This is a genomic window from Sphingomonas sp. ERG5 (assembly GCF_000803065.1).
GTDB lineage: Bacteria > Pseudomonadota > Alphaproteobacteria > Sphingomonadales > Sphingomonadaceae > Sphingomonas.
On record NZ_JSXI01000026.1, the window covers coordinates 1 to 115,343 of the forward strand.

Here is a 115,343-nt window from a genome sequence, read left to right on the forward strand (position 1 = left end):
ATATCGGCAGCGTCCACCACCGCCCGGCACCCACCGATATCGAAATCCCCATAGAGCATCGCCTGCGGCCCGCGGGTTCGGGCACCGAAGACTTTCCGACGCCTGGCGGCGTCCGAAACTCTCAACGAAAGCGGACTGTCCACTTTCAAGCGCCCAAGACCCATATCGGCCTCTCAACCAGCTAATCGCGAGTGGAGCCCAAACAACCTACGGCGCACGTGGGCACTGGCACGCATGGCCATAGAAGCGCGACAGATCTTACTTGCAGCGCAGGGGTTTGGCGTTCCCCGCCCCGAGCGGCCAATCAGTGTTCGAATCGGAGAGATTGTTCAGTTCTCCTGGCCTGAGAATGAACGGTCGTTTTCAGGACGGTGAGCTACCGACAGCTACCGCCTGTGAGTTCAATGCGAATGGGGCGCTCTCGACGGTTGCGTCGTCGTTGGAGATTGGCAGCAAGGCATCCGCCGCCGAATGGCCCGGGCGGTCGTCGTTTCAGTGCGCTTGAGGATTGCGCCGATAGAGCTCGGGCAGGATGAACGCACGAAGGAGCAAAATTCACTCCTTTCGGGGACTTTGCACCCGATGACTATGTCCGAAAGCCCGGATCGAGCCGGTCGAGCCGACGCAGCAGCGCGGGCCAGGCGAGTGCCTCGGCCTTCGCGACTCCGGCGGGCGGGGTCTGTTGCCTGACCTTGTCGGCAACGCCATCCGGCGGCGCGAGGAGCCGATCGAGACCGGCAGCGAGCATCGTCACCTGCGCCTGGCACGCGCGTTCGAGAAAATAGCGCCGCAGGGAGCACTCGCCCGGCCGCTGGATCGCGACCGGCACGTGGCGGACACAATTGTCAGCCCGTCGCGCGGCACGCCTCCGCGAAGGTCTTAACGGGAATCACCGTTGCAGTCGAACCAGCGGTCTTTGCTCGCCTAATACCAGTGGCTCTACTTCTATTTTGCAGCAAGAGTTACTTCAAGACCGTGAAAGATCCTTGCCACAGTGCGCCTGATCATCACGGAGTTCTGATAAACACAAGAAATTAACATCCATTTTGAATATAAAACACAGCTTGACTCTGAATGTGTGTTAGGTGATGCCAGCCATCGCAACTAAAGTATTTGCAGTGCGAGTCTAGTCTGACATAATTTAGGGGAAACTAGAGTCATGCCTCCCGGACTGGGCAGTCGGAGCGTACGCATCGCTGTCCTGGATGGCCGAGTTGATCTCGAACATGATTGTTTTCGATCGTCAACTATTAGTCAGATAGATAGTTTGATTCCATCTGAAGTTCCGTTGACAGACGCGATGGCTGCTCATGGAACTCATATTACAAGCATAATTTTCGGCCAGCATGGTAGTGATGTTGAAGGACTTGCGCCACACTGTACTGGAATTGTAATTCCGGTTTTCTGTGAGGCGCGCCGGAGTGTTTCGCAACTCGATTTAGCGCGCGCCATCGAACTGGCAGTTGATCACGGTGCTCACATCATCAACATCAGCGGTGGTCAACTAACCGACGAGGGTGAGGCCGACGTCTGGTTGCACAATGCCATGCGGCTGTGCCGTGATCGCAATGTCCTGGTTGTGGCGGCCGCGGGAAATGACGGGTGCGAATGCCTGCACGTACCAGCGGCGCTGCCGATGGTGTTGGCTGTCGGTGCGCTGGATTCCGAAGATAGACCCCTGGAGTTCAGCAACTGGGGGGCCGCCTACCGCGCGGCGGGCTTGATGGCCCCAGGGCAAAACATCCTTGGCGCCAAACCTGGTGGTGGAACAGCGCGCAGGAGCGGCACGAGCTTCGCGGCGCCGATTGTAACGGCCGCCGCCGCGCTGCTGTTGAGTCATCAGGCCGATCGCGGCGAAACGCCGGATCCTCACCAAATCCGGCAGTTGCTGCTCGAGAGCGCACGATCGTGCGACGGAGTCGAACTGAATGCTTCCGGCCGGTGTCTGGCGGGAAAATTGAATTTAGCAGGTGCTTTCAAATTGTTAACCGGGAGGAGGCGACAGATGACTACGACGTCGAACACTGTGAGCGCAGCCGTTAGTCCTCAATGCGCGTGCGACGAGGGCGATCAAATAGCGCACGAGCCAGAGGCGATCACGCAGGCCGAAGCCGACGGATGGCATGGCGGCGCTTCACCTTCGGCCGCGCCATTCCTGGAAGAGGCACGCTCGCTCGCCTCGAGCGCCGTCGGCGGCAGCGGGTTGCGCGATAGGGGTTCGGGACCGGACGCCGGCGAGCGACCGTCCGCGGCGCGCGCCGTGACGGCGAGCGCCGCCCCGGACACAAGCACAGCTACTGGCATGGTCTATGCGCTCGGGCTCCTGGGATATGATTTCGGAAGCGAGGCGCGGCGCGATTCCTTCAAGCAATTGATGCCGCCGAGCAATCAGCTTCCGGCGAATCCCTATGATTCGCGCCAGATGGTCGATTATCTGGCGAACAACCTGGCTGAAGCCAGATCGCTGATCTGGACGCTGAATATCGAGCTGACGCCTGTCTATGCCATCGAGCCAGTCGGTGCGTTCGCCCGCGACGTCTACGAGGTTCTCCGCGCCATGCTTGCCGGTGAAATCCTCGCGGAGACCGATCCGGACTTCATTCAACGCGTGAGCATTCCCGGGTTGCTGACCGGGCGCACCGTGAGGCTGTTTTCGGGTCAAGTCGTTCCAGTTATCGAGCCGGTAAACACCCGCGGAATGTACGGCTGGAAGACCAACTCGCTGATCGATAGCGCCTTGAATCTCAGTGCCGGCAGCAAGTCGGACTCGGCCTTGGACGGGGTGATCCGCCTGACGTTGGATGGGTTCCTCAACCGCGTTTATTACGACTTGAGGAACCTTGGACGGACGTCGCATGACCGTGCGCTAAACTTCGCCGTCACCAACGCTTTTCAGGTCGCGACCACGTTCAGCGACGCCCTCGTCGCGGGAATGCAGCTCGACGAGATTTCGGTCGAGAAGAGCCCGTTCTGTCGAATGGACAGCGACTGCTGGGACGTAAAGCTGAAGTTCTTCGACCCGGAAAACAGCAATCGCGCGAAGAGGATCTACCGCTTCACGGTCGACGTAAGCGACCTCATTCCAGTCACGATGGGTGAAGTGCGATCCTGGACTTCAGCCGATTGATCTTCTGGAGTGTGCGGTCATGGACATCAAACCAATACTTTCCAAGCCGGTGACGCGTCCACATTTTGTCGATCCGTCGACATGCGTCGACCTGATGAACGGAGCGCAGGCCGACCTGTTGTCGATCGGTATCTTGTTGATCCACGGTGCGAATTACAACGATCCGGCGCCTTTCGTTTCACCGAGCTACGAACAGGTCATGAGTTCGGCCTTTGGGTATTCGGGCTTGGGATAATGCGATGAGCGCCAAGTCCATCGGAGCCGGCAACGGCAGCCGAACGGCCGTCTCGCAACACGAGGCGTGGCCGCGCGTAGCCGAGCAACGTCAACGAGGGATTTTCGAGATGGCAAGAAAAGCTCTGACAAAGAAGTCCAGCGAACCTTCGTATACCCCCAAGGATTGGCGACAGCCCGGGGGATTGGGGATGAGTTTCGGCTCGTTTCTCCAAATTCGAAAGTCCTCCCTGTCGGCGATGCCGGGAGGTTTGTTCAATTCCGCCGTCGCGACCGACGCAGGTTCGGATGATGGTGTTGATCGCGCGAAAGCTTCATTTCGAAGGGGCAGGATATGGGCGTGATATTGGCCTGTTCTTCGATCAAGCATCTCGTGGCGACGCCTTTGATCTCTGAAAATTGAAGAGGCCTAGATTACGTCGATGCTACCTGATCTCAGAAACCCGATCGACAACGATGAGACGCGGTTCGCAATGCCGCAGATCAAATCGCATTTCAGTGTCGAGATTGTTGAGCCGATGCATGTGTATCTGCTCGGTGAGCACACGTCCCATGTTCTAAACGGTCGTCTATATTGTATGATTGCGCCACTACTCGATGGTCGGCACTCCGTTGAAGACATCTATGGCTTGTTGGCGGATGTCGTCGCGCCGCATATCGTGGATCAGGTCATCGAGCGGCTCGATCGCCTTGGCTATCTTGACGACGGCACACACGGGCTTGCTCCTGGCGTGGCGGCGTTCTGGAGCGAGCTTGGCTTCGATCCGTGCGACGTCGCGGTCCGCCTGCGAAAGAGCAGCATCGCGTTGACGGCGATTGGCGAGGCGTTCGTCGAACCGCTCGCGGCACTGCTATTGCAGGCCGGCCTGACCGTTGACGATGCGGGAACGGCGAACGGGGTGGCGGCTATGCTGCCCGATCTGCACGTCGTCGTGACCGACGACTATCTGCGCCCGGAAATCGAGCAGATCAATCGCACCGCGCTGGAAACTGGGCGCCCCTGGATGCTGGTCAAGCCGGCCGGCAGCGTGGTTTGGCTCGGCCCGATCTTCGTGCCGGGCGAGACCGGCTGCTGGGAGTGTCTGGCGCAACGCCTTCGCGGCAACACCGAAGTGAAAGCGTCGATCATCCGCCAGCGCAAAGCCCTGGCAGGGCAACGCGACTGTCTGCCGACGTCGCTATCGATCCTGCCTTCGACGATGGCACTGGCGCTGAACTGGGCGACGACGGAAATCGCCAAATGGGTCGCGGTGCGATCAATAGGGCTTCCCGATCATGGGGCGGCAAAGGCTGAGACGCTGGCGGGCAAGATCCTGACGCTGGACCAGCTAACCCACGAGCACCGAACGCATGCGTTGCCGCATCGCCCACAATGCCCCAGCTGCGGAGACCCCCAGCTGGTCGGACGGCGAGGCTTCGAGCCGATCGAACTGAAATCTTCCCCGAAAGGCCACAACGATGGCGGCCATCGCTCGGTTTCGCCCGAACAGACACTAGATCGCTTTGGGCATCTGATCAGCCCGGTCTCCGGGGTGGTGATGGAGTTGTCGCGGATTTCCGATCCCTCCAGCTGCCTCGTCAACACCTACAAGTCCAGCCATAGCATGGGGGTCGTAGGGTCGCTGCGCGGTTTGCGCCGGATCCTCCGGCACACCGCTTCTGGCAAGGGCAAGACCGACGCCCAGGCACGCGCCAGCGGGTTTTGCGAGGCGATCGAACGCTATTCCTTCATCTATCAAGGCGACGAGCCCCGGATCGAAGGCACCTTGGCGGCGCTTGGCGATGCCGCGGTCCATCCGGAAAGCTGCCTGCTCATCAGCGAGGCGCAATATGTCGATCGGGAGGCCCTGAACGCCTCGCTGACAGTCGGCAACAACTGGATACCCCAGCGGTTCGACCCCGACCGATCGATCGAGTGGACCCCGGTCTGGTCGCTGACGCAGGGCCGCCGAAAATTCTTGCCGACCGCCTATTGTTACCTCTGGTATCCGCAGGAAAGAGATCACGAGTTTTGCCGGGCGGATTCGAATGGGAACGCCGCCGGCAACACGCTGGAAGAGGCGATCTACCAGGGCTTTCTTGAAGTAGTCGAACGCGATTGCGCGGCGATTTGGTGGTACAATTGCCTGAGGCGGCCCGCCGTCGATCTGGCAAGCTTCGACGACCCTTATTTCCGCGATCTTGAGCGATTCTATCGCGATATCGGTCGGGAAATATGGGTGCTGGACCTTACCTCCGATTTGGGAATCCCCGTAATGGCGGCGGTGTCGCGAAGGATTACGGGAGAGTCCGAGCGCCTGATCATCGGCTTTGGCGCGGATTTGGACCCCGCGATCGCCATCACCCGCTCATTGACAGAGATGAGCCAAGTCGGCCTCGAGCTCGACAAGATCCCAGACGAGCAGATCGACCCCGAAAGCGCCGAATGGCTGATCAAGGCAAGGCTGGAAGACAATCCGTTCCTGATGCCCGATCTGACAGTGCCGGCCAGGAAATCAGGTGATTTCGCTACGATCAAGACCGACGACATTCGCGATGATGTCGAGGCGGCAATCGCGGCTGCCCGGCGCGTCGGCCTCGAGGTTCTGGTTCTCGACCTGACCCGGCCGGACATTGGACTCAATGTTGTCAAGATAGTCGTGCCGGGCATGCGCTTCTTTTGGCGGCGGTTCGCGCAGGGGCGCCTTTACACTGTGCCTGTTGAGCGGAGTTGGCTGAGGGAGCCGACACCGGAGGCTTCGCTCAACCGCACGCCGATGCCGTTCTAGTCTTCGCCGTGAGATTCCGCGGGCAGCGGGATCCAACGGCGCCCGAGCTTCTTCCGATGGAAGAAGGAGTTGCGCGGCCCACTCGAAGCGGTCGAACCTGTGTCACTTAGCCCAAGGAGTAAGTCACATGAATACTCAAATCAGACCGATCCAGACTGCGCCTGTCGCTCGTAACGTCGTCGGCAACGACCTGCTGGCCGAACTGTCGGAAGAAACGCTCGTCGGCGTGACTCCCTCGGTCAGTGTTACCCTGCCGTGCGGCATCTCGGCCACCGTGACCTGCGCTTATTCGGGAAGCCCCGAATAAGGGATCGACGGCAACAACCAGCGGATCGTCGCTAGGTACATCTCGTGACGATCTGTCGGGCTGTGAAACGGAACGTCCGCCACATTGATGGCGGACGTTCTCCCGGCCAGCGAACAGCGAGTCCAGCGGTGGAACAGATGTGGCGACTATCAGGCGGAAGGGAAGTCCGATGAGCGATGCGCCTCCGGAACCGTCACGCGAAGCGACGACCGACGTCTTTTCCCGTTTCGCCGTCGGACCGTCGAGTGCGAGGCGCGTGACTGCGTCGGGCAGCGACGTCGAGAATCGTTCATTGGCAAAAGCCGCCCTGACGCACTTGCATGGCATCAGATACCGCCACGATCTGGACGACCGCATTTCGGGCCTTAACGACCTGCGGAGCCTGACCCTGGGCGATCCGAGAGTCACCATCGTCATTCTCGACGGCGATCCCGACCTGACGCTGTCCTCGCTTCGCAGCAGCCGGATCACCAAGCTATACCCCGATTGGCACGACCGCGCCGTGCCGATCACCGTCGAGCAACACGCGCTGTTCCGCGAGATCGCCGAGAGTGACCTGCCGAATGAGCAGAAGGAAGAGCGATTCCTGGCCGCATTCTCGCCAAGTCTCCTGTTCCGGTTCATGGTGGACCGTCACGCAACCCACATCACCAGCGTCATCGCGGGACAGCTCAGCGCACCGGTGCTTGGGATTGCGCCCGATTGCCGGGTGATCATCGTGCCACTGAACGAAGCGGGCGATCCGGCCGAATTTCTATCACCGCTCAACTTGGGCCGTGCGCTCGATCTGGCGCATGGCTTGGGCGCCGACATCATCCACTGCTCAGCCTGTGTGCCGACCCAGACCGACGCACCCCATGAACTGCTGGCACGCGCGATCCAGAGATGCGTCGACGACAATATCCTGATCATCGCGCCCGCGGGCAACAATGCCGGCGAATGCCGCTGTATTCCCGCAGTGCTCCCCGGAACGCTCGCGGTCGGCGCATTGAAGGACGATGGCGCGCCATTCAAGTTCAGCAATTGGGGTGGGCACCATTCGAGCAACGGCATCATGGCGCCGGGCGAAAAGGTCATCGGCGCGCAGCCGGGCACCGAAACGCCGGTTCGCGAGATGGGTACCAGCGTAGCAGCGCCCATCGTCACCGGAATCTCCGCGTTGTTGATGAGCCGGCAATTGCAGACCGGTCGCCCGATCGATGCGGCGGCGATCCGCGCGGCACTGCTCGACACTGCGCGCGCCTGCGATCCCGACGTATCCGGCGAGCCCGAACGCTGTCTTCGCGGTGTGATCGACCTGCCCGCGACCTATAGCACCTTGTTCGCAACCGGCGGCGCCGGTCGCCCGACCGAGCAGGCCGCAGCGGCGCCTCGATCCGGCGTCGTTGCCAGCATCACCCCCGCGCTGCCTGAAGAGACGCCTAAGGCGGCTGCGGCGCCGTCCGCCGCGCCCGGGGCGCCCCTCGCCGCCCCGGCGCAAGCCGCGGTGCGTGCCGCAGGGGAGGGCTCGATTGAGCCCAGCACCGCGCATTCGGGCTTGGTCTATGCGCTTGGTAGCTTGTCCTACGATTTCGGATCCGAGATAGGGGTGCAGGAATTCGAGCAATATATGGATCGAGAGGCGAGGCTTGGCGGCCTGGATCCCGCGACTCCCCGTGTCGTGGGAGACTTGATCAAGTATCTTGAGGCGAACCCCACCGAACGCGATTGCCTCATCTGGACCTTGGTGATCGATGGTACGCCGGTTTACGGGCTCGTGCCCGACGGTCCCTTCGACGACGCGATATACGATGTTTTCCTCCAACTCCTGGCTGGCCAGGCCGCGGCGCGAGAGACCACCGATTTCATCGAGCGGATCAGCATTCCGGGTCGTCGGACCGGCGAGACGATCAGACTCCATTCAAAAGCCAGAATACCCATCGTGGCCGTGAGCGACTTGCGCGGTATTTACGGCTGGAAAATCAACGCGCTGGTTGGCGATGCGGTGAACAGGATATACGGCGCACGGAAGAGTCGGGCGAGCCGGTTGCTACAGGACGCGCTGACCGATTTCCTCAATCGAATCTATTTCGATCTGCACAATCTTGGCCAGAAGTCACGCGATCGCGCAATGAATTTTGCGGCGACGAACCTATTTCAGGCGGCATCGGTCTTCGCTGAGGCCATCGACGAAGGCCGTGAGTTCGACACTATGGTCGTCAAACAGAGTCCGTTGTGTCGAATGCATAGTGATTGTTGGGACGTGTCCTTGACGTTTTTTGATTCCGGCGATGAGAAACGCGCGGCGAAGATTTTTGAGTTCACGATTGATGTATCCGATATCGTGCCTCTCACAGTCGGCAATGTGAAATCCTGGTTCAGAAAGCGCGGTCGTTAGCTGATTGACTGCTCCTGAGGGACGCTCACACCCTATCTGTGAAAATCCTCTCCCCCTTGACGGGCAAGCGCTCGCTGAGAGTTGGCGCAACCGAGAAATCGAACTCCAACACGCGCACGCGCTCGGCGCAGGCCATCTGGGGTCAACTGCCAAAATGAGTAGAAGCCGCAGTCGGGGTGCGGATGTCTGAATTTTCACCCGCAGAGGTGACGGGGTTTGCAGATGGAGCGTTCGATTTCGGATGGGAAGCGGATATGCGAATGCGGCGACGCTTAAGCTCGCTGCCGCCACACAGCAGAGGACGTACGCTGGACAGGTGACCGCTCCATAGTATGCTGCCGACCAAATCAGGGAAAGGCATCGGTATGCTGAGGCGGATTCTAGCGGTCCTCTTCGCCCTGCTCCTTGCCGTGCCTGCGCAGGCACAACGTTCAGACGCTGGTTTCACCGCAAGGCTCCACCGCATCGCCGTTCAACTCGGCGTGCCTGGTTTCAGCGTCGCCGTCGTGCAGGATGGCAAGATCGTCTACCGCCACCAGGAAGGCGTAACCGACCGGACCAGCGGTGCCGCGGTCGCTCCCGATTCGCTGTTCGCCATCGCTTCGGTTACCAAGTCGATGACCGGAATCATCCTCGCACAGCTCGAGAGAGAGGAGTTCGACAGGAAACTCGCGCTCATCGCAAGGACGAATGAGACGCGCTGAACCGAGGAATACCGCTCCGTTCGGACCATGAACCTGCGGTCGCTTTCGGGATAGCTGCTGTTCACCTGTGTCGGGTGCTTTCAGCAGCATTGGGCGCGCTCACGTCGGAAGCGGACATGGCCGGTCGATCGCCTCCCCTTCTGCGCTATCCTTCCTGGCGATGAGCATTGCCAAGGCAATGCAGCCGTTCCACCAGCCGCATGACGTGCGTACGCGCCTCCCCTGGCCGCCGAACGATCCAGAAGCCGCGCTCGCGTGGCGCGGCCGGGCCGGGCAGCGTTACAAGTCCGGCCTCGGTAATCGCTGCCTGCGCGAAGGGCAGCCTGGCAAGCGCGATCCCGAGGCCGGCGCGCGCCCCTGCCACCAGCAGGTCATAGTCCTCGAAATGCCGGTCGCGTTGGTCACGTCGATAATCGAGGCCCGCCACTGCCATCCAGTCACGCCAGTCGCGGGTGTCCGTGTCGTGCAGCAGCGGATGGTCGGCGATTCTCGCAGGGCTGTCTCCCACTGCCCGGGCGATCGCGGGGGTGGCAACGGGAACGATCACCTCATCGAGCAACCTCTCCGCTGCCACGCCTGTCCAGCCGCCAGTTCCGACACGGATGGCGAGGTCAGCTTCGCGCAGGTCCAGCCGGGTCATGCGGTGCTCCGTTACGAACTGGACGGTCAAGTCGATCGGAGAACCCTGCAGCGCGACGAGTCGCGGCATCAGCCACAGGCGGGCAAATGACGGCAGGACGCTGACCCGCACGGTCGCGACTTCCCGTGGCATGCGCCCGCTCGATGCAAAGTCGGCCAGCGCACCCAGCGATCGTTCCGTCCGCCTCACCAGTGCCGCACCGAGCGGCGTCAGTCGTACGCCGCGTCCATGCCGTTCGAACGCCGGCGCGCCGAGCCAGCGCTCCACGGCGTGAATGCGGCGGCTGACCGCTCCATGGGTCAATCCCAGTTCTTCGGCCGCCGCGGACAGCGATCCGCAGCGCGCAGCGCCGAGCAAGGCGACGAACGCCTCGGTCGCCGGCAGCGCCGCCAAGCTGTGAGTAAATTGCACATCAGCAGGCATATTGATAACGTATCACGGGTGCATTCCACAGCCTAGCAGCGGATCGCTTCTTGTGGAGGGTTGGTATGACTGCAAATTTCCTGCCGGTCGAAATTGACCGGGTGACCCCGGTCATCATCGGCCCAGGTTGCCTGCGACGCGACCTGCCCTCGCGCGTCGGCGTCCGCATCTGGGTCGTCGACATGGCGCCCGGCGCTCATTGGCCATATGTCGATCATCACGACGTGCAGGGCGAGGACATCCTGGTGGTGAGCGGCGAGCTGATCGAGGACGAACAGCGCTTCGGGCCCGGCACTTTCCTCCACTTCGGCCCCGACAGCAGCCATCGGCCACAGACGAAAACCGGGGTCAGGTTATTCGGGTTCAATCTGCACCTCCCGTCGGGTCGGGGTTGATGGGGATGATCTTCGAGCGCCCGCTCAGGATGCTCGCGCTGTTGGTGTCGGCGGCGGCGATGATTTTCGCGGCGGCACCTGCCCATGCGGAACACCTGCGCTACAGTTGGCAGTCCGTCGAGGGGGTTCATCTCTTCTTTCGTGAGGGCGGGCCGGCCAACGGGTCAACGATCGTTTTCCTCCATGGCAATCCTGCGTCGTCGATCATGTACGAGGAGGTGATGCGGCGGCTCGCCGACAAGGGAATGCATGTGATCGCGATGGATTATCCGTCGTTCGGCTATTCCGATGCCCCGGACCGCGCACGATACCGCTACGACTTCGACCATCTCGCGGCGACGGTCGCCGGCTTCCTCAAGGCGCGCGGGATCAACCGCTATGCCCTGTACATGCAGGACTATGGCGTGCCGTCGGTTTCCGGCTGATCGAGGCACACCCGGATACGGTGACGGCGATCATGGTCCAGAACGGGGTGATCCACCTCGACGGTTTCCCGACCGCGCAAGACCCGGAGGGCGAATTGCGTCGCCACTGGAGGCAGCGTAACCCCGTCATCGACGGGCGACGTACCGCCTATGCCAGGGGATTGGGATTTCCGTCTGCCGAGAACTGGACTGAGGATTCGGCGCTCAGTCCCGATGCCGAGTTGCTGATGACAGCGTCCGAACAACGTCCTGGCGTGATCGAAGCGCGCAACGACCTGTGGTTCGACTATGGATCCAACGTGGTGCGCTATCCCCGGTGGCAGGCATTGCTGCGCTCGCTGACGTTACCGGTGCTGGTGATCTGGGGCAGCCGGGACGATTTCTTCACGACGCCCGGCGCCCTGGCCTATCTCCGCGACGCGCCGCACGCAGAGGTGCACATACTCGACACTGTCCATTTCGCGACACTGGAGGACCCGGACCCCGTCGCTGCCCTGGTCTCCGCGTTCATGACGGAACACAAGCTGCAGTGAGCGCTCGAGCCGGGATCGATGTGATTTCGGTGACAATGGCTCGCGGTGATTGTTGCGTGGTTCGGGGCGGAGAAAAGCTGGCGCTGCCGTTTACCCGTGCCGGATGCCTTTGAGCGGCAATCAGAGACCGACCGGGTATCGAGCTATCGCGCCGGCCCGGTGGCGCGCCGCCATCCACGTCAAGTGATGACGCCGCGACGCCTGATCGGGTGCTGCCGTTCCAGTGCGATGCGTTTGGCAATCTCGCGATTCAGTTCGGTCGGGTGCTCGGCAAAGGCGCGTGGGGTCATGCCCGTGAAATATTTGATTTCGCGGATCACATGCGACTGGTCGTAGAAACCATTGGCCAGCAGATCATCGAGCTCGGGGTCGCCATGCGTCATCGCCACTGCCGCGCGCAGCGCGCGGTATTTGCGCGCCAGTTCCTTGGGCGGGGAACCGAAATAGCGTTTGCAGTTACGCTGGACCTGCCGCAGTGAAAGGCCGGTCAGTTCGATCAGGTCGTTGATATCGGGCGCGGTGGCATCGGCGAGCCATTCGTTCACCTGGCCCACGAACGCCTGATATACCGGTTGCTGCCGTGCCATGAGCGTGACCAGCATTTTGCCGATAATCCTGACCCGCGCATCGAAATCCTGCGTGGCACGCAGTTTCTCATGAACCTTGACAACGATGTCGCCGAAGAGATCCTTCGCATCGAACAACCGGTTCGCCGCAGCCGAGGCATCCATCGGCAGCAGCGCCGCCCAGCCAAGCGGCATCAGCCCAACGCCGATCGCCTCGGCCTCACCGTCGCAACTCAGGGTTGAAGATCCGGTGGTGGGGCCCAGAATATAGATGTCCGGCATCGCTTGTTCGGTACCGTCGACAAAGCGATAGCGGGCATTGCGGCCGCGCAGAATGAAGCGGAACTGCGCATAGTCGGCGCGGTCGACCGCTTCGAAGCGATCGTCGCTTTGCTGGAAATGGTAGAAAAACGAGAAATGATCGGCCAGCCTGGCATGCGGCTGGCGGAAATCCATCTTCAGATTCGACATGCGCGACAACCCAGTCGATGATGTTTCTCAACCTACATCGCTAGGGGAAATTGTCGTTTTTCACAAACATAACAAATGAAACCGACCTGACCCTTCGACACGGCCCTGACGCTGTCATGCACGCCATCGCCGCGACGGATACGGGATATTTGACGAACGGCCGACATTGGCCGCCCTGCCGCCAATCCCCGACAAGGCGTCAAACCGACAATTTGGCGTCGCCCTCAAGCATCCGCCGCGTCAGCCTCGGCGGCGTGCCAGGCTGCCACAGGCGTGCCTGGTGCGATACGCGGTAGCGAAGCGGGCCGCCATCGGGTGTGATCGCGCGCGCGACAGGGCGAACAATGCAGACGAATTCGCTGTCGATCCAATCGGGCCCGGCGCTGACCACGGCATAACCGTGCCCGGCCATGTCGACGAATTCCAGATGGGGCGCGACGTCGGGATTGGTCAGCGCCCGGGCCTTCGCGATGTCGCCGCTCGCCGCATATTCGAGCGCCGCGCGCACCCCGCGCTTCAGCATCAGGTTGATCGTCGCCTCGGGCTGAGCCCCCGGTGCCTTGCGCACGAACAGCGGGAGCAGGGGAAAATCCTTCCAATACTCGGTCGCTTCGGCCAGCCCGGGCGCGGAGATCGAACCGGTGATGAAGCTGATCCCGACCGGGGCGAACCCGGCGGGCGGCAATGCCGGCGCGGCATAGCCGGCCCAGAAGCTGTGGCGGTCGCCCGAGACGGTGACGAAGCCCGACACCTTCTGGTCGCGAACGGTGTCGTAGATTTCCGCGCGCTCGGCGAACGCGCCGCTGAAATCGCCACCGCCGAAGGTGCCATAGCCTTTGCCCGGCCATGCCGTCTTCACCAGGCCGGCGGGCAGGTTCTGCGGATCGGTTCGCATGTCGAGCGTGCCGTTGGTCGCGCCCCAGATTTTCCAGGTCGCGGTCGACCGGGTCAACCTGTCCTTGAGCCACGCTTTCTGCTCGCGGCCGAGCACGGTGTAAGCGGGCTCGTCCTTGCGATAATTGGGGATGGTCTTGTCGCCGATCGCGATGGTCGCGGGCGGCTTGCCGCCGGCATAGTCCTTTCCGCCATCGACGATCTCCAGCGCTTCCTGCGGCGTCACTGGGAAATCGTCCAGATTGAGCGGCGCCGCCTCGGGCCGATCGGTCGGGTCCGCCATCTTGTAGCTGTGGAAGTCAGTCAGGATCAGCTCGACGTGTCGACCGTAGCGCAGCGCGCGATAGGCGGTCATGCTGCCGACCGCGGTGCGATTATTGGGTTCGGTGCCGAAACCATGATCATCGAATGTCTCGATCGCCGCGGTCGTCACGGCGGGCGGGCGAAACTGATCGAGCCCGGCACCCGATGCCTTGCGGACGCGCGACGGGATATATTCCCACCACGCCTGGTTGGCGGCGACGCGCAGCGGCTGCGCGGGCTCTACCTTACCGTCATATTTGATAAAGCTCTGCCAGCCCTGCCAGGAGAATTCGTGATTGTCGCCGATGCACACGAACGGGAAATGCGCCCGCGCATCCTGGATGTCGGGGTCGTCGATATGCGCGCGGTAGATGTGGCGATAGCCGGCCAGGTTGGTCGGTACGTGGAAATTGCTGACCTTGCGTGAATCGGGTACCCGGCCAAGGTCGTAGACGGTGCGCGAATAACGGTGCGGCACCTCGTCGGGATATTCGACCACTTCGTAAATGAAATCGCCGAGATGAAGCACAAAGCCGAGCTTGCGGTCGTCGGGCGCGCGCTCGTCCTCCCAGATCATCCGGCGAAACGCGTTCTGGGCGCCTTCGTTGACGCTCTGGCACGACACGAAAGCGAAGCGGACCGGGCGCCGGTCGGTGACGCGCGGGGCGGTGATTGTGCGTCCGATCCGGCTGCCCGCGCCCTTGTCGTCGGTAAAACGGTACCAGTAGATCGTCGCCGGCAAGAGGCCGCCCACGAGCGCGCGGCAGGTCCAGTCGGCCGCCGCCAGCACCGGCACGCGCGCCGTGGCGACGACGCGGCGGAAGCTCGCGTCCAGCGCCACTTCGACGGTCAGCGCATGCCGCTCGCCCTGGTCGAACGGCCGCCTTGTCCACAGCATGATGCTATGCTCATCCGGATCGCCCGAAGCGACGCCCTGGGGATATAGCGCGCGATCCTCGCGCCATGCGACGCGCGACGGTACGGCGGCCGATCTCGGCGCCCAGATGCCAATGACTCCGAGTAGCGCAGCGCTTGCCAGAAACTGTCGTCGATCCATCTCGCGCTCCCAGTTCGTGTCAGGCGATCGTTTCGCGGCCGCGACCTCTGGTCAAGCCGCCCTGCTGCCGCCGTCGCTGGAAATCATGGCAACGACCCCCTCGCCGAAAAAACCGCACCGCTCGTCCAGCGAACAGCCGCCCTCATTTCCCGGGATCGGTGTGCGCAACGTCCATGGCGGTCTTCGAAACGACCGCTTTCGACAGCTTCCAGTGCAAGGTCGAATGACCGGATCGGGACGTGTAGCTGACGCACGTGCCTCTGGATCGTGGATTGACGCGCGCTGTGCCGGAGCGGTCAAGCAGTGGTGAGTGACAATAGACCTTTCACTCATAGAAGCGCGACAGATCGCACTTGCAGCGCGGGGGTTTGGCGTTCTCCGCCCCGAGCGGCCAATCAGTGTTAAGGCATCCGCCGCCAAATAGCCCGGGCGGCCGTCGTTTCAGTGCGTTGGCGGATTGCGCCGATAGAACTCGGGCAGGATGAACGCACGTAGGAGCAAAATTCACTCCTTTCGGGGACTTTTCATCCGATGCCTATGTCCGAAAGCCCGGATCGAGCCGGTCGAGCCGACGCAGCAGCGCGGGCCAGGCGAGTGCCTCGGCCTTCGCGACTCCGGCGGGCGGGGTCTGTTGCCTGACCTTGTCGGCAACGCCATCCGGCGGCGCGAGGAGCCGATCGAGACCGGCAGCGAGCATCATCACCTGCGCCTGGCACGCGCGTTCGAGAAAATAGAGCCGCAGGAAGCACTCGCCCACCGTCGCGCCGACCGTAAGCGTCCCGTGATTCCGGAGGATCATCGCATGCTTGTCGCCAAGATCGTTGGCCAGCCGCTCGCGTTCATCGAGGTCGAACGCGATCCCCTCATAATCGTGATAGGCGACATCGTGCCCGATCGTCATCGCCGACTGGGTATTGGGCAGCAACCCGAACGCCATCGCAGATACCGCCTGGCCTTGCGGGGTATGGAGGTGCATCACCGCCGCAGCATCCTCGCGTGCCATGTGGATCGCCGAATGGATCGTGAACCCGGGCAGGTTGACCGAAGGGTCCGACACACCGACCGGATGTCCGTTGAGGTCGATCTTGACCAGGCTCGACGCGGTGATCTCCTCGAACGTCATGCCAAAGGAGTTGATGAGGAAATGGTGCTCGGGCCCCGGCACGCGCGCCGACAAATGGGTGAAGATGAGATCGTCCCATCCGAATAGCGCGACCAATCGATAGGCCGCGGCGAGGTCGACCCGCGCCTCCCACTCGCCGGGCGCCATGTCCGGTACGGACGCCACGTCAGGCAGCGCATCGGGTTTCCGTACGATCGTCGCCATCGACGTGTCTCCTTCATGCGCTTCCCGAGCTCGGGCTATCCTCGCGCAGCATAAAGCCGGAATCGGCGTGACAGAACCATCAGTATCGCCTGGGCGACGGTGAAGGCCATGCTTCAGTCCAGCATCGGCTCATAATCCGTGATTTCCAGATGCGCGGCGACGCCACATTGTTTCGGTTTGTCGAATGTTACCCCTGAGAGGACCTCGGCATTGGTGTGGACCGGATCGGCCCATAAGGTGGCCAGATGTGCGGGATCGTTACCCGATCCGAAGCGGCTTTCGAGGCCGCGATAGTCCGACGGAACCGAGGTCGCCGTGGGCACCACAAGCTCAGGATAGAGACGACCCGCCCACAGATCACCGGTGCTGGCAACATGGCCGCAGGCGTCGTGATCGATCATATCGAGCAACGGGGAGCCCGGAACAAATCGCAGGCTATTTTCCGAAGCCGGAAAATCTTCGCCCTGGAAAAGCGCGACGATCTCGTCCTGCTTGCGGTTGAGCTCGGCGGCACGGAATTGCGCTGACAGGAGCTGGGGGATACCCAATCCCCCGGCGTCCCGAGCAGCGTGCAGCAGCTTGTGGCGCATCGCGAATTGCCCGGGCGTGTCGAAGGCGCTGACCGAGACACGAAACTCGACCTTCAATTCGCCAAATCGCCGAAGGGTCTCCGGCTCGGCTTCGCGGAATGCCTTGGTGATGAAAATCATGTGGCGACCCGATGCCACGACAAGCTCCGCAAGCTCGAGCGCGAGATCCCATGCCCATGACGGGTCACTGTTCCATCCGTTTCGCAGATGGCCCTGCGTTGACGGCAATCCGTCCAGATCCGCTTGCAGAAGGTCCCGGTCCACTCGGTTGCGGACACGCTGGCCAAAGTCGAAGCCCGCCTCGAATGCCGAACGCGCGGCGAAGCAGCTGCCGTAGCACACGCTTGCAGCCGGAAGGCAGCCGTTGATGACGTCGGTCGTCAACGCATCATAGGGAAGGCCGCCCACCCGGCCCGCGCGGATCGGCTGCGAGACGAAGGCATGGAGCGGCTTCCGGCCGCGATATTCGTCGAACGCGCTGGCGGCCACACGCCGAAGCGTGCGCGCGGTAACTGTCTCTGCGATTAGGGTCACGCTATCCTCTCCACGGTTGAGTTAGCTAAAGCTTGTCCGCCTGGCGGCGTGTTGCCTGCAGCCGCCGCCTATGCCGGCTGCGATCCTCTGATCGGCATCAGAAGGGTCGCCGGTCATCGGCGACGTTTACCCGGTGCAGTTCGCGGCGCTCTTTATAGTCGTTCAAGGCAAGATGCTGCACACAGCGATTGTCCAAGATGGCAAGCGTGCCGGGCTGCCAGTGCAGCCGGGATGTGAATTCCGGCAACTGGGCGTGCTCATCGAGGAAGTCCAGGATCGGGCCGGACTCCTTTTCGGTCATTCCATCAAAGCGCTGGATATGTGGGCGGCTTGCGTAAAGCGCCTTCCGCTTCGTCACCGGATGCGTTCGCACGACAGGGTGCAAATTCTCCTTATCCGCCAGCGACAGGTCGCGGATGCGCACCATATCTCCAAGCTTCAGATCTTCGGTACCCGGGCCATGGACGCCGCGCGCGCAGAAGACGCCGAGCAATCCGCCCAGCACGGTCTTCATCCTTTCGGAAAGCGCGTCATAGGCCGCGTACATGTTTGCGAACATGGTATCGCCGCCGGATTTCGGGAGCTCGATCGCGTAGAGAAGCGTCGCCATTGGCGGGATCGGTTGAAAGGGTGAATCGCTATGCCAGAGGCCTCCGAAATTGAGGACCGTGCCCGGCTCCTTCGTCACCGCCACCACTTGCGGATGATCGGGCAAGGGTTCTGCAAACAGGTATCGCTCGATTTTCCCAAAGCGCGCCGCGAAGGCCACCTGATCGGATGGTGTCAGGCTTTGATCGGGAAAGGAGAGAACCTGGTAGCGGGCGAATGCCTCTTCGATCGCCTGCATTGTTTCGTCATCGAGCGTTTTCACATCCACCCCTTCGATGGACGCTCCCAACGCGCCACTCCAGGGCGTGATCGCCAGAGGTTCACGCTTCGCTGTCTGGATCGTGCCAGTGATCGATTCATGCAGGGACACGGTGCATCTCCTCGCTAGCGTCAACCTGAAAACCATCCGGGATCACGAACGGCTCGTCCGGGGCATAAATCTTCGCCCCGAGCAGCCAGCGATCTCCCTCGAATGCCTCGCGCCGGTGAATGACCTGAGTATTGTCATAGAGAAGAAGATCGTCAGATCGCCAGCTATGGCTATAGATGTTATCATGCGCAATCAACCTTCCAACAAGATCTTTGCACATAGCATCACTATCTTCTTCATCGACGTTCAGGAAGCGCCGAGTATTCTCGCTATGGTAGAGAAATTCGCGCCCGTCATGGGCGTTTTTCAGAATTACCGGGTGCGCCACTTCCACACGAGCCACGTTATCGTGCGTGTCGGCCGGGATTCTCGTTGACCAGAGATCGCGAAGCCGCTCAACCATCGCCGATGGCAAGTTCAGACTGGTGACCGCCGTGCTCGCGAAGCTGGTGTTGCCGCCTTCACGCGATGGCAAGCGGCAATAGAGCGACGCCAGCGATGCAGGATGCTCTCGAAACTCCTGATCCGAATGCCAGAAGTCCGTCCCCTGGCCACCGAACCCCCGCGCCTCGCCCTTTTCGGTAACAAGGTTCGTCAGTTGACTGACGTGCGGATTCTCCGTCCCGTGCGAAATCCGGCGTGCGGAAAGCTCAAGTTGTCCGTTTCCGATCCGTCGCGCGAAATGCTCATACTCGGCTTCCGCTAATTGCTGATCGGGAAACAACAGCAAGCCGTATGATGCGAGCACCCGTCGCAACTCAAGAACGTCGTCATCGGAGACGCTTCTCAGGTCGACCCCGGAAATCTCAACACCAAAACGCGCATGCAAGCGCCGCCCGACCTGAATCATCAGCGAACATCTCCCCGAGTCATCCTGCGACTTACTGCAACCTCAGTTCGCCGCCTTGATAAAATTGCTTAGGATAATGCATTCTAGGTAGCGCAACGCTATAATGGCAATGGTTGCGCAAAGACTGTAAAAATATTGTAATATGCGTGACCTTGAGTAGGAAGTCACGTGAAGCGCACTCGTGCATATGTTATAAGGTTATACGTAGAATCATCGTTTTCTGTATTTAGCACAAGTCGCATTATTGAGCAACGAATTGCTGATCCACTGCCAGGACAGGATAACGAAAGAGCCTGGCTGAACAGGCTTTGGCGACAGGCGCGACGCGACGGCTCCGACATGGGCCACCATGTGGTGGTAAGGCCGCGTTGACGTTCCGCGGACGCTGCCAAGCGGGTGTCCAACGGTACCCGCATAGGCACTGCCCTGGACCCTATTTATCCCGTCCGTGAGTCTTAACAGGCGGTCGCCAGGCCAACATGTATTTCTTTCTATTGGGCGATCGAGATTTTCAGCATGTCAGCGAGTTCACTCTCGAATTGCTCGATGCGCTGCTCGAGTATGAGCTGCTCGCGTGCTTTCGGGCTGTTTTTCAAGAATAGCGAGCATGATCGAGATGGATTACGGATACCATTCACACAGTAGGCAACCATTTTATTACTCGCTCCATCCCACAAGCTTGCGCCTTCCAGGAACGAGTAGGTCAGGCTGTTTCTCGAAATTTTCCGGAGCTCTGTGTATTTCAGGCCATGCTCGAAGAAGGCACGCATATACTCATAAGTCAGGTCATGTCGCAGGGTGCCGGAACTATCCGTGGAGAGAACAACCGGAACCCCGGCGGCGAGATACATGCGGAGCGGCTGTTCACTGCCTTTGACCCCAAGGATCACATCATTGCTGGTCAAATTGATTTCTACTGCGATCTGCTCATGTGCCATGCGCTTCAAAAGCTCGGCAGCGCCATCCTCGTAAGCGATATCGACGCCATGCCCGATCCGCTTGGCGCCTGCGATTTCGACGGCTTCACGAATGTGAAAGCGTAAATCCCGCGGCGGCACCAAGCCCAGGGTCAACTCCCCCGCATGCATCGTCAGCGTCACATTTGGGAAGCGCTGTTTGAAAAATGCAAACAGTCGCATATGCAAGCGGTAGTCCCGCAGGGCTATGGGGCCATCCTCGGGATTGAGGATATTAATCCCAACGATCCGGGGGTCCGCTTCGGCCAAAGCAAATCCAAGTGCGATGCGGCCGAATATCTGCTCGGGTTGTGCTTCCCGCTTCACCGTAAGGATATGCCGAACCGTTATCTCGCAGGCATCCTTTGGATATCGGGAATGGCAGCCATTAATGTCATCCGCCGTTTTCTGGATGAGATCCAGGTCGGATCGACCTCGGGCAACCGCCGCCCTGATCACAGGCGCGAGACGTGCAAGGCGACCGGCCATGTCAGCCTCATTCCAGGGTTCAGTCGCAAATTCGCGGGTATGTCCATTAATGTCGGGACCGACCATCAGTTCGGCATAGTGACTGTGACTCTCAACCGCCTGCTCTCGTGACGTCGCCAGTATGAACCCAATGTCTTCCACGCTCCCCAGGGTGCGTTGGAAGCCGCCAAAATATCGATCATGACCAGAAACGGTGGGATCGCCGACGCCTTGCCGAAACCCGCGCGCAGACATGGCGTCAATGGCATTGTTGTAGAGTTTGACGTCCCGCTCTTCCAGCCCGCGCAGGGGAACGCTGTCCGGACCCACGCAAGGTTGGGGCGATAGCTTTTTTGCTTTGATCTGCAGGCACCCATTCTGCCCGGCAGCCCAACGCAGATAATCTTCAGCGTAGGTGCCTCCATGATTGTGGAGGTCGGCGCCTTTGGGAAATTTCTGCAGGAGAAGCCGAAGCGTTGCCTGGGATCGTCCCGCCTGCGTGAACATCGCATCGAGCTCAACATCGGATAGCCTCTCTGGCGGACCGGCTGTCTGCGCAAACGCACCGGCACTACAGCCTAACAGCATGATCGCCGGCCTTGCGAATGCCAAGGCAAGCTGAGCGAACCTTGAAAGAACCGATCCTTTTGCAGACATGGCGCTCCCCCTGTTTGACGTGCGCAGCCCGGTGATGGTCACGAGCATATGCGACGGCCTCCCGCCTGGCGTCGGGCCTGCAGCTTGGTTGGCGTGAGCCGCCGGGCGATCAGATATGAGCCGACACAGCCGCCCATCCAGCCTATGCCGGCTCCTGCTCGAAGTGTAGTCAGAATGCCTCGAAATTCCGGCGCACCATATATGCTATTGGCGCCATAACGCTGATTTTATGGCTCTTGATCGCGGCAAAGACGGCGTGTCGCGTGGCCGGGTTCCGACGGCATCGCCGGCAATCGTCATCGCGCGCCCAATTGTCACTTTTGGCTCCTATAATGTCGGAAGCGCAGCATACCGATGCTGCCGCATGCGGCTTAGACATTCAATCGCGGGATGGAAGCGGTCCTCCCGGTCAAGCGAGAGGTAAGGCGATGGCGACGATCACAACCACCGACGGCACCGAGATCTTCTACAAGGATTGGGGCCCCAAAGACGCAGTGCCATTGTTCTTCCACCATGGCTGGCCGCTCAGCGCGGACGATTGGGACAGCCAGATGATGTTCTTCCTGGCGCAGGGCTATCGCGTGATCGCGCATGATCGCCGCGGCCATGGCCGTTCGAGCCAGACGGCGGAGGGCCATGACATGGATACCTATGCTGCCGACGCCTTTGCCGTGGTCGAGACGCTGGGCCTGACCGGCGCCATCCACATTGGCCATTCGACCGGCGGCGGTGAAGTGACCCGTTACGCCGCGACATACGGCAAAGGCCGTGTCGCCAAGGCTGTATTGATCAGCGCGATTCCGCCGACCTTCATGCAGTCCGAGCGCAATCCCGACGGTGTTCCCAAGGAAGTCGTAGACGGCATTCGCGATGGCACGGCGAACCACCGTTCGCAATTCTATCAGGACATCACGATCCCGTTCTACGGCTTCAACCGGCCCGACGCGGTCGTGTCACAGGGCATCCGCGACAATTGGTGGCGTCAGGGCATGATGGGCGCGGCCATAGCCCAATGGGAATGCGTCCGAGTGTTGTCGGAGACCGAATTCTACGACGACCTCGCGGTCATCGACGTACCGGTGCTCGTGATGCACGGCGAGGACGACCAGATCTGCCCCTTCACGACCACCGGCGCACGCTCGGTCAAGCTGGTCAAAAATGGCAAACTGATTTCCTATCCCGGGCTCCCGCACGGAATGCCGACCACGCACGCCGATCTCATCAATCGGGATCTTCTCGAGTTCATCAAGAGCTGACCCGATATTTGCATGAAGACCGTCCGGTGGGGCGAGGACGGAACAGCCGCCCTCGCCCCACCAATGGCAGATGATGATCGCCCAGGCGCGAACGGCTGCTTTGGAATGGCGGTGCGGCCACGTGAACGACGAACATTGGCGCATTGCCGCCGGTTGCCGGACAGGACCACATACCCGCTCCCCACGCCCCTTCACCTCAAGTCCGCCCCCTGCCCCGCGCCGCGATCATGCGCGCGCAACCGCACGCGAAGCGCAACAGGGCCTCAGCTATCTCGGCATTCCGCTAAGCCCGCTTGCCTTGCGCAGCGCCGCCCCGTCGAGCCGGTAGCCATCGAGAAACACCGTCTCGACGCGACGGAGTTTGGTGAGGTCCTTCGAGACGTCCCCGTCGACCAGGATGATGTCCGCCTGCTTGCCCGCCGCGATCGATCCGGTGCGGTCGTCCATGCCGGTCATGCGTGCGGGCACGATCGTCGCGGTCTGCAGCGCCTCCGCGTTGGTCAGGCCCGCTTCCTGATAGAGTTCGAGTTCGCGCACCAGTTCCAGCCCATAGCCATCGGTGCCGGCGACGATGCGGACGCCCGCCTTGTGCAGCCGGCCGACCAGGCCAACCATCTTGGCGAAGCTCTTGCGGAAATCATCGCGCGTCAGGCCACCGAACAGGGGATAGCCGCCGATCTTCCACCCACGCACGACCGAGGGCGGCGCGACCTCCGCGAAGGGCGCATATTCGGGTGACAGCGCGCTGCCGTCCGACGTCATCAGCGGCTCCCATACCGTCAGGGTCGGGTCGATGATGGTGCCCCGTTTCGCGAGCTCCGCGTAGAAGCTCTTCATCGCGGGAGAGTCGAGATCGACATCCTTACCGTATTTCGCCGGCCCTTCGAGCCGCGCGGCGGTGTTGGCCTTGTCGACCACATCCTGCGGCATCGCCTGCATCATGATGAAGTTGATGTGCGTGACTTCGTCATAGCCGGCGCGGACCGCGTCGAGCGGGCGCATGCCGGCGGGCACATGGCCGTGCACGTGCAGGCCAAGCTTGTGCGCCTCGGCGGCGCCCGGCGCGATCCATGCCGGAGTCATCGAGGTGTAGAATTTGACCCCCCACAGGCCCGCCGCCTTGATCTTGTCCACCGCGGCGACCGTTTCCGCCGCCGACGAGACGGTGAGCGCCCCCTGTGCGGCAAGTGGGTCCTTGCGATCGACGATCACCGAAATCTTGCCGTCGGGCGCCAACAGGTCGCCGGCGGCGCGGCGCTTGTAGATGCTCAGCGCGTCCTCGATCATCGAGCCGGGGCTGCGATAATTGGTCATGCCCGTGGCGACATTCTGCAGCAGGTTCCAGTCGTCGCCGACATGCTGGTGCGAATCCCACAGGCCGGGCAGCAGCGTCTTGCCGCGCCCGTCGATCACGGTCGCGCCGACCGGCGTCCTGATCGATCCGGCGGCGCCGACCGCGGCGACCTTGCCGTCCGCGATCAGCACGGCGCGGTTGGGCAGATAGCGGCCGGCGACCGAATCGAACAACAGCACATTGTCGACCAGGGTCGGCGCGCGGTTCGCCGGCGTCAGGAAATTGTGCGCGACATCGCGGACCATCAGCGCGGTCGCCTTGTCCTGAATGTCCTTCAGCCGGGGCCCTTCAGCCTCATAGCCCACCGGGAGCAGCGAGATGCCGCCGGCATTGCCGAAGAAATGATTGTCGCTGTCGAGCCAGACCGGCGACGGGGTGAAGCCATAGCCGGTGATGAAGGCGAGCTTGACGGTCTTCTTGCCTTGCGGGCCGGTGATCTCGACGGCGTTGCCAATGGCGATGCTGGCATGGCCGGTCGGCAGCAGGTCAATGCCCTTGTCGCCCGCGGCGACGAGCGCATCGGTTTCCAGTTCGCTGGCCAGCCAGGGACCGCCATAGCTGTTGTAACGCTTGCCGCCGAACGGCGCCGAGCCGGAGTCGACGATCGTCTTCCAATGCGCGACGCCGCCTGTATCGACGCTGAAGTCCTCAGTCGCCTCGCCGGTATCGGTATAGCCCCGGATGGCGATCGTAGAGGGCCGCCGGTCGGGGCCGAAGGTCACCAGCTCATCGGTTTCAGTGACCCAGCCGCGCAGCGACATCGACATGCGATAGGCGACCCGGCCGTCGGGCATCTTCCACGACCAGATGTCGCCATGCTTTCCGGCGGTCGAGCTGATCGTGTAATGCCGCGCGTCCGCGGGCGGCTTCATCAACTGTTCCTTGGTGGTCGATGCGCCGGCAATCGATGCGGTGGCGGCAAGCAGTAGCGCAAGCGTGGTTCGGTACATGATGATCGCCCCCTGGGGTAGGAATGATGCGAGATTGGCAAGCCAAATGCGGCAACGCAAGGCCGATTGCTGGCGATGATCATCCACCGCTGCCGGAGCGCTGGGATTGCGGTGACGTGACGGCATTGGGCGGCGCAGTGGCAGTTTTTCCCGCAGCTGCGCGACATGCTGCGGGAAAATGCTTTTTTGGCGGTTCTGCGGGAATCTGCGGGAAAAGCTGCGGGAATTTTGATGGCTCCGCACGGGAATTTTACCGGCGTGCCTGCGGGAATATCGGGAAATGGCGGGGGCGGAGATCATGATCTGCTCAATTCGGAGGTCTGCGCGATGGCGGGGCCGCGCGTTCAACCGACCCGTCGAAGGAACCTTCGCCCGTGACGTGAGGAAGCGCGTGATCGGCGCAGGCATGACACAGCCCGGGAGCGGCGTGAATCGGTCCGATCGGCGGCCAGTGCCGGACGGTCGTGACGAGGGGCCGGGCGCAGATATGTTACACCCTGTTGTTACATATCTCCGATGCCCGGATTTCCAGTAACTATATGATATATCAATGAATACTCAAAGGATGGGCGCATCCGGCATGATGGCGGCAGCGCAATCCGATCCCCGTCCCCAGGACAGAATTGATGCGCCGCCGCCATCATTTTCGTTCTCTCAGTCGATCCGGATGAAATCCATCCCGCAGAAGATCAGCCGTGAGGGCACGCCGTTCACCGGCGCATCGAACCAGACCCGGGTGACGCCGCCGACATCCTCCTTGGGCGACCAATAGCCGCCGGGTCGCCGCACGAACTCACCCGCCCCTTCGGCCACGAGCGCATTGCCGCGCGCCAGGACGACGAAGCTGCCTTCCGCCCCGTTATAGTCGCCGGTCAGGGGTTTGAGCGCCGCGGCGACCGCCGGCTGCGGCAGCGCCGCGCCGCGGCCGAACAATGTACCGCCCCACCAGAAGCGGTCGGCCTTCTCACCCTCGAAATCGAGCTGATGCGCGGCATAGCCCGGATGATCCGTGGCAAGGGAGTCCTTGCCGGCGAGTTCGACCCGTCCCTCCCCGGCTCCGTCCGCCACCACCAGTCCGCCGCCGGTGGCGCGCAGCGTGACCGAGCGGCCATCGGGCCCGACAAAAGTGCCGGCATAGCGTTCCGGCGTCGGCACGCGGCGGAACCCGAGCGGATCGGGCGGCGACGGCAGCGCAGTGCCGGCGACGACGGCGCGCATGAGCTGAATGGCGTAGATCGTGGTCAGGCGCGGGCGATAGGAAATCAGCCGCCCATTGACGCTGGCGAAGCAGGCGACGCCGGCCACGGGATCGGCATGGAAGGCCGAGGAGAAGAGCGTCATGCCGCCGGTATGGTGCAAGGCGGGCTTGCCATCGATCTGCACCGTCGCAATGCCGCTGGCGTAGCGCGCACCGGCCCCGAATTCGCTGCTGGTAATGTCCTCGGCGAGCAGCTTCTTGGCCGCGGCATCGGACATCAGCGGACCGCCCTTGCCCGCGCCAAGCGCGAGCACATAGCGCAGATACCCGGCCATGCCGTCCGCCGACGCGGCGACGGCGCCGGCGGCATTGTCGGAATCGCTCCACGGGCCGGGGATCAGCGCGGCGCGGCTCATCGCCACGCCATCCTCGCGGATCGGCACATAGCCGGTCGCGTACCGACCGCGATCGGCGGTGCGGATATGCGCGACCGCGCCAGTCATGCCGAGCGGCTTGAGGACATCGTCCTCGAGCGCCTGGAAATGCGGCTTGCCGGAAACCTTGCCGATGATCAGCCCGAGCATCGCATAACCGATATTGCTGTAGGACATCCGCGCACCGGGTTTGTAACCGGTCCACAGCTTTCCATCGGGCGTGCGCGGAAACACCGGCGCGTCATGCGCGAGGCCGCCGGCATGGTTGAGCAATTGGTGCACCGTCATCGGCTGGGCGGGCAGCGGCACACCGGCCAGATACCGCGACACCGGCGCGGACAGATCGATCAGCCCCTTGTCCTGCGCCGCATGCAGCCAGATCCCGGTGATCGACTTGCTGATCGATCCGATCTGGAACAGTTGATCGGGGGTGACCGGCGCGCGCTTGTCGACATCGGTCCAGCCAATGCTGAGCGAGGCCGCGAACCCCTCGGCATCGACGATGCTGATCGTCATGCCGGGCAGGCCGACCGCGTCGAGTTCGGCGGCGGCATAGTCGCGCAGCCGCTCCAGCGCCTCGCCATAATCACGGCCGGTCTTGTGACGGATCGCGAGCGTCGCGGGCGTCTTCGCCGCGCTCGCCCGGGCAGGCAAGGCCACCGCCACGCCGCCGATCACAGCCATCCCGAGCAAATCGCGCCTGTTCACGCCCATAAATTTTCTCCTAAGTGTATTTTGTCCTGTACAGGATTCTTCCGCATCGATCTCACATGTCGCGAGAGCGGGCAAGTGGCTCGCTGATTTCGTTGGAATGGGCTTCCGCTGGAGATCGGGGAGTGGTCGGCGGCTTTGTTGTGGCGGCGGCATGGGCGGCCATCCTTGCGGTCGCGCCGGTGTTGAGGTCCTGCCTGCCGCCAAAGGCATATACAGGCACTGCGTCGCCGGCCGAATTTAACGCTGTGGTCGCGCCAGATCGAGATCCGGCATGTCGCGCCGGCACTCATCGATCGCGATCTCCGTCGCCGGTTCACCCGATTCGGCCGGGCGCGGGTCAGTCATGTCAGTCCGGTCGGGCCGTATGCGATAGGTGATCGTACCGGCCGTGGTCGCTACCATATCGATCCTGAGATGGCGCAGCCGGACCGTTTTGTCGGTGGTGGGAAACGACATGGTCTGGCTGGTTCGGGGATGGGTCAGATCATCGCCATAGGTGCGGAGCTCGAACATGATGCCGTCATCGTCGATGGCGAGGAACGCCACATCATATATGCCGTCGCCCCCGGCCCTATGGCCATGTGGATCGGCTGGCGCCAAACCGCTGGCGTAATCGCCGGGCGGCACGATCAGCTCGCCACGTCGTGCGGTATGGAGGCGGTCGATCGCACCGAAGTTTGCGGCGAGGTGCCGAGGCTGGCAGACGATGGGCACAAAGGGAGCTTCGGCCTTGACGGGCGGCAGCGCGCGCCGCTGGGGAGCGCTGGCGGCGTGAGCGCCGGCCGAACAGCCGATGGCGAGCAGGGCTGAGATGGTCCATTGGCGATTCATCGCGCTCTTTCTTTTGTTTGGCTGTCGATTACGGCGATGTGGGGATTTCGGGGACACAATATCAGATAAATTAAGTATTGTGTCCCCGAATTCGCCCTGCCGAATTTACCTGCCGTTCGCCCTGAGCCTGTCGAAAGACTGTTCTTCTCCTTGCAACGTAGAAGAAGGAGAAAAAGGACGGTGCTTCGACAAGCTCAGCATGACCGGGGCAAGGGGTTCATCCAGACCGATGGCGTTCGAGCGCGACGACCTTCTTATGCCGCCACGAGGCTCAACGATATCTCAGGGCTGCGCTTTCAATGCCTGCCCAAATGTCTTGATCGCCGCTGCGAGTGCCGCCTGATGCGCTTCGCTCTGATGCCGGGCCAAACCGCATAGATTTGCCGGTCCATTGGCGGTGCAGTTGGCGAGGAAATCATAGTGACCGACGCCCGGCAGCACCTCCAGGCGGGCATTGGGCAAAAGCACCGCGGCCACCTTGCCGTTGGTGATCGGGGGCGCCACCACGTCCTGATCGCCAAGAATGATCGACACCGGGGTCGCGAGAGTTTTCAGGCTCGCCGGATCGAGGCCCTGGATGACCGCCGGGGCCATCACGACGATCGCCTTCACATGCGGAATCGTCTGGTCATCCCCGGCATGGCGGATCGCATCGGCATAGGCCGGGTCGGCCAGTAGGGCGTCGCGCTGTTTGGCATCGACCGAAAATTCGACCTGAGGCTTGCACACGCCGTCGTTCGGGTTTGCCGCGCAGAAAGCGAGCAGCCGCTGTGGCGCCGCGCGCGCGCCGCCCAGCACCAGCGCGGTAAAGCCGCCCGCCGAAAATCCCGCCAGCCCGACGCGGCTGGTATCGATATGCGGCCCGACGCCGGGGTCGGCAAGCGCGACGCCAAGGGCCGCCCGCAGGTCGCTCGCCCGCAGCCAGGTGAGCAGCGCACCGGCGACGGTCATCGGGTCACGTCCGTTATTACCGGGATGGTCGACCGATATGACGACATAGCCCGCGCGCGCCAGTTCGATGCCGAACCAGCCCATCATCCGCGCCGACCCGCCAAACCCATGCGACAGCAGGATGACGGGGCGCTTCACCCCCGGCGCATCGCCGGCAAAGGCCGGACCCGATGCGGTGGCGCCGATGGTGAACATCGGCTGCCCGGGCGGGCCGATCGTGATCGGCTGTTCGGGCGTGCCGTCGACGGCGGGGTACCAGATGGTGACGAGGATTTGCGGGCGGTGTTCCTGGTCGCGGAGGGTGGCGCTTTCGTTGAGCGCGACGCGGTGGATTTCACCGACGGGGGTGGCGTGGGCGGGGGATGAGGAGAGGAGTGCCAGGGCTAGTAGGGGGATGCGTAGCATTTGGCCTCTCTCCTGCGCGGTGGTTTATTAGCTGGAATAACGGTGGCGGTGTATTCGGTCGCACCCGTCCGTGAATTACGGTTTTTCCGCTTAAGCCTTAAGTGCGCCGTCACCGAAATTCCATGGAATCTGTCACCGAATTCCCTGCATATGAGGACCACGCTCCGGGCCTGCTGCACTGGTCACCCAAGGGATAACATCGTGGCGATATTCAAATATTTCACAGAGGAAGCACACGCGTTGGCCCTAATAAATAGGGGCGAGCTGATGCTGCAACCCCTTTCTCATTTTCGAGGAAGAGAGGCCGACGGGGTTCGAGGCGACCCGCGCGACGGAATTCTGACCTACGCGCCGCAGGGCGGATTAGTGATGAACATGAAGGATGGAAGAGTCATCACCTTAGAGGGTGGTAGCTTCAACTCATCGGTCAACCAGAACGATATATTCGTCTATTGTGTCAGCAAACATCTATCCGCTGAGCTGGCCGAGAAGTTCGGCCCCTTCTGCGTCGAGATTCCTGATCCTGATCTGCTGATGCGGCGCTTGAGAATGCGGAGGGAGCTCAAGTCGCAGTTCGACTATGACCAGCTGGTGTGCGGCCCGGTCGACTATCGAGAGCACAGCAGGGAGCCGGGGGTGGATTGGGCGCTTCCTGAAAGGCTGGTCCTTATCAAGCCCGAAGATTTCGCCTGGCAGGACGAGTTTCGGATCGCTGTAGGAAAGCGGGACGCGATGAATGTTGAGAACGTCGGGCTGACGATTCAGACAGGACCGTCGACACCTGTCTTCGCACCCATACCGGTACCGATCTTCCTAAGAGTCAACCGATTAGCTGAGTTTGTAACCCTGCACCGGTTTTAGGTGAGCGATTCCGCTGCTGAGCACCGACAGATATTATGGGGAAATACGTCGATTTCGGGGACACGACGATTTCGGGGACACAATACTAAATAAATCAATATTGTATCCCCGAATTATACAGGACAGATGAAACCAAACTTGGATAGTGGGACACGTAATGGCATTTAAAGCCTCTGCTGCAAAAATGAATCGCGGCACCGAATGGAATGAGGATATCGGTGCTCGAAACCTGCTCAACAGCTTACGGAGAATGCTCGACCCTCTGGTCGAAAAAGGCCGAATCGGAGACCAACCGATGCGGCTTGAAATGGGATTCGTCGAGAAGCTCGATTTTGGAGCGAGCGTCTGGACCGACGAAGGAACTGACTACATCGCAATCAACGCTTTCACGATGCCGATCCTTGTCGGAGCGTTTCGCATGGTGCTGTCGCATCCCAGTGTTTTGCCCGAACTTCCCATGTCTGCCGATCAGAAATGCTATTTCTTTCCTCATGACCCACGAGACGCTCTAATTCTCAATGAAGAGTGGCAGTTCCCACCACTTATCGATCCTGACCGCGAATATGCTGCGCAGAGATTGGCATTTTTGGCTTTTTACTTCATCGTGCATCACGAGTTCGCGCATATTATCAATGGCCACACTTCTTGGTTGCCTCATAATGACATACTGCAAGTCATCGAAGAGGCGGAGTTAGATCGTACTTTTGCGCGGGACCCGATCACTCGCCAAACATTCGAGTTTGATGCAGACTGCACCGCAGTGGATTATATGCTTCGTCTTCTTCTAGTGCCTAAAATTATAGACAACGGCCCCCCGTCGCGATGGCAGATCCCGGATCCAGGTCCTTACGGAACGATCGACCAAACTGTGATCACCTGCGCGATAGTCTTAGAGATTGTATATGGTTTTTTGAGCCGAAATGCTGAAGTCCACAATAGCAGGGCTCTCACACGGACCCACCCTCCTCAAATCGTACGGCAGCATTACACGATCCATCTAATCGCACAGACCCTACACGTCCGCAGCGGTTTAAACCCTCAAACTATCGACACTCAAGCCAAGCGCGCCGCCACTAGCGCAAGAATGGCATTTTTCCGATCAGTTGCCGCAGAGATGGAGCAGCCAGATCCTAAGACAACGATAAAAATCGAAGAGATTATACAGCTATACAAACAAAGATGGAAAATCCTTCGTCCCCAACTCGACCCGCTCAAGAGGGGCGGAATACTAGCTCCGATCGATTAGGTAAACTAGTAACATTGACTTAATTTCGGAAAACTTCGGGGAAGAAAGGTGAGTTATGAGGCATAGTATTGAAATAATTAAATATTGCGGCCCCTAATTATACTCCACCCACATCGTTACAGCGCGCATAATTCTCAGGATCGCCGGGGCAACCCACATCAGCTAAGTACAGATCCCGCGCAGTTCGCTTAGGCTGGCAATGAGGGCAAACATGACACTGATCACCGCGCCCGGGACTATGCGATTGACGATGGAGCGATGCGCGCGGTGACGCTCGCCGTCTTGCCCAACAGCCGCATTCGCGATGGGGTGCTGACCAGTGTGGACCTTGCGGCGACCTTCGTTCTGGCGGTGGAGTGTGCGCTGGCGGCGGTGCAGGCCGATTTCGATCTGTTCGGCATCCTGGTGCTGGCCTTTGTCGGATCGGTCGGCGGCGGCGTCATTCGCGACCTGCTGCTTGGCGAACACCCTCCCGCGCCGTTGCGCGACTGGCGTTATGCCGCGCTGGCGCTGGCGGCGACGGTGGGCGTTATTGCCGCATCGCTGATGCTGGGGCGCATCGGCGACTTTACTCCGCCGCTCGCGATCAATGTGTTCGAGGCGGTTGGCCTCGCACTCGCCGCCGTTGCGGGCGCGCGCAAAAGCCTCGATTACAATCTGAACGGCGCCAGCGTGGTCGTCATCGCCACGGTCAATGGATGCGGCGGCGGCATCATCCGCGATGTCTTGAGCGCGCGGGTGCCGCGCGTCCTGCACGAGGATTTCTACGCCACCGCCGCGCTGGTCGGTGGCACGATCATGGTGCTGCTGGTGAAGCGCTTCGGGTTCCGGAAGGGCGTCGCGGGGGCGGTTGCCGGCATCGCGATCTTCGCGTTGCGGACGGCGGCGCTGCTTGGCGAATGGCGGCTGCCGCATCTGCGATGACCGGGTTCGGGGCGGCAGCGTTGGCGAACGCCCGGTGGAGCGGATTGCGGGTGCAAGCGGTTGCGGCGCTGCTGACGGCCCTTCGACAAGCTCAGGGCGAACGGAAGGGGGTGGATCAACTCAGCTTGAAACCGCCTCGGAACTCGTGCGGCAGCCTGTCCTTTTGCCACGATTTCGGGGACACAATACTAAATAATTTAGTATTGTGTCCCCGAATTAAGCCGATCCGAGTTACGCGCCCGCAATTGCGTCCTGATTCTCTTCACGAACCTCCAGGATGCGATCAACCAGGCCCCATTCCAGCGCTTCCTCTGCGGTCATGAAGCGGTCTCGATCCATCGCGCTTTCGAATTCCGCATAGGTTCGTCCGCAATGTTCGGCATAAAGGCGCGTCATGCGGTGCTTGGTCCGCTTGATCTCCTCGGCATGGATCAGCATGTCGGATGCCTGGCCCTGAAAGCCACCGGACGGCTGATGGACGAGGATGCTCGCATTTGGCAGCGTCGCGCGCTGACCCGGTTCCCCCGCCATCAACAGGAACGATCCCATCGAGCGGGCTGTCCCCATGCAAAGCGTATGAACCGGAGCGCGGATGTACCGCATGGTGTCATACATGGCGAAGCCGCTCGTCACCATGCCGCCGGGGGAATTGATATAGAGGCTGATTGGCTTCCGGGGATTTTCCGCTTCAAGGAACAACAACTGTGCGCAGACGAGCGCAGACACGGTGTCGTTCACTTCGCCATTGAGGAAGATGATCCTTTCGCGAAGCAGTCGAGAATATATATCAAAGGATCGCTCCCCTTTGCTTGATTGTTCCACGACCATAGGGACGAGTTGCATCGCTTCGCGCATTGGCGAACTCCAGTCTTCCAGTATTCAAGGAGAGGCGCGTCGCGTCAGGCGGCGAGCATGAGCGGCACATTGTCATTGTTTGCCGCGGCGTTGCTCATCCGATCGAACCTCATGTCGGTAAGTTCGTGAATGATCCGCAGACTGGTGCCGCCGGCGGCATTGGGCACGATCCGAAAGGTGACCGCGCTTTCGAGGAATGGGGGGTCGCTTTCGCGCATCCTGTAGCAGACCTCCTGCCCCGGCGTGAGAGAGGCAGCTTCCGAATCGACCAAGGCCTCTTTCGGCAGCCAATTCTCTCGAAACGCCGGAATGCTTATCGCGCGCCAGACCTTGTGCGGCGGCGCATCGATGTCATACTCAAGCTCAATGCTTTTGCCCTGATCGTCGGTCTTTCCGTCGTTCATTGATCCATATCCTTCAGCAAGACTTTGAGCGCGTCGATGCGCGCGGGCCAATAGGCGCGATACTTTGCCAGCCATCCGGCGATGAGCGCCAAACCTTCCGGATCGACCTCGTAGTTCACAAAGCGCCCCTGTCGCTCCTCCCGCACCAGTCCCGCGCTGCGCAGAACCGAGAGGTGCTGCGACATGGCAGGCTGACTGATCTTCATGCCATCGCGCAAAGCACTGGCATTCATGCTGCCGGTCGCCAGCTTCTCGAAGATTGCGTGGCGGGTGGGGTCAGCCAAAGCCTTGAAGATGTGGTTCTCTAACACGCCAACACATAAGCACAGACTTATCTGATTCGCAAGCTTCGGAATGAAGGCGGGAATTACGGGGAGTTATGCCGGGAGCTTCGGGGACAGTCACCGATATTCACCCGATCAACGCGTCGCCCCGAATGCCTGCCAGCCCACAAAAGCGAGGAACGGCAATCCGGCCAGATCAGCCAGGGCAATGCTGCGTAGCGCCGGGGGTGAGCCGCTTGCCCAATAGAGCCACAGGAAGGAAAGCATGCTGACGCCGACCGCCACTGTGGCGAGCGGGCGCGTTTCAGGCCGGACGATGGACCAGACGCACATCACGCAAATGACGAGAAACAGCGCGGCCCGATGTTGAAGCAGCAGAAATAGCGGCGATGCCGCATCAACATGGTATATTTTCGAGATCAGCACGGGGCGAAACAGTGCGAGCGCGGGTATGCTGTGAATTGCCAGCAAGATGCCCCAGCAGATTTTCGTGATCATGCTCCTCTCCCGCAGCAAAGAAGGACGGGGCTTCGACACGCTCAGCCCGAACGGGGCGAGGTGATGCCACCCAATCCAATATCAGCTTTGCGGGCGAGGCTTCTCCATCACATCGCCACCAACGCCCGCCCCTTCACTCCACCGTCACCGACTTCGCCAGATTGCGCGGCTGGTCCACATCCGTCCCCTTGAACACCGCCACATGATAGGCGAGCAGCTGCACCGGCACCGCGTACACCAAAGGCGCGATCAGCGGGTGGACCTTGGGCATCTCGATCGTCGCGATGGTGTTCTCGCCGGCCTGGGCGATGCCGTCGGCGTCGGAGATCAGCACGACCTGCGCGCCGCGCGCCTGGGCTTCCTGCATGTTGCTGACCGTCTTGTCGAACAGCGGGCCCGACGGCGCGAGCACGATCAGCGGCACGCTGTCGTCGATCAGCGCGATTGGGCCGTGCTTCATCTCGCCCGAGGCATAGCCCTCGGCATGGATATAGCTGATTTCCTTGAGCTTCAGCGCGCCTTCCAGCGCGAGCGGATAATCCGGGCCGCGGCCGAGATAGAGTACGTCGCGCGCCGCGGCGATCTTGGGCGCCATCGCCTCGATCTCGCCGTCATGGGCAAGCGCGTTGCTCATCGCCTGCGGCACTTCCTGCAGGTGATGGACGATGTCGCGCTCTTCCTCCGGGCTGAGCTTGCCCTTGGCGCGGGCGAGATTGACCGACAGCGCCGCCATCACCGCGAGCTGGCAGGTGAAGGCCTTGGTCGAGGCCACGCCGATCTCCGGCCCGGCATGAGTCGGCAGCAACAGGTCGACCTCGCGCGCCATCGAGCTGGTCGGCACGTTGATGATCCCCGCAGTGGTCAGCCCCGCCGCCTTCATGTGGCGCAGCGCCGCCAGCGTGTCGGCGGTCTCGCCGCTTTGCGAGATGACGATGCCGAGCATGTTGGGGGTGAGAACCGGGTCGCGATAGCGGAACTCGCTGGCGACATCGACCTCCACCTGCACGCGGGCGAGCTGTTCGATCCAGTATTTGCCGATCATCCCGACATAGGAGGCGGTGCCGCAAGCGACGATCGCGACGCGTTCGACCGATCCCAGGTCGAATTCCATATCGGGCAGCGCGACCTGTTCCTCGAGCGGGCGGAGATAGGAGCGCAGCGTCTGCGCGACGACCACTGGCTGTTCGTAAATCTCCTTCTGCATGAAGTGGCGGTGATTGCCCTTGTCCATCAGTTGGCCCGAGGCGCCGCTATTGACGATCGGGCGCTTCACCGGATCGTTGTTGCGGTCAAAGACCTGCACCGCGGCGCGGGTGATGACCGCCCAGTCGCCTTCCTCGAGATAGGCGATGCGTTGTGTCAGCGGCGCGAGCGCGAGTGCGTCGGAGCCGAGATAATTCTCATTGTCGCCATAGCCGACGGTCAGCGGCGCGCCGAGCCGCGCGCCGATCAGCAGATCGGGCTCGGACTTGAACATCACGCCGAGCGCGAAGGCGCCGTGCAGCCGCGGCAGGACATTGGCGACCGCCTCGCGCGGCTTGAAGCCCTTGCCCAGTTCGCGGTCGATCAGGTGCGCGACGACTTCGGTATCGGTCTGCGACTTGAACTCGCGGCCTTCGGCGAGGAGTTCGTCGCGCAGCGGCTTGAAATTCTCGATGATGCCGTTGTGGACCAGCACGACGTCGCCGACGATGTGCGGATGGGCATTGTCGACGGTCGGTGCGCCATGCGTCGCCCAACGCGTATGCGCGATGCCGCTGTCGCCGGGCAAGGGGTGCGCGGCGAGTTCGGCGGCAAGGTTGACCAGCTTGCCCGGCGCGCGGCGGCGGTCGAATTCGCCGTCATGCACGGTGCAGATGCCGGCCGAGTCATAGCCGCGATATTCGAGCCGCTTGAGCCCGTCGAGCAGCCGGTCCGCGACTGCGCCCTGACCGAGAATTCCGACAATTCCGCACATTCGACTGTCTCCACTCCGCCATCTGGCGGGTTATTTCTTCGCGGCCTTCTTCGCCGTCATCGCATCGCGAAAGCGCTTCGCCCAGCCGGCGCGCGCTTCCTGCGTGCCGCGCGCCACGACCAGCGCGTCGGCCTCGACATCCTTGGTCACCACCGAGCCTGCGCCGATAATCGCGCCGGCGCCGATATTGACTGGTGCGACCAGGGCGCTGTTCGAGCCGATGAACGCGCCCGCGCCGATCACGGTCCTGTATTTGAAATAGCCGTCATAATTGCAGGTGATGGTGCCCGCGCCGATATTGGCGCCGGCGCCGATTTCCGCATCGCCGAGATAGGTCAGATGATTGGCCTTGGCGCCGGGGCCGAGAATGGCCTTTTTCATTTCGACGAAATTGCCGATCTTGGACTTTTCACCCAGCACCGCGCCGGGGCGCAGGCGAGCGAACGGGCCGACCTCCGCCTTCGCGCCGATCGTCGCGCCCTCGATATGGCTGAAGGCGTGGATCACCGCGCCGTCGCCGACCGTCACGCCCGGGCCGAAGAAGACATTGGGTTCGATCACGACATCGCGGCCGAGTTTCGTATCATAGGCGAACCACACCGACTCCGGCGCGATCAGGCTGACGCCATCGGCCATGGCCAGGTCGCGGCGCTTCGCCTGCCAGCGCGCCTCGGCATAAGCGAGCTCGCCGCGGCTGTTGATGCCGATCACCTCATCGGCGTCGGTCTCGATCACGATCGCGCGGTCGCCATCGGCCAGCGCGAGCATGACGATGTCGGGCAGATAATATTCGCCCGCCGCATTGTCGTTGCCGACGCGTTCGAGCAGCGGCCAGAGATCGGCGGCGCGCACCGCGGTGACGCCGGAATTGCACAGGTCGACCGCGCGCTCGGCCTGGGTCGCGTCCTTATATTCGACCATCTTGGCGATCGATCCGTCGGGACGCGCGATGATCCGCCCATAAGCCTTGGGATCGTCGGGGCGGAAACCGAGCATCACGACGCGCGGCGCATCGGGCGCATCGAGGCGCGTGGCGAGGCGGACGATCGTCGCCGCATCGAGAAAGGGCGTGTCGCCGAAACAGACGATCGCGGTGCCGTCGAACCCGGCAAGCGCATCCTGCGCTTGCAGCGCGGCGTGCGCGGTGCCGAGCTGTTCGGCCTGCAGCGCCAGCGTTACCGGGTGGCCGGTGACCGCAGCCTCAAGCTGCTCGCGGCCCGCGCCCGCCACCACCACGCTGCGGGTGGTACCGGCGCGCTCGAAACTGTCGATCAGTTGCAGCAGCATCGGGCGCCCGGCGATCGGGTGCAGCACCTTGTGCAGGTCGGATTTCATGCGGGTGCCCTTGCCCGCGGCAAGGATGATCGCGGCGATTGGCTGGGTCATGTCCCCTGCCCTGCCACGACAATATTGCCTTTTCCAGAGCGATGCTGTCTGGCGCGGCATTCATGACGAAGATTTCATTCGATATCGTCGGTTTCGACCTCGACGGCACTTTCCTCGACACCAGCGGCGATCTTGCCGCAAGCGTCAATTACGCGCTTGGCCTGGCGGGCCGCCCCTTGCTCACGGTCGAGCAGGTCAAGCCGATGATCGGTGGCGGGGGAAAGCATATGCTCACCCTCGCCATGGAGGCGACCGGCGGCTGCGAACCGGAGGAATTGAATCGGCTCCACCCGCTCATGCTCGATTATTACGAGACCCATATTTCGGTTCACACCCTGCCGTTCCCCGGCGCGGTCGCGGCGCTCGGCCAGCTCGATGCGCCGGGTGTGAAGAGCGCGATCGTCACCAACAAGCGCGAAAGCTTCGCGCGAAAACTGCTCACCGAGCTCGACCTGATCAACCGCTTCGCCACGCTGATCGGTGGCGACACGATGGACAGGATCATGGGGGGCAAGGGCTTCTCCAAACCGCATCGCGCCCCGATCGACGAGATGATCCGCCGCTGCGGTGGCGGCCGGGCGGCATTTGTCGGCGATTCGATCTATGACATCATGGCAGCGAAGAATGCCGGCATTCCGAACATCGCGGTCAGTTTCGGTTTCCTGATGCAGCCGGTCGAGGAGCTTGAGGCCGATATCGTGATCGACCGCTATGACGAATTGATTCCGGCGCTGCGCCGCCTGGGCTGATTCTCGCGGCACTTTTTCCCCGCTGCCACGTTACCCCGACCGATCGACCGCGCACCGGGCCGCAACCGGCTTCGCGCGACGGTCGGGGAACCACGTAAAAGGGAGATACAATGAACGATCGCACGCTGAAACGGACCCGGACGGGCACGGTCACTTCGTTCGCAGGGGCCGCATAATGCCCAACAACACCAAATGGATCGTCCTGACGGTCATCGCCGCGTTCGTCGGCGTTTTCCTGGGGCCCGTGCTGATGCGCAGCCTGCCGGACGGCATCGGCGGGTTGCTGATGATCGTGATCCTTGTCGGGGCGGTCGGCTACATCATCTACCTGCTCTCGGCCAACAAGGTCGGCAAAGCCGCCGATCCGGCCATGGCGGGCAATGCCCGTGCGCTGGTTCCGGCACCGGGCAAGGCGCGCATCTATGTCGTCCGGCGCGGCTTCATGGGCGGCCTGGCCGGCATGAAGGTGGAGATTGCCGGCGTGGCGTCAGGGCAGATCCGCATGAACCAGTTCGTGATGGCCGAGGTCACACCCGGCACCTACAGCGTCGAGACGGCCATGGCCCGCAACGGCATGAAGCCGTCGAATTCCGATTCCAGCCTGACTCTCGCCGAGGGTGAGGTCGCGGTGTTGAAGGTCGGGCTGGAAGTCCGCGCCACGCATGCCGTCACCGTGCAGCAGCGGCTCCAGGCCGGCGCAGCGCGGTCCGAGATCGCCAGCGCGAAGATGGTGCAGTGGACCAACTGAGCTGATCGGCATTCAGGGTCCGTACTCGACGTCCGTCAGGGTCGACTTCGAGTACGGGCCCACCCGCCGGTGATGGTCAATTGAGGACCAGCGCCTCGGAATTGATATTATAGCCCGCAAGGCTGACAGTCTTGTCCGCGACCTGAAACACAAAGGTTTCCGCAGCATCGCCGCGTTCATACTTCGTGGCATAGCCAAGCGTCAGGGTGTGGCCGCCGCCATTATATTGCTCGTTCCAACTTTGCCGAACCGACTGTTTCGTCGCGCCGAGCTTGCGATGGACCGCGGACAGCAGCGCAACGAGTTTGGTGGCGTCCCCGCCGGTCGCCGATTTCATCTCGCTGCCCGACTGATCATAGATTTGCTGGAATTGCCCGCGATCCAGCATCGCGTGGAATTTGACCACGGCCTTTTCCGCGACCGGCACAGTGTCGCCCAGCGAACAGGACGACAGACCAATCAGGGCCAGAGCAGCCATTGCGCGCTTCATGCCATATCCTTTTCGAGTCGCAGGCCAAGCTTGCCGGATCGGCGCCTATCACACAACGGCGCACCCGGGATTGGCCGGGCGCAATGCGCACGCTGGACATCGCAATCGAAATATACATAATCAGTTATGATAATTCGGGAGACCAGGATGGACGTCGTCAGCGAAAGGCCGCTTCTCTTTCTCGGCAGCCGCCTCAAACGGCTGGCGGAGCAGATGCAGAACGATGTCACCCTGTTCAGCCAGCGGGCAGGAATCGCGATCCTGCCCGGCCAATATCCACTGCTCGTCACGCTTGGCGATCATGGCCCGCAGACGGTCGGCGAACTCGCCCGGGCGATGCGGATGAGCCAGCCGGCGATTACGCAGAATCTGCGCAAGCTCGTGACGACCGGCTATATCGAGATCAGCCATGACGATGCGGACAAGCGAACGCGGACGGTGTCGCTGACGCCTGCCGGCGAAGCGGCGCTGGCATTGTCGGAGCGGATGGTCTGGCCATCGGTCAAGGCGGCGGTAAGCGAAGTCATTGACGGGCTTTCCGGCTCGCTGCTCGACCAGCTTTCCACGATCGAAAAGCGGCTGTCGGATCAGCCGCTGAACAGCAGGGCCGCCGCGATCGCCGCGCCGAAACTCGTCGTCGCCCGCGACACGGACGTGCCGGCGATCGTCGCGCTGATGAATGCGGCGTATCGCGGCACGGATGCCGATGCCGGCTGGAACACCGAAGCGGGCTATATCGATGGCACCCGGACCAGCGAGCCGTTCCTTCGCCAGGAGATTTCCGAAAAGCCGCATGCCACGCTGCTGCTCTGGCGGCATGACGCGGATGACAGGCTGAAGGGGTGCGTCTGGCTCGAGCCATTGGGCGATAATCGCTGGTATCTGGGGTCGCTGACCGTTGATCCCCTGGCGCAGAATGGCGGTTCGGGCCGGCGCCTGCTTGCCGCCGCCGAGCATTGGGTGCGCGAGCGCCAGGGCACGGAGGTCAGGATGTCGGTGGTCAACGTCCGTGACGGGCTGCTCGCCTGGTATGCGCGCCGTGGCTATGCGCTGACCGGCGAAACCGCGCCCTTCCCTTATGGCGACGACCGTTTCGGCATTCCCCGGCGCGACGATCTGCACTTCGTGATCCTGAACAAGCGGTTCGCCTGACCGGACCTTGTGGCCCGGACCTTATGGTGATGCGGGCCCCGCCCCGCCCTTGCGCCATTTGGTCCAGAGATGCCGGGCGAGCATTGCCGGCGGCATGCGCAGCCAATGCGAGCGGATGTAGAAGCCAAGCCGGGTGACCGGCCGGATCGGCCAGCCCCAGCCATCGCGCGCCGTGACACGGCGGAGGTAGAGCCGGTCGGCCAGCTTCAGCCTTGCGCCATCACCATAAAGCGCGGCGGCGAGGCGCAGCGCGCGCGCCACTTCCCGGACCAGCCCGTGATGCGCGGCACGGCCAGCCAGGCCGTCGGTGCCGAATTGCGCGACCAGGCAATGCACATCCCACAGATTGCGCATGCCGCCGGCCAGATCGCCATCGGCGAACAGATGCGCGGCGGCATGCACCAGCAGGTCGTTGGGCAACAGCATATGCACACCCGGCTCCGCCTCGACACGCGCGGCCAGCAGGGCGCCGGCATCGGGCGTGATCCGCGCGGTCAGCGGCAGGATGGTGTGATGCACATCGATCATCCGGTCGCGCTCGCGGTGGATCAGCGGTGGCAGCTCATGCATCCAGCGGCGGTAATAGTCGTCGTCATAAGGGTCGGGCTTGACCCATTCCCATCTCGCCGCGAGCAGCGCCGCCTCGACCGCGTCGATTCGCGCCTTCGGTACCAATATGTCGAGATCGCCGATCGAGCGCCCCTGTCCGGCATCGAGACCCGCCGCGACGAACGCCGTTCCTTTCAGCACCACCAGCGGCTCGCCGATCGCCGCCAGCACGCGACGCGCCATTTCCGCTTCCCACAGCGCGACGATGCGGCCCTGTTCGGCGGAGGCGCGCGCGTCTTCGAGGATGCGTGCGACCGACCCGGGCACCGGCACGCCATCGAGGCGATGCGCCAGCGTCCCGATCAACTGCTCCGCCCGCGCAATAGCGAGCAGATCGGTCCAGCCCGTCGCGTCGAGCGCGCGCATATTGCCCGGCGTGCGCAAGGCGCGCGCCAGAAGCCAGCCGTCGTTCACTGTCCGGCCCATGCGGCTTCGACTTGCGCCAATGCGCTGTCGGTATCGGGATAGTCGATCGCAAGCGCGGGAATCGATTTCACCAGCCGGGTCAGCGCGGTGAAGCCGCGTTCACCGATCGCGACATAGTTGGTCGAGGCCTGAGTCAGGCGCACGAACACTTCGCTCTGCGCCACCGCGCGCGTCGCCGCATCAAAACCGAAGCTTGGAAAAAGCAGCAGCGCGGGCGTGGCCGGGATTTTCATCGCCGCGATGGCATCGGCGCCGGGGACGAGATGGCGGATATCGCCCTTTGGCGTGCCCGGCAGCAGCGGCCCGAAACGCCCCTGCGGCACGGCCTGTTCGGCGACGCCGATCGCCTGGTTCTTGAGGCTGACCAAGCGGGGAAAGGGATGGACCAGCCCGGTCGCCGGATCGAGCAAGGCGAATTCATCGCCCATCAGCCGCCAGCCGCGCGCGCCGAGCAGCGCCGCCAGCGTGGATTTGCCCGACCCCGACACGCCGGTCATCATCAATGCGCGCCCGTCGCGTTCGACCACCGAGGCGTGGAGCAGCAGATAGCGCCGCTGCCCCAGCGCCATTTGCAGGTTCATGCCCATTTCCGCCGCAAGCAGCCCCTGGGCGAGCGGTAGCGGCGCGGCCTCGGGCAGCACGAAATCGCCGCCGATCATCACTGACGGCCGCACGAAGCGCCGCCACGGCCGTGCCGCGAACAAACGCACGCTATAGTCCGGCACGCCATCGTACGGCTGAGGGTAATCGCGATAGAGCTCAGCCAGTTGCCCGATCGGCGCGCGCCAGTCGGAGCCGATGCGAAAGCCGATCGGCCCGATGCGGACGGAAAAGACGTGCCTCATGCCGCTTCCACCAGCCCCGCCGCAATCAGTTCGTCGAGCCGCGCGGCCAGCGCTTGCTCGTCGCCATCGGCGAGATCGAAATCGGCGGCTAGCCGCCCGGTCAACGCCGCCAGCGTCAGGCCAGCCTCCCCCAATGCCGCGAGAATCTCGGGCGCGGGCGCGGTCAGCAAATGGGTGATGCCGGAGGCGCGGTGATAGAAAAGCGTGAAATCGTCGAGCCAGTCGATGCACAAAGTCTCGACGCGCGCCGCGCGAAACAAAATCTCGGCCAAGGTCAGCCGCGCGGCATCTGCAACGACGCGAAGCAGGTAAAGCCGCTGGTGCCCGATTGCAGCCGGCGGATATAATTGGTGTAGGCGCGGCTGCGCTCATAATCGACGCCGGGCAGCTGACCGCCGGACAATGCCTGCTTGACCTCCTGGCCCTTGAACGGCCGGGTTGCCGGGGCGAACGCGCCCGGCGTGCCCGAGGGCACCAGGGTGCCATCGGCGGCGATATAGCTGCCGCGGCGACTGGGATCGGGCACCGGAATCTCGCAGGTCAGGATCGACGCCTGAGTCTGTGCCAGAGCGGGACGGATCGAAATGATTGCCGAAGCACCGACCGCGCCGAGCATCAGCGCACGACGGCGGGTCGTACCCTCCGGCGGCAGCTCGGCTTCAGGTGTATCGTCGCTCATCGCCCGTCCTTTATGCGCTCTTAGCCCTTTCATATTCGTGAAACACTGGCAAGCGGGCCTATCCGGGTTAAGTACGATTGCGCTACAGGCCTTGTGATGTTCACTGGTTTTGGTCCCCGCACCGTCACTGCAATCGGTATCGTCCTGGTTGCCGCCGCCGCCGTTTATCTGCTCGGCCATGACGCACAGACGACCCTGATCACTCTGGTCAGCGGCGTCGCGGCGGTGCTCGCCGCCGCCGGCACGGGTGACGCCGCGCCGGAACCCCCATCCCAGACGCCGACCCCATCCGGCCCCGCCGCGCCCGACCTGAGCGAAGTGATGGAAGCGATCATCGAACCAGTGCTGATCGTCGCCGAGGGACGGGTCAGCCACGCCAATGCCGCGGCGCGCGCCCTGCTCGGCGGCCATATCATCGGCGAGGACGTCCGCCTCGCCATTCGCCATCCCGCCGCAGCCGAGCGGCTGGCCAATCCGCTGGCGGGCCATTCGTCGCGACCGATCGACCTGGTCGGTCTCGGCGCGCTCGACCAGCGCTGGGAAATGCGCATCGGCCGCGCGTCGGGCGGCCAGCGCATCGTCCATCTGATCGACCAGACGGGCAATTATGCCGCGGAGCGCATGCGGGTCGATTTCGTCGCCAATGCCAGCCATGAACTGCGCACGCCGCTGGCCTCGATCCTCGGCTATATCGAGACGCTGGCCGACGAAAAGGCCGGCGCCGACCCGGAAGTGCGCGATCGCTTCCTCAAGATCATGTTCGGTGAGGCCGGACGGATGCAAAGGCTGGTCGAGGACCTGATCTCGCTGAGCCGGATCGAAGCGGAGAAATACCGCTTGCCCGATCGCGCGGTGGATCTTGCCGCGCTGGTCGGAGAAGTGCGAGCCGAACTTCATATCGCGCAGGACAAGCGCAGCGGCGATGTCACAACCGATATCGAGGCGGATGTGCCCGCGGTCGCGGGCGACCATGCCCAATTGAGCCAGGTGCTGCACAATCTGATCGGCAATGCGATGAAATATGGCCGGGCCGGCACACCGGTCGTGGTGCGGCTGTGGCGCGACCACACCGGCATGGTGCGGATCAGCGTCGCCGATGAAGGCGACGGTATCGCCGCCGAACATATTCCGCGCCTGACCGAACGATTCTATCGCGTCGATCCGGGCCGCAGCCGCGCGGCCGGCGGCACCGGCCTGGGCCTGGCGATCGTCAAGCATATCGTCGAGCGACATCGCGGGCGGCTGGATATCACCAGCACGGTCGGCAAGGGCACGACGGTGACGATCCTGCTCCCGGCGCACGGGGACGCTGTCATCAAACGGTAACGCAAATGTCACACAGCGGCGATCATCGCAGTGCTAGGCGCAAATGCGGCGAGTCGATCCGACACCGTCCGAAATCGCCTACCAAAGGGGTCCCATGCTGAAGAACATTGCGCTTATCGCCGTCTCCGCGCTCGCGCTCGCGGCGTGTCAGGATCAGGCCAATGGTGGTGGCGCGGGCTCGCGCGACCAGATCAAGGCCGTCGGATCCTCGACCGTCTATCCTTTCACCACGATCGTGGCCGAACAATTCGTCAACAAGAACCCCGGCATGAAGGCGCCGGTGATCGAATCGACCGGCACGGGCGCGGGCATGAAATTATTCTGCGCCGGCATCGGCGCCGCCCATCCCGATATCGAGGATGCATCGCGCCGCATGAAGGCGTCGGAATATGCCAGCTGCAAGGCCAATGGCGTCACCGACATCATCGAAATCCAGGTCGGCCTGGACGGCGTCGCCTTTGCCGAGGGCAAGGACGGGCCGAAGCTGCAATTGACCCCCGCCGATCTCTACAAGGCGCTCGCCGCCAATCCGGAAGGCAGGCCCAACGCATACAAGACCTGGAAGCAGGTCAATCCGGCGCTGCCCGCGATTCCGATCCAGGTTTACGGCCCGCCCTCGACCAGCGGCACGCGCGATGCGCTGACCGAACTGATCCTCGACAAGGGCTGTGCCGAGGTGACGCCGAGCGTGAAGGCGCTGAAGGACAGCGACAAGGACGCCTATGCCGCGGCATGCAACCGCATCCGCGAGGATGGCGCCTATATCGACGCGGGCGAGAACGACAATCTCATCGTCCAGAAGCTGCAGTCGAACCCCAATGCGATCGGTATTTTCGGCTATTCCTATCTCGAAGAGAATATCGACCATCTCAACGGCGTGCCGTTGAACGGGATCGAGCCGACTTATGAAACGATCGCGCAGAACAAATATCCGGGATCGCGCCCGCTCTACCTCTACGTCAAAAAGGCGCATCTGGCGGCGATCCCGGGCCTGCAGAAGTTCCTCGACGAATATGTCACGGCATGGAACCCGGGTGGCCCGCTAACCGCCAAGGGCCTGATCGCCTCGCCCGAGGATGTACGGACCAGCTCGGCCGCGATCGTCAAGGCATCCACGCTGCTTGACCCGAGCAAGCTGAAATAACGACCGGTGCGCGCCGGTCTCGACCGGCGCGCACCGAACGTCACGAGCTCCTCTTTTACGAGAACACCGCTTGTCCACGCTTGCCCTTTTGTTCCTGATTGCCGGACTTGGCCTGATCGGCTGGCTGACCGCGCGCGTTCGAGCGGTCGGTTTCCGCCGCGACAGCAGCGCGCGTTTCAGCTCGCTGCCATCGCATCACGGCACTTATGTCGCGCTCTGGACGCTGCTGCCGGCGGCATTGTTCATCGTCGTGTGGTCGTCGGTCTCGCCCGCCCTGGTCACGGAAACGGTGCTGACCTCGCCGATCGCGACGCAGTTGCCGCCGCCGGGATTCGAGCGCGCGGCGGTGCTGTCGGAAGCGCGCAACATCGCCAATGGCCGCACTTTCGGATCGTTCAACCCGATGGCGCAACAACTCGCGCCGGCCTATGCCGCCGCGCAGTCGCGCTATGACTGGATCGGCACCGCCGCGGCGCTGCTGCTGGCCTTTGCCGCGGGCGCCTGGGCGTATCTACGAATCAAGCCGGACTTCCGCGCCCGCACCCGGGTCGAGCGGGTCGTCATGCTGTTGTTGCTTGCCGCCTCGCTGATCGCGATCCTGACCACGGTCGGCATCGTCGCATCGCTGCTGTTCGAATCCTGGCGCTTCTTCAAGATCGTGCCGATCGGCGATTTCCTGTTCGGTACGCATTGGAGCCCGCAGGTCATTCCGGCGAACGATCCGGGCAGTGCGCTCGGCGCGGTGCCGTTGTTCTGGGGCACCTTCTTCATCGGCGCGGTGATCGCGATGATCGTCGCCATCCCGTTCGGGCTGATGAGCGCGATCTACCTGACGCAATATGCCGCACCGCGCGTGCGCCGCTGGATGAAGCCGATCCTCGAGATTCTCGCCGGCGTGCCGACCGTGGTGTATGGCTATTTCGCCGCGCTGACCGTCGCGCCCGCAGTGCGCGATCTCGCCGTGTCGCTCGGCGTGACCTGGGCCAGTTCGGAAAGCGCGCTCGCCGCGGGCCTGGTGATGGGCGTGATGATCATTCCGTTCGTGTCGTCGATGGCCGATGATTCGATCGCCGCCGTCCCTTCCTCGATGCGCGACGGCAGCCTGGCGATGGGCGCGACGCCATCGGAAACGATCCGTAAGGTGATGCTGCCCGCGGCTCTGCCCGGCGTGGTCGGCGGCGTGCTCCTCGCCATCTCGCGCGCGATCGGCGAGACGATGATCGTGGTGATGGCCGCATCGGGCGTCGCCACATTGTCGCTCAACCCGTTCGGCAGCGCGACCACCGTGACCAAGCAGATCGTCGACCTGCTGACCGGCGAGGCCGAGTTCGACAGTCCCAAGACGCTCGCGGCCTTTGCGCTTGGCCTGACATTGTTCGTCGTCACGCTGCTGCTCAACATCATCGCGCTGACCGTCGTGAAACGGTACCGGGAAGCTTATGAATAACGTGGTCACACCCCAATCGGGTCTGACGCCCGATCGCGCGCCGACCGACTGGCGCACCGACGCGATGCAGCGCCGCATCCGCCGCCGTTATGCCGCCGAGCGCCGCTTCCGCTTCATCGGCTTGAGCGCGGTGGTCATTTCGGCCGGGTTCCTCGCTTTCCTGCTCGTGACGATGTTCCTCAACGGCGCGAGCGGATTCACCCAGACCGAGCTCAAGCTGCCAATCGATTTCCCCCGCGCCGGGCTGACGATCGATCCCGCTCAGCTGCACGGTAAGGGCGCCGATATGGCGCTGGCCGCCGCCGGACTGGAACGGGCGACCGATGCCGCGGCGATCGCCGCGTTCGGGCCAAAGGGCGACACTTTGCTGTCCGACGGCGCCTGGCTGCGCGTGCGCGATGCGGTGAAGGCCGATCCGGCGTTGCTCAAGGGCCGTAGCATCATCTCGGTCCCCGCTTCGGCCGCGATCGACATCGCCGCCAAGGGCACGGGATCGGCCGATGCCGAGCGGCAGGTGGCCGAACTGAGCAAAGGCGGCGTCATCACCACCGGGTTCAACCCATGGTTCCTGACCAATTCGGATTCGACCGACCCGACCATGGTCGGCATCTGGGGCGCGCTGAAGGGCTCGCTATTCACGATGATCGTGACCCTGTTGCTGGCCTTCCCGATCGGGGTGCTCTCGGCATTGTATCTCGAGGAATATGCACCGCGCAATCGCTGGACCGACCTGATCGAAGTGTCGATCAACAACCTCGCCGCGGTGCCGTCGATCATTTTCGGCCTGCTTGGCCTTGCGGTGTTCCTCGGCACCTTCAACCTGCCGCGCTCGGCGGCGTTGGTCGGCGGGCTGACGCTGGCGCTGATGACCATGCCGGTGATCGTCATCGCCGGGCGCAACGCGATCAAGTCGGTGCCGCCCTCGATCCGTGACGCCGCGCTGGCGGTCGGGGCAAGCCCGATCCAGGTCGTGTTCCACCATGTCCTGCCGCTTGCCCTGCCCGGCATCCTGACCGGCACGATCATCGGCATGGCGCGCGCGCTGGGCGAGACCGCGCCACTGCTGATGATCGGCATGCGCGCCTTCATGGTCTCGCCGCCCGAACGGCTGACCGATCCGGCGACCGTGCTGCCGGTGCAGATCTTCCTGTGGTCCGATCAGGTCAATCGCGGCTTTATCGAAAAGACCAGCGCGGCGATCATCGTGCTGCTCGTCTTCCTGCTCGCGATGAACGGGCTGGCCATCTATCTTCGCAACAAATTCGAGACCCGCTGGTGATGACCGAACAACATCTGAAAATCACCGCCCGCAACGTGAACGTCTTTTACGGCGCGAAACAGGCGATCAACGACGTGTCGATCGATGTCGACCAGGACAATGTGACTGCGTTCATCGGTCCGTCGGGTTGCGGCAAATCGACGTTCCTGCGCACCCTCAACCGCATGAACGACACCGTCGCCAGTGCGCGGGTCGAGGGCGATATCCGGCTCGACGGCGAGGATATCTACGCCTCCTCGATGGACGTGGTGCAGCTGCGCGCGCGCGTCGGCATGGTGTTCCAGAAGCCCAATCCGTTTCCCAAGTCGATCTATGAGAATGTCGCCTATGGCCCGCGCATCCATGGGCTGGCGGGCAGCAAGAGCAATCTCGACACGATCGTCGAACAGTCGCTGCGCCGCGCCGGCCTGTGGGACGAAGTCAAGGATCGGCTGAGCGAAAGCGGCACCGCGCTGTCAGGCGGCCAGCAGCAGCGACTGTGCATCGCCCGCGCGATCGCGGTCGATCCCGAAGTGATCCTGATGGACGAGCCCTGTTCGGCGCTCGACCCGATCGCCACCGCCAAGATCGAGGAGTTGATCCACGAGCTGCGCGGCCGCTACGCGATCGTCATCGTCACGCATAACATGCAGCAGGCCGCGCGCGTTTCGCAAAAGACCGCTTTCTTCCACCTCGGCACCCTGGTGGAATATGGTGCGACCTCCGACATCTTCACCAATCCGCGCCAGGAGCGGACCAAGGATTATATCACCGGCCGCTATGGGTAATCATCGGGGCTGAGCATTGGGATCAAAATTGTGAGCGAGCATACGGTAAAGGCTTTCGACGACGATATCGGCGAACTGCGCGGCTTGATCGCGCAGATGGGCGGATTGGCCGAACAGGCGATCGGCGCGGCGATGGACGCGCTGCAGCGCCACGATCTTGACGCCGCCACCAGGGTGATCGCGGGCGACAAGCAGATCGACGCGATCGAGATGGAAGTGGAGCAGCTCGCGGTGCGCATCATCGCGCTGCGCGCGCCAATGGCCGACGACCTGCGCGAAGTGGTTGCGGCATTGAAGATCGCCGGCGTGATCGAACGGATCGGCGACTATGCCAAGAACATCGCCAAGCGCGTCCCGGATATCGACGCCCATAGCGAGATCGAACCATTGTCGATCATGCCCGCCATGGCCAATCTCGCCAAGGCGATGGTTCATGACGTGCTCGACGCCTTTGCCGCGCGCGATGCCCAGGCGGCGGTCGAGGTGTGCGATCGCGACCGCGCGGTCGACGATTTCTACAACAGCCTGTTCCGGGTGCTCGTCACGCACATGATGGAGAACCCCAAGACGATCGGTCAGGTCGCCCAATTACTGTTCATTGCAAAGAATCTGGAACGTGTCGGCGACCATGCGACCAATGTCGCGGAGATGGTTTATTACGCGGCGACCGGCGAACATATGGCCGAGCGCGACCGTGGCTCGCCCACCACCAGCCTAGGAGTTTGATTATGGCACGCGCCCGTATGCTGCTGGTCGAGGACGATGCCGCCCTCGCCGAATTGCTCGTCTGGCATTTCAAGCGTGAGGATTTCGAGATCACGCACACCCCCGATGGCGAGGAAGCCCTGCTGCTCGCCAAGGAAGCGACGCCCGACATCGTGCTGCTCGACTGGATGGTCGAGGGCCTGTCGGGAATCGAAGTGTGTCGCCGTCTGCGCCGCATGCCGGAAACGGCCAATGTGCCGATCATCATGCTCACCGCGCGCGGTGAAGAGGAAGATCGTGTGCGCGGCCTCGAAACCGGTGCCGACGATTATGTCACCAAGCCCTTCTCGCCGCGCGAACTGGTTGCGCGGGTCGGTGCGGTGCTGCGCCGCGTGCGCCCGGCGCTCGCCGGCGAGCAGCTGACCTATGCCGACATCGAAATGGACACGGTCGGACACAAGGTGCGCCGGTCGGGCGATGTCATCCCGCTCGGGCCGACCGAGTTCCGCCTGCTCAAGCATTTCCTCGAGCATCCCGGCTGGGTCTTTTCGCGCGAGCGCCTGCTCGACGCGGTATGGGGTCATGACTCCGACATCGAATCGCGCACCGTCGACGTGCACATCCGGCGGCTGCGCAAGGCGATCAATGACGGCGGCCGCGCCGACATCATCCGCACCGTGCGATCGGCCGGATACGCGCTCGATTCGGGAGCGTGAGGGGTTTTTGAGGATGCGCTGAAGGCGCATCCTCAAAAAGAATCCCCGCGCGCTTATTTCCCCTATTTCCGTCGTGCCCCAGCTGATCCGACCGGAGCACCGGCGGGATCGGCATCCGGCGCCGCGGGCGCCTTGAGATCGAGCCAGTCGGTCGGCGGCAAGCCATAGAGCATGTCGAAGAATTCGAGCTGCAGGCGCGCCGCTATGGCCCGGTTGGTGTTCCACAGCATCACGATGCCGCTCTTCTCCGCCGGGTCGAACAGAATGAGCGAGCCATAGCCGTCGACCGAACCGCGGTGACCGACCAGTTTATGGCCGGCATAAGTGAAGCTGCGCCAGGCCAGGCCATAGGAGGCGTTCGCCAGCGCACGATCCATCGGCCCGCGTGGGCCGTGCGGCGGCGTCGCCACCCTGGGCCGGTGCATGATGTCCAGCATTGCGGGCGACAGCACGCCCGGCGCGTCACCCATCTGCGCCCGCATCCAGCGCGTGAGGTCGCTGATCGAAGAATTGACGCCACCCGCCGCGGGCACGCGATAATAGATGTCCGTCACCGTCGCGGGGGTCCTGGCGAGATGGTGCGGCCGCGCCCAGCTCGCCGAACTCTCCAGCCCGGCCCGGCCGACGCTTGCGCTGGTCATGCCCAGCGGCACGAACAGCCGCGCGCGAGCGACCGATCCATAGTTCTGCGCCGTGACTCGTTCCACGATCTCGGACGCGGCGTCGAAGGCGATGTTCTGATAGGTGTAACAGGTACCCGGCAGGCAGTAAGGCGGGAGCGTACCGAGCTGGGCACGGATCAGCTTCGGGTCCTCACCCGCTTCCAGCCGGTCGTCCCAGGCGTTGCGCACCAGGCCGAGGCGGTGCGAGAGCAGATCCGCCACGGTGGCGCGGCTGGTATCGCCGGGCAGCGTGAGGGTCGTGCCCATGGTCGCCAGCGGCGCATCGAGGGAGAGCCGGCCATCCGCGGCGAGTTTGGTGACCAGGGCAGAGGCCACGCCCTTGGAAAGCGATGCCCAGCGGAACACGGTATCGGGCGTAACGCGGTCACCCGTCCCCGCGAGCGTCTCGCCATAGCCGCGCAAAAACCGGACCTGCCCGCGCTCGACCGTGCCGACCGCCAGGCCGACCATGTCGGGCTGCTGCATGAGTTTGAGGATTCGCTCATTCAATCGCCGATAGTCGACCCGCGATGGCTGGTCGTCAGGAGCCAGGTCGATCGACAGGCCGGTCGACTGGGCGCTCGTCGCGGCGGTTGCCTGTTTCTCGGTGGTGCTCGGCCTTCCGCCGCTCAAGGCGAACGTCACACCGACGCCGGCAAGCAGGGCAAACCCCAGAGCCATGTAGCGCTTGCCGGCTCGCCGCTGCATAGCATTCAATTTCCGCATTCGTATTTCGACTTCCCTCGCAAAGCTCAAACGATCGATCATTGAGCCGCGGCTCTCTGTGCCAATCTCGGCAAATGCACCAGAGAAAGCCGGGCTTTTTCGACCAGCTGACTGCCCGGGTCGACCGCCAACATACCGAAAGCGTGCCGGCATCGTCCGCGCCATCGGAAAGGCCGAATACGCACTCGATTCGGAAGCGTGACGATATTCTGGAGCCAATGGGCAAGATGCGCGTTGGGGTGGCGCGCCATGTTCGGCGCAACGCTATCAGGAGACCCTTGATGAAGCTGATCCTATTGGCCGCCGCCGCGTTGATCGCAGCGCCCGCGATGGCACAGGACGCCGCCCAACAGGCCGCGCCCGCAACGAGCGCCGGATCGTCACCCGGCGGCTATGGCCCGACCGGCTCGGCGCTGAGCGGGCCGGTGCAACCCGGCGCGACCGTGGTGTTCCGCCAGGCGCCATCGCCCGATCAGGCGTACCCCGCCCCCGCACCGCTTGCCAAATATCCGCCGTGCAAGCGCGGCCAAACCGATCACTGCATGCAGCGCGGCGGTCACTGAGCCGTCTTTCGGGCGCGCGCCATAAACGCGCGTCCGAACGGCTTTCCCTAAACGTAATGTTGTCCTAGGGAAGCGCTCGAACGTTTTTCGGGAGCTTTTCGCATGACTATCCGCTTCGATAACCGCGTCGCCATCGTCACTGGCGCAGGCGGGGGCCTTGGCCGCACTTACGCCCTTGAACTCGCGCGCCGCGGCGCCAAGGTGGTGGTCAACGATCTGGGCGGGTCGCGCGACGGCACTGGCCATTCCGACGCCGCGCTGAAGGTGGTCGAGGAAATCAAGGCGGCCGGCGGCGAAGCGATGTCGGATGGCGGCAGCGTTACCGAATATGAGCATATGGTCGAGCTGGTCGCCAAGACCAAGGAGAAGTGGGGCGGCGTCCACGTCCTGATCAACAATGCCGGCGTGCTGCGCGACAAGAGCTTCGCCAAGATGGAGCCGGCCGATTTCCGCTTCGTCGTCGATGTCCATCTCAACGGTTCGGCGATGTGCACCAAGGCGGTGTGGGAAACGATGCGCGAGCAGAATTACGGCCGCATCCTGATGACCGCGTCCTCGACCGGCCTGTACGGCAATTTCGGCCAGGCCAATTACGGCGCGGCCAAGCTCGGCCTGGCCGGGTTGACCAAGACGCTCGCGATCGAGGGCGCCAAGAACAACATCAAGGTCAACACCATCGCCCCGACGGCCGGCACGCGCATGACCGAGGATCTGTTCCCGGCCGAAGCGTTCGCCGCCTTCGCCCCCGAGAAGGTCGCACCCGCGGCAATCTATCTCGTGTCGGAAGACGCACCGACCAACATGATCGTCGGCGCGGGCGCGGGCGTGTTCCAGGCCGCCTATGTCACGCTGACTCAGGGCAAGCTGCTGACCGGTGACGAGCTGTCGGCGGAAGGCATTGCCGCGCATTGGGCGGAAATCACCGACCGCACCGGCGAATTCACCCCGCAATCGGGCGCCGAACAGTCGATGTCGATCATGCGCAAGCTGCAGGGCGGCTGAACCTTATCGCACCAGACGCATGATGACCCCGCGCAGCCAGGCCGATGCCGGATCGGCTTCCAGCCGCGCGGGGTAAAGCAGCCATTGCTGATCGGGCGACTGATCGATCGGCAAGGCCGTCTCGGTCAGCCCCAAAGGGCGGGCGACAGTCGCGGCGAACCGCCCCGGCACGATCGCAACCAGATCGCTGCATGACACCAAATGCGCGGCCTGGAGATAGGTCGGCACCGTCGCCACGATATGCCGGCCAAGACCCTGGCCGTGCAGCCAGGGCTCGACCGGATCCTCCGCCAGAGCGGCGGGGATCACCGCGACATGCGGCAGCTCAAGCATCGCCGCCATATCCTTCGCATCATAATCGCGTTGCCGCGCGGCGCGGTGGACCAGCAGGTCGCGATCCTGATACAGGCTGCGCATGCGAAAGCCGTGATAGACTTGCGGCTCGGTCGAAATGGCGAAATCGACCTCGCCGCCGCGTGCCGGCGCGCGGCCCGGCCAGCCGATGACCTCCAGCCGGCAATGCGGCGCTTCTTGCGCAAGTATCTCGATCAACGGCGGCAACAGGCTGGTCGCCACGACGTCGGGCATGGCGGCGCGGAACACCTGCCTGGCCTCGCCCGGCACGAATGCCTCGGGCTGGTAGAGATCGGCCGCGCGATCGAGAAACTCTTCGATCGTGTCACGCAAGGCATCGCCACGCGGTGTCCGGCACATCGCCGCGCCCGAACGGATCAGCAGCGGATCGCCAAAATCGATGCGCAGACGTGCCAGCGCGCGGCTCATGCCCGGCTGCGACAGCCCGACCGTTGCACCGGCCCGGGTCAGATTGGCCGTGTCGAGCAAGGCGCGGAGCACGACCAACTGGTTGAGGTCATAATGCCGTAAATCAGCTTTTGGCATGACATCCATCATTCATATGCATTTTTGTTATTGTCTGACCTGATCCAGAAACCGCTCCGACACAAGAAGGAGCATTGCCATGAGCGCCGATACGAACAGCACCGAAGCGAACCGGGCCATCGTCAAACGCATCTTCGATGCGATGGCGATGGGCGACCGCAGCGTCTTCGGCGCGGCGTTGCATCCCGATTTCGCCTGGCAGGCAACCGGGTCAGCAAGCTGGTCGAGACGCTGGGAGGGTCTCGATACGGTCCGCCGCGACCTGTTCCGACCGCTGTTCGCGCTGTTCGAGGGCCAGTATCGCAGCCGCGCCACACGGATGATCGCCGAGGGCAACCTGGTCGTGGTCGAGGTGCAGGGCGATGTCCGCACCAAGCGCGGCGGTCGGTACGACAATCAATATTGCCTGATCTGCCGCTTCACCGACGGCAAGATGATCGAACTGATCGAATATATGGATACGGCGCTGATCGATCGCGAACTCGGCACCTATGAGCAGGCGATGGCAGCCCTGGAAGGCTGAGTGCATTAGTGTATTGTATAGCCAATACACTAATGCTATTCTCCCGGCACGAACAGGGAGGATTGTCATGTACAGCGAAAGCGACATTGACGGCGCAGTGGCGGCGGGGGTTATCACCTCCGATGCCGCCGCTGCGCTGCGTAACCATATTGCCGGACTGCGGGATACGCCGGCCGTGGATGAGGAGCATTTCCGGCTGCTCACCGGCTTCAACGATATTTTCGTCTCGATCGCGATCGCGCTGCTGCTCGTTGCTGTGGCGCAGATCGGCAAGGTGATCGCGGAACCGGCAGCGGGGGCGGCCGTCGCGATCACGTCATGGCTGCTCGCCGAATATTTCACCCGCAAGCGCCGCATGGCACTGCCCAGCATCCTGTTGCTGCTCGCCTTTGTCGGCGGTGTCGCGGCGACGATGATCGGCGCGGTGGTGGAGATCGATCCCAATCTGCCCGAACAGATCAATGCCGCGATCGGCTCAGGCATCGCCCTGATCACCGCCGGCGCCGCCTGGGTGCATTGGCGCCGTTTCATGGTGCCGATCACTGTCGCGGCGGGCGCAGCGGCGCTGGTCGCGACCGCCACCGGCCTGGTCATTGCCGCCGTTCCCGTCGCGAAGGACGCGATCTACCCGATCGTGCTCGTCGGTGGCCTGGCGGTGTTCGCACTGGCGATGTGGTGGGACATGTCCGACCCTGAACGCCGTACGCGCCGCGCGGATGTCGCCTTCTGGCTGCATCTCGCCGCCGCGCCGATGATCGCGCATCCGGTATTCCAGATGCTCGGCATCTTCGGCAATGATATCGGCATGGGCACCGCGGTGATCGTGCTCGGCCTGTATCTCGTGTTCGCGTTCGTCGCCCTGGCGATCGACCGCCGCGCGCTGCTCGTCTCCAGCCTCGTCTATGTGCTTTATGCGATGTACGCGATCATCAACAGCGCGGGCGCAGTCGAACTCAGCGCCGCGATCGCCGCGCTGGTGATCGGCTCCGCGCTGCTGACGCTCTCGGCCTTCTGGCACACGATGCGCCGGACCGTGGTGGGCACACTCGGCAGCCTCGGTGACCGCTTGCCGCCGGTCACGACGGCGGTGCCAGCCTGATACCAACCGATCCGTTCGAACGGACCCCTGCCCCGGCTGCCGCAAGGCGGCCGGGGTTTTCTTTAATCCGCCACCAGCTTCATCAGCCGACGTTCCACCGGCGCCAGCACAGCGGGCAATTCATGCCCACGCTTCAGCACCGCGCCGCTTTCGCTGATCAGCGCCCACATTCCCTGGCGATTGCGCAGCGCCGGGCGCTTTTCGATGCGGAATTCGGGCCGTTCGGCGGCGCGGCGGAACGCGGCGAACACCGCGGCATCGCGGCCCAGATCCATCGCATAGTCACGCCAGTATCCGGCCGAGACCATGCGGCCATAAAGATCGAGAATGCGGGTCAGTTCGGCGCGTTCGAACCCCACTTGCAGGGGCGCACGCTGCGGCGCGGGAAAGGGTGTAACGACTCCCATCAAGCCTCCGGCATGAAACGGTCAGGCACGGTCACGTTCTCGCGTCGCACCTTCATGCTCGGCGAGCAGCGCATCGAGTCGCTTGCGCATCGTCTCGAGCTCGCAACGCAGCAGTTCGACCTTCTGCGTCGCGGGATCGAACATGTCGCTGCATGGCGTGCCATAAGCGAGGAAGCCGCTTTGTTTCTGCCCGCCCTCGACCATCGTCGCGCGCGCCGGGATGCCGACCATCACCGCACCTTCGGGCACTTCGCGCGTGACCACGGCGTTCGCCCCGATCCTGGCGCCCTTGCCGACGACAATCGGCCCAAGCACCTGCGCGCCCGATCCGACGATCACGCCGTCCGACAAGGTGGGGTGGCGCTTGCCCTGAATGCCATTGTCGGGGCTGGTTCCGCCGAGCGTGACGCACTGGTAGATCGTGACATTGTCACCGATCTCGGCAGTCTCGCCGATCACCACAAAGCCATGGTCGATGAAGAAATTGCGCCCGATCGTCGCACCCGGATGGATGTCGATCGCAGTCAGGAAGCGCGAGAAATGGTTGACCGCGCGCGCAAGGAAATACAGCCGCGCCTTGAACAGGCGGTGCGCGATGCGGTGATATCCCAGCGCCCAGACGCCGGGATAGGTCATGATCTCCAACCGCGATCGCGGCGCGGGATCGCGCGCCTTGATCGAATCGAGATAGGCGGTCAGGCTTCCCATCGTTGCGTCCCCTTAGTCGCGGGGCCATATCTAGTCGTTCAATCCGGCGAATTAAAGGACCGCCCCATCGTAACTTTCTGCCGACAAACCCTATCTTGCTTGTAGGATATGCACCGGTGCGCGATCTCGACCATTCTGACATTGCGCCGAATTGTTCTGGGGGATTGCCTTGAGTTCGTATCTGTCGATCGAAACCATCGAGGCTATTCTTCCGTTCATCGCGATCGGTTTTGCGGCGCAAATGGTCGATGGCGCGCTGGGCATGGCATTCGGCGTGATCTCCAACTCGCTGCTGCTGTTCCTTGGCGTGCCGCCCGCCGCGGCATCCGCAGGGGTGCACACGGTCGAAACCTTCACCACCGCCGTGTCGGGCATCAGCCATGCGGTTCATCGCAATGTGAACTGGAAATTATTCTTCCGGCTGATGATACCGGGGGTGATCGGCGGCATACTCGGCGCTTATGTCCTGTCGAACATCGACGCCAGCACCGCCAAGCCCTTCATCCTCGTTTATCTGACCGGGATCGGCCTGTATCTGCTGTTCCGCGCGGTGCGCTATCCACCGCGTGAGAAGGAACCCAAGATCGTCGAACCGCTCGGGCTGATCGGCGGCTTTCTCGATGCGGCGGGCGGCGGCGGCTGGGGACCGGTGGTGACGTCCAATCTGCTCGTACAGGGCGCGAGCCCGCGCATGACGGTCGGCACGGTCAACACCGCTGAATTCTTCCTGACCGCGACGATCTCCGCGACCTTCATCTCGCAATTGGGACTGGCGGCCTTCACCCTGGCGACGATCGGCCTGCTGATCGGTGGCGTGATCGCGGCGCCGTTCGGTGCGATCCTCGCCAAACGCGTGCCCGCCAAGACGCTGATGTTTTCGGTCGGCGTCATCCTGACGCTCACCAGCCTGTTCAATCTCTACCGGGCAGTGACCTGAGCAAGAGTGCCGCGCGTTAAAAATGGCGATCAGGCACTTTGCAGATGAGCGGCCCAGGCATGTCGCCCGGCGCAAGTCAGGCCGGCTGCCACGAAACCTCGCTCAAGAGCTTCAGGTCACGCGAAACTGAGCGCGCACCATGTCGGCCGTATTGTGCAGTCGATCACCGGAAAAGGTCCCGAACACGCCAAATCCAAGCCCGTTATCGGCCCAGGTCCAGCCGCGTACGTTTCCTGCTTCGCGGCGTTTCATGCGGTCGGTACCTTCGGTTTGCATTGGCCGGACATAGAGTGCGACCCGACTCCCTGCCGCATCACGATACAAATAGAGCCCGGCGGGGCCGTGATCGGTCGCGACCAGGCGTCCGCCGATCAATTGCAGACCGGCCGGTCTGAGGTCAGGCGCGCGAACCGGTCGCGACAATCGTTGCGAAAACCATCCGTCGAGTTCGCGCTGCTGGCCGGCCGCCAGTTCCACGGGGCGTTGGCTGTCATTGGCATAGACGGTGTAGCTGGCGGCTGCTTCGCGCGCCAAAGCCGCTGTCCCGGCGTTCGGTGGGGTGCTCCAGTCGCGCAGGGCCCAACCAGTACCACCGCCGGCCAAGAACAGAGTAGTCATACCGGCTGCTATCATTGCGCGGCCGAACCACGCCGGGCGGGGTCGTGCCCTTAGAAGAAGATCGAGTTCGGGCGGCAATGGCTCTTCAGCTACCGGCGCCGTCGCCGCGCGGAGCGCATCGCGCTGCGCGCGATAGAAACTGACACGCATCGCCTCTTCCGGCCTCTCGGCCAGCCATGTCGCCACAGCGATCTCCCGCTCAGGCGGCAGACGACCGTCGACATACGCCTGGAGTTCGGCCTCGGTCACTGGCGCATTGGTCACGATACGATCCTCAGATTGGGACGCGACGCGACGTCGGCTCCGTCTTCCATCATCAGACGCAACCGCTCGCGCGCGCGCGACAGCCGCGACATCACCGTACCTTGCGGGACATCCAGGACCGCCGCGGCCTCGGCGTAACTGAGGTCCTCCACGCCGATCAACAAGAGCACACTGCACTGCTCCTTGGGCAGGCGCGACACCAGCGCCAGGATGTCGTGCCGGGCGAGCCCCGATTCCTGTTGCGGCGGCAAAGCCAACCTCGCCTCTGGCACATCCTCGATAGCGGCGGCGACCCCCCGTCTCGCGCGCCGCCGCAAGCGGTCCATCGCCAGATTGTGAAGGATCGCGAACAGCCAGGCTCGCACGCTGCCCGTCTCCCGCCGCTGGTGCCAGCCGCCCAATGCACGCTCCAACACGTCCTGGACGAGATCGTCGGCGTCGTCGCGATCCCGCAGCAACGCCCGCGCGTACCGCCGTAGCGCGGGGATAATCGGTTGTACTGCGATGATCATATCACCGCTTGGTCGCATCAGGGACACCATGGAGGGTAGGACGCGCGACACCTGGTTTTCATTCCACTCAGCAAAATAATTTGCGCCGTCACTGGAATAGTCGCGATAGTTTCGTCGTCACGCGCTCATCTTCCATAAGATCGGACCTGCCCATGTCATCCGATAGACGCGTCCCCTTCGGACCCTATGCGCTGATCGGCGCAATCGTCATCCTGCTGATTGGCTGCTTCACCTGGGCGGCTGGCTGGATTGGCCCGCGCCGCATCAATGGCGGCGACATCATCGCCGCGCTTGAATATAATGGCGGCAACCATCCCGGCTATCGCCGCGCCCATGCCAAAGGGCTTTGCTTCAGTGGAACCTTCGAAGCCAATCGCGCTGGTACTGAGCTGTCTTCCGCGCGAGCCTTCGTGCCAGGCAGCTATCCGGTCATCGGCCGATTTTCGGTAGCGGGCGGCAACCCGCTCGCGACCGACGGACGCAACGTCTTCCATTCCATGGCATTGATCCTGAAGACGCCGGATGGACAACAATGGCGGATGGCGATGGACCACACGCCGATCTTCCCGGTCGCCGAGGTCGCGTCCTTCATCGCCCTGCAGCGCGCGACCCGTCCCGACCCCAAGACGGGCAAGCCCGATCCGGCGTTGATGAAGACATTCCTGGCGGCCCATCCCGAGGTGAGGGCATTCCAGGATTACATGGCGAAGGCGGTCCTTCCCAACAGCTTCGCCAACGCGACCTATTACAGCATCAATGCCTTCCGCTTCATCAGCGGGAAAGAGACCAACACCCTGGTGCGCTGGCAATTCGACCCCCAAGCGCCGCTCGCCGGGCTCGACAAGGCGCATCTCGAGCAGTTGCCCCGTGACTATCTGCTTCGGGAAATGATCGCACGTACCGCAAAGGGGCCATCGCGCTGGCGCCTGCGACTGGTCGTCGCCAATCCCGACGATGTGACCGACAAGGCAATTGTGGCATGGACCGGTCCGCATCGCACAATCGAGGCCGGAACCCTTGTGATAACAAGTGTCGAGCCGGAAGAGACCGGTGCCTGCCGCGATCTCAATTTCGATCCGACGATCCTGCCGCAAGGGATTGGCCTGTCCGACGATCCGCTGCTCGCCGCACGATCCAAGGCCTATTCCTCCTCCTTCACTCGGCGCGCGCAAGAGGGCGCAGGACCCAGCGCCGCCGGCGGGCTTTTGGTCAAGGAGCGGGGGCAATGAATCGCGGGTCGCCTGATTTCCACCCGGCGCTGCGCGCCCTCCACTGGCTGATGGCGGTGATGGTTCTGGCCATGCTGTTCATTGGAGTCGGCATGGTCTCCACCGCCGGACCACCCTACCCCGCGCTGCTGGCGTTGCACCGGCCGATTGGTATCGCGATCCTGGTGCTCGTCCTGATCCGGCTACCGTTGCGGCTCGCGACCGGAACGCCGGCGCTACCCGACGACCTCTCGCCGCTGGAGAAGAGCGTCGCCAAGGGCTCGCATGTGCTGCTTTATGCGGTGATGATGGGCACGCCCCTAATCGGCTGGGCGATGCTGTCAGCCGGCGGCTATCCGATCCAGGTTACCAAGGGGTTCGTGCTCCCGCCGATCCTCCCGCATAATCTCGATCTATACGCTTTCCTGCGTGAAGTGCACACGATCGTCGCCTTCCTGTTCTTCGCACTCATCCTCGCGCATCTCGCGGCCGCGCTGGTGCACGGTCTGATCCGCAAGGACGGTGTGCTGAGGAGCATGACAGTGGGTCACCCAGTGTCAGCCAAGGACGACGCGTTGATCGATGGGCCGAAAGCGGTCGACGCTGCTGCTCCGGAAGCGGCGACCGCTCGAGACGTCGAAGGCAAAGGCTATCCGGAGGCCGACTGAAGCGAGCGCGGCGAGCAAAAAAAGATTCTCTGCTTTGGTCGTATCCGGTGGCGATGCCCTGATCCGCTCACCCAAGGCTGCCTCCAACAGACAGCCTTGAATAAACCGACGACTCTCACGTCAAACCTTGTCCGTGAGACCTAATTCACCGCGGCATGAACCGTCGCGACCGCCTTCATCACCGCGCCGATGCGTACCGCGGTCTGGATCGCCTCGGCCGAGGCACCGGCCTTTTTCAGCACTTGCTCATGGCTGTCGATGCACATGCCGCAGCCGTTCATCGCCGACACGGCGAGGCTGAACAGTTCGAAATCGACTTTCTCGATCCCCGGCTGGCCGATGACATTCATGCGCAGCTTGGCCGGCATGCGCTGATATTCGTCATTCCCGGCCAGATGCGTGAAGCGGTAATAGACATTGTTCATCGCCATCACCGCCGCCGCGGCGCGCGCCGCATTGGCCGCCTCGGGCGTCAGCTTGCCCACCACTTCGACCTCAGTCACATCGACCAGCGGCTTGTAGCCGGTGGCGTGGGCGCAGGTCAGCAACAGGCCGAATTTCTGCTGATCGGGCAAATGCTGTTCATTGAGCAGCGACCCGACATTCAGCCGGATGTCCTTGGCGAAATCGGGCAAGCTGCCCGCGAAATCCTTGAGCGACATGATGGTCTCCGGTCAAAATAAAGGGCGCGGCGCCGCATGGCCCCGCGCCCCTCAACTTCTGTGCTGATCAGGCAGCCAGCTTCAGGACGTCGTCGCCCTTGTTCCAGTTGCACGGGCACAACTCGTCGGTCTGCAGCGCGTCGAGCACGCGCAGTGTCTCGGCCGGGTTGCGGCCGACGTTCAGGCCGTTGACCTGCACCGCCTGGATGATGTTGTCCGGATCGATGATGAAGGTCGCGCGGAACGCGACATGTTCATTCTTGTCGAGAATGCCGAGTGCCGAGGCCAGCACCGCGCCATTGTCGGCGATCCAGGGGAAGTCAGCCGCAGCCAGATCGGGATCCGACTTGCGCCAGGCGAGATGGACGTGCGCGGTGTCGGTCGACGCGCCGATCAGCACGGCGTCGCGATCAGCGAAATCGTCCTTGAGATTGGCATAGCCGACGATCTCGGTCGGGCACACGAAAGTGAAGTCCTTCGGCCAGTAGAACAGCACTTTCCACTTGCCGGGGAAGCTGTCCTGGCTGAGCGTCTCGCCAGCCGGAAGGGCGTCCACGCCCTGCTGGACGGGAACGGTGAAATCGGGGAGCGTGTCGCCGATGGTGAGCATTGATGGCCTCCTCAAGGAAATGGGTCGGCCGTTCGGACATCCTCGCAGCGGAGCGTGAACCGCCCTCTTTGCTGCGCCGCACATAAGCACTGGCTTTTGATCGATCAAGCAGGTTATTCTGCTCGCCCTGATCGATAGAGACAATCAATGGCCACCTATCTCCCCACATTGAAGCAGCTGCAATATCTCGTCGCGTTGCAGGATCATGGCCATTTCGGGCGCGCGGCGGATGCCTGTTTCGTCACGCAATCGACCTTGTCCGCCGGCATCCGCGAGCTCGAGACGCTGATCGGCGTGGTGCTGGTCGAGCGGACACGCCGCGTCGTCCGCTTCACCCCGCTTGGCGACCGAATCGCCGACAAAGCCCGCCGCGTGCTGCGCGAAGCGGAAGAACTGGGCGACCTTGCCCGCGCCGCCGGACGGCCGCTGTCGGGCGAGATGCGCATGAGCGTGATCCCGACCATCGCGCCGTTCATGCTGCCGCGCATCCTGCCGCGTCTGCGCCGTGATTACCCCGATCTGAAGCTGTTTCTGCGCGAGGAGCCCAGCGCCGCCGCATGCGAAGGCCTGCACCATGGCCGTACCGATTGCGTGCTGCTCGCCCTTCCCTATGCCTGCGGCGAGGTGTCGAGCGAATTCCTGTTCGACGACCGGCTGTTCGTCGCGGGGCCCGAGGCCGAGCTGGGCAGTTCGTCACTCACCATCCGCGCCGCCGATATCGACGAAACCCGGCTATTGCTGCTCGAGGACGGGCATTGCCTGAAGGATCATGCGCTCGCCGCATGCAACCGCCCCGAATTGCGCGCCGAAGCGACCATGCTCGGCACCTCGCTGCACACGATCGTGCAGATGGTCGACAATGGCCTGGGCGTGACGATGCTGCCCGAAATGGCGCTGAAAGCGGGTATTCTCGATCATACCGGCTTGACAGCCCGCGCGCTCGACGCTGAGAATCCCTCACGTCAGATCGCCCTGGTCTGGCGCCGTGCAAGCCCGCGCGAGAAGGATTTCCGCCTGCTCGCGAATGTGCTCGCCGAGGTGCACTGAGCAGTCCGCACGACAGACGGCGGAACCCATTTGTGCGCTGAATCGTACATTTAACCGCGTGCCGGACCCGGCACGACACGGTTTTACAAGTTGGAGAGACAGATGAATTCCTTTGCCAAACTCCCTTTGGCGGCGCTTGCCGGCGCTCTTTCAATGGCCGCAATGACGGCTTCTGCCAGCCCGTTGCAGGACACGGCCGCACCGGCGGCTCAGGCAGCACCGGCGGCGGCGCAACCAGCCAATCCCGCTGTCGGCGGTGCGGCAATGGATGCCACAAAGACGATCGTCGACAATGCCGGTGCCGCCCCCAATCTCTCCACCTTGGTTTCCGCGGTGAAGGCCGCCGATCTTGCCGCCACCTTGTCGGGTCCGGGCCCGTTCACCGTCTTCGCGCCCACCAACGATGCCTTTAGCCGCCTTGCCCCCGGCACGGTCGACACATTGCTCAAGCCCGAGAACAAGGCGACGCTGGTCAAGGTCCTGACCTATCATGTCGTGCCCGGCACGATCACCGGCGCACAATTGCTCGCGCAGATCGACGCCGGCGGCGGCAAGGTCGTGCTGAAGACGGTCGAAGGCGAGCCGCTGACTGTGACGAAGGAAGGCCAAGCCGTGGCGCTGATCGATGTCAACGGCAACAAAAGCTATATCGAAGTGCCGGACGTCCGTCAGTCGAACGGCGTCGTCCATGTCGTCAACGGCGTGGTCCTGCCCAAACTGAACTAATCCGGTTCGCTCCACCGCGCGGCGGCGGCATCGTCGCTGCCGCGCGGTTCGACCCAGCGGGCATTGCCCCCACGCGTTTCGCGTTTCCAGAACGGCGCATCGGTCTTCAGCCGGTCGATCAGAAAAGCGCAGGCCTCCAGGGCCGGTGCGCGATGTGCGGCGGCGGCGCCGACAAAGACGATCCGCTCGCCCGGCTGCATCAACCCGACACGGTGAATCACCGTCACCGCCAGCAGCGACCAGCGTCGTGCCGCCTGCTCGGCCAGCGCCAGCAATGCCGCATCAGTCGCGCCGGGATAATGTTCGAGCTCCAACGTACTGACGCCGTCATCGGCGCGAACCAGGCCGGTAAAGGTCGCGATACCCCCTGCCCCGTGCGCCTCGATTGCCGAGAGCTCTCGTGCGAGATCGATCGGATCGGCCTGAACGACAGCGCGGATCATCCGCCGGTCACCGGGGGAAAGATCGCCACTTCTCGTGGGCGGCCGAGCGGTGCCTCGAGCGGCACGAACAGCTGATCCACCGCGGCCCGCAACCGGCTCCGATCCGCGAACGCCCGCGCGTGCCCGTCGCTGCGAGCGGCCAGCCAGTCGATCAGTTGCGTCACCGTGGAGACCGATTCAGGCGGATCGATCCGTTCCTGCCCGACACCGATCGCTTCGCGCACCCAGGCGAAATACAACATGTCGATCGCCACGGCTCAATCCATATGCTTCAGGCCGACGCGCAAATAGTCCCAGCCGGTCACCAGGGTCAGCGCCGCCGCGCCCCACAAGGCGGCAAGGCTGACTGACTGCACCCACGGCCAGGCCGGCAGGCCGCCACCGAGAATCAGGCCACCGAGCGAAACAAGCTGCAGCGTCGTCTTCCATTTGGCGAGCTGCGACACCGGCACCGACACCTGCAATTGCGCCAGAAACTCGCGCAGCCCCGACACCGCGATCTCGCGCAGCAAAATGACCAGGGCAGCGACCTGATGAATGCCGGTGATCACCGCCGGGCTCGTATCGCGGGTGCTCACCAGCAACAGGATGACCGCGGCGACCATGATCTTGTCGGCGATCGGATCGAGGAAGACGCCGAGCTTCGAGACGGTCCCTTGCGCACGCGCCAGATAGCCGTCGAAATAATCGGTGATGCCCATCAGGCAATACAGCACGAACCCGGCCAGATAGCCGGCGGGCCAGCCCGGCCACCACAGGAACCATGCCAGCAACGGCACCGCGACGATTCGCGACAGAGTGAGCAGGTTGGGCAGCGTCAGCATGACATCGCTCTAGACCCGCCCACGGCCCGGCGAAACCCATCACGGAAGCGCTGGTGGGACAGATGCCCAGGCCGGACGCCCCGGATGGCCGCCAGATAACCGGTTGCCGCTCTGCCACCGCCTCGTCTATGTCCGCGTCACCGTTTCGCCACAAACAAGGCCGGATTTGACCATGCTCACTGCGCTCGGGTTGCTGAAAGAGCGCCGTTTTCTGCCCTTGTTCACCACCCAGTTTCTCGGGGCATTCAACGACAATCTGTTCAAGACCTCGATGGTCCTGTTCGCGACCTATCAAATCTTCAACGACCCGGCGACGGAATCGAATTTCAACGCGCTCGCGACCGGGCTCAGCATCATTTCCTTCTTCCTGCTCTCGGCGCTGTCGGGCCAGCTTGCCGACACCACCGACAAGGCGAAGATCATCCGCATCGTGAAAACGGCGGAAATCCTGATCATGCTGCTCGGCGCCGCCGGGCTGCTCGTCGCCAAGGCGGGCCATACCGGGGTCGGCATGTTCATGATGCTCGCAGCGGTGTTCGGGCTGGGGATCCATTCGACCTTTTTCGGGCCGATCAAATATGCGATCCTGCCCCAGCACCTGAAACCCGAGGAAGTGCTCGGCGGTACCGGCCTGGTTGAAGCCGGCACCTATCTCGCGATCCTGATGGGCACCGTGGTTGCCGGCTGGATTTCGGCCGAAGGAGCGGCGATCACCGTCCTGGTGGTCGCGCTGATCGGCTGGTTCTCGGGCCGGCAAGTGCCGCCGGCGCCGCGCGAAGGCGCCGTGCTCAAGCTCAACTACAACCCCTTTACCGCGTCCTGGCGGCTGATCGCCGCGACGATGCACATCCCGCGCCTGTTCCTCGCGATCTGCGCCATTTCCTTCTTCTGGACGATCGGCTCAGTGCTGATCATCATCTTCCCACCGCTGGTGAAGAATGTGCTGACCGCCGACGAGCGCGTCGCGAGCATGGTCATCGCGATCTTCTCCGTGGGTGTCGCGATCGGGTCGGTGGTCATCAACACCATGCTGAAGGGCAAGATCTCGGCGAAATATTCACCCGTCTCGGTGATCGCGATGGGCGGGTTCGTGGTGGTCTTCTCACTGCTCGCGCGGAGCTGGATCCCCGCCAGCGACGGGCATCTTTACGGCATCGTCGAATTCCTCACCCAGCCGCGTTCGATTCCGGTGATCCTGTCGCTGCTGGCGATCGCGATCACCGGCGGCATGTTCGTGGTGCCGCTCTATGCCTTCCTCACCACCACGGTGACCAAGGATCAGACCGCTCGCACGGTGGCGGCGAACAATGTCGTCAATTCCGGCGCGATGACGGTCGGCGCTTTCGGGGTGCTGTTCCTGATCTGGCTCGGCGTATCGCCTGAAGACATGCTGTTGCTGGTCGCAGGCATGTGCCTGGTCTCGGCCTGGATCGCACAGAAGCTGCATCTGGCCTGCGACTAGGGTTTGATCCAGCGGCGCCAACCCGCTCCCCGTTCGGACTGACTCTCCGACAGGCTCAGCGCGAACAGGAGCATGGGGATCAACGCCGCGTGGAAATGCTCCGGCGCAGGGCCAGGCTCAGAAAATGAAGCTGTAGATGCAGATGAAAAACGCCGTGAAGCTCAGCACGAAGAGCTTCAGATCACCATCGTCATTGCGCAGGCGCTGAACGTTTCTGGAGACGTTCCTCGCCGGCGCGAGGGTCTGCCGGAAGGGGTGACGGGGCGCTGGAGCGCCGGGGGCAAACTGGCTTCGCATGACCAACAGTTAACGCCGCGTTTACGATTTCGACCAGCGCAACTTATGGTTACCAAAGTCTTAATTCGGGACGGTCGCACATGGCAGTTGCGGCGCGGCGTCGTGAGGTCTAGGCGCATGCGGCGATGTATCCGGCGTCTTATCAATCCTCGTCGGACCGCCGCCGCGCCACGGCCCTCGGGCTGGCGCTCATTGCCCATATCCTGGTCGTGATCGTGCTGGTTCGACTCGCCCCGGCACAGCCGCCCCCGCCCCCCGAGCAGCCCAGGCCAAAGACCTTCCGGATATTGCCCGAGCCCAAGCCCACACCGCCATCACCGATCGTCGCCAAGGCCAAGCGCCCGAGCGGCGGATCGCCCCCGCCGCGCCCGACCCCGCCGGCCGAGGCCCACGCACCGACGCCGCCCAAGCCCGAAATGCCGTTCCTGATCGGCGGAAAGGAAATGTTCGAAGCCGCGGACCTTTCCAAACTGCCAAAACACCCCGGCAGCGGCGAGGGTAACTCGTCGGGCAAGGACAGCGCCTCCACCTACGGCCCGGGCGATGGCCCCGGCGGCGAGACGCTTTACAACGCCGAATGGTACCGCGAACCGACCTCCGCCGAGATCAACGGCTATCTTCCCGCCAGCGCCCATCAGACCGGGTGGGGGCTGATCGCGTGCAAGACGATCCCCGATTACCGCGTCGAGAATTGCCGCGTGCTCGGCGAATCGCCACAAGGCTCCGGCCTGGCGCGGGCGATGCGCCAGGCCGCCTGGCAGTTCCGGGTCAGGCCACCCCGGATCAATGGCCGTCCGGTGATCGGTGCATGGGTGCGGATCCGCTACGATTTGACCATCACCACCGAAAAGTCATCGAACGGGCCACCGGCACCGGGCGAATAGCCCGTAAATCCAATATGTTCGATGCCTGGCGCATCGATCGTCGCACGACAAATGCGCAAAATTAACGCAAAAAACTTGAGGGGTGGCTGAACCAGCTGCGTATTAATGGTGCGGATTGCGGCTCAAGAATTTCTCCATAAGTTATTGTTATAAAACAAATAATCTGTATTGACCTGTATATACAACCAGTGCTCTCTGGCCGAAATCAAAATGCAAAACAGGGAGCAAGGGCATGGATACGAGGACGAAGCTACTGGTCGGCGCGGCGCTATTGGCGGTGGTTTCCACCCCCGCGATGGCACAGACCGATGAAGCCGCCGACACCGGCGCAACAGCGCAGAACAACGACTCACCCGCCGGCGACATCGTCGTCACCGGGTCGCGCATCCGCCGCCAGGATCTGGCCGGCGTCGGCCCCGCTACCGTCGTCTCGGCCGAGCAGATCGAGAATACCGGCCTCGTCAATATCGAGACCGTGTTGCAGCGCCTGCCAGCCAATGCGGGCTTTGCCGGCAACCAGACCTCGGCCTATTGGACCGGCAATGGCTATGGCACGGCACAGGTCAATCTGCGCGGGCTCGGCATCAAGCGCACGCTGGTCCTGCTGAACGGCCGCCGGCTCGTCGCGGGCGGGACCGGCGCCAATTCGTCGCCGGATCTCAACATGATCCCGGTGGTGGCGCTGGCGCGCACCGATGTGCTCAAGGATGGCGCATCGGCGATCTACGGTGCGGACGCGATGGCGGGCGTCGTCAACCTCATCACCCGCAACGATTATGAAGGATTCGGCGTCAGCGCCCGCCAGGGCATCTCCGCGCGTGGCGACGGCCGGGATTTCACCGCCGATCTGATCTGGGGCATCCGCAATGACCGCGGCGGGTTGATGGCGGCAGCGACTTATCAGACGACGAGCGCGGTCAACATGGCGAGCCGGGCGCCCTGCTCGCTCGCCGAAACCACGCCGGGCAAACTTGCCTGCGTCAACAGCGCCTCGACCATCGGCGGCCGCGCCGTGCTGCCCAACGGCCAGCAGATCAATTTCAACCAGGTGCCCGGCGGCAACGGCAATTTCTACGAGCCCTACAGCGCGGCGAAGCATAATTTCAATTCGACCCCGTTCCTCAACGCCGTCAGCCCGGTCGAGCGCATCAGCACCGCGCTGTTCGCGGACTATCAGATCACCGACGGTGTGAAATTCTTCGGCGAATTCCTCTATACCCATCGCAAGTCGAACCAGATCGCAACACCGGGAACGCTGCGCAATCTCGCCATCTCGGCCAGCAACCCGACCAACCCCACCGGCCAGAACATCGTCCTGGTCCAGCGCCGCCTGGCCGAGCCAGGCGCGCGCCAGTTCTTCCAGGAAACCAATACCTGGCAGGGAACCGCGGGCCTGCGCGGCAAGTTCGCCAATGGTTGGGCATGGGAAGTGGCCGGCAGCTTCGGCCGCAACACCGCAGTGGACGGATCGACCAATGTCGCCAACCTCGAGCGCGTCGGCAACACCATCAATACCAGCAAGTGCAGCATGACCGCCGGTGCGGCGATCCCCTGCGCCGACTATCTGGGGTTCGGCGATCTCACGCCGCAAGTGCTCGACTATATCCTGTTCACCTCACGCGATCGCGGCGGCAATCAGCTTGCCACGGTCACCGCGGACCTGACCGGCAAGCTGTTCGATCTGCCGGCCGGGCCGCTCTCCTTCGCCACCGGTGTGGTCTATCGCAAGGAAAAGGGCTGGCGTAATCCCGATCCGCTGACCGTGCTCGGCGTTGCCAACACCAACCAGCAGGACCCGATCTCCGGTTCGAGCACGGCAAAGGAAGCCTATCTCGAACTATCGGTCCCGCTGCTGGCCGATACGCCCCTGATCAAGTCGCTGACCCTGGACGGCGCGGTGCGCTATTCGAACTATGATTTGTTCGGCGGCGATTGGAACTACAAGTTCGGCCTGGACTGGCAGCTGAACGGCAGCATCCGGATGCGCGGCACCTATGGCACCGGCTTCCGCATCCCCAATGTCCCTGAATTGTTCGGCGGCGTTTCCGAAGGCAATCTGACCACCACCGATCCGTGCAGCCGTTATGCGGCGAGCGGCAATGCGACACTGATCGCGAATTGCCAGGCGTCGGGAGTTCCCGCCAATTATGTCCAGCTCGGCACCACCATCCTGACCACGGTCGGCGGCAACCAGAAGCTGCAGCCCGAAAGCTCGAAGAGCTGGACGATCGGCACGGTGGTCCAGCCCAAGGCATTGATCCCCGGCCTGTCGCTCACCGCCGACTGGTTCGAGATCGACATCAAGGGTGCGATCCGCGCCATTCCAGGCTCGACCAAGCTGGCGGTCTGCTATGCCAGCGCCAATCTTTCCAGCAGCTTCTGCAAGGATTTCACGCGCAGTCCGCTGACCGGCGAAGTCACCTTCCTTTCGGCGCAGCCGATCAATACCGGCCGCGAGCAACTGAGCGGGCTCGATCTCGGCCTGGTCTATAACCGGACGGTCGGCGGTGTCGCCGTTTCGTTCGATCTCAACGCCACCTGGCTGAGCAAATATGTCGTGACGCCTTTCCCGGGCGGTGCGCCGATCAATTTCGACGGCCATATCGGCGGCGGCAATGGCGGCTATCCGAAATGGCGCGGTTATGGCGTGCTGAACGCGAAGAAGGATGGCATCGGTATAACCTGGTCGACGCAGTGGATCGGCAAGGCCACGGACTTCAACGCATTGCCCGGCGCGATCGGCTATCGCACGCCCAATGTCTTCTACCACAACGCTCAGCTTGCGTTCGAAGTGAATGAAAAGACGCGATTCCAGCTCGGCATCGACAATATGTTCGACCGGAAGGCGCCCTATATTCAGAGCTTCACCGATGCCAACACCGACACCATGACGTACGATCTGCTTGGACGGCGATTCTATGTCGGTTTCCGCACCGCGTTCTGAGCCGGGGGCAAGATCATGGCAAAGCTTCGCTGGCCGCTCGTCATCAGACGGACGCACAAATGGATCGCGCTGTTCGTCGGCCTGCAAGTCCTGCTCTGGACGCTGACCGGCTTCTATATGGTCGTGGTCCATATCGACACGATCCATGGCGACCATCTTGTGCGCCCGCCAGTGGTTCGGCCCTATGATCTCGCGAACCTCGTGTCGCCGTCACGCATCGTGGCGGCGGCACCGGGAACGTCCGAACTGCGGTTGCAGCGCTTGTTCGATCGCACCGTCTGGCGCGCCGAAACGCCCGCCGGACCAATGCTGTACGACGCGGAAACGGCCGAACGGCTTGCCCCGCTGGCTGAGCGGGATATCCGCGCGCTCGCCCGGCGGATTTACGCCGGCAGCGGGGAAATCGTATCAGCCAGATTGCTGACCAAAGCGCCACAGGAGATGCAATCGCGCAAACCGCCTTATTGGCAAGTCGAGTTCCAGGGGTGGAACCGACCCACGCTTTATCTGTCGCCCGTCACCGGCGAGCTCATCTCGCGGCGTCATGCGCTGTGGCGCGCCTTCGACATCGCCTGGATGCTCCACATCATGGATTATCAGGATCGCACCAACGTCAACAATCCACTCCTGCGGGTGGCCACCTGGAGCGCATTCGCCATGGCGCTGAGCGGCGCATGGCTGCTCATCTGGTCCTTCCCGCGCCGCAAAAAGAAGAAGGCCCCCGGGAAGCAGAAGGTCATGGCATGAAACGTATCCGTCTCTCCCCGCTCCTGTTCCGCCGCATCCATAAATGGGTCGGGCTGATCCTGGGGCTGCAATTCCTGCTCTGGGCGCTCAGCGGTTCGATGATGGCGTTGCTCGACAGCAAGGAAGTCGGCGGCCATGACATGGCGGCGGGGCATACTCATCCGCTTCCGGCGGACGGCCCATTGATCGATCCGGCCCGCATCTCCGGCATCGGCGCAGTGTCCGGTGTGGTGTTGCGCGATCTTGCCGGGCGGCCCGTCTATGAGTTGCGCACCGCGAAGGCCCTGCAACTGGCCGACGCCAGCGACGGCACGCCAGTGATCGTCGACGCGGAGACCGCGCAGAGCGTCGCCGCGATGATGAACCCGGCACCAGTGCGCAAGGTTGAAGCGCTGGCGAAACCCAATCTCGAGGCGCGCGAGCATGCCGGCCGCCAGTGGCGAGTCGATTTTGCCGATTCCGCCAACAGCAGTGCCTATGTCTCGGCCGAGTCCGGACGTTTCCTGGTCATGCGCGGCGACACGTGGCGCACCTGGGACTTTTTCTGGATGCTCCACAATATGGATTATGTCAGCCGGTCCAGCTTCAACCACCCGCTGATCATCTTCATCGCCTTCGGGACGCTCTGGCTGTCGGGAACGGGCTTCTATCTGTTGTTCAAAAGCTTCGGGCGCACCGACTTCCGCTGGCTGCGCCGTCGCCGGAAAGTCGCGGCGAAACCGCTCTAGCGATCGCTGGTCGAGAAGGAGGCCGACAGCTCGAAACGACCTCCCGGATGGGTCAGCCAGGCATGTGACACGAGTCGCGCACGGCTCCAGGTCCGGCGCGTCATGACGAGCACCGGCTCCTCCTTGTCGAGCCCCAGCATGCCGCGCACCCGGTCGTCGGGCATGGCGGCGCGGACCCGGTGCTCGACGCGTTCGAGTGGCGCAATCCGGGTGAGATATTCGTTGGGCGTCGTCGCGGTGAAGTCGATCCCGCCATAGTCCGGTGCGATTGACGCCAGCACGAAACGGTCCTCGAGTTGAATCGGAAACTCGGCTTCGTGATGCACGATGACCGAGTGGAACAGCCGCGTCCCGGCGGAGACGCCAAGCAGCGAGGCGGTTTCCGCCGTTGCCCGCACATCCTCATTCTGGATGATCCGCGCGCGATACTCATGGCCCCGGCCACGCACTTCATCGGCAATGTTGCGGATCTCGATCATCTGGCCGATCGGCCGCGGTTCAGCGATGAAGGAGCCGATGCCGGCGCGACGCACCAGGATCCCGGCGCTTTGCAACTCGCGCAGCGCGCGGTTTGCCGTCATTCGCGAGACGCCGAAGCGGGACACCAGCTCGGACTCGGACGGCACGCGGTCGCCCGGCTTCAAGGTGCCGTCGCGAATACCGTCGGTCAGAGCTTGCTTGATCGCGGCGTAGCGCGGCCCCGTCAGGCCGTCTGCCCGATCAACTGCGTCAGTGAAGGAAGCGGGCGCAGCATCGGCGTGTCTCATCACCTGTCTATACAGGTACGAAGCGCGATCCGCCATGCGTTCGATCCAGACTGGCTGCGATCACATGGCAATGATAACAATGATATACCCGGGCTTGCGGATGAGCCTGCCGCAGGCCTCAGCCATTATGGCGGGCAAAGACCCGTCGCCCCCCCGGCCCGAATGCGATCACATCATACGCTTCAGGGCGCATACCGGCCATTTCCATTCCCGGCGATCCCAGCGGCATGCCGGCAACCGCCAGTCCCTTCACACCCCTGGGCCGCTGCGTCAGCACACGCTTCATATCGGCGATCGGCACGTGCCCCTCAAAGGCCATGCCATCGATGATCGCGGTGTGACACGACGACAAGGCCGCAGGAACGCCCTGCGTCTTCTGGAAAGCGGCGCGCTTCTGGTCGTCGACCATCTTTACGTGCCGGCCGAATTGCTGGCGGACCTGCGCCACCCATTTTTCGCAGCAACCGCAGCCCGGATCGCGATGGACGAGGACGTCATTGGCCGCGATCGCCGCCGAAGGAGCGCCCAGCATCAACAGGGCAGCCAGAAAATCAGGTTTCTTCACATCTCACTCCTCTAGCCCGATCTAAAAAGCCCGGCCCTAGAACCATGTCCGCACGCCGATGACCAAGCTCGCGGAGCTCGCATCCTCGCCCGCGGCACGCGCAAACCGCGCCGTATCGCCAACGGCACGGTCCCAGGAAATACCGATATAGGGCGCGAATTCGCGGGCGACTTCATAGCGCAGGCGCAAGCCCAGTTCGACATTGCTCAGCCCCGATCCGATGCCGTTTTCACGCACATCCTGCGCAGCCAGGTTGAGCTCGACGCGTGGCTGAAGAATGAGCCGCTGGGTGATGCGCTGGTCATAATAGCCTTCGAGCCGCGCCAGCACATCGCCCTTGTCCGACAGGAACAACGCACCCTCCACCTCGAACCAATAAGGGGCGAGCCCTTCAAACCCGACCGTCGCATAGGTCCGTGACGGGCCGGGCGTGAAATCATGCCGGATACCGGCCTGGAGGTTGAAATAGGGACCGATGGCACGGCTGTAGAGCGCCTGGATCTCGGCATCCTCCACGCCTTCGCCAAACGTGCCCGACCCTTCGGACTTGACGACGAGCCGGTTGATGTCGCCACCGAACCAGCCCTCACCTTCCCAGCGGAACCCGTCACGTCCCTTGCGCACCTGATATTCGGCCAGGTTGAACATGATCTGCGAGAAGGTCCCGCCGCCATGTTCCTTGCGCAGCATGGCGCGCGACGCGGCCATGGCCTCCGCACCCCACACCGTATCGGCATAGTTCGGCTCCCCGGCCGCCGGCGCGGATCCATCCCCGGCGGGCAGCGCCGTGCCGCCCGTGCCATGCTCAGTCATCCCGGGCATCGCCTGAGGTGTCGGAGACTCCGCCTGGACATCGGGCTGCGGCATCGCGGGCATGGCCGGCATGACATGCCCGGCATGAGGATCAGTCTCGGGCACCATCACCGCGTCCTTATGCGGTGTCGGCGTGTCCGCGGGTCTGGTCGCGGGCTTCGGTGTTGGTTTCGGCGCGGCTTTCGGCGCTGGTTTAGCGGGCATGGCCATGCCCGGCATGGTCTGGTCCATAGTCTGGGCGCCGGCCGGAACCGACAGCAGAAACAGCGCGCCGCTTGCGAGCAGGCCAGCGCGGATCATGCGCTCGCTCCCAGCCGCGGCCGGACGGTCACGACCTGCATCATGCCGGCATGCATGTGATAGAGCATGTGACAGTGAAACGCCCAGTCGCCCACAGCGTCGGTGGTGACATCGAAGGTCACCTTGCCGCCCGGCTGGACCTGAACCGTGTGCTTTCTCGGCGCATATTCGCCGTGCCCGGTGACCAGTTCGAAGAAATGGCCGTGCAGGTGAATCGGGTGCCCCATCATCGTGTCGTTGACGAGCGTGACGCGTACGCGTTCGTCCTTCAGGAACGGGATCGGCTCCTTCACCTCACTCAGTTTCTCGCCGTCGAACGCCCACATATAGCGTTCCATATTGCCGGTGAGGTGGATCTCCATCGCACGATCGGGCGCGCGGACATCGGGGTTGCGATCGACCGCCATCAGGTCGCGATAGACCAGCACGCGGTGTCCGGCATCCGCCAGGCCCTGACCCGGTTCGCCGGTACGATCGACCGGCATCGGTGAAATGGTCTGGACCGTCGGCGTCTTGCTGACCGTCGGCGCAGTGGAGAAATCGCGCATCGAATGGCTCATGCCGCCGGCACCATGATCCATCCCCGCCATGGCACCGCCCGCTGCGTCCGGCCCCGCCGGCGCGGGCGTACAATGCCCCATTGCGGCATGCTCGGGCGCGCAGCCGGCCGTGCCGGCAACAGGCGCGGCGCCCATATCGCCCATTCCCATGTCCTTCATGGTCGCGAGCGGGCGCTTCCTGAGCGGTGGCACATCCCCCACCATCCCTTCGCGCGGCGCCAGCGTCGCCCGCGCCATCCCCGATCGATCGACCGTCTCGCCGATCAGCGTATAGGCGCGGTCCTCGGCAGGCTCGACGATCACGTCATAGGTTTCGGCGATCGCGATCTGGAATTCGTCGACCGTCACCGGACGGACATTGAGCCCGTCGGCCTGGACGATGGTGAGCTTGAGACCGGGAATGCGGATGTTGAATGTGGTCATCGCCGAGGCGTTGATAAAGCGCAGCCGGACTCGCTCGCCGGGACGGAACAGCGCGGTCCAATTGTCGCGCGGACCGTGGCCATTGACGAGATAGCTGTAGGTGGAGCCCGTGACATCGCTGATGTCGGTCGGATCCATCCGCATCCCGCCCCATGCCCGCCGGTCCTTGAGCGGCTGATCCTCGCCTTTGAGCAAGCCGGCGAGCGTCTGCTTCTGGTAATTGAAATAGCCGCCCTGCAGCTTCAGCTTGCGGAACAGGGCGTGCGGATGAAGCGGACTATGGTCGGAGAGCAGGATGACATGCTCACGGTCCGACCGGATCGGATCGACGCCCGCCGGATCGATCACGATCGGGCCATAATGCCCGATCTGCTCCTGCAGCCCCGAATGGCTGTGATACCAATAGGTCCCGGCCTGATGGATCGGGAATTCATAGGTGAAGGTCGACCGCGGCTTGATGCCCGGAAAGCTGACACCCGGCACGCCGTCCATCTGGAACGGGACGAGCAGGCCATGCCAATGAATCGAGCTGTCCTCGTCGAGATCGTTGGTGACCGATAAGCGAACGGTCGTTCCCTCGCGCAACCGTACTAGCGGGGCCGGGACGCTGCCATTGATACCGATGGCGTGGCTTTCGCGGCCATCGACGGTCATCATCTGATGCGCGATGCGCAGCGAAATCTCGGTCCCCGACACGGTCGGCAGCGGCCGGACGATCCCGGCCGAGACCGGTTGCGCCCAGGCGGGAAACCAGGGGGCAAAGGCGGCGCTGCCGCCGGCAACGGCCGCGGCCCGCAGCAGCGAGCGGCGATCAAACATCGATACGGTCATGATTGTTGCTTATACTTCCAGGTCTACGGGCGCCCCATGCATTCATACGCGCGCGCAGATTCAATCCCTCAGAACTTCGTTCAATTTCGTCCGCGCGCGATAGACGCGCATTTCGACCGCCTTTTCGCTGATGCCAAGCAATTGCGCCGTCTCCGCCTGCGACAGCCCCTCGACCGCCTGCAGGATGAACGGCTCCTTGAGCGTTGCGGGCAGCCGGGCGATCGCGCGCATCGCCCGATCCAGCTCCTGCTTCGCCACCAGCGCGTCATCGATCGGCACGACGGTGTCGGCCACCTGCTCCGCGTCGCTGATCGGTGCGGCGAAGGTCAGGAAGCGGCGAACCGCCCGCCGCCGTGCCCAATCATGGCATTTGTTGATCGCGATACGCGCGATCCACACCCGGAAGGGCCGCGACCGATCATAACGGCCAAGCGCGGAAAAGGCCGCGACGAAGCTGATCTGCGTGACGTCGAGCGCTTCATCGGCATCGCCGATATGGCTGCGCACGATCCGATAGACCCAGTCGCGGTGACGCCGCATCAACTCGCCATAGGCAGCCTGTCGCCCGGCGGCGGCGAACATCGCCAGGTCGCCGTCCGTACAGCCGGCGAGGTCAGTGGTCACCGCTCCTTGGCCGTCAGCGCTTTCACCACGACGTCGTCGAACCTGGTGGCCTGATCGGGGCGAAGGACGCCGCGCATGGCGAAGATATGCTCGAGCGTTTCCTTCTGGAGTTGCCCCATCGCCTGATGCGAGCGGTCGACCGCGGCGGCCACTTTCGGCCCATAGCCGCGCTCGGCCTCGATCGCCGTGGCGAGGCGGGCATTATCCGCCCGCAGCTCCCCTTCGAGCGCACGGCGGCGAACCGCAAAGCGCTGCTCGATCACATCAATCGCGGCATGTTGCGCCGTATCGAGATTGAGCTGACTATGGAGCAGATCGTGCAGTTCATTCTCGACCGGGGGCTGCGGCACGACATATTCGCGGCCGACCACCACGCCGGCAATCGCCGCCGCGAACGCGATCAATGCGATCAGGATGACCCGGCGATAGTCCCTCATTCGTCGGCGCCGAGCAATGTCGAGGGCGCGAGCGCGGATGGCGGGCCGAAGGGTGAGATCGACGCGGCCCTGGCGGGGCTCGCGGGATAGGCCGAGCCAACGATCCCCAGCACGAGCGCCATCACAGCGGCCACGCCAAAGGCGGTACCGTTGAGGCGCGTCGCGGCACTGGCGCGCGCGCCCAGCGCGTCCATCACCGCCGTGTCGATCGTTTCCAGGCCCGGATGCACCGGACTTTCCCGAAGGCGCGCCAGCATGGCGTCAATATCGGTCATGCATCATACTCCCATGCTCAGTTTCTTATACGCGTCGTTCCCGACCAGCCCTCACACTCTTGCACGAAAAAGCCGAGGGATGCCCGTCGCCCTTGCGTATTGGAGACTATCGCCCCCTGACGGAGATACCCATGAATTTCGTACGCCCGCTGGTCGCCTCATTCATCCTGGCTGGACTGGCCATCGCGGCCCCCGCCGTCGCGCACCCCAAGCTCCTCTCCTCGCAACCGGTGGCGAACGCATCGGTCGCCAAGCCGAGCAAGATCACATTGGTGTTCAGTGAGACGCTCGTCGCACAAATGTCGGGCATGACCGTGGTCATGACCGGCATGCCGGGCATGGCCAATCACGCGCCGATGAAGATGAGCGGCTTCAAGACCTCCGTCGCCAAGGATGGCAAGACACTGGTCGCGGCCTTTGCCCGGCCGCTCCCGGCTGGCACCTATCAAATCCAGTGGCATGTCGTATCGACCGATACCCACCGGGTCGACGGCAGCGTCGCGTTCACGGTAAAATAACCGCATGGACGACTGGCCGATCATCGCCGTCCGGTTCGGGCTGTTTGCCGATCTCGGGCTGCTGGCGGGCATTCCGCTGTTCGGCCTCCTGTCATTCAGAGGCGCGGATCGGGACGGGCCCGGCCTGATCCCGATTCGCGCACTGACCTCGGCACTCGCGATCCTCGGCATTATCCTTTCCGCGTTCGGCTTCGTGCTTCAGGCCGCGGCAATGGCGGGTACGCCCGTCGGCGAACTCGATGCGGCGCTGTTCCGCATGCTCCTGTCGGAAACGGCGATGGGCTGGGCGCTGATCGCCAGGCTGGCGGCGCTCCTCGCAATCCTGGGATGTGGGCTGGCCGTGAAGCGGCGATCGGCCTCAACGCTCGCTCCCGTCTCGCTGCTGGGCGCCGTCGCGGTCGCTACCCTCGCCTGGTCGGGTCATGGTGTCTCGACCGAAGGCATTGCCGGATGGCTTCATCTCGGCGCCGACATCCTGCACATGCTCGCCGCAAGTGCGTGGCTCGGTGCGCTTTTCGTCCTGCTATGGTTGGTGATGCGCAGCCGGACCGGCACGGACGTTGCACGCATCCGGCTCGCCCATCACGCGCTACGCGGCTTTTCGATCATCGGCACGATCATCGTCGCGACGATCGTCGCCACCGGCCTGGTCAACGGGCTGTTCCTGGTCGGCCTGGACCGCATCCCGACGCTGACGACGACACTCTACGGGCAATTGCTGATCGCAAAGCTGGCGCTGTTCGGCAGCATGCTCGGCCTTGCCGCGCTCAACCGCTATCGCCTGACCCCCAATCTCGACGCTGCGCTCGAAACGGACGCGCCGCAACAGGCCCTCGCCTTGCTGCGCTACAGCCTCGCCGCCGAAACCAGCCTGGCGCTTTTGATCCTCGCGCTGATCGCCTGGCTGGGCACGCTCGCACCGACCATTTCGGGGAGCTGACGGCGGCCACGGCGACTCCGTGCCTCAGACACGGAACGGTGTGCGCCGCAGCGGTGCCGAGGATATCTCGATACAATGATCGTCGCCGTCTTCAAAGAAGGCCTGCGCACCGATTGCCGCGTTGTGTCCCGTAATTTCGGCACCATAACTCCCCGTAATTCCAGCCAGCGAAAAGCGCTTCCCGAATCCGATCCCGGCCTCCAAGGGCGTGCGGGCGCTAGTTTTTGCGCGAGCTGGAGCGACCGATGAAGACCATAACCCTCATGGCCCTGCTGTTGGCTGCCGGGACGACGACCGTCATGGCGCCGTACCCGACTCTGGCGCAGCAGGCGACGACGGCAGCACCGACGCCGCCCGATGCGGCCGACGATATCGTGGTCACGGCGCGGCGCTCGGGTGCGCCGATGTGGACGATCGGGACGACCGCGGGGGTCGTCATCCTGGTCGGCGAGATCGCGGAAGTTCCCAAGGCGACACCGTGGCAACCGGAGCGGTTGGAGGGAGCGACCGAACGCGCGCAGCGCATCATCCTCGGCACCAAGGCGAAAATATCGCCCGGCGACATCTTCCGGCTCATCTTCAAGGGCGGCAAGCTCACCAAGCTGCCCAAGGGGCGCGTCGCGGCGGACTATCTGAACCCGCAGCAACTGCAGCGGCTGCAAGCGCTCGAACGCCGCTTCGATCAGGATTATACGCGGCAGAATTTCCTGATGGCGGCATTCGACCTGCTGTCGAAGCGACTCGCATTCAATCGCGATACGACTGACGACGCCTCCGACATCGTCCGCAAGGCCGCCCGTCACGCGAAGATTCCCACCCAGCCGGTCGGCGAAGTGCGCGGTGAGGATATGCTCGACAATCTCTTCGGGGCTGCGGCCGAGACGCATATCCCGTGCCTTGAGGCAGCGATGACCGCGACGGAGGTCGGCCCCGACGTCGTGACCGAGCGCGGTCGGGCCTGGACCAGGCTGGACGTACCGGCGGTGATGGCCAATCCGCTCGAGGAGGCGCTGGGGCGCTGCTGGCCCTGGACCAATGACGGCTTTGGCTCCACCCTGCGCCAGCAATGGGTCGACGCCATCCGCGACGCCACAGCGAAACCCGGCGCCACGCTCGCGGTCGTGCCGCTCAGGGTGCTTGCCGAGCGGGACGGGGTGCTGGACCAGCTCGAAAAACGGGGCCTCGATATCAGCGGGCCGGTGTGGCGGGACGATTCAACCGCCAAATGAAGCCCAAGCAATATCAATTGCTATGAAGGGAATGGTGGAGCCGTGGTCTGTACGTCTGATGTCCCAGAGGAAGCCAGAACGTCTCTAAGGCTTTGATTTTCATACGAATCGATGCACCGAGCGTTTCTGGCAGCCTCTTAAAGTCCCACAACTTCCGAACCGGAATGTGGGACCGAATGAGGGACGAAAGAAGCGCTCCATGACCGGACTCACAGCTCTGCGTGTAAAGAATGCAAAGCCCGGCCGCCACGCCGACGGGCAAGGACTCTATCTGTTGGTACGCGAAACTGGTTCGCGATCTTGGGTACTCCGGACGCAAATGGGCGGCAAGCGCCAGGACCTTGGACTAGGGTCGGCAGCGAGACTGTCATTGGCACAAGCCCGAACCAAGGCTTCCGAGTTACGGGCCAGGATCAAGAGCGGCGAGAATGTAAGGGCGGACGAGCCCGCTCCCCAGCCCTCCGTGCCCACGTTCTCCGATGCGGCTCGCGCCTGCCACGAAGCGATGAAGAGTGGTTGGGCGAACAAGCGCCATCGCGATTCGTGGCTGGCCTCGCTTGAGAATCACATTTTTCCGGCGATTGGCGCCAAGGCAGTCGATCAGGTGACGAGCGTCATGGTTCGTGATGCGCTCGTGCCGATCTGGCTCTCGATCCCCGAGACGGCTCGCAGAATTCTGCAGCGCATAGGAACGGTGCTCGACTATGCGCATATCGAGGGATGGTGCCACCATGAGGCGGCGCTGAGATCCGTAACCAAGGGCCTTCCGCGACAACCTACAGAAGAAGGGCATTTTGTCGCCATGCCGTATGTCGACGTGCCGGTGCTCGTTATGCGGTTGACCGACCTTCCGGAAACCGCTGGCCGCGACGCGCTTCTGTTCACCCTCCTCAATGCCGTCCGCTCGGGAGAGACCCGCCTCGCCTCATGGCCAGAGTTCGATCTCAAGTCGGGCGTGTGGACGATTCCGGCAGTGCGTATGAAGATGAAGAAGGAACATGTCGTCCCCCTCTCTCCAGCGGCCGTGGCAATCCTGGAACGACGGCGGCGACTTCGGTCTGACGAGGAGGGGCTGGTGTTCTCGACGGACGGAAACAGGCCGCTAAGCGACATGACCATGACGAAGGTTTTACGTGACCTTGGCCATGAGAAGGTGACCGTTCACGGGTTCCGGAGCAGCTTCACCGATTGGGCGGCCGAGAAAACAAGGACCCCCAAGGAGGTCGTCGACAAAGCGCTGGCCCACAAGCTGGTTGACCGTGTCGAGGCGGCATATCGACGCACGGATTTCTTCGAACGGCGGCGGCGGCTCATGAAGGCCTGGGCCGACTATATCTCCGAGAAATAAAAGCGAGAAAGTTAGGCAAACGTAGGGAATTGCGCGTTTTCTGCGAATTACGGCAGATTGACGAATTTCGCTCCCACATCCTCGTCGGGTCGATTTGGCCGACGGCTCGATCGATTCACTCGCCGCCGCGAAGCCGGAACCGGTCCGGGTCCTGCGGAACGGTCGCGCTACCGCCAGCGAGCACCGACCGGTAGTTCGCGAGTTGGGGATCCTTGGTGCGTTGCATCTCCTGGAACAGAATATCCTTCATGCGCGCGGCCCGGCGTTTCTGCGCGGGGTCGTCGATCAGGTTCCGGCGCTGTCCCGGGTCGGACTTCAGGTCATAGAGCGCGAGGCGCACACCGTAGACATACTGTTTCACGCGGGCTGCCATATTAGCGTCTGTCCGTGCCGCTTCGATCATCGCCGGATATGTGAGTCCGAGCATGCTCTCTAGCCGCAGGGTGAGTTTGCCGTCTGCCCAAGCGGAGAAAATCAGCGAGTATCGATCGTCCTGGACCGCGCGCGTCGGATAGGAGAGCCCGCTGGACACCTCGTTGACGTAGGTGAACACGAACTCCTGGGTTCCGCCGCTTTCCCCCTTGATGATCGGCATCCAGGAGCGTCCGTCCAGTGCGGGCGGTGGCGGAGCGCCGAGCAGCTCCAGGACCGTGGGCAGGATGTCCAGATTGGTAGTGAGGTTGCGAAACTCTCTCGCCGGCCCCATTCCGGGCCATGAGATGAGGACGGGCACCCGCGTTCCGTGATCGTAGCATGTCGCTTTGGAAAACGGGAACGGCATACCGTGGTCGGCACAGAACACGATGGCCGTGTCCTCCTGATGCCCGCTTGCACGGAGCGCGCCGAGGATGTGGCCGACCGCAGCGTCGAGGCGCTGCACGCTGTTCCAGTATTGAGCGATCTCAGCCCGAATGGGAGGGAGATCATCGAGCATCGGCGGCACGACGACGTCACCGGGTCCGACCTCGCGGGCGATCTTGTAGGGACCGGCATCGCCATGGTCGACCTCGGCCGCGGCCGGGCTTCCATAGAATGGGCGGTGCGGATCGTTGATGTTGCATTGCACAAAGAAGGGCTTCGATTGCGCCTCCGCCTCGGCGATCGCGACCTCTGCGCCCTGCGCTTGGAGCAGCGTGTGACGGCCCTTGCCCTGCTGGACGAAGTCCCAGGGGAAGGACGACTGGGGCATCATGTGGTCGACCTTATGGATGGCGCCCGCGAAGTAGCCCTGCGCCTTGAGGATGGTCGTCAGGCTGGGCGTGCCATCGGTCATCGGAATGAACCCTGTTCCTCCATTGTGGTGCGGCAGCAGGCCGCTCATGAACGCCTGGCGCGACGGCATGCAGATCGGCGCGACCGTGCGATTGTTCACGAACCGATGCGATCGCGCCGCGAGCGCATCGAGGTTCGGCGTCAGGTTCATGCGCCCTCCCATGAAGCCGAGCACGGACCAGTCCAAGTCGTCTGCAGTTATAAAGAGCAGGTTGAGTCGCTTGCGAAGCACGGGAGCCGCTTGTGCCACCAACCGGACTGGCAGGACGCCGGCCAGCGCAAGCGCGGCTGCTCCCCTGAGCAGGTCGCGCTTGTGCAGGTGGAGGGCCAGCTTCTCGTTCGGCATCATTTTGTACGTTCCTGGTTAAGCCGGATGACGCAGCGGAACCCCATGTGCGAGGTCGACGTATCGATCGGCTGAGGCCACCTAGCGGCCGGTCTGTAGCGTTGGCAGTAGCTCGGTGTGCAGAGGTGGGATCCTCCCTTCGCGACCTTCCTGACGGTCGCGGACGCCGAGGTCCGGCCCCCGCCACCGCAGCAGGGCGCATCGGCCGCCTTGCCGTCCCGGTAGTCGTCGGCAGTCCATTCCCAGACGTTGCCGATCATGTCGTAAAGGCCGAACGGATTGGCCGGATACGACTTCACCGGACTCGTTCGTTCCAGTCCAGCCGGCGCGTCGTTCCGCCATGGGAACGCGCCGCTCCAAGTCTTGGCCATCACGCGGCCGGCAGGGTGGAGCTCGTCGCCCCATGCATAGGCCCGACCCTCAAGGCCGCCGCGTGCCGCGTATTCCCACTCGGCCTCGGTCGGTAGCTGCTTCCCCGCCCAGGCGGCGTAGGCCAACGCGTCACTATACGCGATGTGCACCACGGGATGCCGTCCGAGACCCGACAGGTCGCTGTCCCGACCGAGAGGGTGCCGCCAGTCGGCTCCAGCAAGATAGCTCCACCAGCTGACCGGACCATCCAACGGAACCGGCTGCACCGGTGGTGTGAAGACGATCGATCCCGCGACGGCGAGCGTCGGATCCATGTCTGGATAGCTAGCCGGATCGGGGGGCAGTTCGGCGAACGTCACATGACCGGTCTCTGCGACGAAGCGAGCAAACTGGGCGTTGGTGACCGGCACCTCGTCGATCCAGAAGGCGTCGGCCTGGGCGCTCCGCATCGGCCGCTCGTCGTCGTAAAAATCGTCCGACCCCATCAGGAAGGTGCCGCCGGTCAGCCGCCTCATGCCCGAGAACCGGCCCGAGCGAGGGGCAGCCGAGGTTCGCGGTGGTTTGAATCGCGCCGACATCCCCGATCAATACACCAGCTCGGTGGACTTGGCGCACATCTTGGCCGCCACTGCGGCGCGGCGCGGCCACAGCGGCGCGGGTAGCGATGCGCGCCAGTCGTCGATCTTCTTGCCCAGGCGGCGCGCGACTGCCGGATTCCTCTGCGACAGATCCGTGAGTTCTCCCGGATCCGCCGTAAGGTCGTAGAGGTGCGTTTCTCCCCTGTCGCGGGACTGCCAGAGCTTCCAGGCCCCCCTGCGCGCCGCGAACACCGGATCCTGTCCCCAGACCAGCGTTCGGTCGGCCATGCCGCGGTCACCACGCGCCGCAGCGATCAGATCGCGCCCGGCCAGCCCGGCTGGCACGCCGCCGCCGCTCGCCCCTAGCGCCGTCGGCAGTATATCGAGCGCGCTCACCGGCGTGGCCATCAGTCCCCGCGCCTTCAGCCTCTTGGGCCAGGAGACAATGAACGGCACGCGCGTGCCGCCTTCGATATAGGTGAACTTTCCCGCTCCGAAGGGATGAGAGCAGTCGCACGCCCCGAACTGCGCGGGGCAGCCGTTGTCGGACATGAATACGATGAGGGTGTTGTCCCGCTTACCACTTCGGTCCAGCGCGTCGAGCACGCGCCCCACGCCGGCGTCCATCGACGCGATCATGGCGACGTAGGTGCGCCGGATCGGATCCTTGATCTCCGGGAAGCGGTCATACCACTGCCGGGTGACCTGCAGCGGCCAGTGCGGGGCGTTGTAGGCCAGGTAGAGGAAGTAGGGCTTATGCTTGCCCGCAGACTCGCCGATGAAGTCGACGGCATGCTCGGTGAAGTCGTCCGTGAGATAGCGCGAATGGTTGGGCACGATCGTCGCGTCTGGGCCCGTCACGGTGTTCCAGACCGGCTTGCGCGCCATAGGCTTGTCGCTCTTGGCGGGCGTCGTGACGATCCCCGGCGTGCCAGGATCGGCGTAGAGCGCCTCACCCGACAAGAACCCATAGAAATAGTCGAAGCCGCGGCGCATAGGATAGTAGCGCGGACTGGCCCCCTGATGCCATTTGCCTATCGCGCCAGTGCGATAGCCTCGGGCGTGCAGCCTGTCCGCCATCGTCGTCTGGTCGAGTGGCAGCCCCTGATCCTGCTGACCGCTCTCGTCGATATTGTAGGTGAGACCGTAGCTCTGCGGCATCTTTCCCGTCAGGATCGCCGCCCGCGAAAGCGAACAGACTGAGGCGGCAGCGTAGCCGTTCGTGAATGCGACGCCGCTTCGCCCCAACCGGTATAGATTGGGGGTCGGCACGGTCGAGCGCCCGTATACCGACACGTCAGGCCATCCCAGGTCGTCCACCACGATGATGATGATGTTGGGCGCCGCCACGGCCGGCGGCGCAGTCGCGCCGGGCGCTGAGGACCCAAGCAGGAAAGCGATGGCCGCCAAGGCAGCAGCACGGCCGGCCCATCCCCGTCCGGTCCTGCCCGTGCTTCGCGATTTGTCGACCGGACCGATCCGACGGAGCCTTGCCATTTCATCCACTCCATTTCCGCTTGTCGGCGACGGATAGACCGCCGATATGCAATTGACAAGCTTGTCATCTAGTATTTGAACGATGGCGTATAGCTTTGTTGGAGAGGTGGACCATGGCGCGATTCTATGAGGCCCGGCGAATTGCCGCGACCATGCTGATCGGCTCCTTCGCCGTTGCGGCCGCCGCCGGAAATGAGGCGACCCGTCCGGTAGTGTCCACCACCCAGGGCCGCGCACGGGGCGTGGTCGAGGGCGACGTGGAGGCCTTTCGCGGACTGCCGTATGGTGCCCCCCCGACCGGAGCGCGCCGCTGGGCGCCGACTGAGCCCGCGGCACGGTGGGACGAGATTCGCGACGCCTCGTCGTTCGGTGCGAGATGCATGCAGGCGGTGGGACGCGGCTTCAAAAAGCCATCGCCGCTGCCGATGAGCGAGGACTGCCTGACCCTGAACGTCATGCGTCCCGTCAAGGGCTCGGGGAAGCTACCCGTGATGGTGTGGATCCATGGGGGCGGCATGGTGACGGGGACGGGCGCCGAGCCGTCCTTCAACGGACCGGCGATCCCCGAAAACGGCGTCGTGCTGGTGACGATCAACTACCGGCTGGGCCGCCTTGGCTTCTTCGCACATCCCGCCATCTCTCGTACCGCGCGCAAGCCTGTCGTTGCCAATTTCGCGATCCTCGACCAGATCGCTGCGCTGAAATGGGTCCGCGCGAACATTGCGGCCTTTGGGGGCGATCCGTCGAACGTCACGATCTTCGGTGAATCCGCAGGGGCGACATCCGTCGACACCCTGATGGCGTCGCCGCTCGCGCGCGGGCTCTTTCAGAAGGCCATCGCGTCCTCGGCCAACGCCCGCATGCCGGCGGTTGGTCTGGCAGAGGCTGAACGTCGTGACGCGGCAATGATTGAGGATCTGGGCATCCGGAATCCGGACGCGAAGGCGCTGCGCGCCATTCCCGCCGAGGAGTTGATGAAGCTGCCCCGCATCGACGCCATGGGCGGCGAGGCACCTGTCGTTGACGGCGTGGTACTCAAGGAGACAATCGTTTCCGCGTTCGCGGGCAGACGGGAGGTGAAGGTGCCATACCTGGTTGGATCGAACGACTACGAACTGCCCAGGCCCTATCAGACCCCGGACCTGGCGGGCCGCGTGCGTCCGACGCCTGACGACGCGGCGGCGTTGGCGGCGGCCTATGGGTCTAGAAAGGAGTTCGAGGATCGCGTCTACACCGACGCCATCTTCTCAGAGCCGGCGAGGACGCTCGGAAACGACCATGCTCGCCGAGCGCCCACATGGAGGTATCGGTTCGCAATACTATCCGCATCGGCGCCAGCGGCCTTCCCCGGCGCATCGCACGCCAGCGACGTCGGCTATGTGTTCCAGACGCTCGGCGAGATGCCCTGGCCGACGGCCGAGCGCGATCGTGGGCTTGCCCAGGACGTGACCTCATACTGGGTTTCGTTCGCGCGCACCGGCGATCCGAATGGCGAGGGTCGCGTGAAGTGGCCGAGCGCGCTTGGCGACCGCATTCTGACCTTTACCAATGACGGTCCGGTGGCTGGGGTCGATCCATGGGCGAGGCGCCTGGATATCCTGAGCACAAGCCAACGCACGGCAAACCCCGTTTTCGTCCTAGGTGCCGTGCCGCCATCCCGACCGGTTCCCGGCACCTCCGCGGAACTTTCGCCGCCCGAGGGTGTCAAGGGACCTCCATCGATCAAGCCGACAATCAGAGACCATCTCGCCGATCCCCGTGCGAAGGCGGTGCTCGATGACGAACTGCCTAGCCTTAGTTCGCACCCGACGCGGGCGCAATTTAAGAACAAGTCCCTGGAAGACCTTGCACTCCTCGCACCGCGGATGCTGACGCCGAACAGGCTCGCGAAGGTCTCGGCGGATCTGGCGAAACTGTCACCCTGACCCTACCGGCTCCCGTCTCCGGGCGGCGACAAGATTGACAATCCGACCGTACTGTCAACGCGAACTCTGATTGACAAGCTTGTCAACCGCGACCATTAACCGAGCGTGAGAGGCACGCAAAAAGGTCGTCATGGCATCGAATAACATTTCAAGACGCCAGGCGCTCACCGTCGCTGTGGGTATCGCCGCAGCGGCTGGTGCGGACGGCGTCTTCGCGGCCGCGCCACGACGACCGAACATCCTCTGGGTGGTGAGCGAGGACAATAATCCGTTCATCGGCTGCTACGGCGACAAGCTCGCACGCACGCCGACGATCGACGCGTTGGCGCAACACGGCATCCTCTACCGCAACGTCTATTCCAACGCTCCCGTCTGCGCACCGTCGCGCTTTGGCATTCTGACCGGCATCTATCCGGAGAGCTGCGCGCCAGCGAATCAGATGCGGGCGGTAGCGCAGTTCCCGCGCGAGTTCGCGACGTATCCGGAGATCATGCGCAAGGCCGGCTACTGGTGCACGAACAGCGCGAAGACCGACTACAACTGCTCGGTGGATCCGGCCGCCATTTGGGATGGGCAAGGCAAGGAGGCGCATTGGCGCAGCAGGCCCGACGACCGTCCGTTCATGGCGGTGTTCAACTACGGCGTGTCGCATGAGTCGCAGCTCATCGGCGTTACCGAGGGCGCGGTGCAGCCCGCGCAGGTCCGCATTCCGGGCTACCTCCCCGACACGCCGGGCATCCGCAGGGACTATGCGAGCTACTACAATTTGATCGAGAAGATGGACGGCCAGATTGCCGCCCGGCTCGCGGAGCTCGATGCGGACGGGCTCGCCGACGATACGATCGTCTTCTATTATTCCGACAATGGTGGCGTGCTGCCCCGCTCCAAGCGCTACTGCTACGACGAGGGGCATCGCTGCGCGATGGTCGTCCGCGTCCCAGACAAGTGGCGCCATCTGGCACCCGTCGGTCCAGGAAGCTCGATCGACACGCCCGTGAGCTTCATCGATCTCGCGCCCACCGTGCTTTCGATTGCGGGCCTGGCGGCCCCGGCGCAGATGCGAGGCCGGGCGTTTCTCGGTGACCGGATCCGGCCGCCGGTCGGGCTTTCATTCGGCATGCGCAATAGGATGGACGAGCGGATCGACTTCTGCCGCACTGTCACGGATGGCCGCTGGCGCTACATCCGCAACTACATGCCGCATCGGCCGTGGGCCCAGCATCAGGCCTTTGCATGGCAGCTCCGTTCCTACCAGGAATGGGACGCCACACATCGCGAGGGCAAGTTGAACCCGGCTCAGGCGCGCTTCTTCGGCCAGAAGCCCTACGAGGAGCTCTACGAGCTCGGTTCCGACCGGGATCAGCTGGTCAATCTGGTCGGCGACGGGTCGGCCGCAGCGGTGCTGCGCCGCATGCGGTCGGCGATTGACGAGCAGATGCTGTCGATCAACGACAACGGGTTCCTACCCGAAGGCATGGCTGGCGAAGGCTTCATCCCCAGCCGTGACCGGCGCGTCTATCCCTTACGGCGGGTCATGGCGCTCGCCTCCGCCGCAGCGCGTCGCGACCCCCGCAAGCTCGCGCTTCTGCGGGGGAACCTGACCAGCCCCATACCGGTACTCCGCTACTGGGCCGCGACCGGCCTGCTGATGCTCGGCGACAAGGCCGCTGCGGCGCGTGCCGAGCTACGTGCGCTTGCAAGCGGCGACCCGTCGCCGCATGTCCGCATCGCCGCCGCGGAGGCGGTAGCCGGGCTGGGAGATGGGGCGCTCGCGCTCTCGGTACTCGCGCCACTCGCACGTGATGCATCGTCTTGGCAGCTGCAGCTGCATGCCCTCAACGCGTTGACGTTCATGCCGTCCCAGCCCGCGATCCTGCCGCTGGCACGCGAGGTCGCGATCAGCGAGGTCCTCTACGTCCGCAGCGCTGCTCGCTATCTCGCAGCGACCCTCGACGGCTCCTTCACCCCCGCGATGCGAATCTTCGACCTGCAGCTGATGCTGAAGAAGATGAAGGAATCGGGCGGCGAAGCCTGAAATCCCCAAAGCTCGTTTCAAGAAAGGACCACGATGCGTACTCTTAACTCCCTCTTTGCGCTGGCTCTGCTGGCCGCTCCCCTCCATGCTTTTGCCCAGACTGCATCGGCATCCTCGCCGCCAACCGCTCCCGCTGCGCCGGCACCGGCGACGGAGGCAAAAATGACCCTCGACACGCCCCTAGAACAGATCGCTGCGGACCCCTCGGGAAAGGCCGTACTCGATAAGGATCTGCCCGGCCTGTCCGCACATCCGATGTGGGAATCGTTCAAGGGCATGAGTCTGAAGGAACTTCAGCCGATGTCTAACGGCAAGATACCGGTCGAGCGGCTGACGCTCGTCGCAAGCGACCTCGCAGCCATCAAGAAGTGAACTGAGGTCGCCGGGAGGCGCGGACCACTCGTCTGCGCTTCAACCGGCCATATTCCTTGGATAATCCATCGATGACGCTCACACCGCTCCGGATCGACGGCGACCATTCATAGACGGTCATGGTCGCCAGGTCATGCTAAGGGGCGTAAGCCTCGGTGGTGACCGCAGGCTGCTCTTCGTTAACGGCGAGACGTGGCGCGATGAAGACTTCTCTGGCCACCGTGACATTTCGTTCGTCGGCCGCCCCTTCCCGCTGGAGGAGGCGGTCACGCATTTCGGCCGCCTTCGTGATTGGAGCTTTAGCTGTCTACGGCTGTTGACCATCTGAGAAGCCGTCGAACATGCCGACCCAGGTGAATAAGACGAGGAGTATCTCATCCCCTCGCTGGATCAAGTCCGCACGAGGCTACATGACTGAACTAACAAGCTTATCAATCGCTCACTTGGAAGGCCGACCAGTACTCTCACGGACAACGACCTCAAGTCGCAAGGATCGCTCGACCTGCTCCTCCGGGTCGGCCTTGCCGCGTCTTGCGAGCAATATCTCGGCTGCGATCGCTCCCATCTGCTCGACCGGTTGCCGCACGGTGGTGAGGCCTGGCCAGGAGGTGGACGCGGAGGGGCTGTCGTCGAACCCCGCGATGGAAATTGCCCGAGGCACGGATATCCCCCGCCGCGAGGCGGCCGCCATTGCGCCGAGCGCCGTGGCGTCGTTGGCGCAGAACACAGCAGACGGTGGATCGCCGCCATCCAGCAATGCCGCCAACGCCCTTTCACCTCGTTGGTAGGTGAAATCTCCGGGAATCATGCGTGTATCCGCGACCGGAAGTCCGGCCTGCTTCATGGCATCGAGGAAGCCATCGCGGCGCAGAGCGCTGGCGCCCGCATTTGGGGGCCCGCCGATGAACGCGATGTCGCGATGCCCCAATTCGATCAGGTGGTTTACGATATCAAAGGCGCCGCGACCTTCATCGACATAGACTCGGCTGCCCCGATGCACCTCGAGCCGCGGGGCCACCCGGACGAACGGAACGCCAAGCTTCTCCAGCACTGTGATCGATTTCAGGTCGTCGCTGATCGGCGGCAGGAGGATCACGCCTTCGAGACGTGCCCGGCGCGTGACCTGACCGACTAGGGCGTCGATGCCTTCCTCTTCGGCATCAACCGGCTCGACGGCCAGCAAATAATCGCGCTCGCGGCACTTGCGGGCCGCGCCCAGCTGGAATCCGTTGACGTAGAAACCTAGCCTCGGATTGAAGAACAGGCCTATGAGGAATGAGCGATCACCGGCCATGCGGCGCGCGCCGACATTCGGCACATAATCCAACGCCTCGATGGACGCCCTCACGCGCGTCCTGACGTCGTCCCTGACGTTAGGCTCTCCGTTCATCACGCGTGAGACGGTCTTGATCGAAACCCCCGCATGTGCCGCGACATCGATGATGGTGACGCCCACGTTCCTTGTCCCCTCTCTAAGTCGGCCTGCTTCGTTCGGCACTTTGTGGTAGGCGCGCCTCGACTATCAAGCGCCGAACAGCAAGTCCCATCGGATGTAGGGGACCTTACGCCGGTCGGCGTCCAGCTTCTCCCGCGAATCCGGGAATAGGTCGTTGTAGCGATCGTAGCGGTTTGGACTCGACATCCACTGCGGCGGGAATTCTCCGGGCTTGGACCCGTCCTTGTTGCGCTTGACGACGCCCTCGTTGAACTTCTCGCTGTAGGGGATGACGTGCTGCCCGGTTCGGTTGGCCAACTGTTCGAACAACGCCTTGCGCAGCTCGATCTTGCGGTCGAGATACGCGGGATTGTTGATAAGATTGTTCATCTCGTTGGGATCCTTGTCGAGGTCGTATAGCTCCTCGGTGTCCCAGACCCCATAATACTGGATGTATTTCACCCGGTCGCGCTCGATCGCGAAGGTGGTGGGCGTCTCGGGGTAGTTCCATTCCCAATAGTATTCGTAGATGAAGTCGCCCGGCTTCCACTGCGACGGGGGTAGCTTGCCTTCAGCCAGGGGTAGGAAGCTCTTTCCCTCGAACTGCGATGGCTCAGGTACGCCGGCGATGTCGAGGACCGTCGGGGCGAGGTCGAGGTTGCGGATGAGGCCCGGGTTGGTCACGCCCTTCGGGAGAAGGCCGGGCGCATACATGACGAACGGCACCCGCACTGAGGGTTCGTAGGCGGTTCGCTTGTCGATCAGTCCGTGGTCGCCGAACTGGAACCCGTTGTCGCTCGTGAAGATGACAACCGTGTTCCGGTCGAGCTTGTTCTGTTTCAGGTAGGTGAGGATCCGGCCCAGACTGTCGTCGATCGGCGACAGCGTCGCGAAATATCGACGGATGTAGCTGGTCAGCGGCTCGTTGCCGTTGAACATGAAGTCGACGCCGTGCCAGCTGTTGCGCTGGTCCTTCACCCAACGCGGCTTACCCTGGTAGTTTTCGGGCGTGTCGGCCATGCTTGCCGGCAATGTGACGGGCAGGTTGTCATATTGGTGGAGATAGCGCTCCGGCGGCTTAGGGTCCGTGTGCACGCCCTTGTGTGACAGGTAGAGGAAGAAGGGCTTCGACTGATCGCGTCCCTTGGTCAGCCAGTCCATAGCGTAGTCGGTGAGTTCGTCGGTGATATAGCCTTGGCGGTTCACCTCGGTGCCGTCGACGTTCAGCCGGTTGAGCACGCCTTTCCTGAGGAGGTCCGGCGGAACGTAATCGTTCGGGAAATAGGTGCCCTGCCCCTTGAAACTGACCCACTTGTTGAAGCCGGGTCGTGGGTTATCGTTGTTCTGCCCCATGTGCCACTTGCCGAAAAAGGCCGTCTGATATCCGGCCTTCTGCAGATACTCGGGAAAAAAGGTGAGCCCGGCTTCCGAGGAGTTATTGTTATCCACGATGCCATGGTTCCGGGTCGTCTCGCCGGTCAGAATCGTCGCACGGCTCGGCGAGCAGAGCGATGAAGTCACGACCGCGTTCGGGAAGTAGACCCCATTCCGGGCCATGAAGTCGATGTTCGGCGTCTTGAGTCCGGGTGTGAGGAAGCCCATCGAATCGAAACGCAGGTCATCGACGAGCACGTAGATGACGTTGAACGGCTTGGATGGCGCGCGTGAGGGCTGCGATGGTGCCGCTCTCGCAGGCGCCGCGGGCAGTGCCGCAACCGTTTGAACCGAGACGATCGCCGCTAACGCTCCGGCTGCCGACATGAGCCTGAATCTGCGCGAAAACCTATTCATTGCTCTCTCCTGACGACGATCGACGGCCAGGCGACCGTCCGAGCTCATCCGATCCCAAGAAATGACAAGCTTGTCAATTGAAAGAATCTGTGCGAGTTGCCGCCACAATCGGAACAGCGGGCGGACAGTCCGCGCCAATTTTTGGGAGGATAGTATGATGAGTTCGGTTGTGAGTCCGCGCGCGCTGCGCTTCACGGCCTTGGCTGCGGCCAGCGGCCTGGCGTTGATGGCGAATGCGGCTTGGGCGCAAACGGCTTCGCCCTCGACAAATGCGAACTTAGTCACACCGGCGCCCGGAGATGGCGAGCAGGATAACACGGCGGCGGACATCATAGTCACGGCGCAGAAGCGCTCCGAGCGCCTCCTCGATGTCCCAGCTGCGGTCACTGCGGTCACCGCCGACATCCTGAGCAACCAACAGATCACGTCGGCGAACGCGCTCGACAAGGTCTCGTCCTCGCTGACCGTCCGTCAGGGCACTAGTCCAAATGCGAGCGACATACGCATCCGCGGCGTCGGCACGTCCGTCTTCAGCGCCGGTGTGGAGCCCTCCGTATCGTTCGTCATCGACGGTGTGGTCCAGGCGAGGCAGAATCAGGGCTTCGAGGACTTCTCGGACATCGAGCGTATCGAGGTTCTTCGCGGACCCCAGGGCACCCTGTTCGGCAAGAACGCCACCGCTGGTGTCATCAACATCGTCACCAAGCGACCGGGGGACAAGTTCGAGGGGAATGCGAGCTTCACCATCGCGGAGGAGAACGAGTACCGCGCCAAGGGATATGTGTCCGGCCCCATCGCTTCCGGCCTGAGCGCATCGCTGAGCGGTTTCTACAACAGCATTGGCGGCTTCATCAACGATACCACGCTGCGTCGCAACATCAACGGCTACAAAAGTTACGGAGGCCGGGCGAAGCTGGCTTGGGACCCCACGTCCAAGCTCAGCTTCCTGCTTTCCGGGTCGTATTCGAAGAACGATGCGGACTGCTGCTCACTAGTCTACATTCGCGCAGACAATCCCGATCTGCGCCGGCTGCTGGGAAGCACCGTCGCGGGACCCAATAATCGTTCGACACTGCAGAACAGGCCGTACGCGAGCAACACAACGCAGTGGCAGACGTCCCTTGAGGGCAATCTCGACCTTGGCGGCGTAACCGTGACGTCGATCACAGGCTACCAGGATTTCCGCAACTCGCAGGGTGGCGATATCGATGGGCTAAACACACCGACGCCGCTGTTTTTGACCGCCGCGATCGGCCAGTTCGACTTCAACGACGGCACGACCCACATCAAACAGTTCACACAGGAGTTGCGCGCGGCGTCCGACAAGTCCGGGCCGGTGACCTGGGTGGCCGGCGTGTTCTACTCCAACCTCGACCTCGACACGACGTTCTTCCGCCGCGTGGGCAGTTGCACGCCGGGTGGCGCGAACGGGGTCCTGATGGTGGGACAAGCCTGCAACGTCCCGACCTACCGCTCGACGGGACTGGTCGCGAACACGTCGACCACCAACATCGCCGCGTTCGGCCAGGCCGAGATCAAACTGATCGGTGGTCTGTCGGCCATCGGCGGCATCCGGGTCCAGCACGAGTTCAACAGCTACAGCGGCACCCGGACGTCTCCGCTGCTCGTCGGCGACCTGCTCCTGACCGCGCCGTCTTCCGGCAGCGGTTCGATCAAGGATGACGCGGTGACCGGCAAGGCCGGCCTTCAGTACAAATTTGGTCCTAACGCCCAAGCCTATGCGACATGGTCGCGTGGCTACAAGGGCGCGGCGTACGCCGTCCAGCTTGCCGCCAACTTCAGCCACCAGACTCCTGTTCAGCCCGAGACCGTCAGTGCGTGGGAGGTCGGCGGAAAGTTCCGGACGACAGACCGCAAGTTCGGGTTGGACACTGCCCTGTTCTACCAGCGCTACGCCAATCTGCAGGTCCAGGCGAACCGTTCGGACACCAGCGGGAATCCGCCGACTATCAACAACGTGCTGACCAATGCTGGCAGCGCGACGGTGAAGGGCGTGGAATTGGAAGCCGTCATCCGTCCCGTGCCGCAATTCACTGTCCGCGCCGGCGTGACGATCCTGCAGAGTAAGCTCAACGCCGATGGCCTGAACTGTCCGCTGCAATATCAAGCGGCTGCGCCCGTCATCACGGGAACTCCACCGGCCAACATCTGCTACCGCTTGTCCGCGGGCGGCGCGACGCAACAGAACCTGCGCGATGGACGGTTGCCCAATGCGCCCGACTACCGCATCAATGTGAGCGCGCGCTACGAGAGCGGCATCACCGGCACCGGCTTCAAGGTGTTCGGCCAGGCGGCGGTGTCATTCCAGAGCGACTACAACTTTGCCATCGAGCAAGATCCGAACCAGCTGCAGGACGGGTACACGATCGTCGATATGAGCGCGGGCATCGGAACCAAGGACGACAGATACAAGATGACCTTCTTCGTGAAGAACCTGTTTGACACACACTATCTCGGCTTTGTCGGAAATGCGGCCGTACTGACGACCGCAACCCTCTCGCCAAACAACCTGTACGGCATCGTTCCAAAGGACGCGAACCGCTACCTTGGCGCCAATTTCTCGGTCGCTTTCTGATAAGGAGAAGCTACAGGCAAGCGGCCCCGGCCGCTCGCCTGTAGCTACGTGGTTGCCGGGAAGATCGACCTACCTACCTGGGTGTTCAGTCCCGGCATCTGCTAGATCGGATTGAACCACCCCGGGTTTGCCGGAGGCTTCAACTCCTGAGAAGGTGGATCCTGTATGAGCAAGACAACGAGCAAGCTTGCGCCGGAAGTCCGTGAGCGGGCGGTACGGATGGTGCTCGATCACGAGTACGACTACCGTCCCGCTGGGGACGGTAACGTCGATCGCGGAGAAGATCGGCTGCGTTCCGTAAACGCTGCACGAGTGGGTGCAGAAGGCCGAGGTTGATAGCCACAAGCAGGCTGGCGTTTCGACCGACGTTGCCAACAAGGTGAAGGCGCTGGAGCGCGGGGTCCGCGAATTGCGGCAGACCAAGGAGATTCTACGCAAGCGTCGGCATATTTTGCTCAGGCGGCGCTCGACCGCCTGTTCCGGCGGTGATCTCGTTCATCGACGATCACCGCATGGCCGCGTAACTTAAACCATATGGCCTCCGATTGACCCGGCGCGGGTCAATCATCTAAATGACCTTTCGTCTAGATAGACGTTCTCTATCGATTCAACAGCAACGGCCGAGCGCGCGATCGCGATGCGATAGTCGCCCTTGCCGATCCTCCAAACGTTCGCCTTTACATCGTAGTGCGCGAGCAGTCGTGGATCGACCGACAGATTGATTGTCCGTGTTTCACCAGGCGCCAGCTCCAACCTCTCGAACGCCAGCAATCGCTGCATCGAATTTTTGTTATGTTCCAACAAATAGAGTTGAGGAACAACCGCACCGGCACGTCGGCCTGTATTGCTCACGGTCACGCGTGCGCTCACCGTCTTGCCACCCCGCGCCGCGAAATCGGAATAGGAGAAGGTCGTGTAGCTGAGGCCATAGCCGAATGAGTAGAGCGGCTTGAGGCCCTTGGCCGCATACCAGCGATAGCCAACATTGGCGCCTTCCGTCATCTCTACAGAAACCGGTGTATTCGGCGGCGATCCATAGCTCGGTATCTCCCGCCGCGGCAGTTGATCGGTTGAAACAGGAAAGCTGATCGGCAGCCGGCCGGACGGGTTAACCTTGCCAGTGAGGATATCCGCGATTGCTGACGCCCCTTGCTGGCCCGGGTACCAGGCGGCCAGAATCGCCTTCACCTTGTCGCGCCAGGGCATCGCAACCGGATTGCCGGTTTGAAGCACAACGATCGTGTTGGGATTCGCCGCGGCCGTGGCGGCGATAATGGCGTCCTGATTACCCGGCAATGAAAGGTCGGGAGAATCGAAACCCTCTGATTCATATTTGTTGACGAACACGATGGCGATATCGGCTCGCTTGGCGAGCGCGGCCGCGTCTTGCGGATAGACGCCGGGATCGAACTCGATGCTCGCCTGAGGAAGGGCCGCCTGAAGCGCTGCGAGGGGCGCGCCGGCAAACCAGCGCTCGATCCGCCACATACCCATCTGACCGGGACCGCCAACTGGAATCGATGCCCCCCAACCACCAGGCGGCAGACCTTGCGAGGATCCGCCGCCGGACAGGACGCCGACATGAGCGTTTCGGCCGATCACCGCCACCGACCGGACGGTCGAGGCAAGCGGCAGGACATCCCCATCGTTCTTGAGCAGCACGATCCCCTTTCGAGCGACCTCCCCTGCCAATGCGGCATGCGCGGCAAAATCGATCGGCGGGGCTTTTGCCTGACCAACGATTCCGACCGCCTTCATCGAGCGTAAAATGCGCCATACCATGTCCGACAGCCGCGCTCGCGAGAAGCTGCCGTCCGCAAGTTTCGCCCGGAGTGGAGCCTCAAACCAGACTTGCTTGTCGAGCTGCTCGCCGGACTGTTGATCCAGGCCCTTCATAGCGAAATCCGGTCCGGAAACCGCGCCCCAATCCGACATCACCCACCCTTTATAACCCCACTGATTCTTCAGCACGGCGTTAAGCAGATGATCGTTGCCGCACGCCTTTTCTCCGTTGATGAGATTATAGCCGCACATTATCGCGCCAGGCTTTCCCCGCTCAATCGCGATTTGGAAGGCGAGCAGATCGCTCTCGCGATGCGCACCGTCGTCGATCACCGCATTCCAGGTGTGACGATTTGTTTCGTTCGAATTGAGCGAGAAATGCTTGACTGTCGAAATGACGCCCGCCGCCTGCGCACCACGTACCTCTGCGCCACCCATCAGACCGGAAAGCAAAGGGTCTTCGGAAATGTACTCGAAATTCCGGCCGTTGCGAGGATCGCGAGCGAGGTTGATCCCACCGCCGAGCAGCACGTTAAATCCCTTGGCGCGAGCCTCGCTGCCCACCGCCTGACCCACCGCCTGGACCAGCCCAGGGTCGAATGTAGCGCCAATCGCGAGCCCTGCCGGAAATGCCGTCGCACTGTCTCCCTTGCGCACGCCGAACGGATTGGTGACGCCCAGACTGGCGTCGGTTTCGCGCAAGGCGGGTACCCCAAGTCGCGGAATCCCTCGGATATAACCGGCCGCGAGGATGACATCCTTGGGCCAGGTAGATGGATCCACGCTGCCAACGGGCAGCGCCATAAAGCCGTGAATGAGCGAGAAGCGCTCGTCATCCGTCATCCGCGCCTCTGTTTCGGTCGCCCAACGATCAGCGGCGACCTCCGCCGTCTCAATCGCTGCGGGTCGCTCTCGCGCGCCGGCGACGATGGATGTGCCACAGAGCAACAGCGCAACGACGATCTGCCTTACCCGCATAAATCCCCTCCTCGGACGATTGGCCAACGATGACCGTTCAAAAACCCTCTTCACGTCGGCGCTGATCTGGATATATGACAAGCTTGTCAATACTGCATAACTGAATTGTCGCGGAGAGGCCATGACATCGATTAACCGACGCAACCTGTTGGCCAGTGCCGTCGCAACTGCGGCAATCGGCTCTCTGCGTATGCCGGCACTCGCAGCGGGCCGACGCGCACCCAACTTCATCGTCATCCAATGCGACGACATGGGTTATGGCGACTGGGGTGCGGCGGCGCGGGGCGCGATCCGCACGCCAAACCTGGAACGCATGGCTCGCGAGGGCACCACGCTCACCGATTTCTACGCCGGGGCCAACATCTGCACGCCCTCGCGCGCGGCGATGCTCACCGGCCGCTATGCGGTGCGCACCGGGCTTGGTTATGGCGTAATCCTGGCCAACGACAAACGCGTGCTCCCGCCCAGTGAAGTCACCATCGCAAAGGCGCTTTCCTCGCGCTATGGGACGGCGCTGATCGGCAAATGGCATCTCGGCCATACGGGCCCTGACTGGTTGCCGACACAGCACGGTTTCGATTATTATTACGGCATTCCCTACAGCCATGACATGAAGCCGCTGGCGATCTATGAGACGCGGCGCGGAGATTCCGCCCCGCCCTCGCCTCGCCCTGCGGAGATCGCGCAGCTCCAACAGCAATTCTGCGAAAAGGCGCTGGAGTTCATCTCGGCCAACCACGAGCGACCCTTTTTCCTGGACCTGGCCCTGAGCGCTCCACACCTCCCCTCGATTCCGAGCGCGGCTTTTCGGGGGAAGTCGGCGGCGGGCGCGTATGGAGATGTCGTGCAGGAAATCGACTCCATCGTCGGTCGTATTTTGCGGCGGCTGTCCGACCTCGGCATCGCGCGCGAAACGCTGGTGATCTTCACGTCCGACAACGGTCCCTGGTTCGAGGGCGCCACGGGTGGGCTGCGTCAGAGAAAAGGCGGCGGCGGATATGAGGGCGCCTATCGGGTGCCGGCGATCGCCTGGCAACCAGGCAGCGTGCCGGCCGGCCGGCGCAGCGATGCGATCGGCATGAGCATCGATTTCCTGCCCACTTTCTGCGCAATGGCGGGCATTGCGCCACCCGCCGGAGTAACGTTGGACGGTCGCGACTTGTCCGCCACGCTTTTGCGTGGCGCCCCGAGTCCCCACGAGGAACTGCTTTTGTTCAACGACGAGGACGTGGTGGCGGTGCGGACCCAGCGCTGGAAACTGGTCGCAGCGGACTATTATCGAAATTACTTCATGGATCTGCCATCGCGCGGCTATCCGCAACTTTACGATATGCAGGCCGACCGCACGGAGAGCTACAGCGTCGCCGACCGACACCCGGATGTCACTGCCGACCTCACCGCGCGTCTCGCCCGAGCGCGGCAAACATTCGCGCCCTTCCGCACCCACTCATCGACAATCATTGGAGCGCCCGTGATCGAGCAGCACACGGAGAAGCCAGCCGACTGATCGGTGGCGATCGTCAGCATCCAGGAGGAGGCGCAGTGCTTTCGCGCGCTAACTCCGGATGGAAGAACAAGCCGATCAGCAATGATCGGTCGCTCGCCATGCGGCGAGCGACCGCGTCAGGGTTGTAGTCGAGCGCGGCCATCGCTTCGCGCACGCGCTCCCGCACTATCTCGCGAACATTGGGCTCACCATTCATGAGACGGGATACGGTCTTGATTGGAACGCCCGCGCGCTGGGCAACCTCATGGATGGTAATGCCCAAAAACTAGTCTCCGCGATTCACTTCCGGCCCGTGGCGGGCCTGTCATTCCGCCGTGACGATGGCCCAATCGTCCGATCGAGAAAGGACCACAGCGTGTCCATAGCGTGATCGAGGATGGATTGCTGGCGCGCCCGGTCCGTCGCTTTCAGGCCATGTTCGGCGCCGGCCACGATCTCGAGAGAAGTGTCCACCCCGGCGGCGCGTAGCACGCCCGCGAACTGTCCAGACTGATCGAGGGGCACCAGCTTGTCGCTGTCGCCATGGAGCAGGAGAAAAGGAGGGGCCCCTTTTTTCACATAGGTGGCCGGGCTTGCTGATCGCCGCCGCTCGTCGCATGGCTCCCCAGTAACGCATCCGAGATAGGTGGCTCCCAACACTTGCCCATCCATTGCTATCGGGCCGAACCAGTCGGCCACGGCCTGCACGCAGGTTTTCCCCGGTGGCAAGGCAGCATCTTCCGGCTCGAACAGCGCGATGCCGCACGTGGTGCCGACAGTCGCTGCGATGGTACCACCGGCCGAGCTGCCCCAAATCGCGACGCGCGTCGGATCGATGCCGTATTTGCCCGCGTGATCCCGCAGCCAGGCGATTGCCGCTTTCGCGTCGCGGACCTGCCCCGGAAAATGCACGCGCGGCGCCAGCCGGTATTGGATCGACGCGACGACATACCCGCGCGCTGCCAGGGCGGCGAGGCGAGCGGGAAAATCGGTCGCCGCACCCATCATCCGCGTGTGGCCGGTGACGAATCCGCCCCCATGAACGAAGACGATCGCCGGGTGCAGGTCGTTTCCCGGCGGGGGAAGATAGAGATCGAGCGCCAGCGTTTCGCCCTCGATCCTCCGATATGGCAGGTCGGCAACGGTCCGCACGCCGCCGGCAAAGACAGCGGGAAGCGGCGGCGGCACCGATACCTGCTGACAGGACGCCGGCACCGGCAGGCAGGCGGCGAACGCTGCCAACAAGATGTGGCGCCGCATTAGAAATTGAAGCCCAGCGTACCGCCGAAATAGCGGTTCGCGTTCTTTGGACGGATCGCAAAGATATCGAGCGAGGTCAGATTGGCGGGAACCAACGCGGCGCTGGTCATTCCGGAATAATAGTTCTGATTGAACACGTTCTTAACGAACAATGTCAGGCTTAAGCCGTGCGCCGGCTGGCGCACCCCGAGCGACATATCGACGAGTGCATAACCGTCCTGACGCAGCAACGGGTCCTGTTCCAGGGCGAATTGTTGATCGCTCTGATACGAAAGGTCCGCTTGAACGAAGCCGGTCAGATTGGAGGCGATGGAGGCTTCATACCGGGGTGAGAGGTTGATCCGCCATGTCGGAGAAACCGGCAAGGCGCCGCCGCGCACATCCTGGGTTGGTCCACTGGTCAGCAACGTGCCGGCCGCATTTCGATATTGATAGCGATAGCAAGCGTTGGCGGGGCGAGCGCCCCCGATCGCGACCACTGACGCGCCGGGCTGAAATTGCGAAGGGCAATTGAGACCGTCGATATCGAAACGGTTCTTCGCGTAGGTGACCGCGGCGGTCACCGAGAAAGACTTGGCGGGGCGCAACGTAGCCTCGATCTCGAACCCCTGCGTTCGCGATGATCCGGCATTGGTCTGGACATAGTTGACCACGCCGTTCAGCGGATCAGACCTGTTCGCCTGCACCTGAAGGTTGGTATAATCGGCGCGGAATATTGCCGCTGCGATACTGAACGTTCCATCAGTGGTACGGCCCTTGAAACCGAGTTCATAGGCATTAACATGCTCCGGCTGAACCGGTTGCTGGTTGGCGAAGTCCGCGCTGATCTCAGTATTGAGGCCAAGGCCCTTATAGCCGCGTGTATAGCTGACATAGGCCTGGGCAAATCGGCTGAATTCATATTGCAGTCCGGCCTTGCCTGTCACGGCATCATCGGATGCCGACGTTCCAGCCCATGTGCTGGCGGTGCCGCCGTAGGGCGTGTCGCCCGCGACTAGGACGCCGAGACGCTGGCCGTCGACCGAGATACTTTCGTGCTGGACGCGCACCCCGCCAATTGCCTTTAGGCCGCCCACCAATTTCAACTCAGCCTGTCCGAAAAAGGCAATACTGCTGTTCTTCAGCTTTGAGAAACTGGCCAGCGATTGATAGCTGGGCGAAGGACAAGGCTGTCCCACCACGCCGGTTGCGCACACGGCCCGACGACGCGAGAAATAGCGATCGATCGCCACATTCGAATAAAAGCCGCCAACGACGTAAGTGAATGGGCCGGGATCGTTCGAGGCAATCCGGAGCTCCTGCGTAAAATTGGCAATATGCGTATTGCCATAATTGAGATCGAACTGCGCAGAAGATGCCGGGCTGATATAGACAGGTTGCGCGTAACCAAAAGCATCCACCTCCTGGTTCTGGATGAGGTGGTAGCGCTGGTATGCTGTGATCGAGGTCAGCGTTGCCGATCCGAGATCGAGATTGGATTGTAGCGAGTAGGTCTGCTGATCGCTTTTCGCATAGGTCTGGTCATTGTTCCATATCTGGTCGCTGTCGGGTCGAACAGTGATCGGGCCGGTCAGCAGCGCACGGAACGGATTGCCGATCTTGACCAGGACATTCTGGCAGCAATTAGCATCACTCTTGCGGTAATCGCCGGCAAGCAGGAACGTTAGAGTATCCGACGGCCTCCATTCCAACTTGCCGCGGAGGCCCCAGCTTTTGGTCGCATTTGCGTCATGCCCCGTCAGGACATTGCGGATATTGCCGCCGACGTCGTTATAATATCCGGTCAGCCGGACACCGATCGTGTCCGTCAAAGGTCCCGAGACGGTTCCGCTCGCCCTGTATTCCCCCATTTCCGCAACGGTCAGGCTACCGCGCGCCTCGAGTGTCCGCGAAGGACGCTCTGTGACGACGCTGATGACCCCCGCAGTCGCGTTCTTCCCAAAAAGGGTTCCCTGCGGTCCACGTAGAACTTCCACCCGCTCGATATCGGCGAAATCAGTGAAATTCTGCGTCTGGCGGGCGCTGACGACGCCATCCACCACCAGCGCAACCGAGGACTCATTGCCAAGGCCGAAAAGCGATGTTCCGATGCCGCGGATACGGAAACTGCTGGCCACGGGATTCGCCGCCTGTTGAAAGGTCAGCGATGGGACAGCCTGTACCAGGCTGCTGGTATCGTTGATCTGGCGGGCAGCGAGTGCCTCGCCGGTGACGGCGGTGACGGCGAGCGGAACATCCTGAAGGCGCTCACTTCTCTTTTGTGCTGTGACGATGATGTCGTCCGAGCTTGAAAAGGTCTCATTTGGAGCGCCCGCCTTGGGATCCTGCCCGTTCGGCTGCTCGCTGGTGGTCTGCGCCACGGCCGGTGTCGACACCATCGCCGCGCTCGCCAGCAACGCGAGTATAGACGTTCGTCCCATAGTTTCCTCCCCTGTTGTCGTGGCAAACGTCCTCGCTTTGCCTCCGATTCTTGGCGGGAGTTATAAGGTTATTTCGCGAATGACAAGCTTGTCATATCTGCAAAGGGCCTTTTATCCGGACCCGGCTGACCGGCAGCTTCCGGGATCGCGGCGATTGCGAAAGAACGACCAAGAAGGGGCGCGTAGGTGCACTTCCCTCTCGGTCCACCGCATGAAAATCGACGGTGTCCGCTTAGAAGTCGCGGGAGGAATGCCAGAATTCCGCCTAACGATCTGAAAGAGCGTAATATTTTGTAATGCGGGCGGCCCCTACCCCACATTTTTCCCCACATAGTTGGCGAGATTTCCTGAGGCCCGATGGAGCCTCAAGGCAGCTTTGCGCCCCATCTCAGCCGTTCAGGCTCATTCGGCGCGAGCCCGAAACCTGCCATACATCCCTCAGGTCTATCGGGCAGCTGATATCCCGGCCTCCATCATCAGCTTTGCCCGCATTGAGAGGTTGGCGCCGAGGCTTTCGGTGCCAACGCGGACCAGTTCGACGCGATCGCGCTCGAAAACTAAGCCGTCGTGGTTAGCGCTCCCTCCGCTTCAACAAGATGAGCATGGCCCGCTGTCCCTTCCAATTACCGCATGTTGTTGCTGCCGCCGTTGCGCTCATGGTCGGCGGCTGCGCCAGCGTGCCGCACATAGTTCCCAGTCCTGCGATACTGGCTTTTGCTGCGCTTCGCCCGGACATATGTTCACCGCGCTCGCGGTCGATTGGCCGTCGGACGCATGGTGGCAGCGCTACCGCGATCACCAGCTAGACCGTCTGCTGAGCAAGGCAATCTCAAGTTCGCCATCGCTCGACGTCGCTGCTGCCCGAGTTCGGCGGGCCGCCTTAGTATCTGACCGCCAGACCGATGGACCATTTGGCGACCCGATCGTCCAGGTCGGTGGCACGCCCCCGCGTATACTTGAGGTCGGCGCCGAAGTGCTTGTCCGCGTCAAAATACATCGAGAGAGTGGACTCGAAGAGGCTGATGTCGCGTGACGCGCCGTCCACGACGAACATCGGCGTGTCGGTGACAACGAGGTCGACGGGGAACCGGTCGATGCGACTTGATAGGCCAATGCCATACCGCAGGCCGATCCGCGTGAAGTCGTTGGCGTCGTCGCCGGTCCGCGTCCCGATCCTTGTGAAGTGGCCGTAGGCGATGCGTCCGTCGAGGATCGGCTCCCATTTCAGGGGAATGCCCCCGAGGTCGATGTTGCTGAAGCCGTTCACCGCAAGGTTCCTCGAGATCGAGATTGTCGGACGGTAGAGGAGGTTGAGTGCCAGCAGCCTGCTTTTGTCTTCGCGGTTGATCAGGAAATGCGGCGTGAAGGCGAGATACTGGCTCGCCGCGCGCTTGAAGCGGAACGAATAGGTGTCCTTGACGAGCTGGAACGTGGTGCCGAAGTCAAACGTGTTGCTGTCGAAGGTCCGGTCCTTGCCAGCGGCCTTGGACGTTTCGAGGTCGATGCCGAAATAGGGGATGAAGCCCCAGCTCAACCGGCGCGTCCGATCCTCGTTGAACACGCCCGGGAAAAGGACAGAATAGCCGACGGCGGCCACCAGCTTGGTGGTCCCCTGCGACTTGATGGAGTCGTGCTCGAAGCTGATGTTGGCCTTGCTGGCGTCAGTGAAGCCCGGATCATACTGCGCATAGATCAGGTCCTCGCCCTTGCCTCGGATGCGGATCGAGCCGGCGGGCCGGGCGGCGTCGGCAACCCTGTCGTTGAGGCCCCAGGCGGACTGCGGAGGCTTCGTCGAACCCGCAGGCTGCGGCGGGACGATCGCCAGCGCTTGGGTCGCAGAGGCTAGGCATTGGACCGAACCGCCGTCCTGGCGCATGAATGCCGCTGGGTCGTTCCGCCAGCCGGCGAACGAAAAGTGGGCCGAGTCCGTCAGCGCGGTGTAGAAGAATTGCGAAGCCTTCTCGACCTTATTCACCTCGTCCTTGGTGCAGCCGATCTTGTCGCAGATCTTCGCGCCGTAGACGGCCATCGCAGCCCTGCTCGAGAGACCCGCGAAGTCCGGATCGTCTGGATTTGTCTTGCGCCATGCATCAAAGCGGACGCGGACCACGGCGGAGACGCCGCCCTGGATGAGGACCTCCTCGGCGAAGACCTCCTTGTCGATCGGCCCCTTGGCGTAGTCGGGGTTCGCGCAGATCGCGGGCGCGTCCGCAGCGATCGCGTTGGCCGTCCAGCAGACCGGGATGATCGTCGCCATAGCGCGCAGCGCTGCGCGAGACGTCCGGCTCACTGCGTGTTTCCCGATACCATCACCTTGAAGTCGATGACGGTCTTGCCCTGTGCATCGGCGATGAATTGGTTGTCATAGGTGAAGGACCAGCCGAGTTTCAGGAGTTTCGCGGCCGTCTCAACCAAGAAGCCGTTCATCACCCCACCACAGATGTTCAGGTCGTCACACATCTTCTTCCCGCTGTCCGACGCCGGGGAGTAGCCATTCACTCGCTCCGAGAGGTTCTCGTCGACGACCTGCGAAACGTCGAAAGCCTTGATGTGCACGCCGGCCATGGAGAAGTCCGGGTCGGCCGCAAGGCCGACGGATTTGATTCGTTCAAAAAGTTCGCGACCATGAGCGTTGTGGTGAAGGTGGTGAAGTGCGCGCTGCTCGCGACGTGTTTGCCGCGCGTGGTTGCGCAACGATGCTTTGCTCATGGTCTCTATTCCCCACTTTGGACTGATGGGTCCAGCCGCCCATCTTTTGGGTTATCACCGTCCGTGGTCGTCGGCGAGTCGATGTCGCCATTTTGACTGTTAATAGTTAGTTGGCTTGACTTGGCGTCACTGGCGATCCTGGCCTAACCACTTTCGCAGTGCCGGCGACGAATTTCACCAGTCCCGCCTCATCTACTCAACCTAGTTGGACGCGCCGATGCTCTAGCGCCATCGACTGTTCGATCCGTCACACCTCCGCGCGGGCGAAGGCCTGGCCCTTTTGAGGCGGATCATCGATCCATGGCAGCAGGCGGCGTCGCTGCTCGGTCGTCGCTTCGACGCGGCCAACTCGCCTGTCATCGCACCCGTCTCGCCGAGCACCTGCAAGACGAGGCCGAGCAGGTCGGCGCCCTCGTCGATCAGTGCCGCTTACCGACTCGTAGCGCGACTATTGAATACTTGCAGCTATTTCAGCGCTTCTCGAGCAGGAACGGAGGTGGATCGACATCGAATTGCATCGACATCTGATTGTAGAACTGTGGCATTCTTCGCAGAAGATCCTCGCCGCTTTCGGCCCGCCTCGTGAGTTCGATCATCATGATCGTATTGAGGAAGTTCGGCTTACGCTCGATCCGGAGTTGGTCGATGTCGGGCCACACACTGTCCTCATTGAACCACGGAAAGCAGACGTCGAGAATATCGCGACCCCGCGGCATATGCCGGTCGCGGGACGCCAACGCGCTGATGGACGCGATCATGTCCGCCAGCTGCAGGCCGGGCAACGAAGCTGAGGACCCGAACTCGATAGGCCCGGCTAGGTTGACGACGAGGGGTGACGAGCGCCCGCGCATCGTCATGTAAGGTATGTCCTCGCGGCCAATCATCTCGTCGAAGAAATCGCGGAACTGGAGAAGCGGCTTGGACTGGTCGAAGATCACGTCGAGTTGTCCGTGGCGCTCGCCCATGACCCGCAGCACGGACATGGCCGAACTGAGGCTGAGGTCCAGCACCCACTGGATGCGGCCATCCGCGTCCGCGAGGCTGGCGACCTCGGCCTCGATCTGCGGGCGGCAGGCCTCGATGAATCGGTTTATCGTGGCGATGGCGTTTTCCGTGCCGGCGCTGAATCCTGCGAAAACCTCAGCGCTCTCACCCGGCTTGCGGCTCAGCATCTTCTGGAAACGGTCGGCGATGTGGGCGGCCGCATTGTCACCGAAGCGAAGGTGGGACCAGATGATGTTCGCGACGTGGAGATGGAATTCGCGCTCGTAGAAGAACATGTTGTTCGGGGCGAGCACCGGTTCGTAGATGTATTCGAAGAACTTGCAGGCCAGGCTGAAGAGCTTGTCGTTCACGACCACGGTCGCGCGATCCCCTAGCCGTTCCGACAGCCAGCGGACGACCTCGAGCGCGTCGGAACGCTTGTAGATTTGCCGGCCCTTGATCTCGGCGCCGAGCACGCCGAACCTGGTCCGGAACTCCTGGACTAGCAAGGCCGCGGCGTCGGGCTCGATCGCCACGGCCGAGTAACCGAAGAAGGGCTGGTCCGTATCGAGCAGTTTGTCACCGGTGAACCCGGCGTCGTCGCAGTATATCGTCGTCGCCATGGAAGCTCCATCGGTGGGAGTGGGCGTCCAACGTGTGGACACCCGATCGGTTTCGGCTCAGTGAAAGCCAGCCTTGCGCAGCAGCGTGTCGGCGGCGACCAGGTTGATCCCGCGCGCTTCTGGCTGGTGGGTCAATTCCATCACGTTTTGCATGGTGGTCCCGGCCTCTGCGGAAGGGCGTCTCCCCGTCGCCGCGTCCCGGAAGAAGCGCATCACGAAGCCCGCGAGCACGTCGGCCGCCTGGACGCCTGGCTCGGAGCTGCTCGCGAACGCGAGGGACGCGTGCTCGCGCAGTCTGTAGTCGGCGTTGGGCAGGATCGGGACCGCCTCCTCGCTGGAGAGACGCTCCATCATCTTCTTGGCCTCTGTCAGTATCTCGCCGAACAGCATGTGCTCGTCGTGGACCAGGGTCACGTCGGCCAAGTGCCCCCGACGGTATTTGTTGATGCGCGCGTAGATGTTCGTCAGCGCGGAAAGGCCAGGAAGTATCGAGATCGAGCGACCCGTCACACTTCGGTCGGGAGCCGGCAGGAAGCGGAGGTGCCCGTCTGGCTCTTGTGTGCCCACGACATCGGCGAGGCTATCGTCGATCATCTCGATGAGGAGGTCGCGAAATTCCCCTCGCTCTGGTTCGCGCGCCCATTTTCGCAGCGCCGGATAGACGGCCTCTAGGTCGGCCGGCAGCTCCGTCTCGCAGGCCTTCGCGTAGGCGATCAGGACGATGTCTGGCAAAGACCCCGCCATCAGTTCCACGATGACCTTTCGCATGATCAAGGCTTTGCCCATCTCATCGAATCCCCGTACCGGAGGCAGGACTAGATAGTTCATCAGGTTGATGATCATCAGGAAGCGCTTGTCCATCATCTCGATGAACAGCGGACTGTCGGTCGCGAGCAGGTAGTCGGCGATGCCACCCGCGACCTCGGGCTTCTTCACGAGGTTCGTCGAGCGGAGCTCGGCGCCGACCACTCCGTGAAGATCGGCCAGACGCCGCAGTTCGGCCGCCAGCGCCACGCCGTCGCGGACGCCGATGGCCGCCAGCACGAAGATCGGCTGATCACCGAAATCGAGGTGTGCGCCGACCTTGGCTACATCGCCGGTGCTCCCGCTCTCGTCGAGATAGAACCGCATCAGGCTTCAACCCTGCAGTTTGCGCGACGCCTCTGCATCAATCGGTCGCGCCGAGGCGAGCGAAGTCCCCCCGATCCCAGCTCAGTTCGGCCTGCGCGTAGAGTTCGGGCAGGAGGAGATACGGATTCTCCCCGTTTCTCGCCCGCTCGCCGAGCCCGAACAGGATGAGCCAGTTCACGGCCGCCTGCCGCGATCCGGGCTCCACCACGCTGAAGTCGGGCATGATGGAGTGCGAATGCTGATGCGGATCGAGGGACCCGGCGATCTCCTCGAGCCCCCGCCGCTCCAGATCGCCGCGAAGGCAGGCGGTGGCGGCGCCCGCCACGATGTCGGCCAGCTGGAGCGAAGGATGGCCGCGCGAGTCGGCGAACTTGATGGGTTCGGACAGTCGCCACCCTTGGCGCTCGCCATGGTTGAACCGATTGTCGGTGAACTGGGCGATCGAGGCGATCGTCTCGTCGGTGAGTTCTCCGGCAACGGCCTCGAGCGGCCGGCTATCGTCGCAGGTCACCTTCAGGCGGGCGCCGTCGGCCCCGAAGTGGCTGAGCAGGCTCCAGAGTCCAGAGATGCCGAGGTCGAGTGTCCAGCGCCCCCCGTCCGGCACTTGCGCGAGACCTTCCAAGTTGTCCGCGAGTATCTGGTCGCGGTAGCCCTGCGCGAACCGACGGATCATCTCGAAGGGATTTTCCGGATCGAGCGCTTGGACGGGGTCGAAGAGTGAAGGTGCCAGCGTAGGGTCGAGCGTGCGCATGAACGCCTCGAACTCGCGGATCGCACGCTCGGCCACGTCGTCGCCCGCGACGAAGAACGCGTAGCAATACATCCCGACGAATCGATGGAGGTTCTTTTCGTAGAGGAGGGAAGGATCCTCCTTGAAGACCGGCTCGTAGATGTATTCGAACAGCTTGGTGCAGGCGCCCAGCAGCTTGTCGAAGAGGACGAAGCGGTAGCGGCCGGTGATTGACTCTAGGACGTCGAGCACGAAGGCGCGCCCAGGCGTCGTCTTGAGGAGCGTGTTGGACTTGAGTTCCTGCCCGGGAATTCCATGCCGCCTGCGCGCCGCATCGAGGATCGACCATGCCTCCTCGTCCGGCACGGCGACGGCGGCGAAGCTGAACACGCGCTGTTCCGGATCGAGCAACCGGGTGCCCGTATATCCTGATTCGTCGCAGAAGACCTCGATGGGTTGGTCGGGCATGTTGGATAGATAGGGCCGTAACGGCGATGTGCCAGTATGATGGCTAACCGCACCGGTGGCGTTCATGCTACGCGAAGCCAGTTTGGAGGGCACCGGCATGCAGCGAAGCGTCGTCAATCTGATCGGGTCGGCCAGGGCGCTATTCTCGATCGTCGCGCTGCTGTTCCTCCTTCCCGCGAGCGCGGTGGCGAACCCGACGCTGAGCGTGTCGCAGCCTGGCGTCACCGTCGAGACGGGGCGGCTGACCTCCGTGCTGCTCTCGGTCGATGCCATGCCGGCGAAGGCCTATCTCTATGTCGATGGCGACCCGGGGATCGCGTGGTCGCTCCGACCGGCAGCGCCTTCGCAGTGGGTCCTGCGCGTCGGGCCCAAAGCGACGCTGACGGCCGACGCAACGCTGACGATCCAGCTGCTCGACGCGGGGAACAAGCCCATCGCGGTGACGCAGGTGAAGGTTACGCCCAAGGCGCTGCCCGCGCCTGACAGCGTAGCGGCCCTCACTCTGATGTTGGATGGCGGTGGGCTGGTTGAGGGTCTCAAGAGCCGCGCCTACCTAGTCGTCACCAACAAGAGCGAGCACGCAATCGCGCTCCGGCGCGTCGATCCGGTCGCCTCGGATGGCATCGTGGTCACCATCGATGCGGCTTCCCCCCTGATCATGCCGCGGGAGACGGTGGTCCAGCCCATGACGATCGAGGTCGAGAGGGGACGGGTGCCAAGGACGGGCACGCATCAGCTGGCGGTCCGGGCGACGCTCACGACGGACCTCACGCCCGCGGAGGCGCGGCTTGCGCGCGGATCGATCGGGGCGCCCAGGTGGGAGGCGCGCGTCGTCGCCAGCAAGGAGGTGGAGCTGACTGTGCCCGGGCTCAGCGAGCTTCAGGGCATCCTGCAGATCCCGACGCTTCTGCTGTTGCCCGGATTGCTGGCGATGATCGCCTTCACCGCCCTGCTCGATCTCGCGAAGCCCAGGCCGGTGGGAGAGAACCCGCTCAGCCGCCTGACGATCGCCCTCTCCCCAGGCGTCTGGGTCATCATGATAATGGTCTCGGCGGTCATTGATGCAGCTTATGCGCTCTTGGCGGGTCGGGACATCCTATTCGGCTTCGGGCTTCGCGACCTGGCCACGCTCTGGTTTGCCTCCCTGATTGTCGGGGGGCTCGTTGGCTGGCGCGCCTACTGCGTGGAGATCGCACGTCAGCGCGCCGCCGCGGCGCCGCGCTTCGCAAACGGCATCACGCCGTCGGTGTTCCTCCAGCAGATGGCGCGCGAAGGCGAGCCAATCAGGCGGCGAGCCCGGTTGCTCGGCGAGCAGCTTCTGTTCGATCTTGGAGCGGTGGATGCGGCCAACCAGCTGTGGGCTTGCGGCGTCATCGTCATGCGCCCCACGGCTACGGGGGGCAGTCAGGTTCTCGACGCCGTCCGGAGCGCCGCGGATGATGCAGCCCGCATCGTCGTCGTTGTCGGGCTGGTGCAGCAGGGTAAGCTGACTCTGGAGTGGCGGCCCTTCATCGTGGGCGCCGTTCGCGTCGCCGAGCCACAGATCGTCTCGACCGACCTCTTCGTCGACGTCCTGCGGGACGACACCATCCTGCAGGAGGGTGTCTGATGAAGTGGACGACCCTGTGATCGCCCCCAAGCGCCCAGTCAGTGACCGGATTGGCTCTAAGTCGCCGCTTCTCTAACCCTCATCGCCGAAAGCCTCAAGCCATGCCCGCGCAGATAACCTATGCCCGTCTCAACATCGTCTCGGGCGAGGCGTTCTTCGAGCAGTTCGAGACAGCGGCTTCCACAGTGCCGGAGGCGTTTTGGCTGCCCGGCGGATACGGGGATATATTCCGCAAGTTGCGAGGTGGTCCCGGCTATCCGGGCTTCGCCATGCCTTGGCGCGACGGGCAGCGCAGCACCTTCTGGAAGGCCTATTGCCAACAGACGCCGGTGAACCAGATTTCCACTGAGCTGGCCGCTCGGACGATGGTGCCGCTTCGCCTCGTCGCCGTCGACCGGCCGGGGGTGACGATAACAGATGGGGCCGAACGGCTGTTCTACGACGTGAACGCGTTTCCGCACGGGCTCGTCGTGTCCCTCACCATCCAGACGGGCGCCCTCCTCTCGCTCGACGAGTGGCGCGACCGCATGCGGGCGCTACAGGTCGAGCCGTGCTTTGCGCTCAAGCTGCCCGGCGTGGCGGAGGAGGCGGGGCTTCGCGCGCGGGACCTGCTCGAGAGGCTCGTGGCTTGGCACCGGGACCGGTATTTCGGTCCGATCGCCGTCACCAGTCAGTCCGAGACGCCATTCACGATCGCGACGGTCATACAGGGATCGGACGTTGATCCCTCCGTGCCGCTCGCGTCCTCTCCCGACCTGCAGAGGACGCTCAACGCCATCGCGGCTCTGCCGGTCAACTGGCCGGCGGCCACCTTGCCTTCGCTCGATGACGCGATCCTCCCCGCGAGCAGCATCAACGCGTCTCCGGGGGACGCTCTATATGCGACGCGTCGTGGACGGATACTCTGGCGGCCGGCGCTGTTCACCTACCCCGCCAGTGCGAGCCACCGGCTCCACTCGCTCAGCTGCCTTGCACACAATCTGCTCGCCGCGTCGGTGCAGGCGGAGAGCCTGCGCCTGTTCGCGATCCGCTACGCGGCCCTGTCGGCGGCGGCGCGCGATGTGATCCCGCCGCTTGTTCGTAACCGGGCCGCGAACCTAATCGGCCGTATGTGGCGGGGGGACCAGACATACCGCTCCGCCAGCGTGAAGCGCCAGATCGAGGACAGCGGCAGCCTAGCGCAGGTTAACGCCCTCCTCACGGCCGAACAGGTTCCGCCGATCGGTAAGGCCGGCGCGGCGGCGTGATACGGTCACGCCGGACTCGTTTGCAGCCGATTTAGGAGCGGTGCCTGACTCGGCAGTATGTGGGTCTTGGTACCGTCCGGCAAGAACCAGCGCGCCTCGTCTTCCTCTAAACGAATGTCCGCTTCGCCTTCCGGCGCCCCCGAAACCTGCCCATCCCCTAACGGCCCATTCTCCGCCGTTCAGCTACCGTAGGGGGCACCATCGTCAAGCGGAGAATGGCCAAAAAAGCGCCGTTTCGGGCGATCTCGTCAGAGACGTGCCCACCTTTCGTCCCACACTTTTTTGCGGCTTCAGTGGCGTATGGCACGCCTTGAGCTGTAGATTGCGATCCGCGGCGCGGGATTCGCACGCCCAGCCGGTTCAGATTGTCCGCTTTGGCGATGTGCTTCACGACACTTTTGAGCGGCTACGTTCCGTGCTGCGCGCTGGACTTCAGTGACGCCGGTGAGTCTCGATTCCACAAGATCCTGAGCCTGATCGCGCCCGATCCACTTACGCGGTGCACAAATTAGAACCGGACTCGATACTGTAGTGCGGAAACTGCCAGCGTAGCGTCTGGAGATAGGCATTAGGGCGGCCTCCAGAGAAAAAGTCGTTCGGCGCCCTGAATGGCCGCAGCACGGGCACCAACCCGACGCCTAGCCGTGCTCAAACGCTGCGACGACGGCCAGAAGGGCATGAAGAACAGCGAACAGGGCGCATTCCCGGGCTTCGCCATACT

At 63.0% G+C, this 115,343-nt stretch carries 108 protein-coding genes, 1 pseudogene and 1 other annotated feature (1 of these 110 running past the window's edge); of the genes and pseudogenes, 51 read left to right on the forward strand and 58 right to left on the reverse strand.

Going from position 1 to position 115,343, the window contains the following annotated elements:
- Nucleotides 1-185, forward strand: a 185-nt coding sequence (locus OO12_RS29110; RefSeq protein ID WP_235364744.1) for a hypothetical protein, incomplete at its 5' end; no start/stop codon positions are given.
- A 401-nt stretch (nt 186-586) separates the two neighbouring features.
- Here OO12_RS29110 and OO12_RS28515 read toward each other — a convergent pair.
- Nucleotides 587-829 carry a hypothetical protein gene (locus OO12_RS28515; protein ID WP_034158643.1) on the reverse strand — a complete coding sequence of 81 codons (243 nt, stop codon included), beginning with the start codon at nt 827-829 and terminating at the stop codon, nt 587-589.
- Between the two features lie 330 nt (nt 830-1,159).
- On the opposite strand from OO12_RS28515, the gene OO12_RS10485 reads away from it, so the two are divergent.
- The 7 genes from OO12_RS10485 to OO12_RS10510 all read left to right on the forward strand — a co-directional run bounded on the left by OO12_RS10485 (nt 1,160) and on the right by OO12_RS10510 (nt 9,517).
- Nucleotides 1,160-3,127: a S8 family peptidase gene (locus OO12_RS10485; protein ID WP_034158644.1), complete on the forward strand. Its 1,968-nt coding sequence runs from the start codon at nt 1,160-1,162 to the stop codon at nt 3,125-3,127.
- 19 nt (nt 3,128-3,146) lie between these two features.
- On the forward strand, nt 3,147-3,362 hold the full coding sequence (locus tag OO12_RS10490; protein WP_034158645.1) for a cyanobactin biosynthesis system PatB/AcyB/McaB family protein: 216 nt from the start codon (nt 3,147-3,149) through the stop codon (nt 3,360-3,362).
- 4 nt (nt 3,363-3,366) lie between these two features.
- Nucleotides 3,367-3,705: a hypothetical protein gene (locus tag OO12_RS27995; RefSeq protein ID WP_152616352.1), complete on the forward strand. Its 339-nt coding sequence runs from the start codon at nt 3,367-3,369 to the stop codon at nt 3,703-3,705.
- A gap of 78 nt (nt 3,706-3,783) precedes the next feature.
- The gene (locus OO12_RS10495) at nt 3,784-6,129 is read left to right on the forward strand and encodes a TOMM precursor leader peptide-binding protein (protein ID WP_200887439.1); all 2,346 of its coding nucleotides are present in this window, start codon (nt 3,784-3,786) and stop codon (nt 6,127-6,129) included.
- Between the two features lie 127 nt (nt 6,130-6,256).
- Nucleotides 6,257-6,436 (forward strand): DUF5837 family cyanobactin class RiPP, encoded by a 180-nt coding sequence (locus OO12_RS10500; protein ID WP_034158646.1) that lies wholly within the window; start codon nt 6,257-6,259, stop codon nt 6,434-6,436.
- A gap of 502 nt (nt 6,437-6,938) precedes the next feature.
- Entirely contained in the window at nt 6,939-8,813 is a 1,875-nt protein-coding gene (locus OO12_RS10505) for a S8 family serine peptidase (protein ID WP_235364745.1), read from the forward strand.
- Between the two features lie 332 nt (nt 8,814-9,145).
- The gene (locus tag OO12_RS10510) at nt 9,146-9,517 is read left to right on the forward strand and encodes a serine hydrolase (protein WP_082006468.1); all 372 of its coding nucleotides are present in this window, start codon (nt 9,146-9,148) and stop codon (nt 9,515-9,517) included.
- 145 nt (nt 9,518-9,662) lie between these two features.
- Here the strand turns inward: OO12_RS10510 and OO12_RS10515 are convergent, their stop codons facing one another.
- Nucleotides 9,663-10,550, reverse strand: coding sequence for a LysR substrate-binding domain-containing protein (locus OO12_RS10515; RefSeq protein WP_052215732.1), 888 nt, complete (start codon nt 10,548-10,550; stop codon nt 9,663-9,665).
- A 95-nt stretch (nt 10,551-10,645) separates the two neighbouring features.
- On the opposite strand from OO12_RS10515, the gene OO12_RS10520 reads away from it, so the two are divergent.
- From OO12_RS10520 to OO12_RS26850, 3 genes are read left to right on the forward strand one after another with little or no spacing between them, the layout of a single operon-like run.
- Nucleotides 10,646-10,975, forward strand: a complete 330-nt coding sequence (locus OO12_RS10520; RefSeq protein WP_034158648.1) for a cupin domain-containing protein — start codon at nt 10,646-10,648, stop codon at nt 10,973-10,975.
- Between the two features lie 5 nt (nt 10,976-10,980).
- Nucleotides 10,981-11,400 carry an alpha/beta fold hydrolase gene (locus OO12_RS26845; protein WP_160296778.1) on the forward strand — a complete coding sequence of 140 codons (420 nt, stop codon included), beginning with the start codon at nt 10,981-10,983 and terminating at the stop codon, nt 11,398-11,400.
- Between the two features lie 32 nt (nt 11,401-11,432).
- Nucleotides 11,433-11,933, forward strand: a complete 501-nt coding sequence (locus tag OO12_RS26850; RefSeq protein WP_235364746.1) for an alpha/beta hydrolase — start codon at nt 11,433-11,435, stop codon at nt 11,931-11,933.
- A 179-nt stretch (nt 11,934-12,112) separates the two neighbouring features.
- On the opposite strand, the gene OO12_RS10530 is transcribed toward OO12_RS26850, so the two are convergent.
- From OO12_RS10530 to OO12_RS27470, 7 genes are all read right to left on the reverse strand, one after another.
- Nucleotides 12,113-12,970 carry a helix-turn-helix transcriptional regulator gene (locus OO12_RS10530; protein WP_052215735.1) on the reverse strand — a complete coding sequence of 286 codons (858 nt, stop codon included), beginning with the start codon at nt 12,968-12,970 and terminating at the stop codon, nt 12,113-12,115.
- A gap of 199 nt (nt 12,971-13,169) precedes the next feature.
- Nucleotides 13,170-15,224, reverse strand: coding sequence for an alkaline phosphatase D family protein (locus tag OO12_RS10535; protein ID WP_034158649.1), 2,055 nt, complete (start codon nt 15,222-15,224; stop codon nt 13,170-13,172).
- Nucleotides 15,225-15,759: 535 nt separating this feature from the next.
- Complete coding sequence (locus OO12_RS10540; protein ID WP_034158650.1) at nt 15,760-16,551, reverse strand: class II aldolase/adducin family protein; 792 nt, start codon at nt 16,549-16,551, stop codon at nt 15,760-15,762.
- 113 nt (nt 16,552-16,664) lie between these two features.
- Entirely contained in the window at nt 16,665-17,630 is a 966-nt protein-coding gene (locus tag OO12_RS10545) for a hypothetical protein (protein WP_052215736.1), read from the reverse strand.
- Between the two features lie 142 nt (nt 17,631-17,772).
- On the reverse strand, nt 17,773-18,654 hold the full coding sequence (locus OO12_RS10550; protein ID WP_052215737.1) for a TauD/TfdA dioxygenase family protein: 882 nt from the start codon (nt 18,652-18,654) through the stop codon (nt 17,773-17,775).
- Nucleotides 18,641-19,504 carry a TauD/TfdA dioxygenase family protein gene (locus OO12_RS10555; RefSeq protein ID WP_052215738.1) on the reverse strand — a complete coding sequence of 288 codons (864 nt, stop codon included), beginning with the start codon at nt 19,502-19,504 and terminating at the stop codon, nt 18,641-18,643. The genes OO12_RS10550 and OO12_RS10555 overlap by 14 nt, the downstream gene beginning before the upstream one ends.
- A gap of 491 nt (nt 19,505-19,995) precedes the next feature.
- Nucleotides 19,996-21,633 (reverse strand): adenosine deaminase family protein, encoded by a 1,638-nt coding sequence (locus tag OO12_RS27470; protein WP_082006471.1) that lies wholly within the window; start codon nt 21,631-21,633, stop codon nt 19,996-19,998.
- 380 nt (nt 21,634-22,013) lie between these two features.
- On the opposite strand from OO12_RS27470, the gene OO12_RS10565 reads away from it, so the two are divergent.
- Complete coding sequence (locus OO12_RS10565) at nt 22,014-22,841, forward strand: alpha/beta fold hydrolase (protein ID WP_034158651.1); 828 nt, start codon at nt 22,014-22,016, stop codon at nt 22,839-22,841.
- A 267-nt stretch (nt 22,842-23,108) separates the two neighbouring features.
- Here OO12_RS10565 and OO12_RS10570 read toward each other — a convergent pair whose 3' ends face one another.
- From OO12_RS10570 to OO12_RS10585, 4 genes are all read right to left on the reverse strand, one after another.
- Nucleotides 23,109-25,145 carry an amidohydrolase family protein gene (locus OO12_RS10570; protein WP_034158730.1) on the reverse strand — a complete coding sequence of 679 codons (2,037 nt, stop codon included), beginning with the start codon at nt 25,143-25,145 and terminating at the stop codon, nt 23,109-23,111.
- A 654-nt stretch (nt 25,146-25,799) separates the two neighbouring features.
- Nucleotides 25,800-27,491, reverse strand: a complete 1,692-nt coding sequence (locus tag OO12_RS10575) for a serine hydrolase domain-containing protein (protein WP_034158652.1) — start codon at nt 27,489-27,491, stop codon at nt 25,800-25,802.
- 237 nt (nt 27,492-27,728) lie between these two features.
- Nucleotides 27,729-28,322, reverse strand: coding sequence for a hypothetical protein (locus tag OO12_RS26865; RefSeq protein ID WP_052215741.1), 594 nt, complete (start codon nt 28,320-28,322; stop codon nt 27,729-27,731).
- 282 nt (nt 28,323-28,604) lie between these two features.
- On the reverse strand, nt 28,605-29,678 hold the full coding sequence (locus OO12_RS10585; protein ID WP_034158653.1) for an alpha/beta hydrolase family protein: 1,074 nt from the start codon (nt 29,676-29,678) through the stop codon (nt 28,605-28,607).
- A gap of 201 nt (nt 29,679-29,879) precedes the next feature.
- Here OO12_RS10585 and OO12_RS10590 point away from each other — a divergent pair, with 201 nt between their 5' ends.
- The 3 genes from OO12_RS10590 to OO12_RS10600 all read left to right on the forward strand — a co-directional run bounded on the left by OO12_RS10590 (nt 29,880) and on the right by OO12_RS10600 (nt 32,709).
- Nucleotides 29,880-30,539: a hypothetical protein gene (locus OO12_RS10590; RefSeq protein WP_034158732.1), complete on the forward strand. Its 660-nt coding sequence runs from the start codon at nt 29,880-29,882 to the stop codon at nt 30,537-30,539.
- 157 nt (nt 30,540-30,696) lie between these two features.
- Nucleotides 30,697-31,785, forward strand: a complete 1,089-nt coding sequence (locus OO12_RS10595; protein ID WP_152616353.1) for a hypothetical protein — start codon at nt 30,697-30,699, stop codon at nt 31,783-31,785.
- A 267-nt stretch (nt 31,786-32,052) separates the two neighbouring features.
- Complete coding sequence (locus tag OO12_RS10600; RefSeq protein ID WP_160296780.1) at nt 32,053-32,709, forward strand: trimeric intracellular cation channel family protein; 657 nt, start codon at nt 32,053-32,055, stop codon at nt 32,707-32,709.
- A 231-nt stretch (nt 32,710-32,940) separates the two neighbouring features.
- On the opposite strand, the gene OO12_RS10605 is transcribed toward OO12_RS10600, so the two are convergent.
- The 6 genes from OO12_RS10605 to glmU form a co-directional block, all read right to left on the reverse strand.
- A complete protein-coding gene (locus tag OO12_RS10605; protein WP_034158655.1) occupies nt 32,941-33,564 on the reverse strand; it encodes an ATP-dependent Clp protease proteolytic subunit in 624 nt (207 codons plus the stop codon).
- A 44-nt stretch (nt 33,565-33,608) separates the two neighbouring features.
- On the reverse strand, nt 33,609-33,968 hold the full coding sequence (locus OO12_RS10610) for an SRPBCC family protein (RefSeq protein WP_034158656.1): 360 nt from the start codon (nt 33,966-33,968) through the stop codon (nt 33,609-33,611).
- On the reverse strand, nt 33,965-34,279 hold the full coding sequence (locus OO12_RS10615; protein WP_034158657.1) for an ArsR/SmtB family transcription factor: 315 nt from the start codon (nt 34,277-34,279) through the stop codon (nt 33,965-33,967). Before OO12_RS10615 ends, OO12_RS10610 begins: the two co-directional genes overlap by 4 nt.
- 108 nt (nt 34,280-34,387) lie before the next feature.
- Nucleotides 34,388-34,789 carry a hypothetical protein gene (locus OO12_RS10620; protein WP_160296781.1) on the reverse strand — a complete coding sequence of 134 codons (402 nt, stop codon included), beginning with the start codon at nt 34,787-34,789 and terminating at the stop codon, nt 34,388-34,390.
- Nucleotides 34,790-34,883: 94 nt separating this feature from the next.
- Nucleotides 34,884-36,707, reverse strand: a complete 1,824-nt coding sequence (gene glmS / locus OO12_RS10625; protein WP_034158659.1) for a glutamine--fructose-6-phosphate transaminase (isomerizing) — start codon at nt 36,705-36,707, stop codon at nt 34,884-34,886.
- 30 nt (nt 36,708-36,737) lie between these two features.
- A complete protein-coding gene (glmU, locus tag OO12_RS10630) occupies nt 36,738-38,093 on the reverse strand; it encodes a bifunctional UDP-N-acetylglucosamine diphosphorylase/glucosamine-1-phosphate N-acetyltransferase GlmU (RefSeq protein WP_034158660.1) in 1,356 nt (451 codons plus the stop codon).
- A 62-nt stretch (nt 38,094-38,155) separates the two neighbouring features.
- On the opposite strand from glmU, the gene OO12_RS10635 reads away from it, so the two are divergent.
- A complete protein-coding gene (locus tag OO12_RS10635) occupies nt 38,156-38,842 on the forward strand; it encodes an HAD-IA family hydrolase (RefSeq protein ID WP_034158734.1) in 687 nt (228 codons plus the stop codon).
- A 175-nt stretch (nt 38,843-39,017) separates the two neighbouring features.
- Nucleotides 39,018-39,590 (forward strand): hypothetical protein, encoded by a 573-nt coding sequence (locus OO12_RS10640; protein WP_034158661.1) that lies wholly within the window; start codon nt 39,018-39,020, stop codon nt 39,588-39,590.
- A gap of 76 nt (nt 39,591-39,666) precedes the next feature.
- Here OO12_RS10640 and OO12_RS10645 read toward each other — a convergent pair whose 3' ends face one another.
- Nucleotides 39,667-40,080 carry a DUF4019 domain-containing protein gene (locus tag OO12_RS10645; protein WP_034158662.1) on the reverse strand — a complete coding sequence of 138 codons (414 nt, stop codon included), beginning with the start codon at nt 40,078-40,080 and terminating at the stop codon, nt 39,667-39,669.
- Nucleotides 40,081-40,227: 147 nt separating this feature from the next.
- Between OO12_RS10645 and OO12_RS10650 the strand changes: the two genes are divergently transcribed.
- On the forward strand, nt 40,228-41,232 hold the full coding sequence (locus tag OO12_RS10650; protein ID WP_034158663.1) for a bifunctional helix-turn-helix transcriptional regulator/GNAT family N-acetyltransferase: 1,005 nt from the start codon (nt 40,228-40,230) through the stop codon (nt 41,230-41,232).
- 21 nt (nt 41,233-41,253) lie between these two features.
- On the opposite strand, the gene OO12_RS10655 is transcribed toward OO12_RS10650, so the two are convergent.
- From OO12_RS10655 to OO12_RS10670, 4 genes are read right to left on the reverse strand one after another with little or no spacing between them, the layout of a single operon-like run.
- Entirely contained in the window at nt 41,254-42,267 is a 1,014-nt protein-coding gene (locus tag OO12_RS10655) for a nucleotidyltransferase domain-containing protein (RefSeq protein WP_034158664.1), read from the reverse strand.
- Nucleotides 42,252-43,112, reverse strand: coding sequence for an HprK-related kinase A (locus tag OO12_RS10660; protein WP_034158665.1), 861 nt, complete (start codon nt 43,110-43,112; stop codon nt 42,252-42,254). Before OO12_RS10660 ends, OO12_RS10655 begins: the two co-directional genes overlap by 16 nt.
- Nucleotides 43,109-43,384, reverse strand: a complete 276-nt coding sequence (locus OO12_RS10665; RefSeq protein ID WP_235364747.1) for an HPr-rel-A system PqqD family peptide chaperone — start codon at nt 43,382-43,384, stop codon at nt 43,109-43,111. The genes OO12_RS10660 and OO12_RS10665 overlap by 4 nt, the downstream gene beginning before the upstream one ends.
- 2 nt (nt 43,385-43,386) lie before the next feature.
- Nucleotides 43,387-43,791, reverse strand: a complete 405-nt coding sequence (locus tag OO12_RS10670) for a hypothetical protein (RefSeq protein ID WP_034158666.1) — start codon at nt 43,789-43,791, stop codon at nt 43,387-43,389.
- Nucleotides 43,792-43,887: 96 nt separating this feature from the next.
- On the opposite strand from OO12_RS10670, the gene OO12_RS10675 reads away from it, so the two are divergent.
- The 7 genes from OO12_RS10675 (at nt 43,888) to phoB (ending at nt 51,175) form a co-directional block, all read left to right on the forward strand.
- The gene (locus tag OO12_RS10675; protein WP_034158667.1) at nt 43,888-45,117 is read left to right on the forward strand and encodes an ATP-binding protein; all 1,230 of its coding nucleotides are present in this window, start codon (nt 43,888-43,890) and stop codon (nt 45,115-45,117) included.
- Nucleotides 45,118-45,211: 94 nt separating this feature from the next.
- On the forward strand, nt 45,212-46,261 hold the full coding sequence (locus OO12_RS10680) for a PstS family phosphate ABC transporter substrate-binding protein (RefSeq protein WP_034158668.1): 1,050 nt from the start codon (nt 45,212-45,214) through the stop codon (nt 46,259-46,261).
- Between the two features lie 70 nt (nt 46,262-46,331).
- Nucleotides 46,332-47,708, forward strand: coding sequence for a phosphate ABC transporter permease subunit PstC (gene pstC, locus OO12_RS10685; protein WP_034158669.1), 1,377 nt, complete (start codon nt 46,332-46,334; stop codon nt 47,706-47,708).
- A complete protein-coding gene (gene pstA / locus OO12_RS10690; protein ID WP_052215744.1) occupies nt 47,701-48,987 on the forward strand; it encodes a phosphate ABC transporter permease PstA in 1,287 nt (428 codons plus the stop codon). The genes pstC and pstA overlap by 8 nt, the downstream gene beginning before the upstream one ends.
- Nucleotides 48,987-49,754, forward strand: coding sequence for a phosphate ABC transporter ATP-binding protein PstB (gene pstB / locus OO12_RS10695; protein ID WP_034158670.1), 768 nt, complete (start codon nt 48,987-48,989; stop codon nt 49,752-49,754). Before pstA ends, pstB begins: the two co-directional genes overlap by 1 nt.
- Before the next feature lie 30 nt (nt 49,755-49,784).
- Nucleotides 49,785-50,480 carry a phosphate signaling complex protein PhoU gene (phoU, locus tag OO12_RS10700; protein WP_034158671.1) on the forward strand — a complete coding sequence of 232 codons (696 nt, stop codon included), beginning with the start codon at nt 49,785-49,787 and terminating at the stop codon, nt 50,478-50,480.
- A 2-nt stretch (nt 50,481-50,482) separates the two neighbouring features.
- Nucleotides 50,483-51,175 (forward strand): phosphate regulon transcriptional regulator PhoB, encoded by a 693-nt coding sequence (phoB, locus tag OO12_RS10705; protein ID WP_034158672.1) that lies wholly within the window; start codon nt 50,483-50,485, stop codon nt 51,173-51,175.
- 62 nt (nt 51,176-51,237) lie between these two features.
- Here phoB and OO12_RS10710 read toward each other — a convergent pair whose 3' ends face one another.
- Nucleotides 51,238-52,545: a serine hydrolase domain-containing protein gene (locus OO12_RS10710; RefSeq protein WP_034158737.1), complete on the reverse strand. Its 1,308-nt coding sequence runs from the start codon at nt 52,543-52,545 to the stop codon at nt 51,238-51,240.
- Nucleotides 52,546-52,844: 299 nt separating this feature from the next.
- On the opposite strand from OO12_RS10710, the gene OO12_RS10715 reads away from it, so the two are divergent.
- Nucleotides 52,845-53,126 (forward strand): hypothetical protein, encoded by a 282-nt coding sequence (locus OO12_RS10715; protein WP_034158738.1) that lies wholly within the window; start codon nt 52,845-52,847, stop codon nt 53,124-53,126.
- Between the two features lie 102 nt (nt 53,127-53,228).
- Nucleotides 53,229-54,128 (forward strand): SDR family NAD(P)-dependent oxidoreductase, encoded by a 900-nt coding sequence (locus OO12_RS10720; protein WP_034158673.1) that lies wholly within the window; start codon nt 53,229-53,231, stop codon nt 54,126-54,128.
- Nucleotides 54,129-54,131: 3 nt separating this feature from the next.
- Here OO12_RS10720 and OO12_RS10725 read toward each other — a convergent pair whose 3' ends face one another.
- Nucleotides 54,132-55,028: a LysR family transcriptional regulator gene (locus OO12_RS10725; RefSeq protein ID WP_034158739.1), complete on the reverse strand. Its 897-nt coding sequence runs from the start codon at nt 55,026-55,028 to the stop codon at nt 54,132-54,134.
- Nucleotides 55,029-55,107: 79 nt separating this feature from the next.
- Here OO12_RS10725 and OO12_RS10730 point away from each other — a divergent pair, with 79 nt between their 5' ends.
- Together OO12_RS10730 and OO12_RS10735 are read left to right on the forward strand one after the other, a co-directional pair.
- Complete coding sequence (locus OO12_RS10730; RefSeq protein WP_034158674.1) at nt 55,108-55,551, forward strand: nuclear transport factor 2 family protein; 444 nt, start codon at nt 55,108-55,110, stop codon at nt 55,549-55,551.
- 67 nt (nt 55,552-55,618) lie between these two features.
- Nucleotides 55,619-56,650, forward strand: a complete 1,032-nt coding sequence (locus OO12_RS10735; RefSeq protein WP_034158675.1) for a hypothetical protein — start codon at nt 55,619-55,621, stop codon at nt 56,648-56,650.
- 62 nt (nt 56,651-56,712) lie between these two features.
- On the opposite strand, the gene OO12_RS10740 is transcribed toward OO12_RS10735, so the two are convergent.
- Nucleotides 56,713-57,057, reverse strand: coding sequence for a DUF2794 domain-containing protein (locus OO12_RS10740; protein ID WP_034158676.1), 345 nt, complete (start codon nt 57,055-57,057; stop codon nt 56,713-56,715).
- A 21-nt stretch (nt 57,058-57,078) separates the two neighbouring features.
- Nucleotides 57,079-57,765: a serine O-acetyltransferase EpsC gene (gene epsC, locus OO12_RS10745; RefSeq protein ID WP_034158677.1), complete on the reverse strand. Its 687-nt coding sequence runs from the start codon at nt 57,763-57,765 to the stop codon at nt 57,079-57,081.
- Between the two features lie 169 nt (nt 57,766-57,934).
- On the opposite strand from epsC, the gene OO12_RS10750 reads away from it, so the two are divergent.
- Entirely contained in the window at nt 57,935-58,702 is a 768-nt protein-coding gene (locus tag OO12_RS10750) for a sulfite exporter TauE/SafE family protein (RefSeq protein ID WP_052215747.1), read from the forward strand.
- Between the two features lie 111 nt (nt 58,703-58,813).
- Here the strand turns inward: OO12_RS10750 and OO12_RS10755 are convergent, their stop codons facing one another.
- Together OO12_RS10755 and OO12_RS10760 are read right to left on the reverse strand one after the other, a co-directional pair.
- Nucleotides 58,814-59,584: an anti-sigma factor family protein gene (locus tag OO12_RS10755; protein ID WP_034158678.1), complete on the reverse strand. Its 771-nt coding sequence runs from the start codon at nt 59,582-59,584 to the stop codon at nt 58,814-58,816.
- A complete protein-coding gene (locus tag OO12_RS10760) occupies nt 59,581-60,096 on the reverse strand; it encodes a sigma-70 family RNA polymerase sigma factor (protein WP_082006474.1) in 516 nt (171 codons plus the stop codon). The genes OO12_RS10755 and OO12_RS10760 overlap by 4 nt, the downstream gene beginning before the upstream one ends.
- Before the next feature lie 152 nt (nt 60,097-60,248).
- Here OO12_RS10760 and OO12_RS10765 point away from each other — a divergent pair, with 152 nt between their 5' ends.
- Together OO12_RS10765 and OO12_RS10770 are read left to right on the forward strand one after the other, a co-directional pair.
- Complete coding sequence (locus OO12_RS10765) at nt 60,249-61,325, forward strand: catalase family peroxidase (RefSeq protein ID WP_034158679.1); 1,077 nt, start codon at nt 60,249-60,251, stop codon at nt 61,323-61,325.
- Nucleotides 61,322-61,972: a cytochrome b gene (locus OO12_RS10770; RefSeq protein WP_082006475.1), complete on the forward strand. Its 651-nt coding sequence runs from the start codon at nt 61,322-61,324 to the stop codon at nt 61,970-61,972. Before OO12_RS10765 ends, OO12_RS10770 begins: the two co-directional genes overlap by 4 nt.
- A gap of 140 nt (nt 61,973-62,112) precedes the next feature.
- Here the strand turns inward: OO12_RS10770 and OO12_RS10775 are convergent, their stop codons facing one another.
- A complete protein-coding gene (locus OO12_RS10775) occupies nt 62,113-62,634 on the reverse strand; it encodes a carboxymuconolactone decarboxylase family protein (protein ID WP_034158680.1) in 522 nt (173 codons plus the stop codon).
- A gap of 67 nt (nt 62,635-62,701) precedes the next feature.
- Nucleotides 62,702-63,244 (reverse strand): peroxiredoxin, encoded by a 543-nt coding sequence (locus OO12_RS10780; protein ID WP_034158681.1) that lies wholly within the window; start codon nt 63,242-63,244, stop codon nt 62,702-62,704.
- A 147-nt stretch (nt 63,245-63,391) separates the two neighbouring features.
- On the opposite strand from OO12_RS10780, the gene OO12_RS10785 reads away from it, so the two are divergent.
- Together OO12_RS10785 and OO12_RS10790 are read left to right on the forward strand one after the other, a co-directional pair.
- Complete coding sequence (locus OO12_RS10785) at nt 63,392-64,291, forward strand: hydrogen peroxide-inducible genes activator (protein WP_034158682.1); 900 nt, start codon at nt 63,392-63,394, stop codon at nt 64,289-64,291.
- Between the two features lie 162 nt (nt 64,292-64,453).
- Complete coding sequence (locus tag OO12_RS10790; protein WP_052215755.1) at nt 64,454-65,017, forward strand: fasciclin domain-containing protein; 564 nt, start codon at nt 64,454-64,456, stop codon at nt 65,015-65,017.
- Here the strand turns inward: OO12_RS10790 and OO12_RS10795 are convergent.
- From OO12_RS10795 to pgsA, 3 genes are read right to left on the reverse strand one after another with little or no spacing between them, the layout of a single operon-like run.
- Nucleotides 65,014-65,460 (reverse strand): molybdenum cofactor biosynthesis protein MoaE, encoded by a 447-nt coding sequence (locus OO12_RS10795; protein ID WP_034158683.1) that lies wholly within the window; start codon nt 65,458-65,460, stop codon nt 65,014-65,016. The genes OO12_RS10790 and OO12_RS10795 overlap by 4 nt on opposite strands.
- Nucleotides 65,457-65,714, reverse strand: coding sequence for a molybdopterin converting factor subunit 1 (gene moaD / locus OO12_RS10800; RefSeq protein WP_034158684.1), 258 nt, complete (start codon nt 65,712-65,714; stop codon nt 65,457-65,459). The genes OO12_RS10795 and moaD overlap by 4 nt, the downstream gene beginning before the upstream one ends.
- 3 nt (nt 65,715-65,717) lie before the next feature.
- Nucleotides 65,718-66,284, reverse strand: a complete 567-nt coding sequence (gene pgsA / locus OO12_RS10805; RefSeq protein WP_034158685.1) for a CDP-diacylglycerol--glycerol-3-phosphate 3-phosphatidyltransferase — start codon at nt 66,282-66,284, stop codon at nt 65,718-65,720.
- Nucleotides 66,285-66,456: 172 nt separating this feature from the next.
- Between pgsA and OO12_RS10810 the strand changes: the two genes are divergently transcribed.
- Nucleotides 66,457-67,746, forward strand: coding sequence for an MFS transporter (locus tag OO12_RS10810; RefSeq protein WP_034158686.1), 1,290 nt, complete (start codon nt 66,457-66,459; stop codon nt 67,744-67,746).
- Between the two features lie 117 nt (nt 67,747-67,863).
- On the opposite strand, the gene OO12_RS10815 is transcribed toward OO12_RS10810, so the two are convergent.
- Entirely contained in the window at nt 67,864-68,043 is a 180-nt protein-coding gene (locus OO12_RS10815) for a hypothetical protein (protein WP_034158687.1), read from the reverse strand.
- 125 nt (nt 68,044-68,168) lie between these two features.
- Here OO12_RS10815 and OO12_RS10820 point away from each other — a divergent pair, with 125 nt between their 5' ends.
- The 4 genes from OO12_RS10820 to OO12_RS10835 all read left to right on the forward strand — a co-directional run bounded on the left by OO12_RS10820 (nt 68,169) and on the right by OO12_RS10835 (nt 73,346).
- A complete protein-coding gene (locus OO12_RS10820; protein ID WP_034158688.1) occupies nt 68,169-68,927 on the forward strand; it encodes a hypothetical protein in 759 nt (252 codons plus the stop codon).
- Nucleotides 68,928-69,159: 232 nt separating this feature from the next.
- Nucleotides 69,160-71,871, forward strand: coding sequence for a TonB-dependent receptor domain-containing protein (locus OO12_RS10825; RefSeq protein ID WP_034158689.1), 2,712 nt, complete (start codon nt 69,160-69,162; stop codon nt 71,869-71,871).
- 15 nt (nt 71,872-71,886) lie between these two features.
- Nucleotides 71,887-72,618, forward strand: a complete 732-nt coding sequence (locus OO12_RS10830) for a PepSY domain-containing protein (protein ID WP_034158690.1) — start codon at nt 71,887-71,889, stop codon at nt 72,616-72,618.
- A complete protein-coding gene (locus OO12_RS10835) occupies nt 72,615-73,346 on the forward strand; it encodes a PepSY domain-containing protein (protein WP_034158691.1) in 732 nt (243 codons plus the stop codon). The genes OO12_RS10830 and OO12_RS10835 overlap by 4 nt, the downstream gene beginning before the upstream one ends.
- Here OO12_RS10835 and hutC read toward each other — a convergent pair.
- From hutC to OO12_RS10870, 7 genes are all read right to left on the reverse strand, one after another.
- Entirely contained in the window at nt 73,343-74,113 is a 771-nt protein-coding gene (hutC, locus tag OO12_RS10840; RefSeq protein ID WP_052215748.1) for a histidine utilization repressor, read from the reverse strand. The genes OO12_RS10835 and hutC overlap by 4 nt on opposite strands.
- A 118-nt stretch (nt 74,114-74,231) precedes the next feature.
- The gene (locus tag OO12_RS10845) at nt 74,232-74,645 is read right to left on the reverse strand and encodes a DUF411 domain-containing protein (RefSeq protein WP_034158692.1); all 414 of its coding nucleotides are present in this window, start codon (nt 74,643-74,645) and stop codon (nt 74,232-74,234) included.
- 69 nt (nt 74,646-74,714) lie between these two features.
- Nucleotides 74,715-75,791, reverse strand: coding sequence for a copper resistance protein B (locus tag OO12_RS10850; protein WP_034158693.1), 1,077 nt, complete (start codon nt 75,789-75,791; stop codon nt 74,715-74,717).
- Nucleotides 75,788-77,605, reverse strand: a complete 1,818-nt coding sequence (locus OO12_RS10855; protein ID WP_034158694.1) for a copper resistance system multicopper oxidase — start codon at nt 77,603-77,605, stop codon at nt 75,788-75,790. Before OO12_RS10855 ends, OO12_RS10850 begins: the two co-directional genes overlap by 4 nt.
- 60 nt (nt 77,606-77,665) lie before the next feature.
- Nucleotides 77,666-78,229 carry an RNA polymerase sigma factor gene (locus OO12_RS10860; RefSeq protein WP_034158695.1) on the reverse strand — a complete coding sequence of 188 codons (564 nt, stop codon included), beginning with the start codon at nt 78,227-78,229 and terminating at the stop codon, nt 77,666-77,668.
- A complete protein-coding gene (locus tag OO12_RS10865; RefSeq protein ID WP_034158696.1) occupies nt 78,226-78,666 on the reverse strand; it encodes a periplasmic heavy metal sensor in 441 nt (146 codons plus the stop codon). The genes OO12_RS10860 and OO12_RS10865 overlap by 4 nt, the downstream gene beginning before the upstream one ends.
- Nucleotides 78,663-78,941 (reverse strand): hypothetical protein, encoded by a 279-nt coding sequence (locus OO12_RS10870; protein ID WP_034158697.1) that lies wholly within the window; start codon nt 78,939-78,941, stop codon nt 78,663-78,665. The genes OO12_RS10865 and OO12_RS10870 overlap by 4 nt, the downstream gene beginning before the upstream one ends.
- 131 nt (nt 78,942-79,072) lie before the next feature.
- Here OO12_RS10870 and copC point away from each other — a divergent pair, with 131 nt between their 5' ends.
- From copC to OO12_RS10890, 4 genes are all read left to right on the forward strand, one after another.
- Nucleotides 79,073-79,459: a copper homeostasis periplasmic binding protein CopC gene (gene copC / locus OO12_RS10875; protein ID WP_034158698.1), complete on the forward strand. Its 387-nt coding sequence runs from the start codon at nt 79,073-79,075 to the stop codon at nt 79,457-79,459.
- Nucleotides 79,460-79,463: 4 nt separating this feature from the next.
- Nucleotides 79,464-80,399, forward strand: coding sequence for a copper homeostasis membrane protein CopD (copD, locus tag OO12_RS10880; protein ID WP_034158699.1), 936 nt, complete (start codon nt 79,464-79,466; stop codon nt 80,397-80,399).
- Nucleotides 80,400-80,644: 245 nt separating this feature from the next.
- Complete coding sequence (locus tag OO12_RS10885) at nt 80,645-81,628, forward strand: TraB/GumN family protein (protein WP_235364748.1); 984 nt, start codon at nt 80,645-80,647, stop codon at nt 81,626-81,628.
- Between the two features lie 199 nt (nt 81,629-81,827).
- Entirely contained in the window at nt 81,828-82,976 is a 1,149-nt protein-coding gene (locus OO12_RS10890; protein ID WP_034158700.1) for a tyrosine-type recombinase/integrase, read from the forward strand.
- A gap of 115 nt (nt 82,977-83,091) precedes the next feature.
- On the opposite strand, the gene OO12_RS10895 is transcribed toward OO12_RS10890, so the two are convergent.
- From OO12_RS10895 to OO12_RS10905, 3 genes are all read right to left on the reverse strand, one after another.
- Nucleotides 83,092-84,597 carry a sulfatase family protein gene (locus OO12_RS10895; protein WP_235364749.1) on the reverse strand — a complete coding sequence of 502 codons (1,506 nt, stop codon included), beginning with the start codon at nt 84,595-84,597 and terminating at the stop codon, nt 83,092-83,094.
- Nucleotides 84,594-85,481, reverse strand: a complete 888-nt coding sequence (locus OO12_RS10900) for a formylglycine-generating enzyme family protein (protein ID WP_034158701.1) — start codon at nt 85,479-85,481, stop codon at nt 84,594-84,596. The genes OO12_RS10895 and OO12_RS10900 overlap by 4 nt, the downstream gene beginning before the upstream one ends.
- A gap of 69 nt (nt 85,482-85,550) precedes the next feature.
- Nucleotides 85,551-86,894, reverse strand: a complete 1,344-nt coding sequence (locus OO12_RS10905) for a sulfatase family protein (RefSeq protein WP_235364750.1) — start codon at nt 86,892-86,894, stop codon at nt 85,551-85,553.
- 260 nt (nt 86,895-87,154) lie between these two features.
- Here OO12_RS10905 and OO12_RS10910 point away from each other — a divergent pair, with 260 nt between their 5' ends.
- The 3 genes from OO12_RS10910 (at nt 87,155) to OO12_RS29115 (ending at nt 91,373) form a co-directional block, all read left to right on the forward strand.
- Nucleotides 87,155-88,966, forward strand: a complete 1,812-nt coding sequence (locus OO12_RS10910; protein WP_052215751.1) for a carboxylesterase/lipase family protein — start codon at nt 87,155-87,157, stop codon at nt 88,964-88,966.
- Nucleotides 88,967-89,096: 130 nt separating this feature from the next.
- Nucleotides 89,097-91,001, forward strand: a complete 1,905-nt coding sequence (locus OO12_RS10915) for a sulfatase-like hydrolase/transferase (protein ID WP_034158702.1) — start codon at nt 89,097-89,099, stop codon at nt 90,999-91,001.
- 162 nt (nt 91,002-91,163) lie between these two features.
- Nucleotides 91,164-91,373 (forward strand): hypothetical protein, encoded by a 210-nt coding sequence (locus OO12_RS29115; protein WP_235364751.1) that lies wholly within the window; start codon nt 91,164-91,166, stop codon nt 91,371-91,373.
- A 439-nt stretch (nt 91,374-91,812) separates the two neighbouring features.
- Here OO12_RS29115 and OO12_RS10930 read toward each other — a convergent pair whose 3' ends face one another.
- Both OO12_RS10930 and OO12_RS10935 read right to left on the reverse strand, forming a co-directional pair.
- Nucleotides 91,813-92,829 (reverse strand): LacI family DNA-binding transcriptional regulator, encoded by a 1,017-nt coding sequence (locus OO12_RS10930; RefSeq protein ID WP_034158705.1) that lies wholly within the window; start codon nt 92,827-92,829, stop codon nt 91,813-91,815.
- Between the two features lie 66 nt (nt 92,830-92,895).
- Nucleotides 92,896-94,569, reverse strand: a complete 1,674-nt coding sequence (locus tag OO12_RS10935; RefSeq protein ID WP_052215752.1) for a sulfatase family protein — start codon at nt 94,567-94,569, stop codon at nt 92,896-92,898.
- Nucleotides 94,570-94,756: 187 nt separating this feature from the next.
- Here OO12_RS10935 and OO12_RS10940 point away from each other — a divergent pair, with 187 nt between their 5' ends.
- Both OO12_RS10940 and OO12_RS29120 read left to right on the forward strand, forming a co-directional pair.
- Nucleotides 94,757-97,195, forward strand: a complete 2,439-nt coding sequence (locus OO12_RS10940; RefSeq protein ID WP_034158749.1) for a TonB-dependent receptor — start codon at nt 94,757-94,759, stop codon at nt 97,193-97,195.
- Nucleotides 97,196-97,360: 165 nt separating this feature from the next.
- Nucleotides 97,361-97,707, forward strand: a pseudogene (locus OO12_RS29120) (transposase); the annotation flags it as partial.
- Nucleotides 97,639-97,714 (forward strand) — a sequence feature (AL1L pseudoknot). Its footprint overlaps the pseudogene before it by 69 nt.
- A gap of 45 nt (nt 97,715-97,759) precedes the next feature.
- Here the strand turns inward: OO12_RS29120 and OO12_RS10950 are convergent.
- Nucleotides 97,760-100,192, reverse strand: coding sequence for a beta-glucosidase family protein (locus OO12_RS10950; RefSeq protein WP_235364752.1), 2,433 nt, complete (start codon nt 100,190-100,192; stop codon nt 97,760-97,762).
- A gap of 13 nt (nt 100,193-100,205) precedes the next feature.
- Here OO12_RS10950 and OO12_RS10955 point away from each other — a divergent pair, with 13 nt between their 5' ends.
- A complete protein-coding gene (locus OO12_RS10955; RefSeq protein ID WP_235364755.1) occupies nt 100,206-101,462 on the forward strand; it encodes a sulfatase family protein in 1,257 nt (418 codons plus the stop codon).
- Between the two features lie 13 nt (nt 101,463-101,475).
- Here OO12_RS10955 and OO12_RS10960 read toward each other — a convergent pair whose 3' ends face one another.
- The 8 genes from OO12_RS10960 to OO12_RS10995 all read right to left on the reverse strand — a co-directional run bounded on the left by OO12_RS10960 (nt 101,476) and on the right by OO12_RS10995 (nt 111,766).
- A complete protein-coding gene (locus OO12_RS10960; protein WP_034158707.1) occupies nt 101,476-101,724 on the reverse strand; it encodes a LacI family DNA-binding transcriptional regulator in 249 nt (82 codons plus the stop codon).
- 17 nt (nt 101,725-101,741) lie between these two features.
- Nucleotides 101,742-102,701 (reverse strand): alpha/beta hydrolase, encoded by a 960-nt coding sequence (locus OO12_RS10965; protein WP_052215754.1) that lies wholly within the window; start codon nt 102,699-102,701, stop codon nt 101,742-101,744.
- Complete coding sequence (locus OO12_RS10970; protein ID WP_235364753.1) at nt 102,701-105,061, reverse strand: TonB-dependent receptor; 2,361 nt, start codon at nt 105,059-105,061, stop codon at nt 102,701-102,703. Before OO12_RS10970 ends, OO12_RS10965 begins: the two co-directional genes overlap by 1 nt.
- Before the next feature lie 940 nt (nt 105,062-106,001).
- Nucleotides 106,002-107,378, reverse strand: a complete 1,377-nt coding sequence (locus OO12_RS10975) for a hypothetical protein (RefSeq protein WP_034158709.1) — start codon at nt 107,376-107,378, stop codon at nt 106,002-106,004.
- Between the two features lie 29 nt (nt 107,379-107,407).
- Entirely contained in the window at nt 107,408-107,830 is a 423-nt protein-coding gene (locus OO12_RS10980; RefSeq protein ID WP_034158710.1) for a hypothetical protein, read from the reverse strand.
- A gap of 470 nt (nt 107,831-108,300) precedes the next feature.
- Nucleotides 108,301-109,437, reverse strand: a complete 1,137-nt coding sequence (locus OO12_RS10985; RefSeq protein ID WP_034158711.1) for a DUF3800 domain-containing protein — start codon at nt 109,435-109,437, stop codon at nt 108,301-108,303.
- Nucleotides 109,438-109,494: 57 nt separating this feature from the next.
- A complete protein-coding gene (locus OO12_RS10990; protein ID WP_034158712.1) occupies nt 109,495-110,568 on the reverse strand; it encodes a DUF3800 domain-containing protein in 1,074 nt (357 codons plus the stop codon).
- A gap of 37 nt (nt 110,569-110,605) precedes the next feature.
- Nucleotides 110,606-111,766 carry a DUF3800 domain-containing protein gene (locus tag OO12_RS10995; RefSeq protein ID WP_034158713.1) on the reverse strand — a complete coding sequence of 387 codons (1,161 nt, stop codon included), beginning with the start codon at nt 111,764-111,766 and terminating at the stop codon, nt 110,606-110,608.
- Nucleotides 111,767-111,830: 64 nt separating this feature from the next.
- On the opposite strand from OO12_RS10995, the gene OO12_RS11000 reads away from it, so the two are divergent.
- The gene (locus OO12_RS11000; protein ID WP_160296782.1) at nt 111,831-113,375 is read left to right on the forward strand and encodes a hypothetical protein; all 1,545 of its coding nucleotides are present in this window, start codon (nt 111,831-111,833) and stop codon (nt 113,373-113,375) included.
- Between the two features lie 101 nt (nt 113,376-113,476).
- Nucleotides 113,477-114,622, forward strand: coding sequence for a hypothetical protein (locus tag OO12_RS11005; RefSeq protein ID WP_034158715.1), 1,146 nt, complete (start codon nt 113,477-113,479; stop codon nt 114,620-114,622).
- A 638-nt stretch (nt 114,623-115,260) separates the two neighbouring features.
- Here OO12_RS11005 and OO12_RS11010 read toward each other — a convergent pair.
- Nucleotides 115,261-115,343: the 3' end of a hypothetical protein gene (locus OO12_RS11010; RefSeq protein WP_034158716.1), read on the reverse strand. Its footprint extends 118 nt past the window's final position; only the last 83 of its 201 coding nucleotides appear in the window; its start codon lies off the right edge, out of view — the gene reads right to left on this strand; its stop codon occupies nt 115,261-115,263.

Coding starts and splice junctions, on each gene's coding strand:
- OO12_RS10485 (WP_034158644.1), top strand. CDS start 1,160: ATGCCTCCCGGACTGGGCAGTCGGAGCGTACGCATCGCTGTCCTGGAT.
- OO12_RS10490 (WP_034158645.1), top strand. CDS start 3,147: ATGGACATCAAACCAATACTTTCCAAGCCGGTGACGCGTCCACATTTT.
- OO12_RS27995 (WP_152616352.1), top strand. CDS start 3,367: ATGAGCGCCAAGTCCATCGGAGCCGGCAACGGCAGCCGAACGGCCGTC.
- OO12_RS10495 (WP_200887439.1), top strand. CDS start 3,784: ATGCTACCTGATCTCAGAAACCCGATCGACAACGATGAGACGCGGTTC.
- OO12_RS10500 (WP_034158646.1), top strand. CDS start 6,257: ATGAATACTCAAATCAGACCGATCCAGACTGCGCCTGTCGCTCGTAAC.
- OO12_RS10510 (WP_082006468.1), top strand. CDS start 9,146: ATGCTGCCGACCAAATCAGGGAAAGGCATCGGTATGCTGAGGCGGATT.
- OO12_RS10520 (WP_034158648.1), top strand. CDS start 10,646: ATGACTGCAAATTTCCTGCCGGTCGAAATTGACCGGGTGACCCCGGTC.
- OO12_RS26845 (WP_160296778.1), top strand. CDS start 10,981: ATGATCTTCGAGCGCCCGCTCAGGATGCTCGCGCTGTTGGTGTCGGCG.
- OO12_RS26850 (WP_235364746.1), top strand. CDS start 11,433: ATGGTCCAGAACGGGGTGATCCACCTCGACGGTTTCCCGACCGCGCAA.
- OO12_RS10530 (WP_052215735.1), bottom strand. CDS start 12,970: ATGTCGAATCTGAAGATGGATTTCCGCCAGCCGCATGCCAGGCTGGCC.
- OO12_RS10535 (WP_034158649.1), bottom strand. CDS start 15,224: ATGGATCGACGACAGTTTCTGGCAAGCGCTGCGCTACTCGGAGTCATT.
- OO12_RS10540 (WP_034158650.1), bottom strand. CDS start 16,551: ATGGCGACGATCGTACGGAAACCCGATGCGCTGCCTGACGTGGCGTCC.
- OO12_RS10555 (WP_052215738.1), bottom strand. CDS start 19,504: ATGATTCAGGTCGGGCGGCGCTTGCATGCGCGTTTTGGTGTTGAGATT.
- OO12_RS27470 (WP_082006471.1), bottom strand. CDS start 21,633: ATGCTCGTGACCATCACCGGGCTGCGCACGTCAAACAGGGGGAGCGCC.
- OO12_RS10565 (WP_034158651.1), top strand. CDS start 22,014: ATGGCGACGATCACAACCACCGACGGCACCGAGATCTTCTACAAGGAT.
- OO12_RS10570 (WP_034158730.1), bottom strand. CDS start 25,145: ATGTACCGAACCACGCTTGCGCTACTGCTTGCCGCCACCGCATCGATT.
- OO12_RS10575 (WP_034158652.1), bottom strand. CDS start 27,491: ATGGGCGTGAACAGGCGCGATTTGCTCGGGATGGCTGTGATCGGCGGC.
- OO12_RS26865 (WP_052215741.1), bottom strand. CDS start 28,322: ATGAATCGCCAATGGACCATCTCAGCCCTGCTCGCCATCGGCTGTTCG.
- OO12_RS10585 (WP_034158653.1), bottom strand. CDS start 29,678: ATGCTACGCATCCCCCTACTAGCCCTGGCACTCCTCTCCTCATCCCCC.
- OO12_RS10595 (WP_152616353.1), top strand. CDS start 30,697: ATGGCATTTAAAGCCTCTGCTGCAAAAATGAATCGCGGCACCGAATGG.
- OO12_RS10605 (WP_034158655.1), bottom strand. CDS start 33,564: ATGCGCGAAGCGATGCAACTCGTCCCTATGGTCGTGGAACAATCAAGC.
- OO12_RS10610 (WP_034158656.1), bottom strand. CDS start 33,968: ATGAACGACGGAAAGACCGACGATCAGGGCAAAAGCATTGAGCTTGAG.
- glmS (WP_034158659.1), bottom strand. CDS start 36,707: ATGTGCGGAATTGTCGGAATTCTCGGTCAGGGCGCAGTCGCGGACCGG.
- glmU (WP_034158660.1), bottom strand. CDS start 38,093: ATGACCCAGCCAATCGCCGCGATCATCCTTGCCGCGGGCAAGGGCACC.
- OO12_RS10635 (WP_034158734.1), top strand. CDS start 38,156: ATGACGAAGATTTCATTCGATATCGTCGGTTTCGACCTCGACGGCACT.
- OO12_RS10640 (WP_034158661.1), top strand. CDS start 39,018: ATGCCCAACAACACCAAATGGATCGTCCTGACGGTCATCGCCGCGTTC.
- OO12_RS10645 (WP_034158662.1), bottom strand. CDS start 40,080: ATGAAGCGCGCAATGGCTGCTCTGGCCCTGATTGGTCTGTCGTCCTGT.
- OO12_RS10650 (WP_034158663.1), top strand. CDS start 40,228: ATGGACGTCGTCAGCGAAAGGCCGCTTCTCTTTCTCGGCAGCCGCCTC.
- OO12_RS10655 (WP_034158664.1), bottom strand. CDS start 42,267: ATGGGCCGGACAGTGAACGACGGCTGGCTTCTGGCGCGCGCCTTGCGC.
- OO12_RS10660 (WP_034158665.1), bottom strand. CDS start 43,112: ATGAGGCACGTCTTTTCCGTCCGCATCGGGCCGATCGGCTTTCGCATC.
- OO12_RS10670 (WP_034158666.1), bottom strand. CDS start 43,791: ATGAGCGACGATACACCTGAAGCCGAGCTGCCGCCGGAGGGTACGACC.
- OO12_RS10675 (WP_034158667.1), top strand. CDS start 43,888: ATGTTCACTGGTTTTGGTCCCCGCACCGTCACTGCAATCGGTATCGTC.
- OO12_RS10680 (WP_034158668.1), top strand. CDS start 45,212: ATGCTGAAGAACATTGCGCTTATCGCCGTCTCCGCGCTCGCGCTCGCG.
- pstA (WP_052215744.1), top strand. CDS start 47,701: ATGAATAACGTGGTCACACCCCAATCGGGTCTGACGCCCGATCGCGCG.
- pstB (WP_034158670.1), top strand. CDS start 48,987: ATGACCGAACAACATCTGAAAATCACCGCCCGCAACGTGAACGTCTTT.
- phoB (WP_034158672.1), top strand. CDS start 50,483: ATGGCACGCGCCCGTATGCTGCTGGTCGAGGACGATGCCGCCCTCGCC.
- OO12_RS10710 (WP_034158737.1), bottom strand. CDS start 52,545: ATGCAGCGGCGAGCCGGCAAGCGCTACATGGCTCTGGGGTTTGCCCTG.
- OO12_RS10715 (WP_034158738.1), top strand. CDS start 52,845: ATGAAGCTGATCCTATTGGCCGCCGCCGCGTTGATCGCAGCGCCCGCG.
- OO12_RS10720 (WP_034158673.1), top strand. CDS start 53,229: ATGACTATCCGCTTCGATAACCGCGTCGCCATCGTCACTGGCGCAGGC.
- OO12_RS10725 (WP_034158739.1), bottom strand. CDS start 55,028: ATGCCAAAAGCTGATTTACGGCATTATGACCTCAACCAGTTGGTCGTG.
- OO12_RS10730 (WP_034158674.1), top strand. CDS start 55,108: ATGAGCGCCGATACGAACAGCACCGAAGCGAACCGGGCCATCGTCAAA.
- OO12_RS10735 (WP_034158675.1), top strand. CDS start 55,619: ATGTACAGCGAAAGCGACATTGACGGCGCAGTGGCGGCGGGGGTTATC.
- OO12_RS10740 (WP_034158676.1), bottom strand. CDS start 57,057: ATGGGAGTCGTTACACCCTTTCCCGCGCCGCAGCGTGCGCCCCTGCAA.
- epsC (WP_034158677.1), bottom strand. CDS start 57,765: ATGGGAAGCCTGACCGCCTATCTCGATTCGATCAAGGCGCGCGATCCC.
- OO12_RS10760 (WP_082006474.1), bottom strand. CDS start 60,096: ATGATCATCGCAGTACAACCGATTATCCCCGCGCTACGGCGGTACGCG.
- OO12_RS10765 (WP_034158679.1), top strand. CDS start 60,249: ATGTCATCCGATAGACGCGTCCCCTTCGGACCCTATGCGCTGATCGGC.
- OO12_RS10770 (WP_082006475.1), top strand. CDS start 61,322: ATGAATCGCGGGTCGCCTGATTTCCACCCGGCGCTGCGCGCCCTCCAC.
- OO12_RS10775 (WP_034158680.1), bottom strand. CDS start 62,634: ATGTCGCTCAAGGATTTCGCGGGCAGCTTGCCCGATTTCGCCAAGGAC.
- OO12_RS10780 (WP_034158681.1), bottom strand. CDS start 63,244: ATGCTCACCATCGGCGACACGCTCCCCGATTTCACCGTTCCCGTCCAG.
- OO12_RS10785 (WP_034158682.1), top strand. CDS start 63,392: ATGGCCACCTATCTCCCCACATTGAAGCAGCTGCAATATCTCGTCGCG.
- OO12_RS10790 (WP_052215755.1), top strand. CDS start 64,454: ATGACGGCTTCTGCCAGCCCGTTGCAGGACACGGCCGCACCGGCGGCT.
- OO12_RS10795 (WP_034158683.1), bottom strand. CDS start 65,460: ATGATCCGCGCTGTCGTTCAGGCCGATCCGATCGATCTCGCACGAGAG.
- pgsA (WP_034158685.1), bottom strand. CDS start 66,284: ATGCTGACGCTGCCCAACCTGCTCACTCTGTCGCGAATCGTCGCGGTG.
- OO12_RS10810 (WP_034158686.1), top strand. CDS start 66,457: ATGCTCACTGCGCTCGGGTTGCTGAAAGAGCGCCGTTTTCTGCCCTTG.
- OO12_RS10815 (WP_034158687.1), bottom strand. CDS start 68,043: ATGCGAAGCCAGTTTGCCCCCGGCGCTCCAGCGCCCCGTCACCCCTTC.
- OO12_RS10820 (WP_034158688.1), top strand. CDS start 68,169: ATGTATCCGGCGTCTTATCAATCCTCGTCGGACCGCCGCCGCGCCACG.
- OO12_RS10825 (WP_034158689.1), top strand. CDS start 69,160: ATGGATACGAGGACGAAGCTACTGGTCGGCGCGGCGCTATTGGCGGTG.
- OO12_RS10830 (WP_034158690.1), top strand. CDS start 71,887: ATGGCAAAGCTTCGCTGGCCGCTCGTCATCAGACGGACGCACAAATGG.
- OO12_RS10835 (WP_034158691.1), top strand. CDS start 72,615: ATGAAACGTATCCGTCTCTCCCCGCTCCTGTTCCGCCGCATCCATAAA.
- hutC (WP_052215748.1), bottom strand. CDS start 74,113: ATGAGACACGCCGATGCTGCGCCCGCTTCCTTCACTGACGCAGTTGAT.
- OO12_RS10845 (WP_034158692.1), bottom strand. CDS start 74,645: ATGCTGGGCGCTCCTTCGGCGGCGATCGCGGCCAATGACGTCCTCGTC.
- OO12_RS10850 (WP_034158693.1), bottom strand. CDS start 75,791: ATGATCCGCGCTGGCCTGCTCGCAAGCGGCGCGCTGTTTCTGCTGTCG.
- OO12_RS10855 (WP_034158694.1), bottom strand. CDS start 77,605: ATGACCGTATCGATGTTTGATCGCCGCTCGCTGCTGCGGGCCGCGGCC.
- OO12_RS10865 (WP_034158696.1), bottom strand. CDS start 78,666: ATGAGGGACTATCGCCGGGTCATCCTGATCGCATTGATCGCGTTCGCG.
- OO12_RS10870 (WP_034158697.1), bottom strand. CDS start 78,941: ATGACCGATATTGACGCCATGCTGGCGCGCCTTCGGGAAAGTCCGGTG.
- copC (WP_034158698.1), top strand. CDS start 79,073: ATGAATTTCGTACGCCCGCTGGTCGCCTCATTCATCCTGGCTGGACTG.
- copD (WP_034158699.1), top strand. CDS start 79,464: ATGGACGACTGGCCGATCATCGCCGTCCGGTTCGGGCTGTTTGCCGAT.
- OO12_RS10885 (WP_235364748.1), top strand. CDS start 80,645: ATGAAGACCATAACCCTCATGGCCCTGCTGTTGGCTGCCGGGACGACG.
- OO12_RS10890 (WP_034158700.1), top strand. CDS start 81,828: ATGACCGGACTCACAGCTCTGCGTGTAAAGAATGCAAAGCCCGGCCGC.
- OO12_RS10895 (WP_235364749.1), bottom strand. CDS start 84,597: ATGATGCCGAACGAGAAGCTGGCCCTCCACCTGCACAAGCGCGACCTG.
- OO12_RS10900 (WP_034158701.1), bottom strand. CDS start 85,481: ATGAGGCGGCTGACCGGCGGCACCTTCCTGATGGGGTCGGACGATTTT.
- OO12_RS10910 (WP_052215751.1), top strand. CDS start 87,155: ATGGCGCGATTCTATGAGGCCCGGCGAATTGCCGCGACCATGCTGATC.
- OO12_RS10915 (WP_034158702.1), top strand. CDS start 89,097: ATGGCATCGAATAACATTTCAAGACGCCAGGCGCTCACCGTCGCTGTG.
- OO12_RS29115 (WP_235364751.1), top strand. CDS start 91,164: ATGACCCTCGACACGCCCCTAGAACAGATCGCTGCGGACCCCTCGGGA.
- OO12_RS10935 (WP_052215752.1), bottom strand. CDS start 94,569: ATGTCGGCAGCCGGAGCGTTAGCGGCGATCGTCTCGGTTCAAACGGTT.
- OO12_RS10940 (WP_034158749.1), top strand. CDS start 94,757: ATGAGTTCGGTTGTGAGTCCGCGCGCGCTGCGCTTCACGGCCTTGGCT.
- OO12_RS10950 (WP_235364752.1), bottom strand. CDS start 100,192: ATGACGATGAAGTTGGGTGCGCGTCGGCCCGCTGCGAGTGCCGGCATA.
- OO12_RS10955 (WP_235364755.1), top strand. CDS start 100,206: ATGGGTTATGGCGACTGGGGTGCGGCGGCGCGGGGCGCGATCCGCACG.
- OO12_RS10965 (WP_052215754.1), bottom strand. CDS start 102,701: ATGCGGCGCCACATCTTGTTGGCAGCGTTCGCCGCCTGCCTGCCGGTG.
- OO12_RS10975 (WP_034158709.1), bottom strand. CDS start 107,378: ATGGCGACGATCATCCCGGTCTGCTGGACGGCCAACGCGATCGCTGCG.
- OO12_RS10980 (WP_034158710.1), bottom strand. CDS start 107,830: ATGAGCAAAGCATCGTTGCGCAACCACGCGCGGCAAACACGTCGCGAG.
- OO12_RS10985 (WP_034158711.1), bottom strand. CDS start 109,437: ATGGCGACGACGATATACTGCGACGACGCCGGGTTCACCGGTGACAAA.
- OO12_RS10990 (WP_034158712.1), bottom strand. CDS start 110,568: ATGCGGTTCTATCTCGACGAGAGCGGGAGCACCGGCGATGTAGCCAAG.
- OO12_RS10995 (WP_034158713.1), bottom strand. CDS start 111,766: ATGCCCGACCAACCCATCGAGGTCTTCTGCGACGAATCAGGATATACG.
- OO12_RS11000 (WP_160296782.1), top strand. CDS start 111,831: ATGCTACGCGAAGCCAGTTTGGAGGGCACCGGCATGCAGCGAAGCGTC.
- OO12_RS11005 (WP_034158715.1), top strand. CDS start 113,477: ATGCCCGCGCAGATAACCTATGCCCGTCTCAACATCGTCTCGGGCGAG.